At 72.6% G+C, this 113,721-nt stretch carries 99 protein-coding genes and 3 pseudogenes (2 of these 102 running past the window's edge); 51 read left to right on the plus strand and 51 right to left on the minus strand.

What is annotated here, in order from left to right; translation table 11 throughout:
- Positions 1-80 carry the final stretch of a cold-shock protein gene (locus ACWCSV_RS00715; protein WP_451137708.1) on the plus strand. Its footprint begins 304 nt before the window's first position, so only the last 80 of its 384 coding nucleotides appear in the window; the start codon falls outside the window, past its left edge; its stop codon occupies positions 78-80.
- A 167-nt stretch (positions 81-247) separates the two neighbouring features.
- On the opposite strand, the gene ACWCSV_RS00720 is transcribed toward ACWCSV_RS00715, so the two are convergent.
- Genes ACWCSV_RS00720 through ACWCSV_RS00735 form a run of 4 tightly spaced genes read right to left on the minus strand, consistent with a single transcriptional unit; the run spans position 248 to position 3,873 of the window.
- Entirely contained in the window at positions 248-1,138 is an 891-nt protein-coding gene (locus tag ACWCSV_RS00720) for a 1,4-dihydroxy-6-naphthoate synthase (RefSeq protein WP_451137709.1), read from the minus strand.
- Positions 1,122-1,817, minus strand: a complete 696-nt coding sequence (locus ACWCSV_RS00725; RefSeq protein WP_451137710.1) for a futalosine hydrolase — start codon at positions 1,815-1,817, stop codon at positions 1,122-1,124. Before ACWCSV_RS00725 ends, ACWCSV_RS00720 begins: the two co-directional genes overlap by 17 nt.
- A 40-nt stretch (positions 1,818-1,857) precedes the next feature.
- Positions 1,858-2,337, minus strand: coding sequence for a DUF2771 domain-containing protein (locus tag ACWCSV_RS00730; protein WP_450776629.1), 480 nt, complete (start codon positions 2,335-2,337; stop codon positions 1,858-1,860).
- 27 nt (positions 2,338-2,364) lie between these two features.
- Entirely contained in the window at positions 2,365-3,873 is a 1,509-nt protein-coding gene (locus ACWCSV_RS00735; protein WP_451137711.1) for an MFS transporter, read from the minus strand.
- A gap of 425 nt (positions 3,874-4,298) precedes the next feature.
- On the opposite strand from ACWCSV_RS00735, the gene ACWCSV_RS00740 reads away from it, so the two are divergent.
- The gene (locus tag ACWCSV_RS00740) at positions 4,299-5,231 is read left to right on the plus strand and encodes a DUF3027 domain-containing protein (RefSeq protein ID WP_451137712.1); all 933 of its coding nucleotides are present in this window, start codon (positions 4,299-4,301) and stop codon (positions 5,229-5,231) included.
- Positions 5,232-5,419: 188 nt separating this feature from the next.
- Positions 5,420-8,632, plus strand: coding sequence for a sacsin N-terminal ATP-binding-like domain-containing protein (locus tag ACWCSV_RS00745; protein WP_451137963.1), 3,213 nt, complete (start codon positions 5,420-5,422; stop codon positions 8,630-8,632).
- Between the two features lie 87 nt (positions 8,633-8,719).
- On the opposite strand, the gene ACWCSV_RS00750 is transcribed toward ACWCSV_RS00745, so the two are convergent.
- The 3 genes from ACWCSV_RS00750 to ACWCSV_RS00760 form a co-directional block, all read right to left on the minus strand.
- On the minus strand, positions 8,720-9,148 hold the full coding sequence (locus tag ACWCSV_RS00750) for a VOC family protein (protein ID WP_451137713.1): 429 nt from the start codon (positions 9,146-9,148) through the stop codon (positions 8,720-8,722).
- Positions 9,149-9,408: 260 nt separating this feature from the next.
- The gene (locus ACWCSV_RS00755) at positions 9,409-11,961 is read right to left on the minus strand and encodes an HAD-IC family P-type ATPase (protein ID WP_451137714.1); all 2,553 of its coding nucleotides are present in this window, start codon (positions 11,959-11,961) and stop codon (positions 9,409-9,411) included.
- 56 nt (positions 11,962-12,017) lie between these two features.
- Positions 12,018-12,332, minus strand: coding sequence for a DUF2530 domain-containing protein (locus ACWCSV_RS00760; protein WP_451137715.1), 315 nt, complete (start codon positions 12,330-12,332; stop codon positions 12,018-12,020).
- A 244-nt stretch (positions 12,333-12,576) separates the two neighbouring features.
- Here ACWCSV_RS00760 and ACWCSV_RS00765 point away from each other — a divergent pair, with 244 nt between their 5' ends.
- Positions 12,577-14,016 (plus strand): NCS2 family permease, encoded by a 1,440-nt coding sequence (locus ACWCSV_RS00765; protein ID WP_451137716.1) that lies wholly within the window; start codon positions 12,577-12,579, stop codon positions 14,014-14,016.
- A 57-nt stretch (positions 14,017-14,073) separates the two neighbouring features.
- Here the strand turns inward: ACWCSV_RS00765 and ACWCSV_RS00770 are convergent, their stop codons facing one another.
- Positions 14,074-14,286: a ribbon-helix-helix protein, CopG family gene (locus tag ACWCSV_RS00770; RefSeq protein WP_327176406.1), complete on the minus strand. Its 213-nt coding sequence runs from the start codon at positions 14,284-14,286 to the stop codon at positions 14,074-14,076.
- 132 nt (positions 14,287-14,418) lie between these two features.
- Between ACWCSV_RS00770 and ACWCSV_RS00775 the strand changes: the two genes are divergently transcribed.
- From ACWCSV_RS00775 to thpR, 4 genes are all read left to right on the plus strand, one after another.
- Positions 14,419-14,859 (plus strand): MarR family winged helix-turn-helix transcriptional regulator, encoded by a 441-nt coding sequence (locus tag ACWCSV_RS00775; RefSeq protein ID WP_266705725.1) that lies wholly within the window; start codon positions 14,419-14,421, stop codon positions 14,857-14,859.
- Positions 14,860-14,953: 94 nt separating this feature from the next.
- The gene (locus ACWCSV_RS00780; RefSeq protein ID WP_451137717.1) at positions 14,954-16,288 is read left to right on the plus strand and encodes an MFS transporter; all 1,335 of its coding nucleotides are present in this window, start codon (positions 14,954-14,956) and stop codon (positions 16,286-16,288) included.
- Between the two features lie 433 nt (positions 16,289-16,721).
- Positions 16,722-18,842 (plus strand): LamG domain-containing protein, encoded by a 2,121-nt coding sequence (locus ACWCSV_RS00785; protein WP_451137718.1) that lies wholly within the window; start codon positions 16,722-16,724, stop codon positions 18,840-18,842.
- A 122-nt stretch (positions 18,843-18,964) separates the two neighbouring features.
- Entirely contained in the window at positions 18,965-19,564 is a 600-nt protein-coding gene (gene thpR / locus ACWCSV_RS00790; RefSeq protein WP_451137719.1) for an RNA 2',3'-cyclic phosphodiesterase, read from the plus strand.
- Between the two features lie 255 nt (positions 19,565-19,819).
- On the opposite strand, the gene ACWCSV_RS00795 is transcribed toward thpR, so the two are convergent.
- Complete coding sequence (locus ACWCSV_RS00795; protein ID WP_451137720.1) at positions 19,820-20,815, minus strand: aldo/keto reductase; 996 nt, start codon at positions 20,813-20,815, stop codon at positions 19,820-19,822.
- A gap of 52 nt (positions 20,816-20,867) precedes the next feature.
- Positions 20,868-21,469: pseudogene (locus ACWCSV_RS00800) on the minus strand (hypothetical protein).
- Between the two features lie 82 nt (positions 21,470-21,551).
- Here ACWCSV_RS00800 and ACWCSV_RS00805 point away from each other — a divergent pair.
- A complete protein-coding gene (locus ACWCSV_RS00805) occupies positions 21,552-22,052 on the plus strand; it encodes a hypothetical protein (protein ID WP_451137721.1) in 501 nt (166 codons plus the stop codon).
- A gap of 29 nt (positions 22,053-22,081) precedes the next feature.
- On the opposite strand, the gene ACWCSV_RS00810 is transcribed toward ACWCSV_RS00805, so the two are convergent.
- Positions 22,082-24,010 (minus strand): protein kinase domain-containing protein, encoded by a 1,929-nt coding sequence (locus ACWCSV_RS00810; RefSeq protein ID WP_451137722.1) that lies wholly within the window; start codon positions 24,008-24,010, stop codon positions 22,082-22,084.
- Between the two features lie 122 nt (positions 24,011-24,132).
- On the minus strand, positions 24,133-25,818 hold the full coding sequence (locus ACWCSV_RS00815; protein WP_451137723.1) for an alpha/beta hydrolase: 1,686 nt from the start codon (positions 25,816-25,818) through the stop codon (positions 24,133-24,135).
- A 402-nt stretch (positions 25,819-26,220) separates the two neighbouring features.
- On the opposite strand from ACWCSV_RS00815, the gene ACWCSV_RS00820 reads away from it, so the two are divergent.
- From ACWCSV_RS00820 to ACWCSV_RS00830, 3 genes are all read left to right on the plus strand, one after another.
- Positions 26,221-26,940 (plus strand): CPBP family intramembrane glutamic endopeptidase, encoded by a 720-nt coding sequence (locus ACWCSV_RS00820; RefSeq protein ID WP_451137724.1) that lies wholly within the window; start codon positions 26,221-26,223, stop codon positions 26,938-26,940.
- A 91-nt stretch (positions 26,941-27,031) separates the two neighbouring features.
- Positions 27,032-28,054 carry an N-acetyltransferase family protein gene (locus tag ACWCSV_RS00825; RefSeq protein ID WP_451137725.1) on the plus strand — a complete coding sequence of 341 codons (1,023 nt, stop codon included), beginning with the start codon at positions 27,032-27,034 and terminating at the stop codon, positions 28,052-28,054.
- Positions 28,055-28,207: 153 nt separating this feature from the next.
- Complete coding sequence (locus ACWCSV_RS00830; protein WP_451137726.1) at positions 28,208-28,753, plus strand: O-acetyl-ADP-ribose deacetylase; 546 nt, start codon at positions 28,208-28,210, stop codon at positions 28,751-28,753.
- A gap of 123 nt (positions 28,754-28,876) precedes the next feature.
- On the opposite strand, the gene ACWCSV_RS00835 is transcribed toward ACWCSV_RS00830, so the two are convergent.
- A complete protein-coding gene (locus ACWCSV_RS00835; protein WP_451137727.1) occupies positions 28,877-30,070 on the minus strand; it encodes a low temperature requirement protein A in 1,194 nt (397 codons plus the stop codon).
- 390 nt (positions 30,071-30,460) lie between these two features.
- Between ACWCSV_RS00835 and ACWCSV_RS00840 the strand changes: the two genes are divergently transcribed.
- Positions 30,461-31,153 carry a hypothetical protein gene (locus ACWCSV_RS00840; protein ID WP_451137728.1) on the plus strand — a complete coding sequence of 231 codons (693 nt, stop codon included), beginning with the start codon at positions 30,461-30,463 and terminating at the stop codon, positions 31,151-31,153.
- Between the two features lie 226 nt (positions 31,154-31,379).
- On the opposite strand, the gene ACWCSV_RS00845 is transcribed toward ACWCSV_RS00840, so the two are convergent.
- The 6 genes from ACWCSV_RS00845 to ACWCSV_RS00870 form a co-directional block, all read right to left on the minus strand.
- Positions 31,380-31,703, minus strand: coding sequence for a DMT family transporter (locus ACWCSV_RS00845; protein ID WP_451137729.1), 324 nt, complete (start codon positions 31,701-31,703; stop codon positions 31,380-31,382).
- Positions 31,700-32,113: a DMT family transporter gene (locus ACWCSV_RS00850; protein ID WP_451137730.1), complete on the minus strand. Its 414-nt coding sequence runs from the start codon at positions 32,111-32,113 to the stop codon at positions 31,700-31,702. The genes ACWCSV_RS00845 and ACWCSV_RS00850 overlap by 4 nt, the downstream gene beginning before the upstream one ends.
- 101 nt (positions 32,114-32,214) lie before the next feature.
- Complete coding sequence (locus ACWCSV_RS00855; protein WP_451137731.1) at positions 32,215-33,516, minus strand: aminotransferase class I/II-fold pyridoxal phosphate-dependent enzyme; 1,302 nt, start codon at positions 33,514-33,516, stop codon at positions 32,215-32,217.
- A 196-nt stretch (positions 33,517-33,712) separates the two neighbouring features.
- Positions 33,713-34,582: a hypothetical protein gene (locus tag ACWCSV_RS00860; protein ID WP_451137732.1), complete on the minus strand. Its 870-nt coding sequence runs from the start codon at positions 34,580-34,582 to the stop codon at positions 33,713-33,715.
- Positions 34,583-34,659: 77 nt separating this feature from the next.
- Positions 34,660-35,349: an RNA polymerase sigma factor gene (locus tag ACWCSV_RS00865; protein ID WP_451137733.1), complete on the minus strand. Its 690-nt coding sequence runs from the start codon at positions 35,347-35,349 to the stop codon at positions 34,660-34,662.
- A 116-nt stretch (positions 35,350-35,465) separates the two neighbouring features.
- Entirely contained in the window at positions 35,466-36,254 is a 789-nt protein-coding gene (locus ACWCSV_RS00870; RefSeq protein ID WP_451137734.1) for an SDR family oxidoreductase, read from the minus strand.
- Positions 36,255-36,411: 157 nt separating this feature from the next.
- On the opposite strand from ACWCSV_RS00870, the gene ACWCSV_RS00875 reads away from it, so the two are divergent.
- Positions 36,412-37,014 carry a TetR/AcrR family transcriptional regulator C-terminal ligand-binding domain-containing protein gene (locus tag ACWCSV_RS00875; protein ID WP_451137735.1) on the plus strand — a complete coding sequence of 201 codons (603 nt, stop codon included), beginning with the start codon at positions 36,412-36,414 and terminating at the stop codon, positions 37,012-37,014.
- Between the two features lie 82 nt (positions 37,015-37,096).
- Here ACWCSV_RS00875 and ACWCSV_RS00880 read toward each other — a convergent pair whose 3' ends face one another.
- Positions 37,097-37,612 carry an N-acetyltransferase family protein gene (locus tag ACWCSV_RS00880; RefSeq protein ID WP_451137736.1) on the minus strand — a complete coding sequence of 172 codons (516 nt, stop codon included), beginning with the start codon at positions 37,610-37,612 and terminating at the stop codon, positions 37,097-37,099.
- Between the two features lie 87 nt (positions 37,613-37,699).
- A complete protein-coding gene (locus tag ACWCSV_RS00885) occupies positions 37,700-38,296 on the minus strand; it encodes a DinB family protein (RefSeq protein WP_451137737.1) in 597 nt (198 codons plus the stop codon).
- 367 nt (positions 38,297-38,663) lie between these two features.
- Here ACWCSV_RS00885 and ACWCSV_RS00890 point away from each other — a divergent pair, with 367 nt between their 5' ends.
- Both ACWCSV_RS00890 and ACWCSV_RS00895 read left to right on the plus strand, forming a co-directional pair.
- Positions 38,664-39,383 (plus strand): TetR/AcrR family transcriptional regulator, encoded by a 720-nt coding sequence (locus ACWCSV_RS00890; protein WP_451137738.1) that lies wholly within the window; start codon positions 38,664-38,666, stop codon positions 39,381-39,383.
- A gap of 71 nt (positions 39,384-39,454) precedes the next feature.
- Positions 39,455-40,663 carry an FAD-dependent oxidoreductase gene (locus ACWCSV_RS00895; RefSeq protein WP_451137739.1) on the plus strand — a complete coding sequence of 403 codons (1,209 nt, stop codon included), beginning with the start codon at positions 39,455-39,457 and terminating at the stop codon, positions 40,661-40,663.
- Positions 40,664-40,789: 126 nt separating this feature from the next.
- On the opposite strand, the gene ACWCSV_RS00900 is transcribed toward ACWCSV_RS00895, so the two are convergent.
- Positions 40,790-41,962, minus strand: coding sequence for a M20 family metallopeptidase (locus tag ACWCSV_RS00900; protein ID WP_451137740.1), 1,173 nt, complete (start codon positions 41,960-41,962; stop codon positions 40,790-40,792).
- 108 nt (positions 41,963-42,070) lie between these two features.
- Between ACWCSV_RS00900 and ACWCSV_RS00905 the strand changes: the two genes are divergently transcribed.
- Genes ACWCSV_RS00905 through ACWCSV_RS00925 form a run of 5 tightly spaced genes read left to right on the plus strand, consistent with a single transcriptional unit; the run spans position 42,071 to position 48,434 of the window.
- The gene (locus ACWCSV_RS00905) at positions 42,071-43,909 is read left to right on the plus strand and encodes a PucR family transcriptional regulator (RefSeq protein ID WP_451137741.1); all 1,839 of its coding nucleotides are present in this window, start codon (positions 42,071-42,073) and stop codon (positions 43,907-43,909) included.
- A 28-nt stretch (positions 43,910-43,937) separates the two neighbouring features.
- Positions 43,938-45,260 carry an MFS transporter gene (locus ACWCSV_RS00910; protein WP_451137742.1) on the plus strand — a complete coding sequence of 441 codons (1,323 nt, stop codon included), beginning with the start codon at positions 43,938-43,940 and terminating at the stop codon, positions 45,258-45,260.
- Positions 45,261-45,304: 44 nt separating this feature from the next.
- On the plus strand, positions 45,305-46,753 hold the full coding sequence (locus ACWCSV_RS00915) for an amidohydrolase (RefSeq protein ID WP_451137743.1): 1,449 nt from the start codon (positions 45,305-45,307) through the stop codon (positions 46,751-46,753).
- The gene (locus ACWCSV_RS00920; protein ID WP_451137744.1) at positions 46,750-47,535 is read left to right on the plus strand and encodes an SDR family NAD(P)-dependent oxidoreductase; all 786 of its coding nucleotides are present in this window, start codon (positions 46,750-46,752) and stop codon (positions 47,533-47,535) included. Before ACWCSV_RS00915 ends, ACWCSV_RS00920 begins: the two co-directional genes overlap by 4 nt.
- A 17-nt stretch (positions 47,536-47,552) precedes the next feature.
- On the plus strand, positions 47,553-48,434 hold the full coding sequence (locus tag ACWCSV_RS00925; RefSeq protein WP_451137745.1) for a polysaccharide deacetylase family protein: 882 nt from the start codon (positions 47,553-47,555) through the stop codon (positions 48,432-48,434).
- 107 nt (positions 48,435-48,541) lie between these two features.
- Here the strand turns inward: ACWCSV_RS00925 and ACWCSV_RS00930 are convergent, their stop codons facing one another.
- On the minus strand, positions 48,542-50,233 hold the full coding sequence (locus tag ACWCSV_RS00930) for a subtype B tannase (RefSeq protein ID WP_451137746.1): 1,692 nt from the start codon (positions 50,231-50,233) through the stop codon (positions 48,542-48,544).
- A gap of 480 nt (positions 50,234-50,713) precedes the next feature.
- Between ACWCSV_RS00930 and helR the strand changes: the two genes are divergently transcribed.
- A complete protein-coding gene (helR, locus tag ACWCSV_RS00935) occupies positions 50,714-52,921 on the plus strand; it encodes an RNA polymerase recycling motor ATPase HelR (RefSeq protein ID WP_451137747.1) in 2,208 nt (735 codons plus the stop codon).
- 4 nt (positions 52,922-52,925) lie between these two features.
- On the opposite strand, the gene ACWCSV_RS00940 is transcribed toward helR, so the two are convergent.
- The 8 genes from ACWCSV_RS00940 to ACWCSV_RS00975 all read right to left on the minus strand — a co-directional run bounded on the left by ACWCSV_RS00940 (position 52,926) and on the right by ACWCSV_RS00975 (position 59,234).
- Positions 52,926-53,396, minus strand: a complete 471-nt coding sequence (locus ACWCSV_RS00940) for a hypothetical protein (protein WP_451137748.1) — start codon at positions 53,394-53,396, stop codon at positions 52,926-52,928.
- Positions 53,397-53,504: 108 nt separating this feature from the next.
- Positions 53,505-53,681, minus strand: a complete 177-nt coding sequence (locus ACWCSV_RS00945) for a hypothetical protein (protein WP_451137749.1) — start codon at positions 53,679-53,681, stop codon at positions 53,505-53,507.
- Positions 53,682-53,872: 191 nt separating this feature from the next.
- Positions 53,873-55,039, minus strand: coding sequence for a GH12 family glycosyl hydrolase domain-containing protein (locus ACWCSV_RS00950; RefSeq protein WP_451137750.1), 1,167 nt, complete (start codon positions 55,037-55,039; stop codon positions 53,873-53,875).
- A 486-nt stretch (positions 55,040-55,525) separates the two neighbouring features.
- Complete coding sequence (locus ACWCSV_RS00955; RefSeq protein ID WP_451137751.1) at positions 55,526-55,894, minus strand: YbjQ family protein; 369 nt, start codon at positions 55,892-55,894, stop codon at positions 55,526-55,528.
- A gap of 146 nt (positions 55,895-56,040) precedes the next feature.
- On the minus strand, positions 56,041-56,400 hold the full coding sequence (locus ACWCSV_RS00960; RefSeq protein WP_451137752.1) for a hypothetical protein: 360 nt from the start codon (positions 56,398-56,400) through the stop codon (positions 56,041-56,043).
- 88 nt (positions 56,401-56,488) lie between these two features.
- A complete protein-coding gene (locus tag ACWCSV_RS00965) occupies positions 56,489-57,517 on the minus strand; it encodes an NlpC/P60 family protein (protein ID WP_451137753.1) in 1,029 nt (342 codons plus the stop codon).
- Between the two features lie 317 nt (positions 57,518-57,834).
- Positions 57,835-58,116, minus strand: a complete 282-nt coding sequence (locus ACWCSV_RS00970; protein WP_451137754.1) for a hypothetical protein — start codon at positions 58,114-58,116, stop codon at positions 57,835-57,837.
- Between the two features lie 194 nt (positions 58,117-58,310).
- Positions 58,311-59,234: an NmrA family NAD(P)-binding protein gene (locus tag ACWCSV_RS00975; RefSeq protein WP_451137755.1), complete on the minus strand. Its 924-nt coding sequence runs from the start codon at positions 59,232-59,234 to the stop codon at positions 58,311-58,313.
- Positions 59,235-59,338: 104 nt separating this feature from the next.
- Between ACWCSV_RS00975 and ACWCSV_RS00980 the strand changes: the two genes are divergently transcribed.
- Both ACWCSV_RS00980 and ACWCSV_RS00985 read left to right on the plus strand, forming a co-directional pair.
- Entirely contained in the window at positions 59,339-59,902 is a 564-nt protein-coding gene (locus tag ACWCSV_RS00980; protein WP_451137756.1) for a TetR/AcrR family transcriptional regulator, read from the plus strand.
- 249 nt (positions 59,903-60,151) lie between these two features.
- Positions 60,152-60,361 (plus strand): hypothetical protein, encoded by a 210-nt coding sequence (locus tag ACWCSV_RS00985; RefSeq protein ID WP_451137757.1) that lies wholly within the window; start codon positions 60,152-60,154, stop codon positions 60,359-60,361.
- Positions 60,362-60,664: 303 nt separating this feature from the next.
- Here the strand turns inward: ACWCSV_RS00985 and ACWCSV_RS00990 are convergent, their stop codons facing one another.
- Both ACWCSV_RS00990 and ACWCSV_RS00995 read right to left on the minus strand, forming a co-directional pair.
- On the minus strand, positions 60,665-61,426 hold the full coding sequence (locus ACWCSV_RS00990; protein WP_451137964.1) for an SGNH/GDSL hydrolase family protein: 762 nt from the start codon (positions 61,424-61,426) through the stop codon (positions 60,665-60,667).
- Positions 61,427-61,435: 9 nt separating this feature from the next.
- Positions 61,436-61,639: a hypothetical protein gene (locus ACWCSV_RS00995; protein ID WP_451137758.1), complete on the minus strand. Its 204-nt coding sequence runs from the start codon at positions 61,637-61,639 to the stop codon at positions 61,436-61,438.
- 408 nt (positions 61,640-62,047) lie between these two features.
- On the opposite strand from ACWCSV_RS00995, the gene ACWCSV_RS01000 reads away from it, so the two are divergent.
- From ACWCSV_RS01000 to ACWCSV_RS01020, 5 genes are all read left to right on the plus strand, one after another.
- The gene (locus ACWCSV_RS01000) at positions 62,048-62,260 is read left to right on the plus strand and encodes an EF-hand domain-containing protein (RefSeq protein WP_451137759.1); all 213 of its coding nucleotides are present in this window, start codon (positions 62,048-62,050) and stop codon (positions 62,258-62,260) included.
- 384 nt (positions 62,261-62,644) lie between these two features.
- Entirely contained in the window at positions 62,645-62,884 is a 240-nt protein-coding gene (locus ACWCSV_RS01005) for a superinfection immunity protein (RefSeq protein WP_451137760.1), read from the plus strand.
- 58 nt (positions 62,885-62,942) lie between these two features.
- On the plus strand, positions 62,943-63,188 hold the full coding sequence (locus ACWCSV_RS01010; RefSeq protein ID WP_451137761.1) for a hypothetical protein: 246 nt from the start codon (positions 62,943-62,945) through the stop codon (positions 63,186-63,188).
- A gap of 344 nt (positions 63,189-63,532) precedes the next feature.
- Positions 63,533-64,966, plus strand: a complete 1,434-nt coding sequence (locus tag ACWCSV_RS01015) for a hypothetical protein (RefSeq protein ID WP_451137762.1) — start codon at positions 63,533-63,535, stop codon at positions 64,964-64,966.
- A gap of 300 nt (positions 64,967-65,266) precedes the next feature.
- On the plus strand, positions 65,267-65,908 hold the full coding sequence (locus ACWCSV_RS01020; protein ID WP_390959721.1) for a TetR/AcrR family transcriptional regulator: 642 nt from the start codon (positions 65,267-65,269) through the stop codon (positions 65,906-65,908).
- Between the two features lie 255 nt (positions 65,909-66,163).
- On the opposite strand, the gene ACWCSV_RS01025 is transcribed toward ACWCSV_RS01020, so the two are convergent.
- Positions 66,164-66,964, minus strand: coding sequence for a GDSL-type esterase/lipase family protein (locus tag ACWCSV_RS01025; protein ID WP_451137763.1), 801 nt, complete (start codon positions 66,962-66,964; stop codon positions 66,164-66,166).
- 108 nt (positions 66,965-67,072) lie between these two features.
- On the opposite strand from ACWCSV_RS01025, the gene ACWCSV_RS01030 reads away from it, so the two are divergent.
- The 3 genes from ACWCSV_RS01030 (at position 67,073) to ACWCSV_RS01040 (ending at position 69,856) form a co-directional block, all read left to right on the plus strand.
- The gene (locus tag ACWCSV_RS01030) at positions 67,073-68,128 is read left to right on the plus strand and encodes a WD40 repeat domain-containing protein (RefSeq protein WP_451137764.1); all 1,056 of its coding nucleotides are present in this window, start codon (positions 67,073-67,075) and stop codon (positions 68,126-68,128) included.
- A gap of 195 nt (positions 68,129-68,323) precedes the next feature.
- Positions 68,324-69,211, plus strand: coding sequence for a septum formation family protein (locus tag ACWCSV_RS01035; protein ID WP_451137765.1), 888 nt, complete (start codon positions 68,324-68,326; stop codon positions 69,209-69,211).
- 282 nt (positions 69,212-69,493) lie between these two features.
- Positions 69,494-69,856: a hypothetical protein gene (locus tag ACWCSV_RS01040; protein ID WP_451137766.1), complete on the plus strand. Its 363-nt coding sequence runs from the start codon at positions 69,494-69,496 to the stop codon at positions 69,854-69,856.
- Between the two features lie 296 nt (positions 69,857-70,152).
- On the opposite strand, the gene ACWCSV_RS01045 is transcribed toward ACWCSV_RS01040, so the two are convergent.
- On the minus strand, positions 70,153-72,204 hold the full coding sequence (locus tag ACWCSV_RS01045) for a HelD family protein (protein ID WP_451137767.1): 2,052 nt from the start codon (positions 72,202-72,204) through the stop codon (positions 70,153-70,155).
- A gap of 332 nt (positions 72,205-72,536) precedes the next feature.
- Entirely contained in the window at positions 72,537-73,064 is a 528-nt protein-coding gene (locus ACWCSV_RS01050) for a DUF6584 family protein (RefSeq protein WP_451137768.1), read from the minus strand.
- A 305-nt stretch (positions 73,065-73,369) separates the two neighbouring features.
- Here ACWCSV_RS01050 and ACWCSV_RS01055 point away from each other — a divergent pair.
- From ACWCSV_RS01055 to ACWCSV_RS01065, 3 genes and pseudogenes are all read left to right on the plus strand, one after another.
- Positions 73,370-73,765, plus strand: a pseudogene (locus ACWCSV_RS01055) (cysteine hydrolase family protein); the annotation flags it as partial.
- Between the two features lie 216 nt (positions 73,766-73,981).
- Positions 73,982-74,614, plus strand: coding sequence for a class I SAM-dependent methyltransferase (locus tag ACWCSV_RS01060; RefSeq protein WP_451137965.1), 633 nt, complete (start codon positions 73,982-73,984; stop codon positions 74,612-74,614).
- A gap of 75 nt (positions 74,615-74,689) precedes the next feature.
- The gene (locus ACWCSV_RS01065; protein WP_451137769.1) at positions 74,690-75,121 is read left to right on the plus strand and encodes a DUF4259 domain-containing protein; all 432 of its coding nucleotides are present in this window, start codon (positions 74,690-74,692) and stop codon (positions 75,119-75,121) included.
- A gap of 12 nt (positions 75,122-75,133) precedes the next feature.
- Here ACWCSV_RS01065 and ACWCSV_RS01070 read toward each other — a convergent pair.
- The 8 genes and pseudogenes from ACWCSV_RS01070 to ACWCSV_RS01105 form a co-directional block, all read right to left on the minus strand.
- Positions 75,134-75,349: pseudogene (locus ACWCSV_RS01070) on the minus strand (Uma2 family endonuclease); the annotation flags it as partial.
- A gap of 174 nt (positions 75,350-75,523) precedes the next feature.
- On the minus strand, positions 75,524-76,642 hold the full coding sequence (gene serC, locus ACWCSV_RS01075; RefSeq protein WP_451137770.1) for a phosphoserine transaminase: 1,119 nt from the start codon (positions 76,640-76,642) through the stop codon (positions 75,524-75,526).
- A 110-nt stretch (positions 76,643-76,752) separates the two neighbouring features.
- Entirely contained in the window at positions 76,753-77,940 is a 1,188-nt protein-coding gene (locus ACWCSV_RS01080; protein WP_451137966.1) for a cytochrome P450 family protein, read from the minus strand.
- 56 nt (positions 77,941-77,996) lie between these two features.
- The gene (locus ACWCSV_RS01085; RefSeq protein WP_451137771.1) at positions 77,997-79,256 is read right to left on the minus strand and encodes a cytochrome P450; all 1,260 of its coding nucleotides are present in this window, start codon (positions 79,254-79,256) and stop codon (positions 77,997-77,999) included.
- Complete coding sequence (locus ACWCSV_RS01090) at positions 79,253-79,909, minus strand: GTP-binding protein (RefSeq protein WP_451137772.1); 657 nt, start codon at positions 79,907-79,909, stop codon at positions 79,253-79,255. The genes ACWCSV_RS01085 and ACWCSV_RS01090 overlap by 4 nt, the downstream gene beginning before the upstream one ends.
- Positions 79,890-80,261: a DUF742 domain-containing protein gene (locus ACWCSV_RS01095; RefSeq protein ID WP_327176349.1), complete on the minus strand. Its 372-nt coding sequence runs from the start codon at positions 80,259-80,261 to the stop codon at positions 79,890-79,892. Before ACWCSV_RS01095 ends, ACWCSV_RS01090 begins: the two co-directional genes overlap by 20 nt.
- Positions 80,261-80,704 carry a roadblock/LC7 domain-containing protein gene (locus tag ACWCSV_RS01100; RefSeq protein WP_451137773.1) on the minus strand — a complete coding sequence of 148 codons (444 nt, stop codon included), beginning with the start codon at positions 80,702-80,704 and terminating at the stop codon, positions 80,261-80,263. The genes ACWCSV_RS01095 and ACWCSV_RS01100 overlap by 1 nt, the downstream gene beginning before the upstream one ends.
- Positions 80,701-82,341: an ATP-binding protein gene (locus ACWCSV_RS01105; protein WP_451137774.1), complete on the minus strand. Its 1,641-nt coding sequence runs from the start codon at positions 82,339-82,341 to the stop codon at positions 80,701-80,703. Before ACWCSV_RS01105 ends, ACWCSV_RS01100 begins: the two co-directional genes overlap by 4 nt.
- A gap of 359 nt (positions 82,342-82,700) precedes the next feature.
- Between ACWCSV_RS01105 and ACWCSV_RS01110 the strand changes: the two genes are divergently transcribed.
- A complete protein-coding gene (locus ACWCSV_RS01110; RefSeq protein WP_451137775.1) occupies positions 82,701-85,598 on the plus strand; it encodes an FAD-binding and (Fe-S)-binding domain-containing protein in 2,898 nt (965 codons plus the stop codon).
- 22 nt (positions 85,599-85,620) lie between these two features.
- Here ACWCSV_RS01110 and ACWCSV_RS01115 read toward each other — a convergent pair whose 3' ends face one another.
- A complete protein-coding gene (locus ACWCSV_RS01115; RefSeq protein WP_451137776.1) occupies positions 85,621-86,607 on the minus strand; it encodes a LysR family transcriptional regulator in 987 nt (328 codons plus the stop codon).
- A 174-nt stretch (positions 86,608-86,781) separates the two neighbouring features.
- Here ACWCSV_RS01115 and ACWCSV_RS01120 point away from each other — a divergent pair, with 174 nt between their 5' ends.
- The gene (locus tag ACWCSV_RS01120) at positions 86,782-87,780 is read left to right on the plus strand and encodes an EamA family transporter (RefSeq protein ID WP_451137777.1); all 999 of its coding nucleotides are present in this window, start codon (positions 86,782-86,784) and stop codon (positions 87,778-87,780) included.
- Between the two features lie 107 nt (positions 87,781-87,887).
- Here ACWCSV_RS01120 and ACWCSV_RS01125 read toward each other — a convergent pair whose 3' ends face one another.
- On the minus strand, positions 87,888-88,361 hold the full coding sequence (locus ACWCSV_RS01125) for a GNAT family N-acetyltransferase (RefSeq protein WP_451137967.1): 474 nt from the start codon (positions 88,359-88,361) through the stop codon (positions 87,888-87,890).
- A gap of 140 nt (positions 88,362-88,501) precedes the next feature.
- Here ACWCSV_RS01125 and ACWCSV_RS01130 point away from each other — a divergent pair, with 140 nt between their 5' ends.
- From ACWCSV_RS01130 to ACWCSV_RS01165, 8 genes are all read left to right on the plus strand, one after another.
- Positions 88,502-89,347, plus strand: a complete 846-nt coding sequence (locus tag ACWCSV_RS01130; protein ID WP_451137778.1) for a TIGR03084 family metal-binding protein — start codon at positions 88,502-88,504, stop codon at positions 89,345-89,347.
- Between the two features lie 212 nt (positions 89,348-89,559).
- Positions 89,560-91,197 carry an acyclic terpene utilization AtuA family protein gene (locus ACWCSV_RS01135; RefSeq protein WP_451137968.1) on the plus strand — a complete coding sequence of 546 codons (1,638 nt, stop codon included), beginning with the start codon at positions 89,560-89,562 and terminating at the stop codon, positions 91,195-91,197.
- Positions 91,198-91,260: 63 nt separating this feature from the next.
- Positions 91,261-92,859: an acyl-CoA carboxylase subunit beta gene (locus ACWCSV_RS01140; RefSeq protein WP_451137779.1), complete on the plus strand. Its 1,599-nt coding sequence runs from the start codon at positions 91,261-91,263 to the stop codon at positions 92,857-92,859.
- Positions 92,860-93,003: 144 nt separating this feature from the next.
- The gene (locus ACWCSV_RS01145; RefSeq protein WP_451137780.1) at positions 93,004-95,118 is read left to right on the plus strand and encodes an ATP-binding protein; all 2,115 of its coding nucleotides are present in this window, start codon (positions 93,004-93,006) and stop codon (positions 95,116-95,118) included.
- Positions 95,115-96,275: an acyl-CoA dehydrogenase family protein gene (locus tag ACWCSV_RS01150; RefSeq protein WP_451137781.1), complete on the plus strand. Its 1,161-nt coding sequence runs from the start codon at positions 95,115-95,117 to the stop codon at positions 96,273-96,275. Before ACWCSV_RS01145 ends, ACWCSV_RS01150 begins: the two co-directional genes overlap by 4 nt.
- A gap of 81 nt (positions 96,276-96,356) precedes the next feature.
- Positions 96,357-98,036 carry a 4-coumarate--CoA ligase family protein gene (locus tag ACWCSV_RS01155; protein WP_451137782.1) on the plus strand — a complete coding sequence of 560 codons (1,680 nt, stop codon included), beginning with the start codon at positions 96,357-96,359 and terminating at the stop codon, positions 98,034-98,036.
- The gene (locus ACWCSV_RS01160; RefSeq protein WP_451137783.1) at positions 98,033-98,809 is read left to right on the plus strand and encodes an enoyl-CoA hydratase family protein; all 777 of its coding nucleotides are present in this window, start codon (positions 98,033-98,035) and stop codon (positions 98,807-98,809) included. Before ACWCSV_RS01155 ends, ACWCSV_RS01160 begins: the two co-directional genes overlap by 4 nt.
- Positions 98,810-98,844: 35 nt before the next feature.
- Positions 98,845-99,423: a TetR/AcrR family transcriptional regulator gene (locus tag ACWCSV_RS01165; protein WP_451137969.1), complete on the plus strand. Its 579-nt coding sequence runs from the start codon at positions 98,845-98,847 to the stop codon at positions 99,421-99,423.
- A 119-nt stretch (positions 99,424-99,542) separates the two neighbouring features.
- Here ACWCSV_RS01165 and ACWCSV_RS01170 read toward each other — a convergent pair whose 3' ends face one another.
- The gene (locus tag ACWCSV_RS01170) at positions 99,543-100,652 is read right to left on the minus strand and encodes a citrate synthase 2 (RefSeq protein ID WP_451137784.1); all 1,110 of its coding nucleotides are present in this window, start codon (positions 100,650-100,652) and stop codon (positions 99,543-99,545) included.
- Between the two features lie 334 nt (positions 100,653-100,986).
- On the opposite strand from ACWCSV_RS01170, the gene pdxH reads away from it, so the two are divergent.
- Together pdxH and ACWCSV_RS01180 are read left to right on the plus strand one after the other, a co-directional pair.
- Entirely contained in the window at positions 100,987-101,625 is a 639-nt protein-coding gene (gene pdxH / locus ACWCSV_RS01175) for a pyridoxamine 5'-phosphate oxidase (protein WP_451137970.1), read from the plus strand.
- Positions 101,626-102,044: 419 nt separating this feature from the next.
- Positions 102,045-103,433, plus strand: coding sequence for a PAS domain-containing protein (locus ACWCSV_RS01180; protein ID WP_451137785.1), 1,389 nt, complete (start codon positions 102,045-102,047; stop codon positions 103,431-103,433).
- A gap of 66 nt (positions 103,434-103,499) precedes the next feature.
- Here ACWCSV_RS01180 and ACWCSV_RS01185 read toward each other — a convergent pair whose 3' ends face one another.
- A complete protein-coding gene (locus ACWCSV_RS01185) occupies positions 103,500-104,255 on the minus strand; it encodes a sugar isomerase domain-containing protein (protein ID WP_451137786.1) in 756 nt (251 codons plus the stop codon).
- 233 nt (positions 104,256-104,488) lie between these two features.
- On the opposite strand from ACWCSV_RS01185, the gene ACWCSV_RS01190 reads away from it, so the two are divergent.
- Both ACWCSV_RS01190 and ACWCSV_RS01195 read left to right on the plus strand, forming a co-directional pair.
- Positions 104,489-105,181 (plus strand): metal-dependent transcriptional regulator, encoded by a 693-nt coding sequence (locus ACWCSV_RS01190; protein ID WP_451137787.1) that lies wholly within the window; start codon positions 104,489-104,491, stop codon positions 105,179-105,181.
- A gap of 867 nt (positions 105,182-106,048) precedes the next feature.
- Complete coding sequence (locus ACWCSV_RS01195) at positions 106,049-106,933, plus strand: alpha/beta fold hydrolase (protein ID WP_451137971.1); 885 nt, start codon at positions 106,049-106,051, stop codon at positions 106,931-106,933.
- 71 nt (positions 106,934-107,004) lie between these two features.
- On the opposite strand, the gene ACWCSV_RS01200 is transcribed toward ACWCSV_RS01195, so the two are convergent.
- The 3 genes from ACWCSV_RS01200 to ACWCSV_RS01210 are packed head-to-tail and all read right to left on the minus strand — an operon-like array spanning position 107,005 to position 110,192.
- The gene (locus ACWCSV_RS01200; RefSeq protein WP_451137788.1) at positions 107,005-108,657 is read right to left on the minus strand and encodes a transporter; all 1,653 of its coding nucleotides are present in this window, start codon (positions 108,655-108,657) and stop codon (positions 107,005-107,007) included.
- Positions 108,654-109,466: an ABC transporter ATP-binding protein gene (locus tag ACWCSV_RS01205; RefSeq protein WP_451137789.1), complete on the minus strand. Its 813-nt coding sequence runs from the start codon at positions 109,464-109,466 to the stop codon at positions 108,654-108,656. The genes ACWCSV_RS01200 and ACWCSV_RS01205 overlap by 4 nt, the downstream gene beginning before the upstream one ends.
- 39 nt (positions 109,467-109,505) lie before the next feature.
- Entirely contained in the window at positions 109,506-110,192 is a 687-nt protein-coding gene (locus ACWCSV_RS01210; protein WP_451137790.1) for a bifunctional DNA primase/polymerase, read from the minus strand.
- A 374-nt stretch (positions 110,193-110,566) separates the two neighbouring features.
- Between ACWCSV_RS01210 and ACWCSV_RS01215 the strand changes: the two genes are divergently transcribed.
- On the plus strand, positions 110,567-111,949 hold the full coding sequence (locus tag ACWCSV_RS01215) for a transcriptional regulator (protein ID WP_451137791.1): 1,383 nt from the start codon (positions 110,567-110,569) through the stop codon (positions 111,947-111,949).
- 411 nt (positions 111,950-112,360) lie between these two features.
- Positions 112,361-113,721 carry the 5' portion of a hypothetical protein gene (locus tag ACWCSV_RS01220; RefSeq protein ID WP_451137792.1) on the plus strand. Its footprint extends 136 nt past the window's final position, so only the first 1,361 of its 1,497 coding nucleotides appear in the window; it begins with the start codon at positions 112,361-112,363; its stop codon lies off the right edge, out of view.

Genomic DNA, 113,721 nt, shown 5'->3' on the forward strand with positions numbered 1-113,721 from the left:
GGGGCCGCTACCCCGACAAGGCGTCCGGTACGAAGATCGCCGGGCTGCTCCGCGCGGTCGCCGACCAGCTCGACGTGTAGCCGGACGGCATCCGGTACGCCACGTACCCGGTACGCCGACGACGGCGGTCCCTTCCCGGGACCGCCGTCGTCGTACGTCTGGCCGGAAACAGCCTCAGCCCCCGGGCGCCACCCCCCGGGCGACGCGCCGTCAGGTGCCCCGGTGCTCAGCCCCCGGGCTCAGCCCTTCAGGCGGTTTCGGGGAAGGCCAGCGCGTCCGGTGCGAGGGCCGGGACGAGCCCCTCCGCCGCCGCGCGGGTCAGCAGCCCGCGGATCGCCGCGTACCCGTCCTCGCCGAGGTCGGCCGTGAACTCGTTGACGTACAGCCCGATGTGCTGGTCGGCGACGGCCGGGTCCATCTCCTGGGCGTGCTCCAGGACGTAACCGCGGGAGACCTCCGGGTCGTCCCAGGCCATCCGGACCGAGGTGCGGATGGAGTCGGCCAGCGCGTGCAGCGCCTCGGCGCCCAGCGAGCGCTTGGCGATGATGGCGCCCAGCGGGATCGGCAGCCCGGTGGTGGACTCCCAGTGCTGCCCCATGTCGGCGAGGTTGTGCAGCCCGTAGTTCTGGTACGTGAAGCGGGCCTCGTGGATGACGAGTCCGCCGTCGACCTTCCCGTCGCGCACCGCGGGCATGATCTCGTCGAACGGCATGACGACGATCTCGCCGACCCCGCCCGGCACGGTCTCCGCGGCCCAGAGGCGGAAGAGGAGGTAGGCGGTCGAGCGCTCGCTCGGTACGGCGACCGTCTTGCCGGTCAGGTCGGTGCCCGGCTCGCGGGTGAGCACGAGCGGGCCGCAGCCGCGCCCCAGCGCGCCGCCGCACGGCAGCAGCGCGTACTCGTCGAGGACCCACGGCAGCACCGCGTAACTGACCTTCAGCACATCGCCCTCGCCGCGCTCGGCGAGGCCGTTGGTGATGTCGATGTCGGCGAAGGTGACGTCGAGCGGGGTGGCGCCGGGGACCCGGCCGTGCGCCAGCGCCTCGAAGACGAAGGTGTCGTTGGGGCAGGGGGAGAAGGAGATCTTCAGCGCGGCGTCCGTGCCGGTGGTGGCGGCGCCGTCAGTCGTTGCGGTCATGGTGGGTCCAACCTTCCAGTACGGGGATGAGCTTCCCGAAGGCTCCGGTGAGCGCGGCCAGGGCGTCGCCGATGCGCCAGGCGTCCCGGTCGCGGGGACCGACCGGGTTCGACACGGCCCGGATCTCCAGCACCGGCAGCCCGAGTGCGGTGGCCGCCTCGGCGACGCCGAACCCCTCCATCGCCTCGGCGAGGGCACCGGGGTGGGCGGCCGTCAGGGCGGCGGCGCGCTCGGCGCTGCCGGTCACGGTGGACACCGTCAGCACGGTGCCGGCCGCCGCGCCGGTGGCGGCGGCGACCTCCCGCACCAGCGGGGGCGGCGGCTCGTGGAGCACCCGGCCGAAGCCGAGGCCGGTGACGGGGACGAAGCCCTCGGGGGTCTCGGCGCCCAGGTCGGCGGCGGCGATGCCGCTCGCCACCACGAGGGAGCCGACGGGTGCGGCGGGCGCGAACCCGCCGCCGATCCCGGCCGACACGACGAGGCCGTACGGGCCGGAGGCCAGGGCGAACGCGGTGGCCGCGGCGGCGGCGGCCGGGCCGACCCCGCCCGCCAGCACATCCAGCGGGCCGGTGCGGTGCAGCTCGGCGCCGGGTACCCGACGCACCTCGGGAGCCTCCCCGGACGCGCGTGTGACCGCGTCCCGTTCGGCGGGAACAGCGGTCACGACGAGCACACGCACTTCGAGGACGTCCAGGGTGGGAGAGCGGAACCGACCGGGATCAGTCGGTCTTCTTCAGCTTGAAGTGCCAGATGCCGACGAGCTTCGAACCGTCGGTCTCGACGACGCTGACCTGGGTCTCGTTGCTCGTCTCGCCGGTCTGGCTGGAGAAGAACGCGCTGCCGGTGATGGACCGGTAGGTCTTCTTGTACGGCTCCTGCTCGGCCTGCTGGCCGTCGATGAAGAGCGTCCAGCCGTTGTCCGCGACCTCCGGGTCGACGCCGAAGCGGACCCGGTCGTCCATCGCGACGTCGATCGACTTGTCGGCCTTCTTGTTCAGGCAGCCCTGGATCAGCGATTCCTTGATGGGATCGCCGTCGTTGTAGCAGGCGGCCTCGGTCGACACCGAGGTCGTGCCGACCGTCACGGTGGCGAGCGGCGTCGGCTTGTCGCAGGCGGACAGGACGAGGAGTCCCGCGGACACGGCACCAAGAGCGACGCCGATTCGACGGCTCTTACCTGAGAAGAACGCAACGGTCATGGGCCGAAGGCTATCGGTCGCTCCGCTTCACGCCACGCGGGGGTGCGGTGAGCCGCGCCGCGCGGAGGTCAGGAGACCCCGTACGGACGTTGCGGCACCCAGCGCGAGGATTCCGGCGGCGACCGACATGCCCAGTACTCCATTGAGCGGCAGCGCGATCCCGATCCCGCCGCCGACCACCCACGCCATCTGAAGGATCGTCTCCGACCGTGCGAAGGCGGAGGTCCGCACCTCCTCGGGCACGTCGCGCTGGATCATCGCGTCCAGCGACAGCTTCGACAGCGCCTGGGTGAATCCGGCGACCGCACCGAGCACCGCGACGAACACCGTCGAGAAGAACAACGCGGCCAGCACCGCCGCGCCCAGCGCGATCCCCAGCACCGTCGCGACGATCACCTCCGGGCCGCGCGCCCGGAGCAGCGAGCCCACGGCCGTGCCGCAGGCGTTGCCCGCGCCCGCCGCGACGCCGACGATGCCGAGCGAGACGGCGGCGCTCTGCCCCGACAGCGGCTCGTCCCGGAGCAGGAACGCGAGGAAGAAGATGAGGAAGCCGGAGAGCGCGCGGTGCGCCGCGTTGGCCTGGAGGCCGTGCAGCACGGAACCGCCCACCGACCGCAGCCCCGGCCGTCTCTCCCGCTTCTCCCGGAGCCGCCGGGCCCCGGCCGGCGCCCGGCGTCCGGTCCATGCCCGCCCGGTACGGAGCAGCGTCGAGCCGGTCCGCGAGCCCCGGGGACGGGCGGCCCCACCGGCCCCACTGGTCCCATTGGACCCACCGGCCGCTGCGGTCGCCGTGCGGTGCTCCTCGACGAGGCGGGCCCGGCGCTCGCCCTTCGCGGAGTCCACCTTGGGTGGCAGCGTGAAGGCGAGGACGGTGCCGCCGAGGAAGATCACACAGGCGCCGACGAGCGGCCACGCCGATCCGGCCATCTGGAGCGCGGCACCGATGGGCGCCGCGATGCCGGTCGCCAGCAGCCCGGCCAGGGTGACCCGCGAGTTCGCCTTCACCAGAGAGAACCGCGGCGGCAGCAGACGCGGCACGACAGCGCTGCGCACCACTCCGTACGCCTTCGAGCAGACGAGCACCCCCAGCGCCGCCGGGTACAGCTCCAGGCCGCCGGTGGCGACCGCACCGGACATGGCGATCGCGAGCACCGCGCGGACCAGCATCGAGCCCGCCATCGCCGCCCGGCGGCCGTGCGGCAGCCGGTCGAGGAGCGGGCCGATCACCGGGGCGAGCAGGGTGAACGGCGCCATGGTGATCGCCAGGTAGAGCGCGACGCGGCCCCGGGCCTCGTCGGTCGGGACGGAGAAGAACACCGTGGAGGCCAGCGCCACGGTGATCATCACATCGCCCGCGCCGTTGACGGCGTGCAGTTCGATCAGCTTGCCGAGCCCGGACTCTCCCGCGCCGTGGGCGTGCGTCACCTTGCGGATGGACCGGCCGGTGCCGAAGAAGCCCGAGTGCAGCGCGCGCCGCATCGACCGGCCCGCCCTGCGGAGGGGGCCGGAGACGTCGTGCGACCGGACGGAAGCCACTTCGTCATCCTGCCCCAGCTTCTCTCCGGCGAACCGATGACGGCACGGGCGTCCGCCGACCGGGGCGCGGACGGCGGTACGGAACGGCTTCCCGAGCCCCCGGACGCCGGGAATTTCCCGGGCGCGGGCGGCCGGGAATCCACCGCGTCAGGCATCGGAAAGGTCGCGTTTGGGACGGGCAGGTGGGCGCGGGGCGGCGGAGAGGGTAGCGTGCGTTACGCGCCACCGGCGGTTGTTCTTGGCCGCGCGCCTCTCCGCGATCCCGCAGAATGGGTTACGAGAAGCACGCCCGAGGCAGGCAACAACGGGTGTGGACGTCGACGCGGTCCCCAGGTCCGCTCCGCCCACAGCCGTCATGGCTGAAATCGGACATCGATGGAGCCATCGGCGCGCTCGTGAGACTGCGTAGGAGAGAAGCGAGACCTGTGAGTGCTGCGACGACGCGAAGCCGTACGGCCCGTACCCCTGTTCCCGACCGGCTCTGTGCCGAAGCGGTAGATCTCGCGCGCGCCGCGGCCGAGGAGGCCGCTGCCCCCGGCGAGGTCGGCGAGCACGTGGCCGTGGTGGCCGAAGGGGACCGGGTCGTCACCCACTACTTCGAGTGCGAGATGTTCGGGTACCGGGGGTGGCGCTGGGCGGTGACCGTCGCCCGGGCCTCCCGGGCCAAGAACGTCACGCTCGACGAAACGGTGCTGCTGCCCGGCTCGGACGCCCTTCTCGCCCCGGAGTGGGTGCCGTGGAGCGAGCGGCTGCGCCCGGGCGACATGGGCCCCGGCGACCTGCTGCCCACCGAGGCCGAGGACCTCCGCCTGGAGCCCGGCTGGACCGGCGAGACCGTCGACGAGACGGAACCGCCGGTGGTCTCCGAGGAGCTGTCCGCCCTCGCCGACACCGAGGACGCCGAGCTGACGGGCCGCCGGCCCTCCGCGATCGGCCGGGGCTCCATCGCCTCGGTCGCCGAAGAGCTCGGCATGCGGCGGGCGCGCGTGCTGTCCCGGTACGGCCTGCACGCCGCGGCCGACCGCTGGGACGAGGAGTTCGGCCCCAAGACGCCGATGGCCCAGGCCGCCCCCGCGACCTGTGTGAGCTGCGCGTTCCTGGTCCCGCTGACCGGATCGCTGCGGCAGGCCTTCGGTGTCTGCGCCAACGAGTTCGGCCCCGCCGACGGCCATGTCGTCTCGCTGGCGTACGGCTGCGGCGGCCACTCCGAGGCGGCCGTGATGCCGAAGCCGCCGACGCCCGCCCCGCACGCCCTCGACACCATGCGGGTGGACACCTACCAGCTGCACCCCGAGCGGGACGGCGGGTCCGTCCCCGACGAGGCCGACGCGCACGCGGACGACCTCGGCCACTCCTGACGTACCGCACCGCACGCACGGCGGCCCCCGCCACCCCGGGGCCGCCGCGCGGTGTGCCGCACGCCCGCTGAACCCGCGTCGACCCGCTCCCGCGGACCGCGCCGTCGTCCCCGCGCGGTACGTTCGGGCGCACACTGGGCGGCAACGGCCGACGGGTCAGCGGAACAGAGCGGAGTCGAAGCGTGAGCATGAAGGCGACCGAGGGGGCCGATCCGTTCGGGACGGCACGGCTGCGGCGCGGCGTGCTCGACGCCTGGGGAGCCGGGCCGGCCCGGTTCCGCGAGGACGCCAACGCCGAGGAGGACCTCGCGCTCGGCGGGTACCGCGACCGCCTCGTGGTGGAGCTCGCGCAGAACGCCGCCGACGCAGCCGCCCGCGCCGGGGCGCCCGGCCGGCTCCGCCTCACCCTGCACCCCGGTGCGGACGGCACCCCCACCGTGCTGGCCGCCGCCAACACCGGCGCCCCGCTCGACGCCACCGGCGTCGAATCCCTCTCCACCCTGCGCGCCTCCGCCAAGCGCGAGGGCCACGAGACGTCCGTGGGCCGCTTCGGCGTCGGCTTCGCCGCCGTCCTCGCGGTGAGCGACGAGCCCGCCGTCCTCGGCCGCCACGGCGGAGTCCGCTGGTCCCTCGCCGAGGCCCGACTCCTCGCCGAGGGCGCCGCCGTCGGCAGCCCCGGCCTCGGCGACGAACTCCGCCGCCGCGACGGCCACGTACCGCTGCTGCGCCTCCCGCTGCCCGCCGAGGGTGCCGCGCCCGAGGGGTACGACACCGTCGTGGTGCTGCCGTTGCGCGACGGCACCGCCGAGGACCTGGTGGAGCGGCTCCTCGGCTCCATCGACGACGCGCTCCTCCTCACCCTGACCGGACTCGACGAGATCGTTGTCGAAACCCCGTCCGGTGTACGGACGTTGAGGCGATCCGCGCAGGGCCCGTACATCCACGTCGAGGACTCCGCGCACGGCACCAACCGCTGGCGCACCGTCTTCCACCACGGGCCCGTCGAGCCCGCGCTGCTCGCCGACCGGCCGGTCGAGGAGCGGCTGCGCCCCCACTGGTCGGTCACCTGGGCGGTCCCGGTGAACGAGGACGGCTCGCCCCGCCGCCCCGCCACCGCCCCCGTGGTGCACGCTCCGACGCCCACCGACGAACCGCTCGGCGTGCCCGCCCTGCTCATCGCCTCGCTGCCGCTGGACACCACCCGCAGGCACCCGGCGCCCGGCCCGCTCACGGACTTCCTGGTGGAGCGCGCCGCCGACGCCTACGCCGAACTCCTCGCCGACTGGCACCCCGTCTCCACCGGCACCCTCGACCTGGTGCCCGGCCCGCTCGGCCAGGGCGCGCTGGACGGGGCGCTGCGCGGGGCGATCCTCCAGCGGCTGCCCCGGGTCGCGTTCCTGGCCCCGGCCGCGCCCGCCGACCCGGCCGCCGCGGTCACCGAGCACTGGGCCGCCGAGGACTGGGCGGAGCCGGAGATCCCGGACGCCGTCCGGCACCGGGACTCCGCCGCACTGCGGCCCGTCGAGGCCGAGATCGTCGAGGGCGCGGGGGAAGGGACCGTACGGGTGCTCGCCGAGGTCCTGCCGTGCCTGCTCCCCGCCGGGCTGGAGCGCCGCACCGAACTGCGCACCCTGGGTGTCGGCCGGGTCCCGCTGACCGAGGCGATCGACCGGCTCGCCGGCCTGGAGCGCGAACCCCACTGGTGGCGGAGGTTCTACGACAGCCTCGCCGGGGTCGACCCGGACCGCCTCTCCGGGCTGCCCGTCCCGCTGGCCGGGGTGCCCGACGCCCCCGAGGGGCAGCCGCCCCGCACCACGATCGGCCCCCGCCAGGTGCTGCTCCCGCTGCCCGACGCGCTGACCGGCCCGGTGCTCGCCCGCCTCGCCCGGCTCGGCCTGAAGGTCGCCCACCCGGACGCCGCGCACCCGCTCCTGGAGAAGCTGGGCGCGCTTCCCGCCACCCCGCGCGCCGTGCTGACCACCCCCCAGGTGCGGGCGGCCGTCGCCGGATCGCTGGACGCGGGCGAGATCTGGGACGAGGACGCGCTGGACGGCGACGAACTCGTGGAGACCGTGCTCACCCTCGTACGCGAAGCCGAACTGAACCCCGGCGACGAACCCTGGCTCGGTGCACTCGCGCTGCCCGACGAGGACGGCGAGACCGCGCCCGCCGGAGAACTCGTGCTGCCCGGAAGTGAGTTCGCCGACATCATGCGCGAGGGCGAACTCGCCTTCTGCGACCAGGAACTGGCCGACCGCTGGGGCGAGCAGCCGCTCACCGCCTGCGGGGTCCTCGCCGGCTTCGCCCTCGTGCGCACCACCGACGTGGTGCTCGACCCGGACGAACTGGAGCCCCGCGACGGCGACTTCGCCGAACCCGACGACGCCGGACTGCTGGACGCCGTCGACGTCTGGTGCGAGGACCTCCTCGACCAGCTCCCCGACACCCCGGTACCGCCGGTGGCCACCGAGATCGTGGCCGTACGCGACCTCGACCTCGTCGCCGACGACGCCTGGCCGCAGGCGCTCGCCATGCTCTCCCGGCCGCCGCTCCGCGACGCCCTGACCCAGCCGGTCCGGGTGCTGCTCCCGGACGGTACGACCCGCTCGGTGCGCCCGTACACCGCCTGGTGGCTGCGCGACCACCCGGTGCTGGAGGGCCGTCGCCCGGCCGGTGTCCGGGCGGCGGGCGGCGACCCGCTGCTGGCCGGCCTCTACGACGCGGTGGACGCCACCGGCTTCGACGACGCCCAGGTGCTCCGCGCCCTCGGGGTACGCACCACGGTCGCCGCCCTCCTCGACGAGCCGGGCGGCGCCGCCGAACTGCTGGGCCGCCTCGCCGACGAGGACCGTCCGGTGACCGCCGTACAACTGCACGCCCTCTACACCGCGCTGGCCGACCTCGACCCCGAACAGGTCACCCTGCCCGACGCGTTGCGGGCCGTCGTGGACGGCGAGGTGGAGGTGGTCGACGCGGCGGACGCCGTCGTCGCCGACGCCCCCGACGTGACTCCGCTCGCCGGAGGGCTGCCGCTGCTGCCGGTCGCCCCGGCACGCGCCGCCGAACTCGCGGAGCTCTTCCAGGTCCGCCGGCTCGGCGACACGGTCGAGGCGGAGGTGGAGACCGAGGGCGAGGAGCACGAGGTGCCCGAATCCGTCCGCGTGCTGCTCGGCGACCGCACCCCCGAGACCTACGTCGAGCACGAGGAGCTCCACGCGGGCGGCGTCGAACTGGACTGGCGTCGCGCCCCCGACGGCACCGTGCACGCCTCGACCCTGGAAGGCGTGGCGGCCGGACTCGCCTGGGCGGCGGGCCAGTGGCCCCGCCGCTTCGAGGTCGCGGCCCTGCTTGAGGACCCGTCCCGCACGGAGGAGCTGGCCCGGGACCGCTGGTTCGACTGATCCCCGCGCCCGGTGGGCCGCCGCCCGTGCCCCGGAGCGGCGGCCCACCGGGCGAGAGCGCCCGGCGGACCGCCGCGTGGCGGCCCGTCAGGGGCGGACGTAGGGCCGGGTCATGATCTCCATGTTGTGGCCGTCCGGGTCCTCGAAGTACGCGCCGTGACCGCCGGACAGATGGTTGATCCGGCCGGGTTCGGTGTGGTGGGGGTCGGCCCAGTACGTGACCCCGACCGCCTCCAGCCGGGCGATCATGGCGTGGAACCGTGCCTCGGGCACGAGGAACGCGTAGTGCTGCGACTGGATCGGCTCGTCGGTCTTCGCGTAGTAGTCGAGCGTCACGCCGTTGCCGAGGTCGACGGGGAGGAACGGCCCGAACGGGGCGCCGACCTCCAGCCCGAGGATCGTGGCGATGAATTCGGCCGACAGGTGCCGGTCCGTGGCGTAGACGGCCGTGTGGTTCAGCTGGACGGCGGTCGCCGGCGGCCCGGAGGCGTGCGGGTGCTGCTGGTCGTACGGCATCAGTGGTGTGTCCCCGAATCTCTGGAGTCCGCTGGAGGGGGCGCCGCGAGGGGGCGCCAGGAGCGAAGACGCGGAGAAGGGGGGCGGGCTTCTGGCCCGCCTCGGGCTCACGCCGAGGCCGGGAACCCTGCTCGTGCGTGGCCCAAGGCCGACCCGGTAGTCACCCGAGCGACCCTAGTGGCCCGTCATGGGCCGGGCAACGCCGTTCCTCGGCCACTTTGGGGGAGGGGAGCGGGACACCCCGGATCCCGGAAGGGCGGCTACGCCCCGAAGCGGCGGCCCACCAGGCGCCAGACGTACTCCAGCAGCACCGAGGCCGCCCCCGCGATGGCCACCGCCGCCCACGGCATGGTGGTGCCCACCAGCTTCAGCGCGAAGAAGTGCTGGAGCCACGGCACCGCGAGGACGATCAGGAACGCCGCCCCCATCGAGGCCACCAGGAGGATCCGCCACCAGGTGTAGGGGCGGGCGATGATCGCCAGCACCCACATCGACACCAGGAACAGCGTCAGCGTCGCCGCGCTGGTCTCCGCGTCGAGCGCCCCGGGGCCGGAGTAGTGGCTCCCGGCCAGCATGTACGTGAGGAAGGTCGCCGCCCCCGCGATGACCCCGGACGGGATCGCGTACCGCATCACCCGGCGGACGAAGTACGGCTGGGCCCGCTCCTTGTTCGGTGCGAGCGCCAGGAAGAACGCGGGGATGCCGATCGTCAGCGTGGAGAGCAGCGTCAGGTGCCGGGGGAGGAACGGGTACTCCACCTGGAAGCAGACCACCAGGATCGCCAGCAGCACCGAATAGACCGTCTTGGTCAGGAACAGGGTGGCGACCCGGGTGATGTTGCCGATCACCCGGCGGCCCTCGGCGACCACCGACGGCAGGGTGGCGAAGCTGTTGTCCAGCAGCACGATCTGCGCCACCGCACGGGTCGCCTCCGACCCCGAACCCATCGACACCCCGATGTCGGCGTCCTTGAGCGCGAGCACGTCGTTGACACCGTCACCGGTCATCGCGACCGTGTGGCCGCGCGACTGCAGCGCGGCGACCATGTTCCGCTTCTGCTGCGGGGTGACCCGGCCGAAGACCGTGTTCTCCTCCATCGCGGTCGCCATCGCGTCCCGGTCCTCCGGCATCCGCCGGGCGTCCAGCGTGTGCTCGGCACCCGGCAGCCCGAGCTTTCCGGCCACCGCCCCCACCGAGACGGCGTTGTCCCCGGAGATCACCTTCGCCGCCACCCGCTGGTCCGCGAAGTAGCGCAGCGTGTCCCCGGCGTCCGGCCGCAGCCGCTGCTCCAGCACGACGAGCGCGGTGGGCACGGACCCGGCGGCGGCGTCCGGACCGTCCAGGCCGCCCCGCGCCCGGGAGAGCAGCAGCACCCGCAGCCCCTGCCGGTTCAGCTCCTCGATCGAGGCCAGCTCGGGATCGCCGTCGGGGAGCAGCACGTCGGGGGCGCCCAGCAGCCAGACGGAGTCGGCGGCGTCGGCGGCCCCTTCGACGGAGGCGGAGCCGTCCGCGCGGCCCGCGCCGTCCGCGCGGCCCGCGCCGTCCGCGCGGCCCGCGCCGTCGGCGCTGTCGGTGCTGTCCGCGGCGTCGGCGCTGTCGTCGGTGGAGCTGTCCTCGCGGAAGGCGGCGCCGCTGTACTTGCGGGCCGAGGAGAACGGCAGGGTGTCCGTCACCCGCCAGCCGCCCGGGTCGGGGTGGGCGTCCACGATCGCCTGGAGGCTGGCGTTCGGCCGGGGGTCGGAGCCGCCGAGGGCGCCGAGCACCCGGGAGACGTACTCCCGGTCGGCGGAGCCCAGCGGCCTGACCTCGGTCACGTCCATGCCGCCCTCGGTGAGGGTGCCGGTCTTGTCGAGGCAGACGACGTCGACCCGGGCCAGTCCCTCGATGGCGGGCAGCTCCTGGACGAGGCACTGCTTGCGGCCGAGGCGGATGACGCCGATCGCGAAGGCGACCGAGGTCAGCAGCACCAGCCCCTCGGGGATCATCGGCACGATGCCGCCGGCGCTCCGGGCGACCGACTCCTTGAAGTCGTTCTCCTTGACGACCAGCTGGCTGATGACGAGCCCGATCGCGGTCGGGATCATCATCCAGGTCACGTACTTCAGGATCGTGGAGATGCCGCTGCGCAGTTCGGACTGGACGAGGGTGAACCGGGACGCCTCCTCCGCGAGCTGGGCCGCGTACGCCTCGCGCCCGACCTTCGTCGCGGTGAAGGCCCCGCCTCCCGCGACGACGAAGCTGCCCGACATCACGGGATCGCCCGCGCGCTTGAGCACGGGGTCGGCCTCACCGGTCAGGAGGGACTCGTCGATCTCCAGGCTGTCGGCCTCGCCGACCGTGCCGTCCACCACGACCTTGTCGCCGGGACCCAGCTCGATCAGGTCGCCGAGGACGATCGCCGAGGTGGAGATCTCGGCGGCGGTCCCGTCGCGCCGCACGGTGGGTTTCGCCTCGCCGATGACGGCGAGGCCGTCCAGGGTCTTCTTGGCCCGCCACTCCTGGACGATGCCGATGCCGGTGTTGGCGATGATCACGAAACCGAAGAGGCTGTCCTGGATCGGCGCGACGGCCAGCATGATCACCCAGAGCACGCCGATGATCAGGTTGAACCGGGTGAGGACGTTGGCGCGCACGATCTCGGTGACCGAGCGCGAGGAGCGGACGGGCACGTCGTTGACCTCGCCCCGCGCGACCCGCTCCGCCACCTCGGCGGCGGTGAGCCCCCGGGGGTCGTACGGCGGGGGCGCGGCCTCCTCGGAGGGTGGGCGATCGGGGGTCTGCCCCCCGGAGGTGTCGATGGCCCGCTGCGTCATGGTTCAGACGGTACGGGCGGAACGCCGGGCCAGCCCGGCGACGTACGGGGGACGGGTCAGCCGGCCGCGCCGCCCGGCGCGTCCGGGCCGGCGTCGTGCGCCGCCGCGGCGGCCTCCGCCTCGCGGGCGGCGGCGTGGCGCTTGATGGCCGCGTCGCGGCCGCGTACGTACCAGATGCCGATCAGTCCGAGTCCGCCCCCGGCGAGGCAGGTCCACACCCACCAGAGGTGGCCGTGGTCGTCGAACCAGCCGTAGAAGGGGAGCTGCACGAGGAAGAGGACGAACCAGAGGATCGTGCCGCCGGTGATGGTGGCGACGACGGGACCCTCCAGGGGCTCGGGCGCCTCGTGCTTCGGTGTCCACTTCTCCATGGGCCCAGTCTATGGGCCGCCCGGTCGGGTATCGCGACGCAGGCCGGGCGGCTGATAAGGACCGCATACATAAGGGCCCCGAGCCCTTGCGGCACAAGGGTCTACGCGCGGAGATAGCGATCTTCGCCTTATGTATTCATACTTAATCCGTTCGGGAATGGCGTGATTTGTTCGTGTAAAAGTCCAAAGACGGCCAACCCTCCCCCACCTTGTTCATGGCTCCTACGTACGTCTGAGGTCATACATGTCCGGCACGGCCACCGCAGAGGTCGACCCCAGCCCGCCGCAGGGCGGGCTCGACCGCTTCTTCAAGATCTCCGAGCGGGGTTCCACGGTCGCCCGTGAGATCCGCGGCGGATTCGCCACGTTCTTCGCGATGGCGTACATCATCGTGCTCAACCCGATCATCCTCGGCAGCGCCAAGGACATGTACGGGCACCAGCTCGACAGCGGCCAGCTGGTCACCGCCACCGTGCTCACCGCCGCGTTCACCACGCTGCTGATGGGCGTCATCGGCAACGTGCCGATCGCGCTCGCCGCCGGTCTCGGCGTCAACACCGTCGTCGCCCTCCAGCTCGCCCCGCGGATGAGCTGGGCGGACGCGATGGGCATGGTCGTCCTCGCGGGCATCGTGGTGATGCTGCTGGTCGCCACCGGGCTCCGGGAACGCGTGATGAACGCCGTGCCCACCTCGCTCCGCAAGGGCATCTCGATGGGTATCGGACTCTTCGTCCTGCTCGTCGGCCTGGTGGACTCCGGCTTCGTCTCCCGCATCCCGGACCTCGCCCAGACGACCGTCCCGCTCCAGCTCGGCGGCAACGGTCACCTGCACGGCTGGCCGGTCCTCATCTTCGTGCTGGGCGTGCTGCTCACGCTCGGGCTCATCGTCCGCAAGGTGCCGGGCGCCATCCTGATCTCGATCGTCGCCATGACGGTCCTCGCGCTGATCATCAACGCTGCCGTGGACCTGCCGGCCGGCGCCTGGGGCCTCACCGTCCCGGAGTGGCCGGGCAACCCGGTCGCCTCGCCCGACTTCGGGCTGCTCGGCGACTTCAGCCTCTTCGGCGGTTTCTCCAAGGTCGGCGTGCTGACCGGCATCCTGTTCGTCTTCACCGTGCTGCTGTCCTGCTTCTTCGACGCGATGGGCACCATCCTCGGCGTCGGCGACGAGGCGAAGCTGACCGACAAGAACGGCAACTTCCCCGGCATCAACAAGGTGCTGTTCGTCGACGGCATCGCCGTCGCCGCGGGCGGCGCGACCTCCTCCTCGGCCTCCACCTGCTTCGTGGAGTCCACCGCGGGCGTCGGTGAGGGGGCGCGTACCGGCCTCGCGAGCGTGGTCAGCGGCCTGCTCTTCACGGTGGCGCTGTTCCTGACCCCGCTGGCGACCATGGTCCCCTCGCAGGCGGCCACCCCGGCGCTGGTCGCGGTCGGGTTCCTGATCGTCGCGAGCTCGGTCCGGGGCGTCGACTGGAGCGACTTCACCCTCGCCATCCCGGCGTTCCTCGCCATGGTGATGATGCCGTTCACCTACTCCATCACCAACGGCATCGGCATCGGCTTCATCGCCTTCAGCGCGATGCGGCTGGCGGCGGGCCGGGGCCGCGAGGTGCCGGTGGCCATGTACGTGGTGTCGGCGGTCTTCGTCTTCTACTACGCGATGCCGGCCCTCGGCCTCACCTGATCCGACCCGGCCGACCGGATCACCCGACCCGCCGCCCCCCTTCCTCCGGGCGCCCGGTCACGTGATCCGGTCCACCGGGTCCTGCCGGCCCTGGGGCCCGTAGAACTTCTCCGTCTCGTCGACCGCCGACTTGAAGCGTTCGTCGAAGTCGTCGCGAATGAGCGTCCGGACCACGTAGTCCTGGACGCTCATTCCGCGTTTTGCGGCGTGCTGCCGGAGCCGGTCGAGCAGCTCACCGTCGATCCGCAGGCTGAGTACTGTCGATCCCATGCCAAGCAGGGTCGCCGCCCCGGCGCGCTTTTGGTGTGACTTTCCGCGCCTGACTCACTCGTTCGGGTGAGGAGATTCTCGCGCGTACCACCGATTGGTCTTTAGTTAAAGTAATGAGTTACGCTAATGACCATGCCTGACCTGATCCACGACGGCGACAGTGCCGCCGCCGTGAGCTCCCTCCGCTCCGCCGTGATGCTGCTCGGCCGACGCCTCAAGCACCAGCGCGTCGACGAGTCGCTGAGTCCCACCGAGATGTCGGTGCTCGGCACCCTCGCCCGCTGCGGCTCGGCCACCCCCGGTGAGCTGGCCCGCAAGGAGCACGTCCAGCCGCCGTCGATGACTCGCATCGTCGCGCTGCTGGAAGCCAAGGGACTGGTCAGTCTCGAACCGCACCCCGATGACCGTCGCCAGAAGAGGGTCAGCCAGACCGAGCAGGCCGAGGCCATGCTCAGTGAGAGCCGCACGAAGCGGAACGCCTGGCTGGCCGGACTCGCCGAGGGTCTGGACGAGGACGAGTGGGAGAAGCTCAGGGTCGCCGCACCCGTGCTCGAGAAGCTCGCCCACCTGTGACGCCCCGGGCCGGCCGGACCACAGCCGCCGCGCTCGATGTCGCCGTTCCCTCGTCACCTGCCAGCATTCACCCACGCCGAGGAGGCGAACCCTTTTGAGTACGGGATCCGGAGCAGACTCCGCCCCCGCACCGACCGCCACCCACGACAGCTCGACCGGCGGGACCTTCTCGTCGCTGAAGATCCGCAACTACCGCCTGTTCGCCACGGGCGCCGTGATCTCCAACACCGGTACCTGGATGTCCCGCATCACGCAGGACTGGCTGGTCCTCAGCCTCACCGGGTCCGCCGCGGCCGTCGGTATCACCACGGCCCTCCAGTTCCTCCCGATGCTGCTCTTCGGCCTGTACGGCGGCGTCGTCGCCGACCGCTTCCCGAAGCGCAAGCTCCTGCTCGTCAGCCAGACCCTGCTCGGCCTCTGCGGTGTGTCCCTGGCCACCCTGACCCTCGCGGGCCTCGTACAGGTCTGGCACGTCTACCTGATCGCGTTCCTGCTCGGCATGGTCACGGTCGTGGACAACCCGGCCCGCCAGTCCTTCGTCTCCGAGATGGTCGGCCCGAAGCAGCTCCGCAACGCGGTCAGCCTGAACTCCGCGAACTTCCAGTCCGCCCGCCTCATCGGCCCCGCCATCGCGGGCGTCCTGATCACCTCGGTCGGCAGCGGCTGGGCCTTCATGTTCAACGGCCTGTCCTTCACGGCACCCCTCGTCGGCCTGCTGATGATGCGGACGAGCGAGCTCCACCAGACGGTGATCGTCCCCCGCGCCAAGGGCCAGCTCCGCGAGGGCCTGCGGTACGTGAAGGGGCGCCCGGAGCTGATCTGGCCCATCGCCCTGGTCGGTTTCGTCGGAACCTTCGGATTCAACTTCCCGATCTGGCTCACCGCCTATGCCGACGAGATCTTCCACGGCGGCGCCGGCATGTACTCCTTCTTCAACATCCTGATGGCCTGCGGCTCCCTGATAGGAGCACTGCTGGCCGCCCGGCGCCGCTCCTCGCGGCTGCGGATGGTCGTCGCGGCGGGCACCCTCTTCGGGCTCCTGGAGGTCGCGGCCTCGCTCTCGCCGGCCGTCTGGATCTTCGCGATCCTGCTGGTGCCGATCGGGATGCTCGGCATGACGACCAACATCAGCGCCAACACCAGCGTCCAGATGGCCGCCGACCCGGCCATGCGCGGCCGGGTGATGAGTCTCTACATGATGGTCTTCGCCGGTGGTACGCCCGTCGGGGCGCCGATCGTCGGCTGGATCAGCGACGCCTACGGCCCGCGCACCGGCTTCGCCTTCGGCGGCGGCATATCGCTGCTCGCGGCCCTGGTCATCGGCTTCGTCCTGGCCCGCCTCGGCGGCCTGAGGGTGAAGGTGGACCTCCGCCCGGGGCGCCCTCACGTCCGCTTCGTCCCGCGCGAACAGCTGGCGACGGCGGCGTAGATCGAGCGATCGCTGACACCGTTCCGCCCTCCTTCCCGCGCGCGGGGGAAGGAGGGCGGAACGGTTTTCTGCTGCCCGGTCCGCTCGACCGGCCTGCTCCGCTCCCCGCCCGGTCCGCTCGACCTGCCTGGTCTGCTCGACCCGCCCGGGTCGTGGTGGAAGTCGTCGGTCCGCTTTCCCCCGGGCGGCACGTTGTTGATGAACATCCGGGAAAGTTTTCTGAACACGTTCGAAAGTCGCCCTATAGTCCGTGGTGCCCGGGACGGCGGCTCTCCGACGGCTGCTGAACTCCATGGGCTCCCGCGCGGGTCGGGCAGTGCCCGGCGGATCGAGGCCGCGTTCCCGGGCCGTGATCCGCCGGACGCACCGCTCGGCAGGGAACCACGGCTTCGGCGCGCGGGACCGACAACCGAAGCAGGGGGGCACCAACCGCATGACCATGTATTCCGCCCGGCGCGCCAGAGCCACCGCGGTGGCCGCAGGACTGGCATCCGCGCTTCTCGTCAGCGCCGCGGGTGTCGCGACGGCGGCAGGAGGGAACCTCCCTCCGCTGCGGCCGGACACCGGCGATCTCACCGTCGACTGGTCCAAGCCCTGCACCGGGACGCCCGTGTACGTCCCGGGAGCGCCCGAACTCCGCGCCCTCGTCGAGGACCCGACGGAGGACGACGAGGACGGGGAGGCCAACGAGGCGGGCGCGGAGTTCGAGCTCCGGTGGACCGACACGGACGGCATCCCGCAGCGCCGTGACTACGTCTCCCCAGCCCTGCCGTCCCCGGCCACGCAGCTGTGGCGGACCCCGGCGGACCTTCCGGCCGGCACCGTCGTCTCCTGGCACGTCCGGGCCGTCGACGAGGAGGGCGCGACCTCCGCCTGGAGCGACGAGGCTCCTGAGCCCACCTGCCGTTTCGTCATCGACACGGTCGGCCCCGAACCCGCGACCATCGTCTCGGAGCAGTACCCGGACGAAGACGGCCGGTCGCACGACGGTGCCGGGGTCTACGGCAGCTTCACCTTCGACTCGCCGTCCGAGGACGTCGTCGAGTACGTCTACTCCGTGAGCGGCGCCGGGACCACCACGGTCCGGCCGGAGGAGCCGGGCGGACCCGTCACCATCCGCTGGATGCCCGAGGACGGTGGCCTCTACTCCATCGGAGTCCGGGCCGTCGACCGGGCCGGACGGTCCAGCACCACGACGACCCACATCGCGAGGGTCAGCGACGGACGCGCTCCTGTCGCCCATTGGGCGCTGTCCGACCCGGCCGGAGCCGGCCACGCGGCCGCCGGGACCGGGCCCGAGGCCCGTGCCGGGGACGGTGTCCGGTTCGGCGCGCCGCCACCCTCCCGCACCGGCCTCGTCTCCACCGTCACCCTCGACGGACGACGCGACAGCTACCTCACCCCGGACGTCCCGGTCGCGGACACGGAGAAGACCTTCTCCCTCTCGGCCTGGGCGCGCCCCGCGGCCACCGACGCCCCGATGACGGTGGCCGCACAGGACGCCGCGCACGGCCCGTCCGCTTTCGCTCTGGGCCTGCGCCCCACCGACACGGGAGAGGCCGTCTGGTCCTTCCGCTACGGCTCCACCACCCTCACCGGCGGCAGCGCTTCGGCGGGCGGCTGGGCCCATCTGCTCGGCCTGTACGACACCGAGGACAACACCCTGCGGCTCTACGTCAACGGCAAGGAGGTCGCCTCCGGAACGGGCGTCGCACCGGTGGCCGCACCGGGCGCCTTCCAGATCGGCCGGGCACGCGGCGGGTCCGGAACGCACTGGCAGGGGGAGATCGGTGACGTCGGCGTCTGGGACCGGGTCGTCACTCCCACGGAGGTCGGGAGGCTGAGCGCCCGGCCGGTGGAGCCGGTCGCCTCGTGGAACGTCGAGCGGTCGGACGACGGGGTGATCCTCGACCGGTACGCGGACGAACCACTCACCCTGCACGGAGGCGCCGGCTTCTACACCCCGGACTACGAAGCCTGCTTCGAGGACCCGGAGTGCTACGAGCTCCCGCTGGGCGCGCTCGACGGCAGCGATCACCTGGCCCTGGACGGAACTGACGGCTACGCCTCCGCCGGCGGACCCCTGATCGACACGAGCGACAGCTTCAGCATCGGCATGCGGGTCCGTTTCGCCACCACCGCTCCGGACCGGCCGATGACCCTCTTCTCCCAGGGGGGCGAGGACAGCGACGCCTTCAAGGTCCGCTTCGACCCGGCCACGTCCGAGTGGCAGCTGATCGTCACCCACGGCAGCGGCCCCGGCGCGGCGTCCACCGTGGTCGCCGGTCCCGGCACCCTGTCGCCGCGTGCCAATCAGGTGACCGTCGTGTACGACGACTCCGAGGGCCGGATCACTCTCTACGCGGATGGTGAGCCCCTCGCCGCAGCATCGTTCAACGCCGCCTGGAGCGCCCCCGGGCCGCTCCAGATCGGCCGCGGCCACACCGCCGACGGCGGATGGGGTGAGTACTACCAGGGCGGCGCGGACGACATCCAGGTCTTCGAAGGCGCCCTCACGGCGACCGAGGTCAGGTCGGTCGCCGACATCGCCTGAGCCCCATCCGGCCGTGCGGACCTCCGGGCCCGGTGGGGTGGGCTCCACCCCGCCCGGCCCGGGCGGGCCGGTTGCCGCTCGGGGCCTCGCCGGGCATGCGGGCAACTGCGAGACTCGCGCGCATGAGCAGCCAGCAAGCCGCCACCGGCAGTCAGCGCCAACGCCTCTTCGCCGCCGTCCTGCCGCCCGCTCCCGTCGTCGAGGAACTGCGGACCGCCGTCGCCCCGCTGCACGCGCTGCCGGGGGCGCGGGCCCTGCGGTGGAGCGGGACGGAGGGGTGGCACGTCACACTCGCCTTCTACGGGGAGGTGGACGAGGCGCTGCTGCCGGAGCTGTACGAGAGGCTGGAGCGCGCCGCCCACCGGAGCGAGCCGTTCCCGCTGCGGGTGCACGGCGGCGGCCGGTTCGACGGGCGGGTGCTGTGGGCCGGGGCGGCCGGCGGGCTGGACGCGCTGCGGCTGCTCGCGGAACGCGCCCACGCCGCGGCCCGCCGGGCGGGTGTCCCGATGGAGGAGCACCGCCACTACAGGCCCCACCTCACGCTCGCGCGCAGCCGTACGGACGTGGACCTGCACCCGTTCACCGGCGCGCTGGAGGGGTTCGAGGGGGTGGCCTGGGAGGCGGACACGCTGAGCCTGGTCCGCAGCGCCCTGCCGGTCTCCGGGGTGCCCGGGGAGCAGCCGCGGTACGAGGAGGTGCGGGCCTGGCCGCTGGGGCGGTGAGCGGGGCGGGTCGGCCGGCGGGTGACCCGGGGCGGGTGACGGGGGAGGCCGGTGGGGCGGTTAACCTCGTCGGGTGGATCCGAAGACCAGAAACCGCATCATGGCCACCGTTCTCGTGCTGATGTTCGTCGTCGTCGCCGTGGCGGCGGCTGTGGGCAACTGACGACACCGGGGCGCCCTTCCGCGAGCGCGCGCCGGGCTCCCGTCTCCCCGACGGCTGACCGCCCGCCGGGGAGACGTACCGGGTCTGCCGGACTACCAGGCGAAGCTCTCCGGGGACGGGCCGGGGCCGGGGAAGATCTCCTCCAGCGAGGCCAGCACCTCCTCGGACAGCTCCAGCTCCACCGCGCGCAGCGCGGAGTCGAGCTGCTCGCGGGTGCGCGGGCCCGAGATCGGGCCGGTGATGCCCGGGCGGGTGAGCAGCCAGGCCAGGCCGACCTCGCCGGGCTCGAGCCCGTGCTTGTCGAGCAGGTCCTCGTACGCCTGGATCTGGGCGCGGATCTTCGGGTCCGCGAGGCCGTCGGCGGAGCGGCCGGTGGTGGAGCGGGCGCCGCCGCCCTCGCGCTCCTTGCGGAGCGCGCCGCCGAGCAGACCGCCCTGGAGCGGCGACCAGGGGATGACGCCGAGGCCGTACTCCTGGGCGGCCGGGATGACCTCCATCTCGGCGTCGCGGGCCATCAGGTTGTACAGGCACTGCTCGCTGACCAGGCCGAACGAGCCGAGACGCCTGGCCGTCTCGTTGGCCTGGGCGATCTTGTACCCGGCGAAGTTGGACGAGCCCGCGTACAGGATCTTGCCCTGCTGGATCAGTACGTCGATGGCCTGCCAGATCTCCTCGGCCGGGGTGGACCGGTCGACGTGGTGGAACTGGTACAGGTCGATGTGGTCCGTCTGGAGCCGCTTGAGGCTGGCGTCGACGGCCCGGCGGATGTTGAGCGCGGAGAGCTTGTCGTGGTTGGGCCACGCCTCGCCGTCCGGGCCCATGTTGCCGTAGACCTTGGTGGCGAGGACGACCTTGTCGCGGCGGTCGCCGCCCTGGGCGAACCAGGTGCCGAGGATCTCCTCGGTGCGGCCCTTGTTCTCGCCCCATCCGTAGACGTTGGCGGTGTCGAAGAAGTTGACGCCCGCGTCCAGTGCGGCGTCCATGAGCGAGTGACTGTCGGATTCGTTGGTCTGCGGGCCGAAGTTCATCGTCCCGAGAACGAGGCGGCTGACCTTGAGGCCCGTGCGTCCGAGCTGCGTGTACTTCATGATTCCCCACCCAACGCCTTCGAGTGCGCTCGAAGCAAGGGCACACCGCCGATCACTCGGACTTGCCCGCGAACCGGTCCAGCGCGGCGAGTTCGGCGCGGGAGGTGGCCGGGCCGCCCAGGTGTCCGGCGTCGCCGATGACGGTCAGCTCCGCGTCCGGCCAGACGCGGGCCAGCTCCCACGCGGTCGTCAGCGGTGCGCCCAGGTCGAACCGGCCGTGGATCAGCGCCCCCGGGATGCCCGCGAGCCGTCCCGCGTCCCGGATGAGCTGCTCGTCCTCCAGCCACGCGGCGTGTGCGAAGTAGTGCGCGCAGATCCGGACGAACCCGAGCCGGTCCCGCGGGGGCCTGCTGGTGTACGCGGGCGGCTGCCCCTCCGCCGACACCACCGCGTCCTCCCAGGCGCACCAGTCGGCCGTCGCGAGCGCCCGCAGCCGCGCTGGTCGAAGAGGACCACCCGGTACAGCTCCGGATCGAAGCGCTGCCGGGCCCACGGCTTGCAGCCGGAGCCCGGGCCGCCGTGCACGACGAGTGCGGGCTTCCCCCCGGGGTTGCCGCAGATCTCCCAGTGGACGAGGTTGCCGTCGCCGACGTCGAGCAGGCCGTGGTCGTACGGCTCGACGGGCGGGTAACTCGCTCCGGGTTCGCGGTGCATGGGGCTCCCTGCCGTGACGGGGAGGGGCAGCCTACGAGTGGGGAGGGGAGGCGCGCGATGCGGGCGGCGTACGCTCAAAGGCGTGAACGCCGTGCCCCGGAACCTCGCCGTACTCGCCGACGCACTCGCCCAGGCGGGCCCGGACGGCCGGGGCGCGCTCTGGCAACTCGCCGAGCAGGGGCGGGAGCTGGACGCCAACCTGGTACGGCTGCCGCCGGACGCCGAGGTCGGTGAGCACCAGGAGGACGCCCTCGACGTGCTCCTCGTCGTCCTCACGGGCAGCGGCGCCGTCGTCACCGGGACCACCGCGCTGCCCCTCACCCCGACCACGGTCACCTGGCTGCCCCGCACCTCCCGCCGCGCCGTCCAGGCCGGACCCGAGGGCCTGGCGTACCTCACCGTCCACCGCCGCCGCCCGGGTCTCACCATCGCGTCCGCGCCGCCCGGGACCGTCGGGCGGGAGCCCGAGGGCGGCGAGGCCCCGTGCGCGCTGGACCGGGTCTGCCCCCAGTGCGGGCGACTCGCGGAAGGGCGGGCGCCGAAGTTCTGCGCCGAGTGCGGGGAGCGGCTCGGCGGGCGGTGAGCAGGGATCCGTCTGTGCCGACGGGTGGTTCAGACGTCCCCGCACTCGGTCAGCTTCGGCCGGTTCGGCGCGGACTCGTTGCCCATCAGTGACGCCAGGTGCTCGGTGTACAGGTCCTCCCACTCGGGGCTGTTCACGATCTCCCCGAGCGCCTCGCACACCTCCTTCTTCAGCTCGGGCTCGCCCGGCACCATCGCCACGCCGTACCCCTCGGCGCCGCCAGCGTTGCTGATCTGCTGGAGCTTGTCCGGGTCCTGTCCGACGTAACCGGCGAGGATGATGTCGTCGGTGGAGACGGCGGAGATCCCGCTCTTGTCGTCCAACAGGTAGTCCACGCACAGCTGGTACGAACTCTGCCGCTTGGTGAGGTTGTACCCGGCCTCCGTCAGCCACCCCTCGTACGTCGAGCCCCGCACCGTACAGACCTGGGCCTTGTCGCTGATCAGGTCGGCGGCGTCGGTGTACGCCGGCTTGACGTCCTTGCGTACGAGGAAGCTGCGGAGCGCCGTGTAGTACGGCCCCGCGAAGACGATCCCCTGTTCCTTGCGCTCCGGGGTGATGCTGTAGCTCGCTATCACCAGATCGACACGCCCCGCCGAGAGCATCGACGCCCGGTTCTCGCTGTTCACCGGCACGAAGCGGACGTCCTTCGCCGCGTAGCCCATCCGCCGCGCGATCCGGGTGGCGAGGTCTATGTCGTACCCGGCGTACGAACCGTCCGGCTGCAACTGGCTCAGCCCGGGCTGGTCGTCCTTGACGCCGATCTTCAGCTCGGCGTGCCCCTGCTTGTACGTGGGCGGGGGCGAGCCCGCCTGCTGCCAGGTCAGCCAGCCGCCACCGGCCAGCAGCACCGCGCAGCCGGCCGCCGCCGCACCGAGCACGGTGCGCCTGCGGCGTGGCTTCGACGCCTGCCCGTCGCCGTCCTCGGAGTCTCCGGCGTTGCTGCCGTCGTGCGGGGGGAGCTGGAGGGGCTGGTTCCGGCGGTGGGTCGGCGGGTCGAGCGCCGGGGGGTCGCTGGTGACGGCCAGCAGCATCGCCTCGGTCTCCCGGGCGGACGGCCGGTCCTTCGGGTCCTTCCGCAGCAGCGCCCGGATCACCGGGGCGAGCGGGCCCGCGTGCTCCATCGCGGGCAGCGGCTGCTCGTACACGGCGATGAACACCTCGTACGAGCTGAGTCCGTTGAACGGGGCGTGGCCCTCGACCATCTCGAAGAGCGTCACCCCCAGCGACCACAGGTCGGACGCCGGGGTGCCCGGCTTCGGCAGCGCCTCGCCGCCCCGGTGGACCAGCTCGGGTGCCAGGTACTTCGGCGTGCCGATGATCTCCTGCGACTTGGTCAGCTGGACGGCACCCTCGAAGGTGGCGATCCCGAAGTCCATCAGCAGAGCACGGCCGTTGGGCCGGAAGAGGATGTTGTGCGGCTTGACGTCCCGGTGCAGCACCCCCGCCTCGTGCACCGCGCGCAGTCCGCGCAGCACCTGGAGGGCGATCCGGGCCGCCTGGGCCACCGGGAGCCGGCGCTGCTCGCGCAACAGATCCGCCAGGGAACGGGCGTTGAGCAGCTCCATCACGATCCAGACCTGGTTGCCGGCCTCGATCACGTCGTGCACGGCCACCACGTTCTGGTGCCCGATCCGGGCGATGGCCTGCGCCTCGCGCCGCGCCCGCTCGACCCACTGCGCCTGCGTGTCGGGCTCCACGGCACCCCGGTAGAGCAGCCCCTTGACCGCCACCCGCCGCCCCAGACGCCGGTCGAGCGCCTCCCAGACGACACCCATCCCGCCCCGGCCCAGCTGGCGTTGGAGCTCGTAACGGTCGGCGATCACCATGTGCGGGCGGAGCTCGGGCTCCTGTTCGGTGGCGTCCCCGAGGGGCTCGGGCGCATCCGCGGGACGCCCGTCTGCGGGATCGCCGTCGAAGCCCCCTTCCGGCTCGTCGGCCGTTCCCTCGCTGTGCATGCGACCCCCTGTGCACTACATGGAAGCAACAGGGTAGACGGTCCGTCAGTGCCTGATCGTGCCCACCGACTTGCGTTTCTGTCACGCTTCGGTGGGTGGTGGGGGCATCGACTCGCCGGCCCTCACCCCGCCGCGTTCTCCGCGTTCTCGCTCTCCTCCCTCTCCCGCTCCTCCCGCTCCTCCTGTTTCCGTTCCAGCGTCTCTTCGAGGCGGGCGGTGTCCTCCCCGGTCCACCCGGGCGGCCGGGTCACGGCGGCCCAGGCCGCGACCGGGAGGGTGCCGAACCGGTGCCCGTACCCCACCGGAACGGAGTCGGCGACCGCGAGATCGCAGGTCACCTGCCAGAAGGTGACGAGCGGGTACCACCGCATCCCGGGGGAGACGTCCGGCGCCTTCGGCCCCACGAGCCACTGCGGCCGAGACGTCAGCAGATCGGGGGACCACCACGTCACCGGGTCCGAACCGTTCTGGAGGTAGACGATCCGGGGCGCGTCCCAGGCGGCGTCGGCCGGCCGGCCGAAATCGGCCTCGCGGCGGGCGTACCGCACGGTGCGCCCGTCCCGGTAGACCGGCAGCCAGAGCGGACTGCCCCGGTCGCGGGCCTTGCCGAGCGCCTCCCACATCGGGTTCCGCAGCGTCGGCCCGACCAGCAGGGCGCCGTCGGCGCGTGCGGTCATCCGCGAAAGCTCGCCGTCGAACGCGCCCTCGGTGGCGTACGAGCCGAGGGACTCGCCGGACACCAGCAGCCGGGGGCGTTCGCCCGGGGGCAGCGCCGACCAGTGGTCGTACACGGCGTCGAAGAGCGCGGAACCGGCCACGGCGGCCTCGCTCTCGGTCAGGAACGAGAGCCAGCTCGGCAGGTAGGAGTACTGGAGGGCGACCGCCGCACTGTCACCGCCGTACATGTATTCCAGCGGCTTCGCGAGGCTCTCGTTGACCCAGCCGCTCCCCGTCGTACCGAACACCACCAGCACCTTCCGGCGGAACGCGCCGGTCCGCTCCAGCTCCCGCACGGCGAGGTCCGCGCGGCCCCGCAGGGTCGCCGCGGACTCCAGCCCGACGTACACCCGGACCGGGTCCGTCGCCGGAGCGCCGGTGAAGCCGGAGATCTCCGCCCGGGTGGACGCGTGACCGACGAAGTCCCGGCCGTTCTTCCCGAGCGAGGACCAGCTCTCCAGCGAGGACGGACTGCCCGAGAGCGTCGGCAGCAGCGGCCGGACGATGCCCTCGCTGGTCGACCCGTTCGTCAGCGACGCGCTGCTCTCGACCAGATCCACCAGCCCGCGCAGCAGGAAGCCCTGGACCACCCCCACCACCACGACCACCGCCACCGAGGCCGCCACCATCAGCGCCCAGGGCCGGGGCACCAGTCGCTCCAGCGGACGCGCCAGGGTCCGCGTGCCCAGCCGTACGGACCGGGCCAGCGTGACGAGCAGCCCGCAGAGCAGCAGCGCGACGAACGGCACCAGCGCCCACTGCCACCACACCACTCCCGGCTCCATGCCGACCGCCCGCCGCGCGTCGCCCTGCCAGCGCACGCTCCGTACGGTCACCGCGACGACGGCCGCGACCCCCAGCGGCACGAGCATCAGCCACGCCCACCGGACCGTCGCCCCGCCCGGCCGTGCCCCGCAGCGCCGCGCGACCCACCCGAGGACCGCCCCCACGCCGTAACCGGCCGCCGCGGTGACCCCGGCCGCCAGCGACTGGACCAGCCACGAGCGGGGGATGAGCGAGGGCGTGAACGAGGCGACGTAGAACAGCACCGCCACCAGGACCCCCGCCCAGCCGGGCCGCCGCCGCACCACGGGACGCCGGACGAGACGCGCGGCGGGGCGGGAGCCGTCCCTGCCGGGGTGTGGTCCTGCCGATCCGGTCGGCCCGGTCGGCCCGGTCGGCCCGGTCGATCCGGTTGCTCCGGTTGCTCCGGTCGGTCCGGTCGGCCCGGTTGATCCGGTCGATCCGCCACTTTCGGTCATGGGGGCCTCCCGGGTCGCTCCGGCCGCAGTCGTCCGGCCGCTCCAGAGGCACGCTAGGCGGAACGGTACGCCGCCGGTCGGCGACACCCTGTGACGACGATGACGATCCGTGGCTGGGCAGTGGTGGGCCGCTCGTCGTGCTCCCGCCTGCTCACGCACGAGTTGCCCGGACCGGGGGCGGCGCCGAGAGTTGACTCACGTAAGGAGGCGAAGGCGGGGGACGGAGGCGGTATGGCTGAGGGGCGACGGCTCCCCCTGAACGGGGCGATCGCGCTGACCATCGCCATCCTGGTCGCCACCAACCTCGTCAACCACGTCCTCCTCCACGGCTGGGGCCTGGTCGTCTCCCTGGTCGTCACCCCGATCCTGCTCGGCGTGTGGAAGTGGTCCGGCGGCACCTGGCCCGGGGCCGGACTCGGCCGCGGCACCTGGGCGCGCGGCGCCCGCTGGGCCGCCGTACTCATCGGCCTGGTCGGACTCGTCTACCTGGTCGGCGCGCTGCTCCCCGCCACCCGCGACCTCTTCGAGGACCAGCGCAACAGCGGCCTCTCCGGAGCCGAGGTCGCCTACCGCATGCTGATCCAGGTCCCCATCGACGTCGTACTGCTGGAGGAGGTCGCGTTCCGCGGGGTGCTGTACGGGCTCCTCGTACGCGCCCGGGGCACGGTCACCGCCACCGTCGTCTCCTCCGCCCTCTTCGGGATGTGGCACATCCTCCCGTCGCTGAACCTGTCCACCGACAAACCCGCGCTCGCCGGGTTCTTCGGCACCTCCTCCGCCGGAACGGTGATCGCGGCGGTCGTCGCCGACCTCGGCGCGGTGCTGTTCACCGCGGCCTCCGGTGTCCTCTTCTGCGAGCTGCGCCGACGCAGCGGCAGCCTGCTCCCCCCGATGGGCCTGCACTGGGCGACCAACGCCCTGGGGTACCTGACGGGGTTCCTGCTGCGATAAGTCGGTAATGCCGTTGCGGGTGTTGGCGTGCCCGGGTACGTTCCTCCGGCCCGCTCGCGCCACGTGGGCGACGTACTCGACGGAGGCTCCCTTGCCACTGCGCATCACACCGCTCGCCGAGCCGGACCGCGGCCGGCCCTCGGGATCGTCCTCCGGATCGTCCCCGGGCCCGTCCTCCGGATCGTCCTCGTACCGCCTCGTCTGGCTCGCGGAGGAGGTGCCCGGCGGCGGTGGCGGCCCGGCGGCCATCGATCCCCCCGCGTATCCGGTGGGGTCGGCGTACCTGCGGTTCTCCACCGCACCCGGCCGGGACCACCTCGCCGAACTGGACCTCGCCGTGCACCCGGCCGCCCGCCGCACCGGCGTCGGAACCCGCCTCCTGGACGCGGCCCTCGCGGGCGCCCGGGCCGAGGGCCGGAGCACGGTGACGGCCCAGGTGGCGGTCGCGGGCGGGGCCGAGAAGGGGCAGGACGACCGGGAGGCGGCGGAGTTCCTGACGGCCCACGGCTTCCGGGTGGTCCTCACCCTGACCTTCGCCCGCCTGGCGACGGCCGACGCCGACCAGGTGGCCCTCGCAGCCCTGGCCGCCGCCCCGCACCCGGGCTACCGGCTGACCTCCTGGTCCGGAACCGTCCCCGACGAACTGGCCGAGACGTTCGCCGGGTCGCGGTGGGCGATGGACGACATGCCGATGGACGAGATGGACCACGGCACGGAGACCTGGGACGTGGACCGGGTACGAGCCGTCGCCCGCGCCGTCGAGCGGCGCGGCGAACTCCTGCACACGGTCGCGGTCGTCAGCGAGGCGGACGGTGCGATCGTCGGCTTCACCGAACTGGTCGTCCCCGGCGACGGTACGGGCGAAGGCCTGCACTACGGAACCGGCGTCCTGCCCGCCCACCGGGGACGCGGCCTGGCCCGCTGGATGAAGACCGAGTCGATCCGTACCGCCCTGACCACCCACCCCGCCCTCACCGGCCTGGTGACCGACACGGCCGACGCCAACGCCCCGATGCGCGCGGTGAACGACGCGCTGGGGTACGTACCGACGCACCGGTCGGTGTTCCTCCAGCGGGAGTTGGGGGACGGAGTGGGCCTCGTCAGCTCGGACTGAGGGCGCGGCGCGGGGGTGCCACCACGTCGAGGTGCGGGAGGCGCCGGCCGATCCGGCCTGGTGCTCCCCGCCCGTACGGGGACGGTCCCGCCGTCTCCGCCGACACCGCGTAACCACGTTGCCCGCCCCGTCCCGCCGCCCGAGGATGGCCCCATGACGACCACGCAGCCGATCATCGAGCTCGTACACGGCGACATCACCGAGCAGCATGCCGACGCCTTGGTGAACGCCGCCAACTCCTCGCTGCTCGGCGGTGGCGGGGTGGACGGGGCCATCCACCGCAGAGGCGGCCCCGCGATCCTGGATGCCTGCCGTGACCTGCGCGCTTCCCGGTACGGCAAGGGGCTGCCCACCGGGCAGGCGGTGGCGACGACCGCCGGGCGGTTGCACGCGGACCATGTGATCCACACCGTGGGCCCGGTCTGGTCGCGGGAGGAGGACCGCTCCGGGTTGCTGGTGTCCTGCTACCGCGAGTCCCTCCGGGTGGCCGCCGAACTGGGCGCGCGCTCGGTGGTGTTCCCGGCGATCTCGACCGGGATCTACGGCTGGCCGATGGACGACGGTGCCCGTCTCGCCCTGCGTACGGTCAGCGAGGAGGCCCGGCTCCCGGTCTCCGACGTGCGCTTCGTCCTCTTCGACGAGGACGCGTACGACTGCTTCGAGCGGGCGCTCGCGGAGCTGGGGCGCCCGTCCTCGTAGGCCCTCCCTGTGACGGGGGACGGGTCACGGGGAACGGGGTTCCCGTGTCGGGGGTGGCAGGAACCCGCGGCCCCTACGGAGGATTTCCTGACGCACGCCTTCCATGCCCCACCTGTCCGCCCGTTACGGGGTTACCGCCGCTCGTCGCCGTAGGACCTCCGCGTCTGCGGCGACGGTCGCGGCGACGGCCAGGCCCATGCCGAGTACCGCGCCGCCCAGTCCCAGTCCCAGGGCCGGGCCGGCGAATCCGAGCCCGAGGACCACGAGCGCGCCCGCCCCCACCACCACGGTGTGCTCCATGCCCCCGGTGCCGGTCATCCGGTGCAGGGCGCCGAGCAGGACGAGGACGATCGCCACCGGCACGGCGACGGCCAGCGAGGCGGTCCGCTCGGGCAGGTGCGCGTGGTGCTCGGTGGCGTCCACCGCCGCTTCCAGCCCGGCGCCGAGTGCGGCCAGTGAGGCGAAGACGCCGTAATGGGCGTACCCCCAGGTCAGGGCGGAACGCAGGGTGGGCAGGCCGATCTCGCCGCCGGTGAAGTACATCCACCACAGGCCGAAGACCAGCAGCAGCCCGCCGATCGCGATCAGCAGGACGGCTGCGGACAGACCGTGGTCCGAGACGGTGGACTGGACCGCCGCGAGCGAGGCGAGAATGACCTCGCCGAGCACGATGATCGTGAAGAGTCCGTACCGCTCGGCAATGTGCTCCGGGTGCCAACTGGTGTTGTTCCCACGGGACTCGGCCCACGCGGGCACGGCCAGTTCGACCAGTACGAGCGCCACGAAGGTGGCCGCCTGCCACGCGTCCGGCACCCAGAGCCGGGCCACCCAGCCGAGCTGTGCCACGGCGATGCCCGTCGCGTACCGCAGGGCGCAGCGACGCCCCTCCGGATGCTGCGAGGCGGCCCGCAGCCACTGCGCGATCATCGCGACGCGCATGATGACGTACCCGATGACGACGACCGTGAAGTCCCCGTCCTGGAACGCGGCGGGCACCCCGGCGGCGAGCACCAGAACACCCGCCATCTGCAACAGCGTCACCAGCCGGTACGGCACGTCGTCGGTGTCGTACGCGGAGGCGAACCAGGTGAAGTTCATCCAGGCCCACCAGATGGCGAAGAAGACCGCCGCGTACCCGGTCAGCCCCGAGCCCACGTGATCCTCGGCCAGCGCGTGATGCAGCTGCGCGGCGGCCTGCGAGACCGCGACCACGAACGTCAGGTCGAAGAGCAGCTCCAGGGGAGTCGACGCCCGGTGCTCCTCATCGGGGTCCCGGGCCCGCATCGTCCGCAGCAGGGGGACTGTGCGCTCCACCATTGCCGTTGCTCCTGTCGTCGGTCGTGCATGTGGCGTGGCTGGGCCTGTGGCCGTGGCCGCAGTGCCGCGCGATGCCGTGCTTTGCCGTGGTTCATCCTCGCTCGGAGGGCTCGGGATGCGTCGCGCGGACGCGGCCTCTGCCGGGACTGTGCGCGGGGAGGACGGAACTGGGCGCCGAGGAGCAAGCGGGCGGTGGTGGGTGCGGTGTAGGCGGCTGGGTGGGGCGCGTTCTCCGCGTGTGCGGGGATGCCCCCTGAAGGGGGCTGTGGCGTAGCTGCTTGTGGTGACCGGATGGTGCCCCGGTGACCAACAGGTCTGTTCGGATGGGCAATCTGCCAAGAAATTGTTCGTACGCATGCGCGTCGAACGTTGACACGAAACACTGGCCGGGTGATCTCTTCCGATGCCCTCGTGCCCTCCCCGGACATCCGCGCCCACTTCGTCGACCGGCTCAACTCGGTTCTGCGACGACCGGGGATGTGGGGGGACGAGATGATCCTTCGGGTGATGTGCCAGGACCTCCTCTACGTGGAGGGCCGACCCGGGCTGTGGCATCAGCAGCAGACGGCCTGGGAGGTGTCCGGGGCCTGGTCGGTGAACGGGGCGAAGGGGGCCTTCGCGCGCCACCTGCACGGTGACGGGCCGGCCGACGCGGTGGTCTCGCTCTACGGGGAGTTCGCGCACCGGGCCGGCTGGCTCCGGGCGGTACGGGTGCTGGATGAGGGGGAGTACGCCCGGCTGCGGGCGACGGCGCCGGAGTGGGTGGGGCGGGAGGACCGGGGCTGGTCGGACGTGGCGGCGGAGTTCGGGCCGCCGTCGGTGCGGTTCGGCGGGTCGAACCCCCGGTTCGGGAAGACCCTCGGTTACGTCGGCGCGGACCCGGCCGACCCGATGATCTGCTTCCACCTCTGGAACGGCAGCCGTCCCGACTCGCTGTGCGGCTGGACCGCCGAGCACGCGGAGCCTGTGGTGCTCGCCCTGCGCGTCGGTGGTGCCGGCGCCTTCCGGGACTCGTTCACGTACACCCCGGAGGGCGAGCGCCGGCGTTCGTACGGCCGCGAGCTCTCGCATCAACTGGACTGACAGAAAACAGGGTTGCTTCAGGCGGCGGGAGGCCCGGCCACCGTGGCGCCGGCCGGCAGGGGCTCGGCGCGGTCACCACACGTGCCGTCGCGGACCGGCTCGGCGTACGGACGAACACCGTGCTCCGGCACATCCGGACGAAGGACCGGCTGCTGGAGCCGCTGGCGGGCACCTACGCGGCCGAACCGCAGGGCGGAGTAGGCGGAGCGGTCGGCAGGCCCGGCGGCTACGGGTGGGCGCCCGCTTCGATCAGCAGGACGCCGCCGGCGATCAGGACGATGCCCAGGCCCATCAGCCGGGTGAGCGGTTCGCCGAAGAGGCGGCGGGCGAGTACGGCGGTCAGCGCGACCCCGCACGCGGACCAGATGCCGTACGCGACGCCGATCGCCATGCCGTGGGAGAGCGCCAGCGCGAGGCAGCCGAAGGAGACGACGTACGCGAACAGGACCGGCGCCAGCCATACCTTCTTGCGGAAGCCCTCGGAGGCGCGCAGGGCCAGGGTGCCGCTGACCTCGAAGAGGATCGCGCCCATCAGGAAGAGCCAGCTCACGGGGTGGTCTCCTCGGGGGAGGCGGGGCGGGAGGCGTCGGCGGCCTGCTCCCGGGCGGCCGTGGCGCGTTGCGCGCCGATCTCCACGGTCAGGACCCCGCCGGCGACCGCCACGACTCCGAGGCCCATCAGCCAGGTCAGCGGGTCCCCGAAGAGGAGCGCGGCCAGCACCGCGGTGACGGCGACACCGCTCGCCCCCCAGATCCCGTACGCGACGCCGATCGGCATGCCCTCGCGCAGTACCAGCGCCAGCATCGTGAAGGCGGCGACGTAACCGGCGACCACCAGCGCGAACCACGGCCGGGCGTCGAGTGCGGCCCGCAGGGCGAGCGTCGCCGCGACCTCGGAGGCGATCGCGCCCACGAGGAACAGCCACTTCCTGGAGCCGTTGACGTTCATGCCGCTGGTCATGGGCGGGTCCTTCCCTCTGGGCCTGTTCGGGTGGGCGCCCGCCGGGGGCACGCCGGGGGCCGTACGCCCCGGAGGACGTACGGCCGGCTTGCGGTACCGCGTTACTTCGCGGCGAGCCGCTTCTCGTACCCGACGACCCGCACGCACGCGGTCAGGCCGAGGATGGCCTCCTCGAGCTCCTCCTGCGTCGGGTAGCTGGGCGCGACGCGGATGACGGAGTCGGTCGGGTCGTCGCCGTACGGGTGGGTGGCACCGGCCGGGGTCAGGACGATTCCGGCCGCACCGGCGCGCCGTACGACCTCCTTCGCGCAGCCCTCCTCGACCACCAGGTTCACGAAGTAGCCGCCCTTGGGCTTGGTCCAGGAGGCGAGGCCCGTACCGCCCAGCTCCGCTTCGAGGATGCGCTGCACCGCCTCGAACTTCGGCTGCAGCACGTGACGCTGACGGTCCATCAGTTCGCGTACGCCGTCCGCGTCGCGCAGGTACATCGCGTGCCGCAGCTGGTTGACCTTGTCCGGGCCGATGGAGCGCTTGGAGTTGTTGGCGAGCAGCCACTTCACGTTGGCCGGGGACGAGCCGAAGAACGCGACGCCCGCGCCCGCCAGGGTGATCTTGGAGGTGGAGCCGAACACGAACACCCGGTCCGCGTTCCCGGCCGCGTCGCACGCGGCGAGCAGGTCGGCGATCTCCACCTGCTCCTCGGTGAGGTGGTGCACCGCGTAGGCGTTGTCCCAGAAGATACGGAAGTCGGGCGCGGCGGTCTCCATCGCGGCCAGCCGGGCCACCGTCTCGTCGCTGTAGACCGTGCCGTCCGGGTTGCTGTACTTCGGGACGCACCAGATGCCCTTGACGGCCGGGTTCTCCGCGACCAGGCGCTCGACCGCGTCCATGTCCGGGCCCGCCCCGGTCATCGGCACGGGGATCATGTCGATGCCGAACCGCTCGCACAGCGCGAAGTGCCGGTCGTAGCCGGGGACGGGGCAGAGGAACGCGATCCGGCCCTGGTCCACCCAGCGCGACTCGGCGCCCGGCAGCACGCTGAGCATCGCGTGCACCAGGGAGTCGTGCATCAGCTCCAGGCTGGAGTTGCCGGCCGCGAGCAGCTGCGCCACCGGCACCTGGAGCTGCTCGGCGAAGATCTCCCGGAGCTCGGTCAGCCCCTGGAGGCCGCCGTAGTTGCGCACGTCGGTGCCGTCGGCGGCGGTGTACCGGCCGCCCGGCAGGCTCAGCAGGTCCTCGGAGAGATCGAGCTGCGTCGGTGCCGGCTTCCCCCGGGTCAGGTCGAGGGAGAGGCCGCGGCCGGCCAGCTCCTCGTAGTCCTGCCTGGCGCGGTCGGCAAGGGCGCTCAGGTCGCTCGGGGCGCCGGGGGCGCTCAGGGCATCGGAGCTCAGCTCGGTGGTCACGGTGTGTCCTCTCGCGGGTCCCGCTCGGTGCCGGACGGCACCCTGCCGAGGATACAAACCGGTCAGTGGCTCGCTTCTTTCGGTACGGGGCCGCGCACACCGCTGCCCCGGCGGGTGGCCGGGGCAGCGGGGAGGGGCGACGAGGCCGCGGTGAGGGGGGTCGGGAACGCCGCCCCAGTGCTGGTCCGGGAGCCGTCTACCCCTGGTCGGAGAACTGCGGGTCCTTCGCCTGGTCGTAGATCTCCTTGCCGGACGCGTCGTACGCGTGGACGGTGGCGTCCGGGCCCGCGAAGTGCCGGTCGGGCTTGGACGTACCGGTGGAGAACGCCGCCGCGTAGGCGAACGCGCCGCCCGCCATGGCCGCCGGGTACTCCTTCGGGTCGTCGCCGTAGCTGATGGTGACCTTGGCGACGTTCGAGGCGTAGTGCCCGGCACCGAGCACGGTGTACCGGTACTCGCCCGACTGCTTGCCGGCGCTCTGGCCGAACGAGTCGAAGTACTCGATCAGACGGCCGGTGCCCCACAGGCGGTTGTTGATGAACGTGGGCGGGGAGTCCGCGCTGACGCCCTTGTCGCCGTCCGACTGGCACTGCACGTACTGGTCGGCGGAGTTGACCGCGACGACCACGCCGTCCGTGTCCTCGGTGGCGAGGGGGGTGCGGACCGCGAGCACCGCGTCGTACTGCGATGCGTCCGATCCCAGGCAGGAGGCCAGAATCCTGGCCGCGGTCCCGGCGTCGATCGGGGTCGTGGTGGCGCTGGTGACGGTGGCTTTCGCCGGAGTGGCCGGCGATGCGGCCGAGGCGGATACGCCCGAGGCGGTCCCGCCCGACGTGGCGCCGCCCGACGAGGTACCGGGCGTCGTGCTCGTACGCGGTGACGAGACCGCGCCCGTCGGGTTTCCGGCGCTCGACCCGGGGGACGCGAGCGTAGGCCTGGCTTCCCCCGTACCGCCGAAGACGACCACGGCCGTGACGCTCATCGTCGCGACGCCCGCGGCGACGGCCAGCGGCACCCCCCACCTGCGTCGCAGCGAAACACGGTTGTCCTCAGGATCGATCTTCATCAGGAGCTCCTCTCGGGTCCGCCAGTGGTTCGGCAGATCACGTTCGGAAGGAGCCGCAGGAATGCCTGGCATGTCGCTCACCGCGCGAACTCCTTCGCGTTGACGGGAATCTTGGAACCGGACGACGCCGGGGCCGCGGCTCCGTCGAGGAGGGCGACCCCCAGTCTGCGCCGGGCGCGGTGCAGCCGGGACTTCACGGTCCCGACAGCCACCCCCAGCGCCGTCGCGGCGGCCTGCTGATCCAGACCCGACCACACGCAGAGCTCGACGACCTCGCGTTCGTGGCGGGGCAGCCGGGCCAGCGCCCGGTGGATCTCAGACATGCGACGCTCGTCGTCGACCAGGACGGCGATACGTTCCGCGTGGTCGCCCACCGGCTCGTCGTGCGAGACGAGCCGGTGCAGCAACGCTTCGGCCCGCCTCAGCCGCCGCCTGGTGTTCGACAGCAGACGGTCGGCGATGCCCAGCAGCCAGGGCAGGGCCGAGTCGCGGTCGAGCACCGTCTCCGTACGCCGGCGCCAGGCGTGCAGGAACACGGTCGAGGTGAGGTCCTCGGCCTCGGACCAGTCGGCCGTACGCCGGAACAGGTAGTTGTAGACGGTCTTCGCGTGCCGGTCGAAGATCCGGCCGAAGGCCTCCCGGTCGCCGCCGACGGCCCTCTCCCAGAGCTCCCGGTCGGACGGGCCTCCGAGCGGTAGGGCCGCGCCACCGGCCGGCGGGGAAGCCCCTCCGGCCGGTATGACGGGACCGGCGTCGTTCAGTTCCATGCTCTGTACGTGTCCGGCACCCGGCCGAAGGTTCCCGATCGGTTGATGTCGCTCCATTGAGTTGATTGCGCGTCAACGAGTGGGACCGACCCTGGTGGTGGGGGCCGTGGTGGGCGTCAGGCGACGCCGCCGTTGGCGTACAGCACCTGGCCGTTGATCCAGCGGCCCGGACCGGCCAGGAACGCGACGGCCTCGGCGATGTCCTCGGGGGTGCCGAGGCGCTCCATCGGCGAGAGGCCCGCGATGGTGTCCACCACCTGTTGCGGCTTGCCGTCCAGGAAGAGCGGGGTGGCGGTCGGGCCGGGTGCGACCGCGTTCACCGTCACGTCACGGCCGCGCAGCTCGCGGGCGAGGACCAGCGTCATCGCCTCGACGGCACCCTTGGTGGCCGCGTAGGCGGCGTAGGTGGGCTGCTGGAGCCGGGTCACGGACGTGGAGAAGTTGATCAGCGCGCCGCCGGACCGGAGCGTACGGGCGGCCAGTTGGGACACCACGAACGTGCCGCGCACATTGGTGCGGTGCATACGGTCGAAGGCGTCGAGGTCGAACTCGGCGACCGGCGCGAGAAGCATGATCCCGGCCGTGTTCACCACCACGTCCACACCCCCGTACGCCTGCTCGGCCGCCGCGAAGAGCGCCGCCATCGCGTGCTCGTCCGCCACGTCCCCGCTGATCGCGGTGGCCTGCCCGCCCAGCTTCTCCACGGCCGCCACGACCTCCTGGGCCCGCGCCTCGTCCCGCCCGTAGTGCACGATCACGGCCATGCCGTCGGCGGCCAGCCGCTCCGCGACGGCCCGGCCGATGCCGCCGGAAGCGCCGGTGACGACGGCGACGCGGGTGGGGGCGCCGGGGGTGCCGCTGCTGTCGCTGCTGCTGTCGGTCCGGGGCTGGGTGGTGTCGGTCATGGGGATCAGCCTCCCGCTCGCCTGCTCATTTATGGACTGTCTGTCCATTAAAAAATGTAGACTGATCGTCCATATACTGCAAGCAGGGTCAGGTGGACCGCCGACGCGGCGCGCCGGGCCTCCTGGTGCACGACGGTGAGTGGGAAGGGGTGTGGAGATGGCTGAGGGGCCGAAGGATTCCGCCAGGCGTGGCCGAGGCCGCCGCCCCGCGTCGGAGGTGCGCGAAGCGGTACTGGACGCGGCCGGTGCGATGCTCTTCGAGGCGGGGCTGCCCGGGATCACCTTCGAGAAGGTGGCGGCTCGCGCGGGCGCCAGCAAGATGACCCTCTACAAGTGGTGGCCCTCGCCCGGAGCCCTGGCCTTCGAGGCGTACTTCAGCGCGGTCGAGGGCACCCTCGCGTTCGCGGACACCGGGGACATCGAGCGCGATCTCACCGCCCAGCTCCACGCCTTCGTCGGCCTGCTCACCGACCCGCGTACGGGGCACGTGATCGCCCAACTCGTAGGCGCCGCGCAGTCCGACCCCGCCCTGGCCGCCGCCCTCGCGGAGCACTACACCCACCCGCGCCGACTCCTCGCGGTCGAACGGCTCACCCACGCGCAGACCCTCGGCCAGATCCACGCCGACGTCGACCCGCAGGTTGTCGTGGACCAGCTGTGGGGCGCCTGCTACCACCGGCTGCTGCTGCCCGACGAACCGCTCGACGTGAAGTTCGCGGATGCCTTGGTGCGCAACCTCCTGCGTGGCATCCGGAGTTGAGGCGGAACGCTGATCCTGTCGCCGTGGACCGGCTGGACCGGCTGGACCGGCTGGACCGGCTGGACCGATGGAGTGCGTCCTGTCAGGAGATGGCCACCGGCTCGGCGGAGAGCTCGATGGTGAACGTCACCCGATCGAGTCCGGGGCCGTCGTAGTCCGGCTGGACGGCTGAGGCCGCAAAACCGAGCCGCGTGTGAAAGGCCCGGGACGCGATGTTCTCCGGGCTGGTGACGCAGTGCACGTGGTCGCGCCCATGGGACCGGGCGAGCGCGAAGAAGGCCCGGTAGAGGGTGCTCCCGATGCCTTGGCCGTGCAGTGCCGGGTCGACGCCGGCGAAGTGCACATAGGCGGTACCGGGCACTGTCGGCGACATGAAGCCGACCAGGAAGGCCGCGATCTCTCCGCTGTCGTGTTCGACCAGGAGACTGGTGGTGGCGAAATGCTGGAAGTACAGCCGGGGAAGAAGCAGCGCCCGCTCCGTCGACCCCGCCTCCCCCTTGAGGCCGCCCCACCACGTGTCCAGTACGGCGAGCACGGGGAGATGGTCTTCCTCGGCGAGGCGCCGGGCCGTCAGGCCGGCGGGAAGATCGGCGATCATCCGCTCGGTGTGGCATTCCGTCCGGCGCGGGGAAGGGGCTTGCCGGAAGTGGACGGCAACGGGCCCGGTCAGGGGTGACGCGCCCGGTCAGGTGAGGGTCAACCACCGCCTCCCGTCGATGAGTTCACGGGCTGCGTCGAGATGGCCGGCGTGACAGGCGGTCTCGGTGATGACGTGCAGCAGGAGATCCCGCAGGGTGTGGAGATGCGGCTCTCCGAAGAGGTGACGCGGCCACCACGCGAGGGGCGCGTCCGCGGAAGGGGCGGCGGCGACGACGGAGTCCGCGCGCCCGGTCTCGTAGAGATACGTGCCGAGGACGTCGGAAGGCGAGGCGTCGGCCGGAACCTGCCAGGCGTCCTCGATGCCGTCCAGTGACCGGATGACCTCCGCATCGCCGAGGAACACGGCCCGGAACCAGAACCGTTCGACATCGAGAGTCAGATGCCGCACCAGCCCCAGGCAACTCCACCCCGAGGGAAGCACGGGCCTGCGCAGGGCGTCGGCGTCGAGCCCGTCGAGTATCCCGAGAACGTGCCGACGCTGGGCGCGCAGAGAGGAGAGGAGGGCGGCGACTTCGGAGCCGGGGGGAGGCGTTGGTGTGCCCTGGCGAGGGTGTGCGGTGGGGCTGGGGATGTGCGGTTCGCTGTGTCGGGGCTGGGCGTCCGTGCTGGGGGCGTCTTCCATGGGGAGAGCCAAGCATGGGGGACTGACAGCAGGGAGGGGAGCGGGTGAAGTTGGTCGAATCCGACCCTTCGGCGAGATGAACCCGCAGGTCAGGAGTGCTCCCCGCGTGAGCGGGGCTGCCCCCGGGTCCTTCCGTCATCGCCGACCGGGGCTCATCGGTAGACGGTAGGACGACATTACTTCTGGTCCTTGAATGGCCTCTCCGGCTGAGTACTCGTGGTGCTCCGTTTCACGGCAGGCGTTTCCGGATGTCGTGGCGTGACACGTCGCGTCGCGTCGGAGTGGTCGAGCGGGCAGCGGCAGGACAGTCGACGAACATGTTCGTGCGGTACTTGTTCGCTACGAACATGTTCGTTACGCTCGTCGTATGACACCATCCACCCCGCCCTCCGCCCCCCGCAGCCGCCGTGAGCGGCCCGCCAAGCCCGCGCTCAGTCATGCGGGGATCGTCGAGGCCGCCGTGCGGATCATGCGGGCCGAGGGGCTTCAGCGGGTGACCATGCGGCGCCTGGCGACGGAGCTGGACACCGGGCCTGCCTCGCTCTACGTCTACTTCGGGAACACGGCCGAGCTGCACGCCGCGATCCTGGAGGAGTACCTCGGCGCGGTCGACCTGAGCCCCGCGAAGGCCCCGAAGGTCCCGGCCGAGGCCCAGGAGGACTGGCGGGAGCGGCTCGTCCAGGTGCTCGGGTCGTACACGGGGGTGCTCTTCGAGCACCCGAGCCTCGCGCGTTCCGCGCTCGTGGCGCGGCCCACCGGGGCGAACTACCTGGCGCTGGTGGAGGCGGTCCTCGCCCTGCTGGACGAGGGCGGGGTGCCTCCGGGGCAGGCCGCCTGGGGCGTGGACGTACTGCTTCAGCTGGCTACCGCCGCCGCTGCCGAGCAGGGCACCCGCTCGGAGACCGACCCCGCCGAGGAAGAGCACGACGCGCTGGTGGGCGCGCTGCGCGCCGCGTCCGCCGACACGTTTCCGCGTATCGCCGCGCTCGGCGACGACCTGTTCTCCGGGAGCCCGCAGCAGCGCCTCGGGTGGATGTTCCGGGTGGTCGTCAACGGCGCGCTGGCCACCCCGCGCGACCTGATCTGATCCCGGCGCCACCGCCGGTACGAATCCCGGCGCCACCGCCGGTACCAAGTACGTCGAGAAGGAGCCACACCATGACGACCAGCACCAGCACCAGCACCAGCACCCCCACCCCCCACCACCCCGTAGCCGTCGTCGGCGGCGGGCTCGGCGGGCTCACGCTCGCCCGGGTCCTGCACGTGCACGGCATCGATGTCCCGGTCTTCGACCTGGACGCCTCGCCGGACGCCCGTAAGCAGGGCGGGATGCTCGACATCCACGAGGAGACCGGGCAGGCGGCGCTGCGCGAGGCGCGGTTGCACGAGGCGTTCCTGGCGAAGGTGCACCCGGGCGGTCAGGCGATGCGGCTGCTCGACAAGAACGGCGTCGTCCACCGGGAGGAGGGGGACGACGGCTCCGGCGAGCGCCCCGAGATCGACCGGGGCGATCTGCGTGATCTGCTGCTCACCTCTCTCCCGGAGGGCACCATCCGCTGGAATTCCAAAGTGGTGTCGTGCCGGGCGGTGGACGGTGACGGGAGCCGGGGCGGCCGGTACGAGGTGACGCTCGCCGACGGGGCGGTGTTCACCACCGATCTGCTCGTCGGGGCCGACGGCGCCTGGTCGCGGGTGCGGCCGCTGGTGTCCGACGCGGTGCCCGCGTACACCGGGATCTCCTTCGTGGAGGTCGACCTGTTCGACGCGGACACCCGTCACCCCGAGGCCGCGGCGCTGCTCGGCGGCGGGATGTTCTTCGGGCTCGGCGACGGTAAGGCGCTGCTCGGCCACCGCGAGACGGATGGCAGCCTGCACGTCTACGTGGCGCTGCGCACCGACGAAAGCTGGCTGGGCACGGTCGACTTCACCGACACCGCGGCGGCGAAGGAGGCCGTGCTGGAGCACTTCGCCGACTGGGCGCCCGGCCTGCGCGGGCTCATCGCCGAGGCGGACGGGCCGCTGGTGCCCCGGCACATCCACGCCCTGCCCGCCGGCCACCGCTGGGCCCGGGTTCCGGGCGTCACGCTGCTCGGGGACGCGGCGCACCTGATGTCTCCGTTCGCCGGGGAGGGCGCGAACCTCGCGCTGATCGACGGTGCGGACCTCGGCCGGTGCCTGGCCGCGCACCCGGGGGACACGGAGGCGGCGCTCTCCGCGTACGAGGAGCTCCTCTTCCCGCGCGCCGAGCGCACGGCGGCGGAGTCCGCCGAGGGGCTGGAGGCCATCTTCGCGCCGGACGCCCCGCAGCCGCTGCTGGACATGTTCGCCGGGATCGGCGGCCCGGACGCGGACCAAGGCCGAAGCTGAGAGAACCCGCGAGCCCGGCTCCGAAGGCCCCGGCCCCGGTCCCGGCCCCGTACGGAAGGACCCCTGTACCTCCCGTACGGAACCCGAACCGGCCCCGCCCCCGAACCGGCCGGCTCGCCCCCGGTCTCACCCCTCCTGCAGCAGCGCCACCATCCGCGCCAGCAGCGCCGCGCGTTCCGGCATGCGGGTCACGTCGGTCCACTCGTGGTCGGCGTGCGGGCCTCCGCCCACCGCGCCGAGGCCGTCCAGGGTGGGGGTGCCGGCCGCGGCGCAGAGGTTGCCGTCGGAGATGCCGCCCACCGCGGCCGAGCCGGGCCATTCCAGGCCGAGGCCGGCCAGCGCGGTTCGGGCCGTCTCCAGCAGCTCCGTCGCGGCGGACTCTTCGAGGGGCGGGCGGTTGGGGCCGCCGGTGATCTCGTACGGGAGCCGTGCCACGTCGGCGACGATGCGGTGGAGTTCGGCGTCGATGTCCTTCTGCGCCTGGACGTCGGGGACGCGGACGTCGACCGTGACGTGGGCGCGGTCGGGGACGGTGTTCTGAGTGGTGCCCGCGCTCGCCACCGTCGGGGTGACGGTGACCCGCTCGTCGTACGCGGCGAGGGATTCCAGCGCGACGATGATCCTGGCCAGGTCGGTCAGGGCGTTGGAGCCCTTGCCGGGCTCCAGGCCGGCGTGGGCGGCGACGCCCTTGACGCGGATGTCGTAGAACGACCAGCCCTTGCGGGCGTGCTTCAGGCCGCCGCCGTCCGCCGCGCCCTCCAGGACCAGCGCCGCGCGGGACTTCCGCGCCCACTCGGTGACGACCCGGCCGCCCGCCGGGGAGCCGATCTCCTCGTCGGCGGTGATCAGGAACGCGACGGCGGGGTCCTCGCCGGTCAGCTCGCGCAGCCGGGCCAGCCCGTACAGGCCCTGGATCAGGCCGCCCTTCATGTCGAAGACGCCGGGGCCGGTCGCCCGGGTGCCGTCGACGAGGAACGGCCGCTGCTTCAGCGTGCCCTTGGGGAAGACGGTGTCGAAGTGGCCGACCAGCAGGACGGGACGTACGCCGGCCGGGCCGAGGCGCCAGAGGAGCCCGCCGGGGCGGCCGTTGCCGGGGTCGTGCGGCAGCACCGTGGGGGCGGTGCCGAGGAGGCGGGTGCCGATGTCGGCCAGTACGTCCCGGCACGCGCCGAGGGCGTCGCCGTCGGAGGAGGGGGACTCGGCCCGTACGAGCCGTTCCAGATCCGTGACCATCGCGTCGGTGTCTTCGGTGAGGCGGCGCAACAGGTCACGCGGGTCGAGGACTTGGGATGCGGGCACGGCGGGACTCCTTTGGCGCGGCTTCCGTGGGGATACGCCTCTGCATGATTGCTCTGCCCCGACATGCGAAAGTTTGTGTGACCCGCCAAGTTTTGGAGCTGATCCACGGTGCCCGACCACAACCCGGAGCACGTGGGCGACCCCGGGCCGGCCGGTGCACCGGGGCGGGCCGACGCCACCCCGCAGCCCGCCGCCGACACCCCGGTGACCCTGGCCACCGTCGTGGACTGCCTGGGGCCCGGCACCGTCGCCGTCTGGGCCGCCCCGCACGGCCTGGGCGTGCCCGTCCGTACGCTCGCCGTCCACGAGGGCGCGCCGGGCCCGGACCCCGCCCGAGCCGCGCCGGAACCGGCCGACGCGGAACGGTCCGCCCCGACACCGCCCAGCACGCTCCTGCTCGGCATCGGGGCCGGGGGCGAGCCCGGTGGGCTGATCCGGGCGGCGGCCGGGGCCGGGGCGGGGGCCGTGATCGTCAAGGACGGCGGGGACCGCGCGCTGCGCGAGGCGAGCGCGCTCGGTACGGAGCACGGGGTGGCGGTCCTGGCGCTCGCGCCCGACCAGGACTGGACCGACCTGATCGGGCGGCTGCGTGCCCTGCTGGCCGTACGGGTGGGGCCCGGGACGCGGCGCGCGGCGATGTTCGGGCGCCGGCACGACCTGGTGAGCCTTGCCAACTCCCTCGCCCGCCTGGTCAACGGCTCGGTGATGATCTTCACCCCCGGCCAGGAACTGCTCGCCGCCTCCCGCCTCGGCCCCGGCGACGACGAGATGCGCCGGGCCGCCGTGCTCGACCAGCACGGGCCGGTCGGGTACCGGGCGCGCCTCGTCGAACTCGGCGTCTACCGGCGGCTGTGGTCCGGCCCCGAGGTGGTCGACGTGGCGGCGGTCCCCGAGTTCGGCGCGGGGCGCCGGCTCGCGGCGGCGGTGCGCGCCGGTACGGAGAACCTCGGCTCGATCTGGGTGGCCGAGGGCGGCGAACCGCTCGCCGCGAACGCCGCCGTGCTGCTCGCGGACGCCGCGACGGTCGCGGTGAGCGTACTGCTCGGCCTCGACCAGGAGGAGGTCGCCCGGCGGCGGCTGGACGAGGAGCTCCTCGGCCGGGCCCTGCTCGGCGACGTCGATCCGCGCCTCGCCGCCTCCCACCTGGCCGTCGACCCGGGGACGCCGGTCACCGTGCTGATCGCGGACCTGTCGGCGCACGGCCCCGGGCTCGGCGCCGCCGACCTGTACCGGGCCAAGGAGGAGGTGCTGCGCCGCCTCGCCGGCTACCGGTGGCGCGCGCTGGCCACCACCGGCCCCTCCCGGGTCGTCGTCGCCCTGGTGGGCCCGGTCGACCCGGACGGGACACGGCGGGCCGCGGACGCGATCGGCGCCGCGGTGGCCGACGCGGTCGGCGCCCGGCCGCGTACCGGCATCGGCCTCCGCGCACCGCACCTGGGGGAGCTGCCCGCCAGCCGGACGGAGGCGGAGCTGGTGGTACGCGCCCTGGCCCGGCGCGGTGAGGTCCGCAGCGCCTGCCTGGAGGACGTGCGCGGCACCGCCAACCTGCTGGTGCTGGGCGAGGCCGTCACCGCGGACCGGCGGCTCCAGGACGGGCCGGTGCACCGGCTGCGCGCGCACGATCTGCGGCGCGGCACCGCGTACACGGAGACCCTGGCGGCCTATCTGGACGCCTTCGGGGACACCGCCGCGGCCTCCCGGGAGCTGAACGTCCACGCGAACACCCTGCGTTACCGGATGGGGCGGATACGTGAGCTGACCGGGCTCGACCTGGGCGATCCCTACGAGCGGCTGAACGCGGCCGTACAGCTCTTCGCCCTCGGTCCGAACGCGTTTGTCGCGGAGCACGAGAAAACGCCGAAAACCTCTTCGCCGTCCACAAACCGTGGGAGTACGTCCAGTTTGCACACTGCTGACCACGATCCGACGACAGGTTCCGGGTCGTGACCGACCGGTATCTGCGTGGAGGTGGAAGATGACAGAGGGCAAGAGCTCCCGGGTACGCTCAGCCAAGCGAGTGGCCACGGCCGCCGTCGCCGTGCTTTTCATGACCTGGCTGATCGATTACATCGACCGGCTTGTGATCACCCTTGCCCTGCCCGACATCGGCGACGAGTTCGGCCTCGGCACCACGATGCAGGGCCTGATCCTCACCGCCTTCTTCATCACCTACGCGGCGATGCAGATCCCCGGCGGCATCCTCGCCGACACCAAGGGTGCCCGCCGCGCGATGCTGATCGCGGCCGGCGGCTGGACGGTCTTCACCGCCGCGAGCGGGATCGCCATCGGCCTGACGACCATGATCGTGATCCGCGCGGTCTTCGGCATCTTCCAGGGCATGTACCCGGCCGCCTCCATGAAGGCGCTGAGCGAGCGCACCACCCCCGCGCAGCGGCTGACCGCGAACGGCATCATGTCCGCGTCCAACCCGCTGGGTTCCGCGATCGCCCCGATCGTCGCCGCGCCGCTCATCGTGGCCTTCGGCTGGCGCGGGGCGTTCTGGTCGGTGTCCGTGCTCGGCCTGCTCATCGTCCTCGCGCTGTGGAAGGGCATGCCGAAGCCGCTGACCACCGAGGAGCTCGCCGCCGCGACCGGGCGCGAGACGGCCCCCGAGCCGGTCGCCCAGGTGTCGCTGCGCCAGGCGATGGGCCTGCTGAAGTCCTCGATGATGTGGCGCTTCGCCCTGATGATGTGCGGGTTCAACATCATCGGCTGGGGCCTGGTGTCCTGGGTGCCGTCCTACCTCCGCGAGAACAAGAACGTCTCGCTCACCGGCGTGGGCCTGCTCTCCGGCGTCCCGTGGGTCGCCGCGGCGGTCAGCATGATGATCGGCGGCTATCTCTTCGACCGCTTCCTCAAGGGCAACCACCGGCGCGTGGTCGTCCCCGTCATGGTGGTCCTCGGCGGCCTGCTGGTGATGATGGTGCGCGCCGGGTCGGCGGGCGAGTTCATCGCCTGGGAGACCTGCGCGACCCTCGTGATGTACCTGGCGTACATGCAGATCTTCGGCCTGCCGCTGCGCATGCTGCCCCCGGAGTACGCGGGTGTCGGCGGCGGCATGGTGAACTTCGGCGGCCAGCTCGCCGGTGCGATCTCGCCGTTCGTGATGGGCTTCCTCGCGGAGCACTTCTCGTACGGTGTGGCCTTCTCCTTCCTCGGTACGGGCTGTGTCCTGGCGATCGTCGGCGCACTGGTCACCCCGCAGACCCCGGAGGCGTTCCGGGCCGGCCTCGGCCGCCACCTGGACCTGTCGGAGTCCGAGTCCGCCCCGGAGCCCGTCGCGGTGAGCGCCGCGTGACGGCCCCCGTACCCGGAAGCGGCACAGGTTCCGGCCCCGGTCCCGTGCCCATCGCGCGGCTCAAGGAGCGGGCGCGGGCGGCGATCGAGGGGTACCGGGAGCGCCTCCTGGACCTCAGCGAGGACCTCCAGCGCCACCCGGAGACCGGGTTCCGCGAGCACCGGGCCGCCGCGACGGTGGCCGGGTGGTTCATGGAGCTGGGGCTCCCCTTCGAGAGCGGCCTCTCCCTCACCGGGGTGAAGGCGCGGATGTCCGGGCGCGCGCAGGGCCCCACGGTCGCCGTGCTCGGCGAGCTGGACGCCCTGGTGCTGCCCCGGCACCCGCTGGCCGACCCGGAGACCGGGGCGGCGCACGCCTGCGGCCACCACGCCCAGGTGGCGTCGATGATCGGCGCCGCGGTCGGCCTGGCCGCCGTACGGCAGCACCTCGACGGGGACGTGGCGTTCCTCGCCGTACCGGCCGAGGAGAGCGTCGAACTGGAGTGGCGGCGAGAACGGGTACGGGCCGGTGAACTGACCCACCTGGTCGGCAAGGCCGACCTGCTGGCGCGGGGTGCCTTCGACGATGTGGACATGGCGATGCTCGTCCACACGTCGGGGCAGCCCGCCCGGCTCAGCGTCGGGGACAGCCACAACGGGTCGGTGGTGAAGCGGATCGTCTTCACCGGCCGGTCCAGCCACGCCGGTTCGTCCCCGTGGCACGGGGTGAACGCGCTGAAGGCGGCGATGCTGGCGATCGGCGCGATCGACGCCCAGCGGGACACCTTCCGCGATGAGGACGCGGTACGCGTCAACGCCGTGATGCCGCACGGGGGCGACGCGCCCACCGCCGTACCGGACCGCGCCGAACTCGAAGTGGTGATCCGGGCCCGCACCCCGGACGCCCTGCGCGGCGCCTGCGCCGTCGTCGACCGGGCCGCCCGGGCGGGCGCGGTGGCGCTGGGCGCCCGAGCGAGCGTGGAGACCACCCTCAACTACCTTCCGCACCAACAGGATCCGGTCCTCGTCGAGCTGGCCAGGGCCAACGGCACCGCACTCTTCGGCCCGGACGCGGTGCTCCCCGGCCGGCACCTCGGCGCCTCCACCGACATGGGGGACCTCGGCGCGGTCATGCCGGTGCTGCACCCCTTCACCGGGGGAGCCACCGGTGACGCGCACAGCGTCGACTACCTGGTCACCGACCACGTACTCGCCGCCCTGGAACCGGCCGTGCTGATGGCCTGGTGCGTCATCGACCTGCTGGCCGACGGCGCCGCCGGGGCGCACGACACCCTCGCCCGGCGCGCGCGGCGCACGGCGGCGGCCGACCCCGCCGCAGAGCCGGACGAGCGGTCCGCCGCCGACCGGTACGGCGACCTGCGGGCCGGATTCGACGGCCTGACCCACTACGACGGCACCCACGACGACACGGCCCACTACGACGGCACCCACGACGACACGGCCCACGACGACACGACCCACGACACGGTGCGTGGGACAGAAGGAGAACTGTGAGCACCCCCGAGAGCACCCCCGCGCGGAACGAGCCCAGGATCGCGCTGGTCACCGGAGCGGCCGGAGGCATCGGGGCGGCCGTCGCGCGGCGGCTGAGCGAGGACGGCGTCAAGGTGATCCTCGCGGATCTCCGTGCCGACCGCCTCGCCCCGCTCGTCGCCGAGAGCGCCGGCCACTTCGCCGCGATGGAGGTCGACCTCACCGACCGCGCCTCGCTGCCTGACTTCGTGGACCGCGCCCGGCAGGTGTTCGGCGGCCTGGACATCCTGGTCAACGCGGCCGGCCTCTATCCGAGCGCACCGCTCCTGGAGATGCGCGACGACCAGTGGGACACGGTCATGGACGTCAACCTGTCCGCGGTCTTCTCCCTCTCGCGGGCCTTCGCCCGGCGCCTGGTGGACGCCGGCCACGGCGGCCACATCGTCAACATCAGCTCCGGCGCCTCCGCCCGCGCCCGCCGCGGTGCCGCGCACTACTGCACCTCCAAGGCCGGCCTGGACATGCTCACCAAGGCGTTCGCCCTGGAGCTCGCCGAGCACAGCATCCACGTCAACGCCGTCTCTCCGGGCTTCATCGAGGTCGACAGCGAGGTGAACCCGCTCGGCGAGGAGTACGTCCGCAAGATCCGCGGCGGACAGCCCTGGCCCCGCGCGGGTGTCCCCGAGGACATCGCCGGAGCGGTCGCCTTCCTCTGCGGACCCGACGCCTCGTGGATGACCGGCGCCTCGCTCTCCGTGGACGGCGGTGCGGGCACCGGCAACGCCGCACTGCCGCTGAGCTGAACGGACGAAAGACACCCATGACTTCGCACACCTCGCCGGTCTCCCGGTCCCCGCGGCGCGGATACGTCTGCGTCACCTTCGACTTCGACGCGATCTCCTCGTGGATGGCGCGGGGCATGCTGACCGCGACCCCGCTCTCCCGGGGCGAGTTCGCCGCCGTCGCCGTACCCCGGCTGCTGCACATCCTGGAGTCCCGGAACATCCGCGCGACCTGGTTCGTGCCCGGGCACACCGCCCTCACGTACCCCGAGCTGACCCGTGAGCTCATCGGCCGGGGCCACGAGGTGGCGGTGCACGGGCACGCCCACGAGAACGTCGCCGCACTGGACCCCGACGCCGAACGCGCCGTGCTCAAGCGGTCGTTGGACGCCCTGCAGGAGGTCACCGGCATCCTGCCGCGCGGCTTCCGGGCACCCGCCTGGGACCTGTCCGACGCCTCCGTCGAGCTCCTCGTGGAACACGGGCTGCGCTACGACAGCAGTCTGATGGGCCACGACTACGCCCCGTACCCCTGTCGCACCCCGGACGTCCCGCACGACTCCGGCGTCCGCCGGGGCGAGCCCACCGGACTGCTGGAGATCCCGGTCGCCTGGTCCCTGGACGACTTCCCGTACCTGGAGTTCCTGCGGACCCCGTCCGGCCTGATGCCCGGACTCCGCGACCCGCGCGAGATGTTCGCGAGCTGGACCGCCGATCTCGACTACATGGTGCGGGACTTCAAGGACGGCGTCCTCACGGTGACCATGCACCCCGAGGTCATCGGCCGCGGCCACCGCCTCCTCGCCCTGGAACACTGGCTCGACGAAGTCGCCTCGCGCGGCGTCGAGTTCGTCACCTGCGAGCAGGTCGCCGACCTGGTCGCGGCAGGTGCCGATCCGGGGCAGTACCGGCCGGTCTGACCGGCCCGCCGTACCGGACCGCCCGACCGGTCAGGGGGAGGGCGGGGCGGTACGCGCCCACACGACGGTCCCCCGGGCAGCCCGCCCGGGGGACCGTCGTGCCGTGGTTACTTCCGGTGGCCGGTCACCCGGGCGACCCAGGTGATGAAGTCGGCGGCATCGGTGTTGGAGCCGTGCCCCTGGTCCCAGTACATCAGCGAGTTCACGTCGTCGCCGAGGCCGTGCAGGGTCGCGGCGAGGTTGCCGACGACGGTCAGCGCGGTGTCGGTGTCCTTGGTGCCCACGCGTATCCACCAGTGCTTGGAACGGCCGGGGTTGTGGCGCGCCAGGTGGTACATCGGGTTCATCAGGTCCAGCAGGGCCGGGATGTCGCTGTCCACCCGGCCGGCGGTGAGCCCGGTGGTGTCGTGGCGCTGCCCGTACGCGGTGAAGTGGCGGGCCCCGGTCGTACCGGTGCCGAACTCGTTGTTCTCGCCGCCGGACAGGTCGAACGTGTCGAAGGCCGGGGCTGTCTTCTTCCGCGCTCCCACGTGGGTGAGGTAGTCCGCCCAGGTGAAGGCCGCCCGGCCGTTCTTCCACGTGATGAAGGGGTTGGCCGACAGGTACGCCGAACGGTCCGCCTCGGCAAGGCCCTTGAGGTAGGTGGTCGCGGCGGGCCGGACGTAGGTCTCCAGCAGGTACGCGTCGTAGTTGCGCGCGGTGAGCGGGCCGAACCCGTGCAGGCCCTTCAGACGCAAGGAGGCCTGGTATTCGGCGAACTGGGCCCGCAGCTCCTTGGACACGGGCTGGTCGAGCGTGCCGCTCTGCGGGGTGTTGGTGCCCCAGTTCCACTCGTACGCGCCGTCGGCGTGCTCCAGGTCGGTGATCGGGCACCAGTCGCCGCTGGCGAAGACCGCGTCGCTCGCCTCGGCCGCGCCCAACTCCGTGAGGTACGGGGTGTAGAGCGAGCTGTCCCCGGAAGCGCCGAGGAGCGCCGAGAGCGCGCCGCCCGCACTGGTGCCGGTGGAAACGATGCGGCGGGTGTCGCCGGGGATGCGGCCCTGGTTGGAACGGACGTACCGGACGGCCGCCTTGAGGTCCACGATCGCGGCGGGGGCGGTGCCGTAGTACGTACCGTTCGCGTCGGTGAGGGTACGGCCCCGGCAGCCCGGCTCCACGACGACGTACCCGGCCGCCAGGCCCAGCTTGGGCAGGCTGACCATCTGGCCCATGCCGTTCGGCATGTCGTTCGAGCCGGAGGGCGCTTCGGCGGTGCCGGTGCCGGTGCCGGTGCCGGTGCCGGTGCCGGTTGCCGGGGTGCCGGTGCCCGCTCCCGTGCCCGTCCCGGCCGGGGGAGCGCCCGTCCCGCCGCCCATTCCGCCGAGGTCGCCCATCTCCATCGCGGCCTCGCCGACGCCGGCGGCGGTGGCCACGCTCGCGGGGAAATAGCCGCCCACGGAATTGGAGAAGAGAATCGGCGCGTTCGTCGCATCGACGGCCCTGCCGTCGATCCTGACGGGAACGCTGACCACCAGGCTCTGGTGCTCGGCGTCGACCGGCGCGGAGACGTAGGTGATCGCCTTCCAGAAGTGGTAGGTCACCTCCCTGTCGCCGGCGTCGGTCGTGATGGTCGTCGTCAGTTCGGTGTACGCGCTCGGGTCGAAGATCAGGGCCCCCGAATTTCCCGGATTCCCCGTATTCCGCGAGGAGCTGCGGCTTTCCGCCTGGGCGTTCGCGGCGAATCCCCCGACGGCTGCCGCTCCTGCGACCGACCCGAGGCCCACGACGACGGTCCTGCGTTTCACTGCCCTGTGCTTCACGGATTTCTCCTTTTACGGCAGCCGGAACTGCCGCGCGTGCAACGATCGCTTGCAACTGCCGCGTGTGCCGGACGACTACGCGGGTGCATTGCTTCTGCGTTTTCGAACCTATGTCATCGTCCAGCAAATCTTCAACAATCCTGTTGACTCCGCCCGGAGATGCACAGGTAAAGGAAGGGGAATGCACAGAAATGAATATGAGAATTCCCTGAGTGAATATCCGGGTTTCCTGAGAATTTCTCAGAATTTCCGCGGGAAGGTGTTCCGGCAGGCATCCCTGCGGTGGGCGCGGCATTGCGCCGGCGAGGCCCGAGGCGACCGCTGGAGGGGGAGGAGGGGAGGGAAGAGGGTGTACCCACCTCTTTCCACTTTCAACATATAGCGCAAGGGGGGCCTTGCGGCAAGGCCCCCTCGTTGGCGCACAATCGGCGGCCGACCTCGGAATTCCGTGTGTCGTGCCCCCACCCCGGAGCCGCCCGCATGCCCTCCCAGCCCTCACCGGCCCCTCCCGCCACCGCCTTCGCTCTCCCCGGCCGCCTCGCCGCCAAGGCCGATCCCCGGCTGATCGCCCGCGACGAGGAGCACTTCGCCGCCGTCGCGCGGGCCCTGGAGGAGTCGATCGCCGAGCTGACCGCACAGCTCGACGCCGCCCGCAGGGCACCCGGTGGTGCGGGCCGGCAGGCGATGGACCGGGACACCGAGATCCGCCGCCTCACCGCCCGCCTGCGCACCCTGCGCCGCTTCGGCCTCGACCTCTGCCTCGGGCGGATGGTCGGCGAGGCAGGGACGGAGGCGGAGGCAGGGACGGAGGCGGAGGCAGGGACGGAGGCGGTGTACGTCGGACGGCTCGGCCTCACCGACGGCGCGGGCCGGCGGCTGCTGCTCGACTGGCGCTCCCCGGCCGCCGAGCCGTTCTTCGGGGCCACCCACGCCAACCCGATGGGTCTGGCGAGCCGCCGCAGATACCGCTGGACCGACGGCCGGGTCAGCGACTACTGGGACGAGGTCTTCACCGCCGACGGGATCGACGGGCATGCCGCACTCGACGACCAGTCCGCCTTCATCGCGAGCCTCGGCTCCCACCGCTCGCCCCGGATGCGGGACGTGCTCTCCACCATCCAGGCCGACCAGGACGCCATCATCCGCGCCGGTTCGCGCGGTGCCCTCGTGGTGGACGGCGGTCCGGGTACGGGGAAGACCGTCGTGGCGCTGCACCGTTCCGCGTACCTCCTCCACTCCGACCCCCGTCTCGGCCACCGCCGGGGCGGGGTGCTCTTCGTCGGCCCGCACCGCCCGTACCTGGACTACGTCGCCGACGTCCTGCCCAGCCTCGGGGAGGAGGGCGTCCGGACCTGCGTGCTCCGTGACCTCGTCGCCGAGGGCGCCCGGGCGTCCGTGGAGCGGGACCCGCAGGTGGCGCGGCTGAAGGCGTCCCGGGAGCTCGTGGTGGACGCGGTGGGGGCGGCCGTCCGGTTCTACGAGGAGCCGCCCGCACGGGCCATGACCGTCACCACCCACTGGGCCGACGTACGGCTGAGCGCCCAGGAGTGGGCGGCGGCCTTCGCGGCGGCGGAGCCCGGGACCCCGCACAACGAGGCCCGCGAACAGGTCTGGGAGGAGCTCGTCACCCTCCTCGTCGACAAGCACGACGAGGACACCCCGACCGACCGGCTCACCGCGTCCCTGGCGAAGAACCACGAGCTGCTCGCGGCCTTCGACCGCGCCTGGCCGCTGCTGGACGCCGCCGACCTGGTCGGCGACCTCTGGTCCGTACCCGCCTACCTGCGCAAGTGCGCCCCCTGGCTGGACGCCGACGAACGGCGCCTGCTGCGGCGCGACGAGGCGAGCGCCCAGGAGTGGACCGTCTCCGACCTGCCGTTCCTGGACGCCGCCCGGCAGCGGCTCGGCGACCCGGAGGCCGCGCGCCGCAAGCGCCGGGGCGAGGTGCTGATCGCGGCCGAGAACGCGCGGATGGCCCAGACCGTCGACGCCCTGCTGGAGGCCGACGACGACGGCGAGGGCGTCATCACGATGCTGCGCGTCGGGGACATGCGCGAGGCCCTGACCGACGCATCCGCGCTCCCCGGCGGCGACCCGGACCTGCTCGCGGGCCCGTTCGCCCACATCGTCGTCGACGAGGCACAGGAACTCACCGACGCGGAATGGCAGATGCTGCTGCTCCGCTGCCCGTCCCGCAGCTTCACCGTCGTCGGCGACCGCGCCCAGGCCCGCCACGGTTTCACCGAGTCCTGGCGCGAACGCCTCGAACGCGTCGGGCTCGACCGGATCGGACTGGCCTCGCTGAGCGTCAACTACCGCACCCCGGCGGAGATCATGACCGAAGCCGAACCGGTCGTCCGGGCCGCGCTGCCGGATGCCAACGTGCCGACCTCCATCCGCAGCAGCGGTATCCCCGTCACGTACGGGGCCGTCGCCGACCTCCGTACGGTCCTCGGCGAGTGGCTCGACGCCCATCCGGACGGGACCGCCTGCGTCATCGGGGACCCGGCGTTCCGTCCGACCTCCCGGGTGCGGTCCCTGACTCCGCAGCTGGCCAAGGGACTTGAGTTCGACCTCGTCGTGCTGGTCGAGCCGGAGTCCTTCGGTACGGGCGTCGAGGGCGCCGTGGACCGCTACGTCGCGATGACCCGGGCGACGCAGCGGCTGGTCGTCCTGACGAGCGCCTGAGGACCTACCGGCGCCCGGCCCCGCTCCCGGTCAGCAGCTCGGCGAGACCGGCGGCGGCCTTCTCGGCGGACCGCTGGTTGATCAGCCCCTCCACCGCCACGGCCCGGAGCCCGACCTGCGTACGGTGCCCCGTGCCCCGGGTCAGCAGCGCGGTGACCACGACCGGATTCAGCCCGCCGGAACCGCCGGGCGCGACCACGCGAATCGCCCGCCGGCCATCGGGGGTGGGGGGCTCGGACGGCGTCCCCGCCTCTTCGAGCACTCCGGTGACGTGCCGCACCGCGTCGTCGAAGGGCAGCTCGACGACGAGGTCGAGCTCCTGCACGGTCTTCTTCATCAGCTTGGCCCTGAGCCCGGTCAAGGTGCCGTCGGGCTTGGAACGGATGCCCATCCACTTCAGCGCCGTCGCGAGTACCTGGTCCTCGCTCAGGCCGTCCGCGTAAGCGTCCCCGCCGCCGTCTTCGCTCCGGTCCATGAGTCCTGCCCCTCCGTCGCCGACCTGCCGATTCCGTTGCCACGGCCATTGTGCGACAGCGCGTTCGACCGGGCGGTTCCGGGTCTCGGCAGGCCCGAGGGACATGGCTCAGGCAGCGCGGGCGAGGACCAGGTCGTTGATGCGGAGCATGTCGATGGCGCCACCGCGCGAGTCCAGCAAGCGGCCCGTGTCGGCGAGTAGTCGGGCGAGGCTGCGCTCGGGGAGGACGCGGTAGGCGGAGACGGAGGTGAGGAAGGCGAGGTAGCGGGCGGTGTCGTACCGCATGGTCTGCCGGAAGCGCACCGTACGCAGGTCGGTGAAGCGCCCGTCGCACTGAGCCGAGCGAGCGGGAGCACGGAGAACCCGAGGGTTCGGCGACCGGTCCCCCGTAGGAACCCTGCCGGATGCGGGCGTTCCCGGCAGGGTCACCACGGGTGCTTCACCACGGGCGTGTTGTCGCGGAACGGCGGCCCCGGTCAGACGACCGTGCAGGCGGCTCCGCCCAGGGTGAAGGCCGAAGGCTCCGCGTAGGTCCCGGTGTAGGTGCCCTGGAAGCCGAAGTTCTGGGTGCCTCCGGGGCTGATGACGGCGTTGGACGTGGTGTTGTGCGCGGTTACCGCGCCGCTGCTGGGGCTGACCGTGGCGTTCCAGGCCTGGGACACCTGCTGGCCGGAGGGCAGGGTGAAGGCGAGGTTCCAGCCGTTGACGGCCGTGGTGCCGGTGTTCTTGACGGTGACATTGGTGGTGAACCCGCCCGGCCACACGTTGGGCGTGTACTCGACCTGGCAGGCGGCCTGTCCGGCCGGCGGAGTCGTCGTGCCGCCTCCGGGCTCGGTCGTGCCACCGGTCCCGTTGCCGTTGGTGTCCTGGCCGTCGGTGACGGAGGACGAGAAGGCGGAGAGCGAGAGGCCCGCCCCGCCGATCCACGGCTCGAAGCCGGCCTGGACGCTGGTCAGGTACCAGCTGTTGGCGGCCATGCCCTGGCTGACCGTGCGGTCGATGAAGTCCTTGACGTCGAACGACCAGCTGGTGATCGCGGACGGGGCGACGAAGGAGATGACGTCGTTCCCGCCGTTGTTCCCGGTCCAGATCTCCCAGGTCTTGCCGCCGATGGTGGCGGTGCTGGTGGGCGACCCGATGGGCTGGATGGAGCCGACCCGGTTGAACCAGATCATGATCTCCGTCTTGTTGACCCCGTCGGTCTTCGGCTGCGGGTCCAGCCAGATGTCGAACGCCGCGTCGTAGGTGGCGTTGCCGACGTATCCGTACGTGAGCGAGGTCGGCACGGCCGCGATGGTGTCGATCCGCTTCGGCAGGTTCGTCCCCGGCGAGCAGGCGGTGTAGTGGCAGCCGAGGAAGATCGACGGGTACGACTTCGGGGCGCCGTTGGTGGCGGCGGTGCCGTCCGCCTGGGTGACGGTGAACCCGCTGTCGCCCACGTTGATGCACTGGGTGGCGCTGGTGCCCCAGCGGTTGTTCTGGACGATGTAGCGGCCCTGGACGGTGGTGGTGCCGTACTGCTCGCAGATCTGACCGGTGGCCTGTGTGGCCGCCTGGGTGGCGGGGGTGGCGGTGAGCAGCGCGGTGGTCGTACCCAGCATCAGCGTCAGAGCTGTCAGGAAGGTGCGTGCACGATGTCGCATCATGTCCCTTCGGGCAGTGGGGGAAGGTGGCGGGGCGGGCGTGGGAGCGCTCCCATCCGGGGGGACTGTAGGGGTGCCCGGGAGAGGGTGACAAGACGGCGGACAGGGTTTGTTTCGTTCGGCGGCACGTTCGACGGGGCCTTCGACAATCTGCTGCGGGAACGCGCGTCGAGGTGAAGCGCTTCCGCTGAACGCGGGCTGCGAGAAGGCCTGTTGGCGGTACGCGGGGGCGGCCGACGGCCCGTGCGGGGGCTGCGCGGCGGCCGGCGCCGGCCGTACCCGGATCTGCGCGGCGGCCCGGCCGTGGAACGCGCCCTCGTTCCGGGTCCTCGACCGGCTCGGCTTCGTCCGCGACCGCACCACGACGGACGGCCGGGGCGAACTGGTCCGGCTCGTGCGGCGGATGCGGCCCGAGGATCGCGGAGAGTGAACCGCGAACGGCGGGACGCGGCTACCGCGTCCCGCCGTTCGCGCTCCCGGAGGGTGTCAGGCCTTCGGGGCGATGACCGCGGCCGTCCCGTAGGCGCAGACCTCGGTGCCGATGTCCGCGGCCGACGTGACGTCGAAGCGCATCGCGAGCACGGCGTTGGCGCCCCTCGCCCGGGTTGCCTCGATGAGGCGCTCCATGGCCTCGTTGCGGGTCTGCGACAGGGTCTTGGTCAGGCCCTTCAGCTCACCGCCGATCACGGACTTCAGGCCGGCGCCCAGCTGGGAGCCGATGTTGCGGGAGCGCACGGTGAGGCCGAACACCTCGCCGATCACCTGCTTCACCTCGTAGCCGGGGACGTCGTTGGTGGTCACGACCAGGACGTCCGAGCCCTCGGCCTGGCCGCCGGTGTAGTCATCCATGGGCATGCGATTCGCCTCACGTCGAAGTGCGATGGGGTTGCGTTGAAGCACTCACGCATCAACTCGGCGACTCGCACGTCCAGTTGGCTGCGACGGGCCACCGTTGGTCTCGTGGTCCGTGTACCCGGCGCGCACGGCCTGACGCACCGCGCTCAGGCGGGTATCCAGGCCGGCCACCAGCCCGGCACGTCGTCCGCGCAGTACGGCGCCGGGTAGTCGTCCGGCATCCCCAGCCAGGTGACCGCGAACCAGACCAGGAAGAGGGTGGCGGCCGCGCCCGCCGCTACCGCCCACCCGCCGTGGAAGCTCCGTCCCAGCAACCCGTACGGCAGCACCCAGCACAGGGCGCCGAGTATCCAGAGCGGGACGAAGAGGGCGACCAGCGTGAGGGAGTTCGCGTTCGAGCCCACGCCGACGTCGCAGGTGGTCCAGGCCCTGCCGATCAGGACGCAGGCGAGGGCGGCGGAGAGGAGGCCGCACACCGCGCCTACGCCGCAGCCTCTGCCCCACATGTCCGCCCCCGGCGTGTGCGTTCCGTGTGCGCGGGCGTACGCGAGGACCCGCGTCCCTGGCGCGAGGGAGGGAGATCCTGCGGAGTGATCAGATGCGCACCGCGCCGTAGAAGCTGCCGATGGTGCTCATCGACTCGTAACGGACGTAGGCGCCCGGGTAGGGGGCGTGCAGCACCTGGCCGCCACCGGCGTACAGGCCGACGTGCGAGTTGCCGTTGAAGAAGACCAGGTCGCCGGGCTTCAGCGCGCTCTGCGAGACGTGGGTGCCCTGGTTGAACTGGGTGTACGTGGTGCGGGTGATCTCGACACCGGCCTGGTGGTACGCCCACTGGGTCAGGCCCGAGCAGTCGAACGAGTTGGGGCCCGTGGTGACGGAGTGCGAGTACGGCATCCCGATCCGGGTGGCGGCGGCCGACAGAGCGGCGGATCCGACAGCGGACCCGGGCAGCTCGTTGCCGAGGTCGACCCGGGCGCCGGCGCCGCGGCTGGCGCGCTGCTCCTGCTGGGCGAGCTGGGCGCGTTCGGCCGCGGTGAGGGTGTTCAGCAGGTGCTGGGCGGCGGCGAGTTTGGCCTGCGACGCCTTCTTGCTCTTGCCGAGCGCCTCGCGGACCTCGGCGAGTTCACCGAGCTTGTCCTGGGCCTCCTTGCGCTCCTGCGCGAGGGTGCGCTGCTTGGCCTGGATCTTCTCCAGCGATTCGGCCTGCTTCGCGGTGAGGCTGTCCAGCGCCGAGGCCTGGTCGAGGAAGCTGTCGGGGTCCGAGGAGAAGAAGAGCTGTACGGAGGGGTCGATGCCGCCGGAGCGGTACTGCGCGGTGGCGAGCGAACCCAGATCGCTGCGCAGGGCGTTCAGCTCGTCCTGCTCGCGCGCGACCTTGTCCTGGATCGCGTCGACTTCCTTCTTGAGCTTGTCCTGCTGCTCCTTGGCCCCGTTGTACTTCTCGCTGGCCTTCTCGGCCTCCGAGTAGAGCTTGTCGACCTTCGCCTTGACCTCGCTCTTGGTCGGCTTCGGGTCGGCGTGGGCCGCCTGGGAGGTCAGGGCGACAGCGGCGGCCGCGGTGGCGGTGAGCACGGTCACGCGGGCACGGCTCGGCGGTTTGGGACGGCGGTGGGACGCCACGGAGCGCGCTCCTTCTCATCGAGCCGCCCGCCGGGGTGCTGGGAGCTGAATCCCTGGCTCCCGGCACGTCACGGAGACGACGGCGTCTTCGCTTTCACCCGGATGGGTAGTTGATCGCGCGAAGGTTCGAGCCCTGACTTTAGTGACCATCCTGTGATCGGAGCAATCTCCACCGGGGGAATAGCGGCGCTCGGCGGGTTTCTTTACTCACAACACACGGCGTGTAACGGCAACTTGACGTTCAGCGTCCGCCGGGACGAGGTTTTCACGCCATGCGCACACCCAGGCGCCCCCGCGCATTTCCCCGCCCCCACGCGTCAGGACTCGTGCCGGGTGAACTCCGGTACGCCGTCGAGCGATCCCGGATCATCGAGGGGCCACGCCGGGAAGCCCTCCGGCGCGCGGACTCTGGAGACCGAGATCCCGTGGAGGCAGGCGTCGCACCAGAAGAGCACGTAGCCGATGCGAGTGCCGGGTTCGACGAGGTACCTGGCGACGAGGCGCATCCGGCCGCAGTCCGGACACCCGCCGGGACCGGCGCCGTCCGGCCGGTCGGCCGCTTTCCCCAGGGCTCGTAGCCATGCCGCGCGTCCGGCCATGATCCGTCCACCTCTCGCCGCGTCGCCGGCCACCCTCGGCCGGGCAGGGCGGCAGGGGTGTCCCCGTGCCCGGCCGTGCGACGGACCGAGACCGTCCGGTGCCCGATGGGCCGGCCCTGGCTCGCTCGCACCAGCCTGGTCCTCGTAGTAAAGCCGGTGGCCGAACCGTTTTGGTTCGGATCACACCTCCCCGCTCAGGCGGAGGCCCGCAGGTGTTCGTGCGCCCACTCCTCGAAGCTGGTCACGTCGATGCCCAGCGCACGAGCGAACCGTGGGCGGGCGGGCTGGCCGACGACATCCACGAACTCGTGCGTGGCGCCCATGTCTCCCATTCCGGCAGCGCGGGCCTGCTCCTCGGTCATGTCCGGGGCTGTCAGCGGGACGCCCAGGGCGTGGGAGAGGGTTGCGGCGATTTCGGTCATGGTCAGGTAGTCGCCGGCGAGCTCCAGTTCCACCCGGTGGAACTCGGCGGGGGCGGACATGGCCGCCGCCGCGGCTCGGCCTACGTCCTTGGCCGCCACGAGCGCCAGGTGTGTGCTCGGCCTGACGACGGTGACCAGACCCCCTTCGATGCCGCGGGGGAAGTAGAACCGCATGGACGGCTCGAAGTTCTCCATGAAGAACGACGGCTTGAGCAACGTCCAGTAGGGGAAGTCGAGTTCGCGCAGCCGGTGCTGGATCGCAGCCTTCGTGCCGAGCGGCGCCTCCATCACCGCCCACCGTCCTTCGGCCCAGCCCGGGGCGTCGACGTGCTGCCCCACGCCGCTGGTGGAGGACTGGACGAACTGCTCCACGCCGGCGGCCCGCGCCGTCGTCATGAGGTTGTCCGCCTGTCTGACCTCGCCCGCGAAGTCGAAGCCCCGCTCGGTGTACGCGGGCATCTGCACGGAGAAGACGGCGCGCACGCCGTCCACGGCCGCCTCCAGGGTCGCGGGTTCGGTGAGATCGCCTACGAACAGGTCGGCGCCGAGTTCTTCGACGGCCCGTGCGCGCGCCGTGTCCGGGTCGCGCACCAGGGCGCGCACCGGTGTTCCTTGCGCGAGCAGGGCGCGGGCGGTGGCGCCGCCTTGGCGGCCGGTGGCACCCGCGACGAGAACCGGCTTTGCGGCAGTGGTCATGTGTACATCTCCTCGGAGCTCACGCACACCAAAACGGCGGGGCCCGCCGTTTCGTGTCCGCTACGATACGGCGGGGCCCGCCGCTTATCAATGTTGGGGAGACCATGACCGGCCAGCGTTCGGACGCCCGCCGTAACTACACGCACATCCTCGCCGTGGCCGAGGCCGAGGTGGCGGCCCGGGGGGCCCAGGCATCCCTGGAGCAGATCGCCCGCACGGCAGGCGTCGGATCGGCCACCGTGCGGCGCCACTTCCCCACCCGCAAAGCCCTCCTCGAAGCGGTCTTCAAGCAGCGTGTCCACGACCTCTGCGACCGTGCGCACGCGCTCTGCGGCGAGGACGACAGCCGCTCCGCACTGGTGGAGTGGCTGCGCGAGCTGCTCGCCTACTCACTCGCCGCACGCGGACTGGCTGACGTCCTCTCCTACGAGCCCCTCCAGGACGAGGCCGGCCAGGACTCCTGTGCCCTGACCATCGGCGCGGCCGGTGCCCTGCTGCTGCGCAGGGCCGTGGACGACCAGGTCGTCCGGGCGGACGTCACCATCGACGATCTGCTCGTACTGATCGTCGGGATCGCCCTGGCCACCGAGAACTACACCGACCCGGCGGAGCAGGCGGACCGCGCCTTCCGGCTCGCCGTCGCGGGCTTCGGCGTCGACGGCACCTGAGCGCGCACTCCGGTACGACCGCCACGCCCTGGGCCCCACGCGTCGGCCGGCCCGTGCCGGCGTTCCCGTGCCGGCGCCCCGTGCCGACGCTCCCCGTCCCGGACGGCGCGGGTCTTGTTGAGGGCAACCGGATCGGCCTGAGGCGTCGGTACGTCCGCGCGGCCGGATCGGTCTGAGGCGCCGGTACGTCCGCGCAACCGATCCGTTCCCTCCTGCGTGGTGTCGTTCATGGCATCGAGTGGAAGCACGATGGGCGAGGAACCGAGCTGGGCGGAGCTCTTGTTCACGTTCGCGCTGACGGCTGTCGTCCCCGTCGTCGTCGGCCTGGCGGTGATCTGCTCCCTCGTGGGACTGACGCTGTGGGTGAAAGCGCGGCTGGTGTTTCGCGGGGCCCCGGGACGGACGGGACAGGGCCAGGATTCGCCTTCCACGCGTGAAGAGCGGGAAGAGGTGCGGTGATCGGGCGGCCGGTTCCCCTCGTGCGTGTTCGCCGCACGAGGGCGGCGATCGGTATGCGCGTGCTGGCGAAGACAGCTGAGGGCGACGTGCTGTCGAGGCGCGTCGTGCGGTCGAGTCGCGTCGTGGATGCGGCGGTGGGGGCCGCTGTGGCCGGTGCCGGTGGTCGTACCGGGTGTCGGCCGGGGGCGCCCGTTTTCTGGGTCCGTTCTCACCCGTACGGTGTGAGCGGGGCGGCACATCGTCCTCGTACGGCGCGTGTGGGGACGATGTGCCGCAGGGCCTGACGCGGGCGTGGAGTGCGGGTCAGTCCGTCGGGGCGACGGCGTTCAGGATCGCCGAGGTGACATGGTCTGCGGCGTTCTCGTGACCCTTGGCGTTGGGGTGCACGAGAGCAGGGCGGTCCTGCTCGTCGAAGACGCCCTCGACCCACTTTCCGGCATCACAGGCGCTGTGCTTCTCGGAGGAGTCGTAGAGGTTGACGAAGGAGGCCGAGTCGTGTGAGTCGGCAGACTTCTCGATCGTCCTGTTGAGGGGTTCCAGGACGTCCTGGCGCAGCCAGTCCAGGTCACCGGCGGTGATCGAGACGAACTGGTGCAGGTTGTTGTACAGGCACTTGGACGTGTCCTTGGGGATGATCGTGGGGTAGCCGACGGCCAGGATCTTGGCGTGCGGGCCCTTCTCGTGGAGCTCGGCGAGCATCTCGCCGTACTCCTTGCCCACCTTGGTCAGCCTGGCGGGGATCGAGGCGGCCAGTTCGTCCTTGCACGGGGTGCCCACGCCGCCGGTTCCGTGGCCCAGTTCAAGGCACTTGAAGAGGATGTCGCCGAACCCGAGGGTATTGCCGCCCACGCCGACGGTGATCACGTCGGTGCCGGACTTGACCGCCTCGGACTGGGGAGGCACCGGATCAAAGGGGGCCTCCGGGTCGGGGGAGCCCGGAATGCCATGACCGATCGGCACCTGTGCCCTGAAGGTGACGTCCTCGATCGTGGCGGCGCCGCAGCTGACATTGGTCAGTTCGAAGAGTGCGCCGAGGTCCCGCTCGATGCGCTGGGGGTAGGACAGGTCGGTGCGCTAGCAGCCGTCGCGGGGGAATTCGAATACGTCGCCCGAGGCCTTGATGACACCGGCGGTGTAGGAGTCGCCGAGAGCCACCCAGTCGTAGTCCGCCGCGGCGGTGGCGGACTGCGCGCCGACGAGCTGGGTGGGGACAAGAGCGCTCGCGGCGAGGGCCGCGGCCGAGGCGAGCAGCGCCGGACGGGTACGGAAGCGTGCCATGAATTCTCCAGTGAGGGGGTGCTGGTAGCGCGCCGACCGTATGCGAGAGGTCACGCTCCGCACCAGATTGATCACGCGGGGTTCACTCGGGAGTAGGTCATCCGCACACCGCCTTGCCGTTCCGTCATCGTCGGGTGGTCCTACGAACGGACCCGAGTCGGACCGGAAGGGGCCCGGGGGCTCCCGGCTGGACGGGTGTTGCCCGGGAAGCTCCGGGGCGGGCGCACCGCTTCGGCGCCGAACCGCTGGACCGTGCGGGCGCATCCCCAGCGGTCGGATGTCGTTGGGCCGGGTGCGCGCACAGCGCGTGACTCGCCAGACCTTCCCCACGAGGCTGTGCGTCGGCCCCGCTGGACGTCGCAGGCGTTACGGGCCCGGCCCCCTCATTCACGAATTCAGGAGAGAACCATGACCAAGCTGACCGAGGCCCAGGCCGAGGCCACATTCGCGAAGATCGACGCGGACGGGAGCGGAGAGATCCGCCTGAAGGAGCTGCGGGACTACGACAACGCCGATGGTGTCCTTGACGACGTGAAGCTCGCCGACTTCGTGCGCGGGGCCGACACCGACGGCAACAGGCGCATCACCCTTGCCGAGTTCAAGACGTACTTCGTCGCCTGACCCGACACTGTCGCACCGGGGGGCCGGTGGGGGCTGGGGGGCGGGGCCGGCCGGTCGACACCGGGCCCGGCTCATGTCCCTCTCCGGCCTCGACCGGGAACGGCCCGCAGCCAGGAAGCGTGCTCCCCGCGCCAACGGGACCGGGCCCGGCGGGGACGCGCCCCTGCGCCCGCCGGGCCGGGTCCGCCCGGAAGGAGTCGCCACCGAGCCTGGCCGCCGACGTTTCGGGCCCCCTCGACCGGCACGGCCGGAGCACCGTCCGGCCGGCCGTACCGATCACCGGCCGGCCAATCCTGCGCGGCACGGGAACTGCCCGTCGGGGAAGGTCGGTAGGGCTCCCTGCCGCCGGGTGGGGCGGCCCCACGGCGGCTATAGGGTCATCCGATGCTTTCAGACATGGGCTTCTACGAGCTGCTCGTCATGGTGGCGTTCTCGCTGCTCTTCCTGGCCGTGCCGTCATTCGTCGCCTACAACCGGCGGGTTCAACGCCTGCGGCTGGTCATCCTGGTCAATCTGCTGGGCGCCTGCACCGGTGTCTTCTGGTTCGTGGCCCTGTACATGGCGTTGAGGATGCGCCCCGTATCCACCCCTGAGCCGCTCTCGCGCGGTCGGGTTGCCGACTGAATCCACGCCACCGGTCGACCGGGTTGCCGTGCCGCGAGCGCTCGGCGATGCTGGGCCGATGCCGGGACAGGCGAAGAGGAAGCGGCGGCTGGAGGCCGAGAGGCGGCGTACGGCTGCCCGTACCGCGCCCGAGGCGGGGCGGTGGGACCTCGTGCTGGAGACCTCGGACCGGGCGGAGTTGAGGTCCCACCTGTGCCGCCTCCGGGAGGCGGGGGTGGACGAGGCGTTGATCCGGATCGACCATCTGTGCGGGCGCCTGGAGCAGGAGAGCTTCTACCGGTTGAGCCGGTTCGTGGACCGCTGATTCCGGTCGCGGAGAGGCGTGACCGGGTCGGGATGTGCGCGGCATGGCCCGTTCGGCGGGTGGCGTGCCGTCTTGCGCGGGGGGTGGCGCGAAGTCCGTGATCACGCGCAGGGGTTGTTCTTGCCGAAACCTGGACAAGCATGCCCACGGCGTGATGTACGGTGATCGCGTCATCACGCTCCGTGCGCCAGTGTGCGCGTGGAGCGGCCCCCGGAGGTGCTGTCACACCGCACCGAGGGCCTTCACCACGAGTGGATGAGGAGTCCACAGGGATGCTTTGGCATGCTATCTCGCCGGTGTCGGCCACCGGGCGGCGTTCGGGCGGGCTGGTCGGCTCGCGTCGGATGAACAGTGACGCGAAGATCATCATCTTGTACATGGAGAGCCTCTCGGGCGTGCAACGGCCGCGGGCGTCGGGTCCGTTGTGGGACTTCGCGCGGGATGCGGGCATCGAGCCCGGGCCGTACCAGAGGGCCAGGAAGTTCCTGAAGCGTGAGGGCTATCTCCACGAGTGGCGGTACCGGCGCACGGGCGGCCGGTGGGCCACGGCGCAGATCCTGTCGAACGCGCCGAGTACGCGGCAGCGGGCGGAGGAGTACTGGGAGCGCCGCGGGGAGTATGCGGACCTGGACGGCGGGGAGTTGGCCGAGAGCTCCGGCCACTATGTGGACGTCGCATCGCCGCAGGTCGCGCCGGATGACCACTTTCCGGCGACCGGAGTTCCGGGTTCCCCGTCGGTCGGTGATTCCCTACCTCACGTAAAAACTCTGGGGAACTCATACCCCCTCCCTACCAGGCCTGTTCGCGAATCGAAAACTGAACGAAAGTCGTTCGGGCGGAAGTTCGGGAAAGTCTCGCAATTCGCCGAGGAGGAAGGCGAAGGCTTCTGGGCGGAGCCGCCGGAGTGGCTGAACGACCTGGAGTCGGAGATGCCGGAGAGGGAAGGGAAACAGGGCGAGCCGGCGGGAAGGGGCGAGCGGGGGTTGGGGGCCGCCTCGGTGCCGGTCCCTGTACGGCCTGCGTCCGAACCGGTGGCGCCCGTGCCCGTGCCTGTACGCGTACCGGTGGCGTCCGCACCCGTACACGAGCCCGCGCAGGCGGCGGAACCGGAGCCGGAGCGGAAGCCACAGCCGAAACCGGTGGAGGAGTGGGGCGCCGAGGAGGTCGCGGCGGAACGGGTGCTGTTGTCGTTGGGGCGGGTGTCGGGTCAGTTGCGTCTGGGGGTGCAGGAGGCGCGGCAGATGGTCGATCTCGCGGCGGAGTGGATGCGGCGGGGTGTGTCGGCGGCCGAGCTGAAGCGGGCGCTGGTGACGTTGCTGCCGGAGGCCGGAGTGCACTCGCCGCCGGGGTTCGTACGGAAGCGGCTGGTGATCAAGATGCCCGCTCCGCTTGAGTACTTCGCTGCCGGGACGGGTGCGGTGGCCGTGGACGCGTCGCGTCCCCAGGGGGTGCGTCCCCAGGATGTGCGTCCCCAGGGTGTGGATGAGGAACCGCCGTACGTGCCTCCGTTGCCCCTCGTGACCTGTGAGGGGCCGGGTGACGAGCATGTGTTCCGGGCGGGGTCCGGAGAGGTGTTGTGCGGCCAGTGCCGGTCGGCGGAGGCGTGGGCGGCGTGGGCGGCCCACCGGGAGGCGGCCGCTCGGGCCCGGGGTGAGGACGGCTTGGCAGGGGACGGCAAGGGCGGTTGGCGTGATGTCCTCGCCGGTGCCGTAGCCCCGCCCGGTACGGAACACGATCCGGCCGAGGAGGCCGGGGACTGCGCCGCACATGAGTGGTGAGACCGCGCGCGACGACTCGCCCGGCCGCGCCGTGGGCGACGTTTGGAGCGTGTCACTCGTCCGAGTGGGTTGGCTGCAATTTCCGTGCAGGCCTTCGAATTCGCCCGCGATACAAGGCGGGTTGGGCGGGTTCTTTCGCACGGCGTTTCGTACGTCAACGCTTCCGCGTTCGAAAGCTGCATGGGTGGCAGAGTGTGGCGTTTCGCCCATCGGGCGTGTTGTGCGAGGACAATGACTCGGGCGGTTCGATAGCAGAGGCGACGACCTGACCTCTCCCGCGTTTCTGCCTAAGGAGGACCGGTGACGGACAGCTGGGGGACTCTGGGAACCGAGTCCGTGGACAGGATTCGTACACGGGAGCGCGCTCAACTGCTGGACGCGGCACGCGCGATGTTCGGCACGTACGGCTATGCGCAGACCACCGATGAGGAAGTCTGTGACAAAGCCGGAGTTCCGGTGTCGATGCTCTACGAGGAATACGGCTCGCTGGAAGGCCTGTTGATCGCCCTGCACGACTGGGTGACGACCAAGGGGCTGCGCGCCGCCGAGAACGCCATGATGGCCGAAGGCATGGACGAGTGCTCGATGGCCGAGCGCACGAGGGTCCTGTTCGACGCCTATGTGAAGGCGGTGACCGAGGACCCCCGCGAGGCCCGGGTGACCTTCGTCGAGGTGCTGGGAGTGAGCCGGGCCGTGGACGCGCACTGCAAGCGGTGGCGCGACGTGTGGGCGCACTGGCTGACCGGCGAGACCCAGCGCGCGGTGGCGCGGGGCGAGGCGGAGGAGGGCGATCACAAGGCGGACGTGCTCGTCATGGTCGGTACGGTCCACGAGCTCATGGCCCACCACACCCGGCGGTCCCGGCGGGCCCGTCCCGAAGAGGTCTCGCGCGAGCTGTGGGAGCTGGCGCTGTCCATGCTGGGCACGCAGCGCGCGGGCTGAACGGCCCTTACGGTGAGGCCCGTTGACGGACGGCCGGCACGAGGGAGACGCCTCGCGTACCGGCCGTCCGCGGTGTCCGGGCCTGCCGCGCTCCGGCCGGCGGGTACGGCTCGGCGCGCGTCGGCACAGTCGCCGGAATACAGGCCCCGCCTGCCAGGGCATGTCACCGGCAGGCGGGGGGCCGCAGATTATCAGTGGCATGCCCATGTTCCGTGGGCGGGGTGAAGGAACTGTGTGCGGGTCCGTCGGCAGGCCTCAGAGCGCGGGTTCGGGTACGAGCGTCCGTCCGGGTTCGGGTACGGCTGCCTCTCCGGGTCCGGGTACGCCTGCCTGCTCCGGCTCGGGCGTGTACCGGCCGCCGATCGACCACGCGCCGTGCAGCGCGTCCGCGAAGGCCGCGGCCAGTTTGTGCTCGCCGCTCGGTCCCGGGTGCGTGCCGTCGTACGTATCGGTGTGGATGTCGTAGCCGGACGGGTGCGCGGTCAGCAGCACCGGGGAACCGGACGTGGAGAGGTCCGCGACGGCCTCGGCGAGCAGGGCGTTGAAGCGTGCGCAGGCGTCGGCGAAAGGGGCGTCGGACTCGGCCCGGATGTTCGGGATGACCGGCAGCAGCACCAGCCTGACGTGCGGGTTCGCGGCGCGGGCGGCGGCGATGAAGGCGCGTGCGTTCGCTGCCGTCTGCTCGCTGTCGGTGTAGAACCCCAGGTCGATCAGACCGAGCGAGACGAGCAGCACGTCCGCGCGGGAGGTGCGTACCGCCTCCTCGATCACCGGCGCCATGTGCAGCCAGCCCTCGCCCCACCCGGACAGATGACGGCGGGCCGGGGCGGGGAAGGACGGGTCGGCGTACGCGGTGGAGACGGCGGCGTCCGCCTCCGCGTCGTAGAGCCCGGTGCGCGGGCCGACGATCGCGTATCCGCCCTCGCCGAGGGTCGCTTCGAGGTGCTGCCACATCCGGTGGCGCCAGGTGAAGTCGCCCGCCCGCCCGACGGTCATCGAGTCGCCGACGAAGAGGAAGCGCAGGGCGTCCGGCCGATCGGTTCCGTGACGGGTCATGCCCCACCGTCGCAGGGCGTGGAGTCGGCGGCGGCAGGCAGGGAACGCATGGCGTCATCATCCCCGATCCCGCATTCGGGCCGCACCGTGATGATGGACACTTGCGCCATGCGTGCCACTCTCACCGCCCTCGGTACCGCCGCCCTGCTGCTCCTCGCGGGGACCGTCCCGGCCCGGGCGGACGGCGGCGCCGACCAGACCTTCACCATCGAGGACCCGCGGATCACCGAGTCCAGCGGCCTCGCGGCGAGCCACATCCACCCCGGCGTCTACTGGACCCACAACGACAGCGACGACGGCCCCTACCTCTACGCCGTCGACTCCCGCACCGGCGAGACCGTCGCCACCGTCACCATGACCGGCGTGGGGCAGCCGCGCGACGTCGAGGCGATCTCCCTCGGCCCCGACGGGAACCTCTACGTCGGCGACATCGGCGACAACCTCAACGGCACCTGGGACCACGTCTGGATCTACCGCCTCCCCGAACCGAAGGTCCTGAAGGACGTCACGGTGCGCGCGACCCAGTTCGACGTGGTGTACGCGGACGGGGCCCGGGACGCCGAGGCGCTGATGGTCCACCCGAAGACCGGCCGGGTCTGGATCGCCTCCAAGAACCAGGCCGGCGGCGGCCTCTACGAGGGCCCGGAACACCTCTCCACCAGTGGGAACAACGTCTTCCGCCGGGTCGCCGAGGTGCCGTGGGTGACCGACGGCGCGTTCTCCCCGGACGGTACGCGGCTGGTGCTGCGCGGCTACCTCGGCGCCGACGCGTACACCTTCGACAACGGGAGGCTCGGCGACGAACGCGGTGTGGGCGCCGGGTTCCAGGGGCAGGCCGAGTCGGTCACGTACACGGCGGACGGTACGGCCCTGATGCTCGGCTCCGAGGGGGAACGCAGCGAGGTCCGGCGCCTGGAGGTCAAGGGCACCAACGCGGCCCAGGCCACGCCCGAACCGAGCGCGTCGGGCGGGGGCGCGGCCTCCTCCGGTGCGGCCTCCTCCGCGTCGGCCGGGGGGAAGGGCTCCGGAAGGGACGGCGGCGGCAGTGACGCTGGCGGCGGTGGGGGAGCCTTCGGGAAGGGAAGGGCACTGCTCGGGGGGCTCGTCGTGATCGGCGTGGTGTGGTTCGCGTTCGGGACGAATCGGCGGCGCACGGGCGGTTGACGGGCGGCTGACGGGGCGGAAGCCGGGGCGGAAGCCGGGGCGGGGCTCGGGCGTCGCTCGGGTGGGGTGAGCGAAAGGCGCCGTGTACCCGGGGCTGACGGATTGAAACCTTATTCCCACAGCGTTGTCACAGCCATGCCATACGATGCGCACATCAGTTCGCTTCTTTTACTCCCGCTTGAGGATTCACACGCCATGTCTCTCGGTGCCAAGTCCCGTCATGTCCGCGGTATAGCCGCCGTCGTCGCCCTTCTCGCCATCGGCGCGTCCGGATGCTCGGTCGCCGAGAGCGCCAAGGAGGGCATCAAGAAGGCCGCCCGGCAGAAGTCGGTCTTCGACCTCAAGGTCGGCGACTGCTACAACCCGAACACCGCACCCGCCGCCGACGGCGAGATGGCCGAGGAGTTCGCGATCGAGGTCGTGCCCTGCGCCGAGCCGCACGACGGCCAGGTCTACGGGGAGTTCAAGGTCGAGGACGGCGCCTACCCCGGTGACGACGCGATTGTCGAGGCCGCCGACACACGCTGCCCGGTCGAGGAGCAGAAGTTCGCCCCGGACACCTGGGCGATACCGGCCGGCGTCGCGGGCTCGTACTACCAGCCCACCAAGGAGTCGTGGAAGACCGGCGACCGCCTGGTGACCTGCACGTACACCAAGGACTCGGGCAAGATCACCACCGGCTCGCTGAAGAGCAAGCCGATGAACGCCGACCAGCTCGCCTACCTCAAGGGCTCCAGCGGCGTCTACACGGCATTCTGGGCCAACCAGCCCGAGTCGGACGAGGTCGCGGACGACCTCGCCGGTTACCAGGCACAGGCCGCCGCCGTCACCGCAGCGCTCGACACCCACCTCGCGTCGCTCAAGGGCCTCATGCAGCCGGAGACGGTCAAGCTGCGCGCGGAGCTCGAGAAGGCGAACGAGGCGTGGAAGCAGGCCGCGAAGGCCGCCGACGCCGACAGCTACTACGTCGCCCTCGACACCGCCTTCAAGGGCATCGACCCGAACAAGTCGGTCGCCGCCCGCAAGGAACTCGGCCTCTCCACCACCGTCCCGGCCGACGACGCGGACGTCTGGTCGAGCTGACGCCTGGCGGCCTGACGCAAGCCGCCTGACGCCTGGCGGCGCGGGCGTTCGGGTGGGCCGACGGCCGACGCTTGACGTCCGACTGCCCGGACGCAGCGCTGCGGGAGGGCCGGTGCCGGGGGTGCCGGCCCTCCCGCACATGCGGGGGAGGATGCGGGTGGACCGGTTGGCGGAGCGCAGGTTCGTTTCGCCGCCACCCGTACGAGTGAGGCGTGGATGCGGGGCTCTGCCCGCTGGGCAGAGAACGGCCGCGACAACCTCCCCCAGCAGAGAGACCCATCGATGCGTCTTCGCTCCGCCTTCCCCGCCGTTCTCGGCGCCGCCCTCCTCTTCGCGGCCGTCCCCACATCGGCCTCGGCCGCCGAGGGGCAGTTCCGGTACGACTACGTGACCGAAGAGGGATACGACGTCACCGGCTTCCTCAACAAGCCGCCCAACGGGGTGTGCATCAACCTCCCGGGCCTCGAGTCGGAGGACTCCGAGCCCGCCCACTCACCGAAGAACCGCACGGACACCGTGGCAACGGTCTACGCGGACGCCGACTGCGAGGGCGCCTCCTTCAGCCTCCGCCCGCACACCGGCGGGGGCACGGAGCGACTGAAGGTCCGGTCGGTCTCCTTCGGGCCGATTCCCGGCGAGGACTGACAGTGAGGATGTGTGGTGGCTTCTCCGCGGGGTCTGACTCACGGACCGACCGACATCAACTGGCGGTCCTTTAGCGGATATGTCGGCCCATGCGGGGAGCCACCGCACGCGACCGGACGGGCGCTCGTGACCTCATAGGAGCTTGGTCAAGAAGCCCCGCCACTGTCTTGTCCGCCCGCCCGGCCGGCGCGTGCCGCCGAGCCGCTGCCGCCCGGACCGGTACATGCCGCTCCGGGCAGCGCGGATCGTGGGCCGGCCACCGCCCGGTGCGCCCGGTGCGCTGGTGGGCCGAACCGTCAGCCGGGCTGGACGGTGATGGTGCAGAGCCGCTTGGTGGCCCGGGTCAGGGCCACGTACAAGTCCCGCTCCCCACCGGGGCGGGCCGTGATGATCTCCTCGGGGTTCACGACGACGACCCCGTCGAACTCCAGGCCGCGCGCCTCGGACGCCGGCACGACGCGTGCGTGGTGAGCGATGCCCCCGGCCGTCAGCTCGGCCACCCCGGTGTCCGCGCAGACCACTCCCAGCAGCTCGCCCGGGTGCGCGGCGCTCTGGGCGCGGAGTTCCCGGACGACGGCGGCGGCCAACCCGTCCGGAGACGTGGTCACGGTGCGCGGGCTCTCGCCGCTCCGCAGGGACCGGGTGGGCTTCTGGCCCGGAGCGATCCGCGTCAGCAGGTCCCGGACGCTCTCCAGGATCTCCTGCGTGGTGCGGTAACTGACGGTCAGGCTGTGCAGTTTGAACCGCGGTCCGACGTGCGGGCTCAACGCCTCCTTCCAGTCGCGTGCCGTGGCGACCGGGCCCGCCTGGGCGAAGTCGCCCACCAGCGTCATCGCCCGCGCCGGGCAGCGGCGGACGATCATCCGCCACTGCATGGCGGTCAGTTCCTGTGCCTCGTCGACGACGACATGCCCGTACGTCCGCTCCGGCGGGCCGTCCACCAGGCTCGCCGCCTCGTCCAGCAACGGCCCATCGGCCTCCGTCCACGGGGCGTCCGGACCGCGCAGCAGCAGGGAACGCTCCCGCGCGGTCAGCCGGGGCAGGTGCTCGGCGAGCGCGTCGGCGTCCGTCAGGAGCGCCTTCACGAGGTCACCCGGTACCAGCCGCGGCCACAACGCATCGAGGGCCCGGTCGAATCCGGCGTCGTCGAGGAGATCGGCCCGGAGGGCATCCAGGTCCAGCTCGTGCACCGGACCCGAGTCCGCCGCACCCTCGACGCGGTGCTGGGCGGCTCCCGTGAACCGGTCGAGGTCCAGGCCCGTCATCGCGACGGCATCCGCGTCGATCTGCTCCAGAAGGTCGCCCATGTCCCGCCGCATCGCGTCCGTGACGGCGTCGGCCAGGAGCTCCTTGAACACCTGGCGCGCGGGGTTGTGCCCGGGGACGGCCGCCCTGGCGGCGTCGCGGGCCGCGGCGACCTCCCCGCCGGAGAGGCGGACGAGTTCCTGCCCGACCCGCACGGTGAAGTCGCCGGCGGGGGCCTGGCGTACGAGCAGCAGACCGGCCAGGGCGTCGGCGAGGTCCGAACTGCCCTTGAGGCGAGCCGTGTCGAACAGGTCGGCCACGTCCGCGTCCGGGGTGCCCACCGCGTCCGTCGGCACCCCCGCCAGCTCCCGGCAGGTCGCCAGCACGACGTCGTTCTCCCCGAGCGACGGAAGAACCTGGGAGATGTAGTCGAGGAACCGGGCGTTCGGTCCCACCACCAGGACACCCTCCTCCGTGGCACGCGGGAACGCGTACAGGACGTAGGCCGCCCGGTGCAGGGCGACCACCGTCTTGCCGGTACCGGGCCCGCCCTGCACCACGGTCACCCCGCGGTGTGCGGAGCGGACGATCTCGTCCTGCTCGGACTGGAGCGTCGCGACGGCCGCGTGCATCCTGCCCGTACGCCGTGCCGACAGCGCCTCGGTCAACGGGCCGTCCCCCACCACGTCCTCGTCGGTCGGGTCGGTCCCGTCCAGCAGCTCGTCGCTCACCGAGACGACCGTGCGGTCCTCGACGCGCAGGTGCCGACGCCGCCGCAGGTCCATCGGGTGGACCGGAGTCGCCTCGTAGAAGGGCCGGGCCGCGTTCGCGCGCCAGTCCACGAGCAGCGGCAGGTCGTCCTCCTCCGTGTGCAGTCCGATCCGCCCGATGCGCAGGACCGTGCCGTCCGTCCAGTCGATGCGCCCGAAGACCAGCCCCTGTTCGGCGCTCTCCAGCCGGCCGATTTCCTTGGTCAGGCGTTCGGCGGCCATTTCCCTCTCGTACGCCTCACCGGCGCTTTCCGCCGGGGACTTCAGCACATTCGCCCGGTGTGCTCGTGCTTCGGAAATCCGTTCATTGAGCAACTCGTAGAGGGAGGACACATAATCCCGCTCCGAGTCAATGGCGCGCGCAGCGGAATCATTCATCTTCGACAACGGCAGGCTCCTTCGATTCGAGCCACACCATAGGGTCATCGCCCCCGGGAAGATAAGTCTTGACTTGCCTGGTGAAATGCGGCCTCACGCCGAGTGCGAACGGGGGCGGCGCGGGGCAGCGGGCGATGAACCGGGCCGATGGAGGTCCGCCACGGGAAGGCCGCACAGGTGTCCTGACGGTGCGCCCGAATCCGTGGCGGCCGACCGTGCGGAAATTCCCGCGTATTCCGCAGTCCAGTCCATCGCTCTTTGTGCTTCTCGGGCCTCGGTGACCCGAATCAGTCGAAGAGCGCGACGATTCCGTTCACCCAGATCGCGAGGAACGCGAGGGCAGCCACCAGGCAGCCGGCGCCCGCCAGCACACCACCGGCCGTCCACGGCTCGAAGGGTGCCTCGTGGTCCCCTCCCAGGTCCTCGCGGTAGGAGGTGGGGTCGTCCCAGTCGACGGGGTGTCCCAGCTTCTCGGCGCAGGCAGTCCGTACCCCGGTCAGCTGTCCCTCCGCGAAGGCGGTGGCGGCCTCGGCCTCCGGGCCGTGCCAGCCGAGGGCCTTCATCCGCCGCCCGGGAGAGCCGTAGCGCGCCTCGAACGCGGTGGTCTCGTCGGCGTTCCGGTCCTCTTCGAGGTACATCCAGCGGCCGGCCTCGGCGGAGTCGCCGTAGAGCCGGTACACCTCGGCCAGGCGGCGGCGGAGTGCCAGGTCGTGCGGGAAGGACGAGACGAGACCGCGCAGGCGCTGGCGCGCGACGGGAACCCGGCCGGCGGCCAGGTCCGCATCGACTCGGGCAAGTGTCTCTCTCAGGGGCATGAACGCATGTTCGTATACCGCGCCTGTCTACGTCGAACCGGTTTTGTCGCCCACCACTCGCCCACCACTCGCTCGTCGTCGGCCGCACCGCCGGCCGCCGTCCCGCCCGTCTCCGTACGGGTACTGCCACGCCAGGAGTCCAGGGCGCGGCGTGGGCCGCGCGGGCACTCCGCACCCGGCCGCTGACATCCCGAACCGGCAGCGGCCGAGGACCCGCCCCGCGTGGCTCTCCCGCCCGGCCGCCCCCGGTGGTCCGGCCGCCCCGCCGGTGTTCCGGCCGGCCCTCACCCCTACGCTCTCCTCCCATGCCGAACACCACCGCGCTCCTCGTCATCGACATGCAGAACGACACGGTGGCCATCGCCCACCGGGCCGCCGAGACCGTCGCCGTCATCGCGGAGCTGCGCCAACGCGCGCACGGAGCAGGCGCGTTGGTCGTCACGGTGCAGGACGTCGGTGAGGGGACGGAAGCCGGCTCGGAGGGCCGGCAGGTCGTGCCCGAACTCGCGCCCGGCGCGGCGGAGCCGGTCGTCCGCAAGACCGCACCGGACAGCTTCCTCCGCACCGGCCTCGACGGCCTGCTGCGGGCGCACGGTGTCACCGAGGTGCTCGTCACCGGGTTCGCCACCGAGATCTGCGTGGACACCACGGCACGCTCCGCGCTGAGCCACGGGTACGACCTGGTCGTGGTGGCGGACGGCCACACCACCTCCGTACGGGGGCCCGGCGACGGGGCGTACGCGACCCCGGGCCGGTCGGTCGCGCACCACAACGAGATCTTCCGGAACCTCGGCTACCCCGGACGCCGCATCCGGGTGCTGAACGCGTCGGAGGTGGACTTCGCCCCTGGCGAGAGCGCCCCGGCCACGGAGGCCGAGCCCGAGTTCGTACGCGCCACCCGGGCCTCGTACGACGTCATGGCCACCGAGTACTCCGCCCGGTTCGGCGCCGAACTGGACGCCAAGCCGCTGGAGAAGGCGCTGCTCGCCGGGTTCGTGGATCTCGTACGGGAGACCGGCGGCGGCAGGCCGCTCGCCGACGTGGGGTGCGGTACGGGGCGGATCACCGGCCACCTGCGCGGGCTCGGCGCGGACGTGTTCGGGATCGACCTGTCGCCTGGGATGCTCGCGGTGGCGCGGGCCGAACACCCGGACCTCCGGTTCGAGGAGGGCTCGATGCTCGCGCTCGACCTGCCCGACGACTCCCTGGGCGGCCTGCTCGCCTGGTACTCGGTCATCCACATCACCGACGCGCTCCTCCCGGCCGTCTTCGCCGAGTTCCACCGGGTGCTGGCCCCGGGAGCGCATCTGCAACTCGGCTTCCAGGCCGGCGACGAGACCCGCCACCGGACCGACGCGTGGGGGCGCCCGATCGTCCTCGACTTCCACCGCCGCCGCCCGGAGGCGGTCGCGTCCCTGCTCGCTGCGGCGGGCTTCGAGCCCCGCGTGCGTACCGTGCGCGAAGCCGACACCGACGGGGAGTTCCCGGAGCCGACCCCGCAGGGGTTCGTACTGGCGCGGAAGCCGGTGGCCGGAAGCCCGGATGCCTGAAGCTCCGGCGCCGGAAGTCCGTTGTCAGTGGGGGGTGACACGCTGTAGTCACCATCAGGGAACGGGGAGAGTCACATGGGTACGTGGGGCATCGGGCACTTCGACAACGACACGGCCGCCGACTTCGGCGGGAAACTGGACGACAGCGATCCCGAGAAGCGCGCGGCGCTGATCCAGCAGGCGCTGGAAGCGGCGGTCCACGCGGGCGCCGAGGGCTTCCTCGACAGCGACGAGGCGATGGAGGCGGTGGCCGCCGCCGCGCTGCTCGCGGCCCGGTGCCCGGGCGGCGAACCGGTGGACACCCCGTACGGCCCCGAAGAACCGGTCCCGCTGCCCGGCGGTGCCCCGTCGCCGACGCTGCTCGGGCTCGCGGTGCGGGCCCTCGACCAGGTCACCGCGGAGACGTCCGAGCTGCGCGAGCTGTGGGCGGAGAGCGCCGAGCCGGCGGAGTGGCCGGCGGCGATCGGACGCCTCAGAGCCGTGCTGGCGGCGGGGGTGCCCGTGTAGAAGGAGATGGGGTCAGCCGGTCGGCGGGGCGGCCTCCGCCGTACGGCTGCCCGCCGCGACGAGCTCCGCCACGTCGAGCGTCACCTCGGCCCCGATGGATGCGGGCAGCGTGACCTTCTGGCCGGGGGCGTACACCTCGTGCCGGTCGTAGGACGAGCCACCCGGCTCGGTGAGGACGTGGACCCGGCCGTGACGGCGGTCCAGGACCACGTACACCGGGACCTTGGCAGACATGGCGTCTCTCCTGGGTCCAAAGGTGTCGAGAACATCATGTAGGTCGGGCCGCCCCCTCCGTCGCGGAGCCGCAGGATCACCCGCGAGGGTGAGGCGGTACGGCGACGGCCCCGCACACCGAGGTGTGCGGGGCCGTCGTCCAGGCGGTGAGCCGGGGTGCCGTGGTGGTTACAGCTTCTCGATCACGTAGTCGATGCAGGCGGTGAGGGCCTGGACGTCCGCCGGGTCGATCGCCGGGAACATCGCCACGCGCAGCTGGTTGCGGCCCAGCTTGCGGTACGGCTCGGTGTCCACGATGCCGTTGGCGCGGAGCACCTTGGCGATCGCGGCGGCGTCGATGTCGTCCGAGAAGTCGATCGTGCCGATGACCTGCGAGCGCTTCGCCGGGTCGGTGACGAACGGGGTCGCGTGCTTCGAGTCCTCGGCCCAGCCGTAGAGGTTCTGGGAGGAGGCGAGGGTGCGGCCGGTCGCGAAGTCCAGGCCGCCCTGGCCGTTCAGCCACTTCAGCTGCTCGTTGAGCAGGAAGAGGGTGGAGAGGGCCGGGGTGTTGTACGTCTGGTTCTTGGTCGAGTTGTCGATCGCCGTGGGCAGCGAGAAGAACTCGGGGACGTGGCGGCCGGAGGCGTGGATGCGCGCCGCGCGCTCCAGGGCCGCCGGGGAGAAGGCCGCGATCCAGAGGCCGCCGTCGGAGGCGAAGGACTTCTGCGGGGCGAAGTAGTAGACGTCCGTCTCGGTGATGTCGACCGGCAGACCGCCGGCGCCCGAGGTGGCGTCGACCACGACGAGTGCGCCCTCGTCGGCACCGGCGACGCGCTTGATCGGCGCCGCGACACCCGTGGAGGTCTCGTTGTGGGTGAAGGCGTAGACGTCGACGCCCTCCTCGGCCCTGGGCTCCGGGTGGGTGCCGGGCTCGGAGGAGATCACGCTCGGGTCGGCCAGCCAGGGCGCGAGCTTCGCGGCCTTGGCGAACTTCGAGGAGAACTCACCGAAGTTCAGGTGCTGGGACTTCGTCTCGATGAGACCGTGCGTCGCGACGTCCCAGAACGCGGTGGACCCGCCGTTGCCGAGGACGACCTCGTACCCCTCGGGGAGGGAGAAGAGGCTGCGTACACCGTCACGCACCTCGCCGACCAGGTTCTTGACCGGGGCCTGGCGATGGGACGTACCGAGGAGAGAGGTTCCGGTGGCGGCCAGCGCGTCGAGCGCCTCCGTCCGCACCTTGGAGGGCCCGGCGCCGAAGCGTCCGTCGGCGGGCTTGATGTCAGCGGGAATCTGGATATCGGCCACGAGTCGGAGCGTAGTCCCTCGGGGACGGGGCGAAAGCCCTTGTCCGGCCGGTGAGACGGACGCTCCGACCTGTGGACAACACGGCGGCCGGTGCGGTAGGCGGAGCCGGCTCAGCCCAGGGTGACCGGGAGTTCGAAGAGGTCGTTCTGGGTCACGATCGGCTTGTTCCTCAGCTCGGCCGCGGGGACCGCCAGCTCCAGCTCCGGGAAGCGGGCGTACAGCGCGGGGAGCGCGACGGCCGCCTCCAGGCGGGAGAGCGCCGCACCCGGGCAGATGTGCGGGCCGTGGCCGAAGGAGAGGTGGCGGTTGGGGGAGCGGGTGAGGTCGAACTCGGCCGCGTCCGGCCCCCATTGCTTCTCGTCCAGGCTGAGCGCGGCGAACGAGACCATCAGGCCCTCGCCCTTCGGCAGCACCCGGTCGCCGATGGTGATGTCCTCGGTGGCGAAGCGGATGAGCACGTGCGAGGTCGGCGACGACCAGCGCAGCGTCTCCTCGATCGCGCCCTCCCAGGTCGCCCCGCCCGAGAGGACCAGCGCGCGCTGCTCGGGGTGGGTCTGCAGGGCGACGACGGTGTTCACGATGAGGCTGATGGTGGTCTCGTGACCGGCGGCGATGATCAGCTTGAGGGTGTTGAGGATCTCGTCGTCGGTGAGGCGGTCGCCGTCCTCGGAGGCGTTCAGCAGCGCACCGGTCAGGTCGTCGGCCGGGGACTCCTTCTTCTCCTCCAGGATGCGGGTGAACAGGGTGTGGATGTTCCCCATCACCTGCGGGACCTCGGCGGGCGGGGTCAGGTTGGAGAAGAACTTGTCGAACAGTTCCTTCATCCGGGGCAGGTCCTCGGTGCCGATGCCCATCAGCTCGCTGATGACGTTCATCGGCAACGGGTAGGCGAACTCGGCCTTCAGGTCGACCGGCTCGCCCGCCGGGCGCGCGGCCAGCCGGTCCAGCAGCTCGTCGGTACGGGCCTGGATGCCCTCGCGGAGCCGCTCCACCCGGCGCACGGTCAGCGCCTGGGCGACCAGGCCGCGCAGCCGGCGGTGCTCGGCGCCGTCCGAGGTGAGCATGGTCTTCCCGGGGTTGACCAGGCCGATCAGCGGCCAGTCGGGGGCGATCTCACCGCGCTGCCAGGCGTTCCAGAGGTCGATGTCCTTCACCAGGCGGGGGTCCGTGAGGGCCGCCTTCGCCTCGGCGTGGTGGGTGACGGCGTAGATGTGGACCCCACCGGGCAGCTCCACCGGGACGAGCGGGCCCGCCGCGTGCAGCCTGGCGCTCTCGTCCCTGAGGTCGCCGACGAACATGTCGAGGACGATGCGCTCGTCGTCCTGCGCGCCGGTCGGTTCGGTGGTCGTCGCGGTCACCGCGTGCCTCCAAGGGCGGGAGTGGGTGTGAAGCGGACGGGCAGCTCCGTCAGGCCGCGCAGCCACGGCGACGGGCGCCGGGTGAGGTCCTCGGCCGGGACGGCGAGATCGACGTCGGGGAGCCGGTCGAGGATCGCTTCGATCCCCGTACGGGCGATGACCTCGGCGGTCTCCTGGGCCGGGAACGGGCAGCGGTGGTCGCCGTGGCCGAAGGAGAGGAAGGCGTTGTTGCCGCCGGTGAGGGCGGAGCCGTCGGTACGCACCTGGGGGTCGGCGTTGGCGGCGGCGACGCCGAGGATCAGCAGGTCACCGGCTTGGATGTGCTTCCCGCCGAGGTGGGTGTCGCGGCTCGCCCAGCGGCCGGCCACGTTCTGGGTGGGGGTGTCCTCCCACAGCACCTCGTTCATCGCCTCGGCGACGCTGTGCCGTCCGCCGGAGAGCGAGGCGGCGAACCGGTCGTCGGTGAGCATCAGCCGCAGCGAGTTGCCGATCCAGTCGGCGGTCGGCTGGTGCCCGGCGGCCATCATCACCATGAGGTCGCGGGCGACCTCGTCGGCGGTGAACTCCCCGTTGTCGGCGAGCATCCGGGACGGTACGTCGTCCTCCGGCTCGGCCGACCGCTCGGTCACCAGCTGGATGACGGAACCGGCGATGTGACGCTGGCCGGCGAGCGCGTCCGGGCCGCCGTTGATCATGTCGTTCATCGCCTTGACGAGCGCGGGGCCCTTCTCGTCCGCGAAGCCGTACAGCTTGGCCAGGACCCGGACGGGCAGCAGCATCGCGTAGTCCGCGATCAGGTCGCAGCTGCCGGCCGAGCAGAAGGCGTCGATCAGCTCGTCCGCGAACTCCTCGGTGTACTTGCGGAGTTCGAAGGGATCAGCGCCCTCCAGGGCCGTGCTGATCACCTGGGAGCGGCGGCTGTGGCGCTCGCCGACGGTGTAGAGGATCGACGGCTGGTCCTTGCTGATCATCGGGTGCAGCGGCCAGTCGTCGGGGATGTCCGGCCACTGGTTCCAGATCTGCGAGTCCCGGGTGAACAGGGCCGGATCGGTGGTGACCTGGTGCAGTTCGCGGTAGCCGAGCACGAGCCACGCGGGCACGTCGCCGGGCAGCACGATCGGGGCCACCGGACCGTGGTCCCGGCGCACCTCCCGGTACAGCTGGTGCGGTTCGGTGGCGAACCGGGGCCCGGACAGCGGTACGGGACCGAGGTCCTTGGCCGCACCCTGACCGTGGTCGACGGGGCACGCGTTCACGAGGTGGTCTCCGAGGTTCTGCCGGCCGCCTCGGGAGCGCCCGCGAGCGCCCCCTCCGGAGTCCGGGCGCGGGCGGCGGACATCGCGTGGAGGTGCTCGACCAGCGTGATCAGGACGTATTTGCTGGACGACCGGTCGCGTGCGTCGCACTCCACCAGCGGCACGTCCGCCGAGAGGTCGAGGGCCTCCCGGATCTGCTGCTCGGTGTGGAGCGGGCCGCCGAAGTCGTTGCACGCCACGATGAACGGCGTGCCGTGGTGTTCCAGGCGGTCGATCGCGTACCAGGAGTCGGCGAGCCGGCGGGTGTCGACCAGCACGACGGCTCCCAGCGTGCCGGAGAAGAGGCGGTCCCACAGGAACCAGAAACGCTCCTGGCCGGGTGCCCCGAAGAGGTACAGCACCGAGCGCTCGTCCAGCGTGATGCGGCCGAAGTCGAAGGCGACCGTGGTGGACGCCTTCGACTGCACACCGTCGAGGTGGTCGACGGCCTCGCCCGCGCGCGTCATCGTCTCCTCCGTGTTGAGCGGACGGATCTCGCTCACGGAACGGACCATGGTCGTCTTGCCCACGCCGAATCCGCCGACGACGACTATCTTCAGTCCGTTGTCGGCCGTCGCCCGAAGGGCGGCGCGGTCAGAGGTTGCGGAGTCCAACGAGCACCTGTTCCAGGATGTCGGGGTCGGGGAGCCGGTCCGCGACACGGGCGGTACGGGGGTGGCGTGCGCTGATGCGGCCGGTGTCGAGCATGTCGCCGAGCATGATGCGGACGATGCCGACCGGCAGTTTCAGGGTCGCGGCGATTTCGACCACCGCGGTGGGGCGCTCGCACATCCGCAGGATCGCGACGTGCTCCGACTGCATGCCGGGGGCCGGCTCGCACTCGGAGACCACGAGCGTCACCAGGTCGAAGGCGTCGGAGTCCGTCCGGCTGCGGCCACCGGTGAGGGTGTAGAGCCGGTCGGGGGAGTCGTCACGACCGGGGCGGGGGCGCGGCACCGGGGGCATCAGGCGGGGGTTCCCGCGTCGGCGCCCGGCCCGTCGGACGGGTCGGTCTCGCGGGGCGGGGCGACCAGGTGCTCGCCGAGCTGCTCGACCAGCTCGCTCATGTTGTGCCCGACGAGGCCCACGTCGGAGTCCTCGGCGGCGACGACCGCCAGATGGGCGCCCGTACCGGCCTCCACGATGAACAGCACCCCACCGTAGAACTCGGCCATCGCGGACCGTACGCCGCCGCTGCCGTCACCGAACTCGACGGACGCGCCGTGCGAGAGGCTCTGGATTCCGGCGGAGATCGCGGCGAGCTGGTCGGCCTGGTCGACGGAGAGCTCGGGGGTACGGCACAGCTTCAGGCCGTCCCGGGAGAGCACGAGGGCGTGCCGGGCGCCGGGGGTGCGTTCGAGCAGGCCCTCCAGCAGCCAGTTCAGCTTCTCGTCGGTGGTCGCGGTCATCGGGTGTTGCCTTCCGGGAGCGGTGAGTTGGCCCGTACTGCCTGGCTGAAGGTACTGAAGCGCTCGGCCTGCCTCTTCGCGTCGTTCGCCCGGTCCCGGGGGGTCGCCGGGTCGACGGGGGCGGTGGCCGCCGCACGCGCCTCGGCGGCGGCGAAGGTACGGCCGCGCCGTCGGCGGGGCAGCCCGCTCTCGCCGAACTTCGGGAAGGAGCCGGTCGATTCGGCCTCGGACTCGGGGGCCGGATCGGCCTTGGCACCGGATGCGGGGGTGGGCGCGGGCCCGGCGTCCTCGGCCGGGCGGGCCGTGTCCTCGGGGGTCCCCGCTGCCGCGTCGGTGTCCGCGGCGGAGTGGGTGGGCTCCGGCTCGGGGGTCCGGGGTTTCGGCCCGGGGCCTCGTGTCTCCGGCTCGGGGGTCCGGGGCTTCGGTACGACGGCCGGGAGCGTGGGGGACGCGGTGCCCGCGGGCGTACGGGCGATGAGCTCCTGCGGCAGCATCAGCAGGGCACCGGTGCCCCCGCGCGCGGACGGCCGGAAGGAGACCCGCAGCCCGTGCTTGCGGGCCAGGCGGCCCACGACGGCGAGGCCGAGGCGGGTACCGGACGGCGCTGCGTTCTGGTCCCCGGGGGAGACGGCCGCTTCGGCGCGGCGCAGCTGCACGTCGCTCATGACGAGCCCGCTGTCCTCCACGGTGATCACCACACCGGCCGGTACCTCTTCCACGTACACGTGAACTTCGGCGGTGGGCGGCGAGAAGTTGGCGGCGTTGTCGAGGAGTTCGGCGAGTGCGTGCATGACGCCCTCGGCCGCGTGACCGGCGATGGCCACGTCACTGGTCGAGTGGAGCCGGATGCGCCGGTAGCCGCTGATCCGGCCCATCGCGCCGCGCAGGATGGACTCCATCACGATCGGCCTGGCCCACCGGCGCCCCGAGCGCGCACCGGTCAGCACGGCGACGGAGTCGGCGAGCCGGCCGGCCTGGGCGGTGCGGTGGTCGAGGTGCAGGAGGTCGCCGAGGACGATCTCGTCGGAGTGCCGGTTCTCCATCTCCCGGAGGTCGGCCAGCATGCTGGTGGCCAGCGCCTGCATCCGGCTCGCCGCGTTGGCGCCCGTCGACAGGGCGGCGGACCGTTCCCGCTCGGCCTGGGCGAGGCGGGCGGAGAGCGCGGCCTTCTCGGCGGCGAAGCGCTCCCGGTCGGCCTCGTTCTCGGCGGAGCGCCGCTCGGTCTCGGCCGCCAGCCGCTCCTTGGCCGTGGCCGCCTCGGTCGTGGCCCGGGCGAGCGCGGTGGCCGACTCGGACGCGGCGCGGGTGGCCTCGGCGCGGGCGGTGGCCTTGATCCGGGCGGCCTCGGCCGTGAAGCGCTGCGCGTCGGCGGAGGCGGACGACACCAGGCGGGTGGTCTCGTCGGTGAACCTCCGGCTGTCCGCGGCCCGGGCCTCGCGCATCGCCCGCGCGGTGCCCAGCGCATGGGCGGCGACGGCTGCGGCCACGGTCAGTGCGACGGCCGCCGCACCCGCCCCCCAGGCCAGGGGGGTCCGCACCGAAGCGGGGGCCACGGCGGTGGCCCACGCGCACAGCGAGCCTGAGACGACTGCCGACACCAGCGCGGTGAGCGCGGTCGACCGGGTTGAGGGGCGCAATCGGAGTCCTCGGGGCGGACGGCACGGACGGCGCCGACCGGTCGGGCGGCGCGGCGGTCGCGGCGGCAGGCGGGGCGTCGGGCTGGGACGTCAGGTGGGGGCGGCGGTTGAGGCGTCAGGTGGTTGAGGCGTCAGGTGGGGGCGGTCGGAGAACGGCTTCCGGCTCCTCCGTCGCGGAGGGTGAGAGAGCCGTGACAACTGGAGCTGATTCTTCCAGCGCAAGTCATGCTCACTATAGGAGAATTGAGGGTCCTTTTGGGAAGTGATGGTGTCGTTCTCTGTTCGTTCTGTGTTGCGTATGTGGCTGTGCGGGCGGTGTTGTCCGAAGAGTGCAGGTTCCCGCCCGGCATGCTGGTGCCATGGCCGACACGCACGCCCTCAGCGACGCCCTGGCCCGGGACCTCCGCTCCGAGGTCCGGGGGGAGACCTCCTTCGACGCGACCTCCCGGGCACTCACCACGATGGACGCCTCCAACTACCGGCGCGTCCCCCTCGGGGTCGTCGCCCCGCGCGACGCCGACGACGTCGCCACCGCCCTCGCCGTCTGCCGCGCCCACGGGGTACCCGTCGTACCGCGCGGCGGCGGCACCTCCATCGCGGGCCAGGCCACCGGCACCGGCATCGTCCTGGACCTCACCCGGCACCTGGACGCCGTCGTGGAGCTCGACCCCGCGTCCCGTACGGCCGTCGTCCAGCCCGGCGTCGTCCTCGACGACCTGCGGGCCGCCGCCGCCCCGCACGGACTGACCTTCGGCCCCGACCCCTCCACCCACAGCCGCTGCACCCTCGGCGGCATGATCGGCAACAACTCCTGCGGCGCCCACTCCGTCGCCTGGGGCACCACCGCCGACAACGTCCACGCCCTCACCGTCGCCCGCTACGGCGGAGACGTCCTGCGCCTCGGCCGGGGCTGGGGGACGGAGAGCGCCGACCCCGGCCCGGGCCGGCCGGCGGACGGCGCCCCCGCCGGGCTGCGGGAGTTCGTCGGCCGCCACCTCGCCCCGCTCCGCACGGGCTTCCCCGACCTCCCGCGCCGCATCTCCGGCTACGCCCTCGACGCCCTGCTCCCCGAACACCCCGGCGGACCCGACCTCGCCCGCGCCTTCTGCGGCAGCGAGGGCACCCTCGCCGTCGTCACCGAGGCCACCGTCCGGCTGGTCGAGTCCCCGCCCGCCCGCGCCCTCGCCGTCCTCGGCTATCCGGACGAAGCGGCCGCCGCCGAGGCCGCCGCCGGACTCCTCGCCCACGGCCCGCTCACCGTCGAGGGCATGGCCGCCGACCTGGTGCGGGAAACGGTCGGGCTGCCCCGGGGCGGCGCCTGGCTCTTCGTGGAGACCGGGGGCGCCACCCCCGCAGAAGCCCGCGACCGGGCCACCCGCATCCCGCGCGCCGCCGACGCCCTCGACGCCGCCGTCGTCACCGACCCCGCCGGACAACGCGCCCTGTGGCGCATCCGCGAGGACGCCGCCGGAACCGCCACCCGGATGCCCGACGGCACCGAAGCCTGGCCCGGCTGGGAGGACTGCGCGGTGCCGCCCGCCCGACTCGGCCCGTATCTGCGCGAGTTCCGCGCCCTGCTCACCGAACACGGGCTGCGCGGGACCCCGTACGGCCACTTCGGCGACGGCTGCATCCACGTCCGCATCGACTTCGACCTCCTCACCCCCGACGGCACCGCCCGCTTCCGCCGCTTCTCCGAGGACCAGGCCCGGCTCGTCGCCGCCCACGGCGGCTCGCTCAGCGGCGAACACGGCGACGGACAGGCCCGCGCCGAACTCCTCCCCCTGATGTACGGCACCGAACTCGTCGGCCTATTCGGCGAGTTCAAAGACCTGTGGGACCCGTACGGCGGGATGAACCCCGGGATGCTGGTCCGCCCGGACCCGCTCGACACCAACCTCCGCTTCGACGTCCTGCCCCGCCGCCCGGTCGACGTCGCCTTCGGATACCCGCAGGACGGCGGCGACTTCACCGCTGCCGTGCGCCGGTGCGTGGGCGTCGCCAAGTGCCGTACGACGACGGCGCCGGGCGCGGGCGTCATGTGCCCCTCCTTCCGCGCCACCGGCGAGGAGCAGCACTCGACGCGCGGCCGGGCCCGGCTGCTCCACGAGATGCTGGCGGGCGAGATCGTCACCGACGGATGGCGCTCGACGGAGGTGCGCGACGCGCTCGACCTCTGCCTCTCCTGCAAGGGCTGCCGCAGCGACTGCCCGGTGGGCGTCGACATGGCCACGTACAAAGCGGAGTTCCTCCACCACCACTACCGGGGCCGACTCCGCCCCGCCGCCCACTACGCCCTGGGCTCGCTGCCCCGCTGGCTCCGCCTCGCCGCCCCCGCCGCCCCGCTGCTGAACGCCCTCGCCCGGGTACGCCCGCTCGCCGCACTCGCCAAGCGCCTGGCGGGCATCGCGCCCGAGCGTCCGATCCCGGCGCTGGCGCGGGAGCCGTTCACAGGGCGGGCGGGGTCCTCTGCGGAGGGGGCCGGACCGGGCGGGGCCGTTGCGGACCGGGGTGAGGAGGCCGGTGCGGACCGGGGTGAGGAGGCCGGTGCGGATTCCGGCCGGGAGGTCCTGCTGTGGCCGGACACCTTCACCACGTACCTCTCCCCGCAGGTCGGGCACGCCGCCGTCCGCGTCCTGGAATCCGCCGGCCGGACCGTGCGCCACCCGGGCCCGGGGCTCTGCTGCGGGCTGACCTACGTCTCCACCGGGCGCCTGGACCGCGCCCGTACCGTCATGCGGCGCACCCTGGACCGGCTCGGCGCCTCCCTCGGCCGGCCCCTCGTCGTCCTCGAACCGAGCTGCGCCGCCGCCCTCCGCACCGACCTCCCCGAACTCCTCCCCGGTGACCCGCGCGCCGCCGAACTCGCCGCCTCCGTCAAGACCTTGGCCGAGTACCTGGAGGAGTACGCCCCTGACTGGGACCCGCCCCGGCTGGACCGCGCGGTGACCGGCCAGACCCACTGCCACCAGCACGCCGTCCTCGGCGAGGCCGCCGACCGGCGCCTGCGCCAACGGGCCGGACTCGACGGAGAGCTGTCCGGCGGCTGCTGCGGCCTGGCGGGCAACTTCGGCTTCGAGAAGGGCCACTGGGACGTCTCGGTGGCCTGTGCGGAGGAGCAGCTGCTGCCCGCCGTACGGTCGGCGGCCCCGGGTACGGAGATCCTGGCCGACGGCTACTCCTGCCGAACCCAGCTGGAGCAGCTGGCGGGGGTGCGGGCCAAACACCTCGCGGAGCTGCTCGCGGAGGGGCTCTGAAGTTGTGCTGGGAGGCGGGCCCTCAGCAGTCGGATTCCTCGTGACCGGCTGCGGCCCCCTTGCCCGCGATGATCTCCCGCGCCAGCGCCACGAGCCGGGGGAGCGCCGGGTGCCCCGGACCGTCGCGGCGGGCGAGCAGTACGGGCAGCGGCGGGGCGTCGGTCAGCGGGACGAAGACGACTCCCGAGTGCGGGTGTATGCCGGCCGTGGACGCGGCCGAGACGCCCGAACCGCGCCCGGCGGCGATGGCGGTGAGCCAGTCGTCGGTATTGGCGACGGTCAGGGTGGCGGCGGGGCGCGCGTCCGCGGGCCAGAGGCCGAGCGTGGTGCTGCCGGACACCGGATTCAGGACCACCGGCCCCGCCGCCAGGTCGGCGAGGGAGAGTGCGCCGCGACCGGCGTGCGGGCCGTCCGCCGTGACCGCCGCGACCCGGCCCTCGGTGAACAGCGTCTCGGTGACCAGCCCCGGCACCTCCACCGGCCCGCGCAGCACCGCCGCGTCCACCTCGCCCCGGGCGAGCCCGGCCGTGCGGTCGTCGATGCGCAGCAGCTCCAGCGGGGTCTGCGGGTACCGCGCCTGCCAGGTCCGCAGCAGCGGTGTGGTGTACGGGCCGAACGCCGACCAGGCGTGCCCGAGCCGCAGCGGCCGACGCTGCGGGCGCCCGGTGCCCGCAGCGTCGTCGAAGGCGCTGACCGCGAGGGCCGCCTTGTCCCGGAAGGCGACGCCCTCCGGGGTGAGGTCCAGGTGGTGGGTGGACCGGTCGACGAGCCGGGTGCCGAGGTAGGCCTCCAGTGAGGCGAGGGTCCGGGAGACCGCGGGCTGGGTGAGGCCCAGGCGCTCGGCCGCCCGGGTGACGTTGCGCTCGTCGGCGACGGCCAGGAAGGCCCGCAGATGGCGCAGCTCGATGGGGCGGCGCCCGGTGCCGGTGCGGCCGTCGCCGCCCCGGTGCTCCGTACGGTCGTCGCCCCGTTCGTCGTCCCGGGCGCCGTCCCGCTGTTCCCTGCTCATGCGTGCGGAGCATAACCGGAGCGCAGAAGGCATTTCACGCGCGGCGCGCGGCTGCCTACGGTGGAGGGGTGGGCTGCACGCACATAGTTCAGTGCTATGCACTTCAGGGTGCATTACATTGTACTGATGGGGTGTGTTCCGCCGCCCCGCCCGCCCCATCCGGAAGGCCACCCAGTGAACGACCCGCGCAGCGCCGTAGAGCCGGCCGCAGCCGTCACCGTCCCCGAGGCGGTGACCGTCCTGGACGGAGCCCCCGACGCTCCCTCCGGCGGTCCGCACGGCTCCGGGCAGCCGGCGGGGCGCGGCGGCACGCTCGTATCGGTCGCCCTCGTCGTCGGCGGTGTGGTCTCGGTCCAGTTCGGCGCGGCGGTCGCCGCCCTGCTGATGCCCCGGGCCGGCGCGTTCGGTGTGGTCACGCTCCGCCTGCTGGTCGCCGCCGTGGTGCTGCTGGTCGTCTGCCGCCCCAAGCTGCGCGGCCACTCCCGCGCCGACTGGGGGACGGTCGTGGCCTTCGGCGTCACGATGGGGGCGATGAACAACCTCTTCTACCAGGCACTCGACCGCATCCCCCTCGGCATCGCGGTCACCCTGGAGGTGCTCGGCCCGCTCGCCCTCTCCGTCATCGCCTCCCGCCGCCTGATCAACCTCCTCTGGGCGGGGCTCGCGCTCGTCGGAGTGGGTCTGCTCGGCGGCGCCGGCGGCTTCGGCCGACTGGATCTGCTCGGCGCCGGACTGGCGGTCGCGGCCGGTGCGATGTGGGCCCTGTACATCGTCTTCAGCGCCCGCACCGGCCGCCGTTTCCCGAAGGCGGACGGCCTGGCCCTCGCCATGGCCGTCGCCGCCCTCCTCTCGCTGCCCCTCGGCATCGCGGAGTCCGGTACGAAGCTCACCGTCCCGACCACCGTCCTGCTCGGCGCCGCGGTGGCCCTGCTCAGCTCCGTACTCCCGTACACCCTGGAACTGATCGCGCTCCGCCGCCTGCCCGCCTCCACCTTCGCCGTGATGATGAGTCTCGAACCGGCCATCGCCGCGCTCGCCGGGTTCCTCATCCTGGACCAGGCACTCTCCACCACGGACGCCCTCGCCATCGCCCTCGTCATCGGCGCGAGCGTGGGGGCGGTACGGGGACAGGTCGGCGGGGCGCGGAAGAGGGGGCGGCGGCAGAAGGCGTAGGCCGCCCACGGGGGATGTAGTTCTCTCGCGGTGGTTGCGCGGTGCCGCCGCTGACCGCTCCCTCGCGCGGATCCCCGCGCCGGCAGGTCGGCGTGGGGCCGGCGACGTCATCCGGCCAGCCGCAGTACCAGCTCGTCGATCTCCTCTCCCCGCGCGTTCGCGAAGCCCCGTTCCCCGCGGATGACCTCGAAGCCGCACTTCTCCAGGACCCGCACCGATCCGGTGTTGTCCGCCGCGGCCCTGGCGAACAGCGGGCGCTCGGCGACCTCTTCGAGCAGGATCCGCAACGCGGCGGTCGCGATGCCCCGTCCCCAGTAGAAGCGATCGATGACGTAGGTGACCTCACGCCCGTCCGGCGCGCCGTACACGGCGACGTGCCCGACCACGTCGCCGTCCGCGAGCACGGTGCGGGCGACGACGTCGGGGGCGGCGGAGACGCGCTTCCAGTGGGCGTCGAAGTGAACCCGGTCCGTCGGGTCCTCGGCGGTGAAGGCGGCCATCCGATTTGATTCGGGGTCGCTCATGTGCCGGAAGAACACAGGCAGATCACTGGGGTGCACGGGCCGCAGGGAGACATCCATGGAGGTCATGGGCTCGACCCTAACCACCCTGCGGAAGGAGCCGGAGCGGGCGGATCAGAAAATCATGCAAGCATGCTTGCTTGTTTCCGCGGGCGCTGGAATGCTCCGGGGCACCACGCCATGCCCCGAGGGGAGCGCACGTGTCCGATGCCATCGCCGTGATCGACGACCTGCGGGACGAGAGCGAAGAACTCGACTCGCTCGTAGCCGGGTTGAGTGACGAGGAGTGGGCGACGGCGACCCCCGCGCCCGGCTGGACGATCGCCCACCAGATCGCGCACCTGACCTGGACCGACCGGGTCGCGGTGACCGCCGCGACGGATCCCGGGGCGTTCAAGGCGGAGGTGGAGGCCGCGCTCACCGCGCCGGAGACCTTCGTGGACGAGGCCGCCGGGGCGGCCGTCGCCGCCGCCCCGCCGCCGGAGTTGCTGCGGCGGTGGCGGGCCGGGCGGGAGCGGCTCCAGGAGGTGTTGCGGGAGGCCGTACCCGGCACCCGCGTCCCCTGGTACGGGCCGCCGATGAGCCTCGCCTCGATGGCGACCGCCCGGCTCATGGAGACCTGGGCGCACGGGCAGGACGTGGCCGACGCGCTCGGGGTCGTACGGGCGCCGACCGGGCGGCTGCGGCATGTCGCCCGGATCGGCGTACGGGCCCGGGACTACGCCTGGTTCGTCCGGGGCGTCACACCGCCGGCTGAGGAGTTCCGGGTCGAACTCGAATCGCCGGAAGGCGGGTTGATCGCGTTCGGGCCGGAGGGAGCGGCGCAGCGGGTGACCGGGCCGCTGCTCGACTTCTGCCTGCTGGTCACCCAGCGCGCCCACCGGGACGACCTCGCGCTGCGGGCGGTCGGCGCAGAGGCCGATGCCTGGCTGGACATCGCGCAGGCGTTCGCCGGGCTGCCGGGTGCGGGGCGCACGCCGCGCGGGGGCAGGAGAGAGGGCGAGACCGGAGAAGCCGCCAACGCCCCGCGAAGTGAGGGAACATGACCATCATCCCGCCCACGGAGAACCCCACCGCGTCACCCGGCCCTCTCGGGCTGGGGACGCGACTCCCCGCCCCCGTCCCGATTCCCTTCTCCGTCGCCGAGCCGACCGAGCCCGCCGTGGACCCCGCCCCCACGCACCCGCTCGACCCGCCCGCACCCACCCCCCTGCGCATCGGCAACGCCTCCGGGTTCTACGGCGACCGGTTCGACGCGATGCGCGAGATGCTGACCGGCGGCCCGCTCGACGTCCTCACCGGCGACTACCTCGCCGAGCTCACCATGCTCATCCTCGGCCGCAGCCGCCTGAAGGACCCCTCGCGCGGGTACGCGACCACCTTCCTGCGGCAGCTCGAAGAGGGACTCGGGCTGGCCGCCGAGCGCGGGGTGAAGATCGTCGCCAACGCGGGCGGCCTCAACCCGGCCGGACTGGCCGGCGCGGTACGGGAGTTGGCCGACAAGCTCGGTATCCCGGTGCGGGTCGCCCATGTGGAGGGCGACAGCCGGCCGGTGCCCGAGGGATTCCTCACCGCCAACGCGTACCTCGGCGGCGCCGGGATCGCCGCCTGCCTGCGGGCGGGCGCGGACATCGTCGTCACCGGCCGGGTCACCGACGCCGCTCTGGTCACCGGGCCCGCCGCCGCCCACTTCGGCTGGGGCCCCGACGACCTGGACGCCCTCGCCGGGGCCGTGGTCGCCGGGCACGTCCTGGAGTGCGGTACGCAGGCCACCGGCGGGAACTACGCCTTCTTCGGCGACCACGACGTGCGCCGCCCCGGCTTCCCGCTCGCCGAGATCCACGCGGACGGCTCCTCCGTCGTCACCAAGCACCCGGGCACCGGCGGGGTCGTCGATCTCTCCACCGTCACCGCCCAGTTGCTGTACGAGACCGGCGGCGCCCGGTACGCGGGACCCGACGTCACCGCCCGTCTCGACACCGTCCGGCTCGTGCAGGAGGGGCAGGACCGGGTCGGGATCAGCGGGGTACGGGGCGAGGCGCCGCCGCCCACGCTGAAGGTCGGGCTCAACCGGCTCGGCGGCTGGCGCAACGAGGTCGTCTTCGTCCTCACCGGACTCGACATCGAGGCCAAGTCCCTCTTGGTGCAGGAGCAGTTCGCCGACGCACTCGACCGGTCCGGGAAGGCGCCCGCCGAGGTCCGCTGGGAGCTGGCCCGCACCGATCACCCCGACGCGCCCACCGAGGAGACCGCGAGCGCGCTGCTCCGGCTCGTCGTGCGCGACCAGGACGCGGAGGCGGTGGGCAGGGCGGTCTCCGGGGCCGCGGTGGAACTGGCCCTCGGCAGCTACCCGGGGTTCCACGTCACCGCCCCGCCCGGGAAGGGCGCCCCGTACGGGGTTTTCGAGGCGGCCTACGTACCGGCCTCCGAGGTCGCGCACACCGCCGTGCTGCCGGACGGAACGCGGCAGGACGTGCCCGCGCCGGCGGTGACCCGGGTGCTCGACCTCGCGGAGCCCGAGGCCCCGCTGCCGCCCGCGCCGGCGCCGGAGGTGACCCGGAGCGTGCCGCTCGGGCTGCTCGCCGGGGCGCGCAGCGGCGACAAGGGCGGCGACGCGAACGTCGGGGTGTGGGTGCGCGACGACCGCGCCTGGCAGTGGCTCGCGCACGAGCTGACCGTCGAGCGGTTCCGTGAACTCCTGCCGGAGACAGGCGGGTTGGAGGTGGAGCGACATGTGCTCCCGCAGCTGCGGGCGGTGAACTTCGTCGTCCGAGGACTGCTGGGCGAGGGGGTCGCCGCGCAGGCACGGTTCGACCCGCAGGCCAAGGCACTGGGGGAGTGGCTCCGCTCGCGCCACGTCGCCGTACCCGTCTCCCTGCTCGACCCGGCGACCTGAGCCGCAGGCCCGGGGCGCCGCGCCCGTAACCCCGTACCGATCCATCGCACCGGAGGTCACCGCATGACCGTCCTGCCCACCGGGCTCGACACCGCCGGACCCGAGTACGCCGCCAACCGGGCCGCCCTGCTCGCCAAGCTCGACGACCTCGCGGCCGAACACGCGAAGGCGCTGGCCGGGGGCGGTGAGAAGTACGTGGCCCGGCACCGTTCGCGCGGGAAACTGCCCGCCCGCGAGCGGATCGAGCTCCTGATCGACCCCGACACCCCGTTCCTGGAGCTGTCGCCGCTGGCCGGCTGGGGCAGCGACTACACGGTGGGCGCCTCGCTCGTCACCGGGATCGGGGTGGTGGAGGGCGTCGAGTGCCTGATCACCGCCAACGACCCGACCGTACGCGGCGGCGCCTCCAACCCGTGGACGCTGAGGAAGGCGCTGCGGGCCAACGAGATCGCCTTCGCCAACCGGCTGCCCTGCATCAGCCTGGTGGAGTCCGGAGGGGCCGACCTGCCCTCGCAGAAGGAGATCTTCATCCCCGGCGGGGCGCTCTTCCGCGACCTCACCCGGCTCTCCGCCGCCGGTATCCCCACCGTGGCCGTGGTGTTCGGCAACTCCACCGCCGGAGGCGCGTACGTCCCCGGCATGTCCGACCACACCGTCATGATCAAGGACCGGTCCAAGGTCTTCCTCGGCGGTCCGCCGCTGGTGAAGATGGCGACCGGCGAGGAGAGCGACGACGAGTCGCTCGGCGGCGCCGGGATGCACGCCCGCACCTCCGGGCTGGCCGACCACTTCGCGGTGGACGAGCACGACGCGCTGCGACAGGCCCGCAGGATCGTCGCCCGCCTCAACTGGCGGAAGGCGCACGCCGATCCGGGCCCCGCCGAACCGCCGAAGTACGACGAGGAGGAGCTGCTCGGCATCGTGCCGGGCGACCTCAAGGTGCCGTTCGACCCGCGCGAGGTCATCGCCCGGCTCGTCGACGGCTCCGACTTCGACGCCTTCAAGCCGCTCTACGGCACCAGCCTGGTCACCGGCTGGGCGCGGCTGCACGGCTACCCGGTCGGCATCCTCGCCAACGCGCAGGGGGTGCTGTTCAGCGAGGAGTCGCAGAAGGCCGCCCAGTTCATCCAGCTCGCCAACCAGCGCGACATCCCGCTGGTCTTCCTGCACAACACCACCGGCTACATGGTCGGCAAGGAGTACGAGCAGGGCGGCATCATCAAACACGGCGCGATGATGATCAACGCGGTCTCCAACTCCAAGGTCCCGCACCTCTCCGTGCTGATGGGCGCCTCCTACGGGGCCGGTCACTACGGCATGTGCGGGCGCGCCTACGACCCGCGCTTCCTCTTCGCCTGGCCCAGCAGCAAGTCCGCCGTGATGGGCCCGCAGCAGCTCGCCGGGGTGCTCTCCATCGTGGCCCGCGCCTCCGCCGCCGCCAAGGGCCGCCCGTACGACGACGAGGCCGACGCCGGACTGCGCGCCCTGGTGGAACAGCAGATCGAGGCCGAGTCGCTGCCCGCCTTCCTCTCAGGGCGGCTCTACGACGACGGGGTCATCGACCCCCGCGACACCAGGACCGTCCTCGGCATGTGCCTGTCCGCGATCCACACGGCCCCCGTCGAAGGCGCCCGCGGCGGCTTCGGCGTCTTCCGGATGTGAGGCCCGTGACGACCGTGAGGCTCGTGAGGCCCATCAGGCCTGTGACGCCCGTGAGGCCCATGAGCCCCGTGAGCCCTGTGACACCCGTGAGGCCCGTGACGCCCGTGAGGCCCGTGACGACCGTGAAACACCGTGAGGACTGACGTGATCACTTCCCTGCTCGTCGCCAACCGCGGCGAGATCGCCTGCCGGATCTTCCGCACCTGCCGGGCGCTCGGCATCACCACCGTCGCCGTGTACTCCGACGCGGACGCCGGCGCCCTGCACGTCCGCGAGGCCGACCTCGCCGTACGGCTGCCGGGCGCGGCGCCCGCCGACACCTACCTCCGCGGTGACCTGATCGTCGCCGCCGCACTCGCGGCGGGTGCCGACGCGGTGCACCCCGGGTACGGCTTCCTCTCCGAGAACGCCCCCTTCGCCGCCGCCGTGCAGGACGCCGGGCTCCTCTGGGTCGGCCCACCGGTCAAGGCGATCGAGCAGATGGCGTCGAAGACCCGCGCCAAGGAGCTGATGGCCGCCGCCGAGGTCCCGCTGCTCGCGCCCGTCGACCCCGCCACCGCGACCGGGGCCGACCTGCCGCTGCTGCTCAAGGCGGCGGCGGGCGGCGGCGGGCGCGGGATGCGGATCGTGAGGGAACTCAAAGCGCTGCCTGCCGAGTTGACGGCCGCCAAGGCGGAGGCCGAGTCCGCGTTCGGGGACGGCGAGGTGTTCGCCGAGCCGTACGTGGAGCGCGGCCGGCACGTCGAGGTGCAGGTGATGGCCGACGGCCACGGCACCGTCTGGGCGCTCGGCACCCGCGACTGCTCCCTCCAGCGCCGCCACCAGAAGGTCGTCGAGGAGGCCCCCGCACCCGGTCTCGGCGAGGAACTGCGGACCCGGCTGCACGATGCGGCGGTGGCCGCCGCCCGGGCCGTCGGCTACCGGGGCGCGGGGACCGTGGAGTTCCTGGTCTCCGCCGAGGGGCAGCCGTACTTCCTGGAGATGAACACCCGCCTCCAGGTCGAACACCCCGTCACCGAGGCCGTGTTCGGGCTCGACCTGGTCGCCCTCCAGCTGCGGACCGCCGAGGGTGAGCCGCTGCCCGCCGCCGGACCGCCCGCCCCCGGGGGGCACGCCGTGGAAGCCCGGCTCTACGCCGAGGACCCCGCCCGCGACTGGCGCCCGCAGACCGGACTCCTGCACGCGTTCGAGCTGCCCGAGGAGCCGGGGGTCCGCCTGGACACCGGCTACACCGGCGGCGACACCATCGGGGTGCACTACGACCCGATGCTCGCCAAGGTCGTCGCCCACGCCGCCACCCGCACCGAGGCCGTACGGCTCCTCGCCCGCACCCTGGAACGCGCCCGGATCCACGGCCCGGTCACCAACCGCGATCTGCTCATCCGCTCCCTGCGCCACCCCGACTTCCTCGCCGCCCGCCTCGACACAGGGTTCTACGACCGCCACCTCGCCGCCCTCACCCCCGCCCCCGACGAGCCGGCCGTCCGCCACGCCGCCTTGGCCGCCGCCCTCGCCGACGCGGCGGCCCGTACGAGCGGGGGAGCGGCCGGTGCGGCAGGGGGAGCGGCCCGTACGAGCGGGGGAGCGGCCGGTGCGGCAGGGGAAGCGGCCCGGGCCCCGGGGCGCGCCGCCGTACCCGCCCGCTTCGGGGCCTGGCGCAACCTCCCCTCCCAGCCGCAGACCAAGCGCTACCGCGCCGAGCCCGACGCCGGAGAGTACGAGATCGCCTACCGGGCCACCCGCACCGGCCCCGTCCCGCACGAGGCGGAGGGAATCCGCGTGACGGAGGTCCGACCCGACCGGGTCACTCTCGAACTCGACGGCGTCACCCGCCGGTTCACCGTCACCGTGCACGGCGACCAGGTGTACGTGGACACGGCGGACGGCTCCCACGCCTTCACCGCCCTGCCCCGCTTCACCGACCCCGCCACCCGCAGCGAACCCGGCTCCCTGCTCGCCCCCATGCCCGGCACCGTCGTCCGCCTCGCGGAGGGGCTGGCGCCCGGGGCCGCCGTCGAGGGCGGGCAGCCGCTGATCTGGCTGGAGGCGATGAAGATGGAGCACCGCATCCTCGCCCCCGCCACCGGCACCCTCACCGCACTCCACGCCGGGCCGGGCCTCCAGGTGGAGGTCGGCGCGCTGCTCGCCGTCGTACAGGAGACACCGCAGGAGACGGCGCAGGAGACACCGCAGGAACCGTCCCTCGCGGGGGAAGCACCTCATGCCCAGGACACGCCACAGGAGGAGCCACAGCCATGAGCACCGTCCTCGAATCCGCCGAACACCAGGCGCTCCGCGCCGCCGTCGCCGCCCTCGGCAAGCGCTACGGGCGCGCCTACATGGCCTCCGTCATCGCGGAGGGCCGGCACACCGACGAACTCTGGTCCGAGGCGGCCAAGTTCGGCTATCTGGGCGTGAACCTCCCCGAGGAGTACGGCGGGGGTGGCGCCGGCATGGCGGAACTCTCGATCGTGCTGGAGGAGTTGGGGGCCGCCGGCGCCCCGCTGCTGATGATGGTGGTCTCCCCCGCGATCTGCGGAACGGTGATATCCCGCTTCGGCACCGAGGCGCAGAAGCGTCAGTGGCTCCCCGGGCTCGCCGACGGCAGCCTGACCATGGCCTTCGGGATCACCGAGCCGGACGCAGGGTCCAACTCGCACCGGATCACCACCACCGCCCGCCGCGACGGCGACGACTGGCTGCTCACCGGCCGCAAGGTCTTCGTCTCGGGCGTCGACATCGCGGATGCCACGCTCATCGTGGGACGCACCGAGGACGCCCGCACCGGCAAGCTCAAGCCCTGCCTCTTCATCGTCCCGCGCGACGCCCCCGGCTTCGGGCGCTCGCAGATCGACATGGAACTCCACGCCCCGGAGAAGCAGTTCGAGCTTGTCCTCGACGACGTACGGCTGCCCGCCGAGGCGCTCGTCGGCGACGAGGACGCCGGGCTGCTCCAGCTCTTCGCCGGGCTCAACCCCGAACGCATCATGACCGCCGCCTTCGGTATCGGCATGGGCCGGTACGCGCTCGCCCAGGCCGTCGAGTACGCCCGGACCCGCCAGGTGTGGAAGACCCCGATCGGCGCACACCAGGCCATCGCCCACCCGCTCGCCGTCGCCCACGTCGAACTCGAACTGGCCCGGCTGATGATGCAGAAGGCCGCCGCCCTCTACGACGCGGGCGACGACATCGGCGCGGGCGAGGCCGCCAACATGGCCAAGTACGCGGCCGGGGAAGCCTGCGTGAAGGCCGTCGACCAGGCGGTGCACACCCTCGGCGGCAACGGCCTCACCCGCGAGTACGGACTCGCCTCCCTCATCACCGCCGCCCGCGTCGCCCGGATCGCCCCGGTCAGCCGCGAGATGATCCTCAACTACGTCTCCCACCAGTCGCTGGGCCTGCCGAAGTCGTACTGACCCCGTCCGGGCACCCCCTCCAGGGCGCCCGCGCCCAGAAGTACCGCTTCCAGCCGCCCACCGCGCCGACAGGGGACCGCCATGGTGTTCCGCAGCGAGTACGCAGACGTCGCCATCCTCAGCACACCCATCCACGACGCCGTCCTCGGCCGGGCCGCCGAGTTCGGGGAGACCGTCGCCCTGGTCGACGGGACCAACGGGATGTCCCTCACCTACGCCCAACTCGACCACTTCCACCGGCGGATCGCCGCAGCGCTCGCCGAGGCCGGGCTCCGCAAGGGCGACGTCCTCGCCCTGCACAGCCCCAACACCATTGCCTACCCGCCCGTGTTCTACGGCGCGACGCGCGCGGGCGCCTCCGTCACCACGGTCCACCCGCTGGCCACCGCCGAGGAGTTCGCCAAACAGCTCACCGACGCCTCCGCGCGCTGGATCGTCACGGTCTCCCCGCTCCTGGACACCGCCCGCCGGGCGGCCGGACTCGCGGGCGGGATACGGCAGATCTTCGTCTGCGACGCCGCCGAGGGGTACACCTCGGTGCTCGACATGCTCGGCTCCACCGCCCCCGAACCGCAGGTGGAGACCGACCCGGACGAGGACGTCGCCGTGCTGCCCTACTCCTCCGGCACCACCGGCGCACCCAAGGGGGTGATGCTCACCCACACCTCCATCGCCACCAACCTGGAGCAGCTCCAGCCGTTCGTCCCCCTGGTCCAGGACGAGCCCATCCTGGCCGTCCTTCCCTTCTTCCACATCTACGGGCTCACCGCGCTGATGAACGGCCCGCTCCGGCACGGGGCCACCGTGGTGGTGCTGCCCCGCTTCGACCTGGACCAGTTCCTGGCCGCCATCGAGAAGCACCGGATCGCCGGGCTGTACGTGGCCCCGCCCATCGTGCTGGCCCTCGCCAAGCACCCGGCCGTCGCCCGCTACGACCTCTCCTCGCTCCGCTACATCGTCTCCGCCGCCGCCCCGCTCGACGCCGAGCTGGCCCGCGCCTGCTCGGAGCGGCTGGGGCTGCCTCCCGTACGGCAGGCGTACGGCATGACCGAGCTCTCCCCGGGCACCCACGTCGTGCCGCTCTCCGAGGAGAACCCGCCGGACGGCACGGTCGGCAAGCTGATCCCCGGCACCGAGATGCGGATCGTCCGGCTCACCGACCCCGGGCAGGACGCGGAGCCCGGCGCCGAGGGCGAGATCCTCATCCGGGGACCCCAGGTGATGAAGGGCTATCTCGGCCGGCCCGACGCCACCGCCGCCATGATCGACGAGGACGGCTGGGTGCACACCGGCGACGTCGGCCGGGTCGACGCGGACGGCTGGCTGTACGTCGTCGACCGGGTCAAGGAGCTGATCAAGTACAAGGGCTACCAGGTCGCCCCCGCCGAACTGGAGGCCCTGCTGCTCGGCCACGAGCACCTCGCCGACGCCGCCGTCATCGGCGTCTACGACGACGCGGGCAACGAGGTCCCCAAGGCGTTCCTGGTCCGCTCACCGGCCCCGGAAGCGCGGAAACTCACCCCTGAGGACGTGCTCGCCTACGTCGCCGAGCGCGTCGCCCCGTACAAGAAGGTCCGGCGGGCCGAGTTCATCGACGCGGTGCCCCGGGCCACCTCGGGCAAGATCCTCCGCCGCGAACTCCGCGACCGCGAACTCCGCGACCGCGAACTCCGCGACCGCGAACTCCGCGACCGCGAACTCCGCGACACGAAAGCCGAGCCGGGGCAGCAGGCCGCCGGCACCGAAGGGAGCCCCGCATGAGCAGCCTCGCCGCACCCGTCCACGACCGGGGCGTCACCACCCTCACCCTGGACGCCCCCGCCCGCCGCAACGCCCTCTCCGCCGAGCTGGTCGGCGAGCTGGCCCAGGCGCTCGACGCCTGCGCGGCTGACGCCGCCGTACGCGCCGTCGTACTGACCCACACCGGCACCACCTTCTGCGCCGGAGCCGACCTGAAGTCGCCTGCCGATCCGCGGGAGTTCGTGGCCCTGCTGCGGAAGATCGTCGCCCTGCCCAAGCCGGTGGTGGGCCGGATCACCGGCCATGTCCGGGCCGGCGGACTCGGGTTGCTCGGAGCGTGCGACATCGCGGTGGCCGGACCCGGGGCGAGCTTCGCGCTCACCGAATCGCGGCTCGGGCTCGCCCCCGCGGTGATCTCGCTGACCCTGCTGCCCCGCCTCGAACGCTCCGCCGCCGCCCGCTACTTCCTCACCGGGGAGCGGTTCGACGCGGTCGAGGCCGCCCGCATCTCGCTGGTCACCCTCGCGGCGGGCGATCCGGCGGGGGCCGTTGCCCCGGGCGAGGGCGCGGACGAGGTCGACAAGGCGCTCGAACCCGTACTGGACGGACTGCGCAAGGCGTCCCCGCAGGGGCTGATGGCGTCGAAGCAGCTGGTCACGGCTACCGTGCTGGAAAGCTTCGACCAACACGCCGAAGACCTCATCGCCCTCTCCACCGCGCTCTTCGCCTCCGACGACGCACGGGAGGGGATGACGGCCTTCCTCGAACGACGGGACCCCGCATGGGTGTGGTGACGCCCCCGAACGACCCGCCCCACGCCAGGACGGCCATGGGCAACGCCAAGTCGCCCAAGCAGGACCGCAGTCGGGCGACCCGGCAGCGGCTCCTGGAGGCCGCCGTGGCCTGCCTCGCCGCCCACGGCTGGGCGGGCTCCACGGTCTCCGTCGTCGCCGAACGGGCCGGGGTCTCCCGGGGCGCGGCCCAGCACCACTTCCCCACCCGCGAGGACCTGTTCACCGGCGCCGTCGAATACGTGGCGGAGGAGCGCTCCGCCGCACTGCGGGCGCTCCCGGTCCAGGGCCGTGCCGAGGTCGTCGCCGCACTGGTGGACCTCTACACCGGACCCCTCTTCCGCGCCGCGCTCCAGCTCTGGGTGGCCGCCTCCAACGAACCCCAACTGCGCCCCCGGGTCACCGAACTCGAAGCCCGCGTCGGCCGGGAGACCCACCGCATCGCCGTCGCCCTGCTCAGGGCGGACGAGACCCGCCCAGGGGTACGCGAGACGGTCCAGGGCCTCCTGGACATGGCCCGGGGCCTCGGCCTCGCCAACCTCCTCACCGACGACACCGCCCGCCGCCGGAGGGTCGTGGCCCAGTGGGCGGCGCTGGTGGAGGGCGCGCTCGACTGACGGCGCACCCGCCCCACGACGCGGCCCCCGCACGGGAGCGGCGGTTTCCGGACGATCCGGGGGCACGGGCGCCCCCCGGTGCGCACGGTGTTCGCCGTGCGCACCCGGGTCCGCCGCCGTCAGCCCGTGATCGGCGTGATCGAGTCGTACCCGTCGATCTCGCGCGGGTCCCGCGCCGCCGGCCCCACGTACTCCGCCGAAGGCCGCACCAGCCGGCCCGTGCGCTTCTGCTCCAGGATGTGCGCCGACCAGCCGGCCGTGCGGGCGCAGGTGAACATCGAGGTGAACATGTGCGCCGGGACCTCCGCGAAGTCCAGCACGATCGCCGCCCAGAACTCCACGTTCGTCGCCAGCACCCGGTCCGGGCGCCGGGCGTGCAACTCCTCCAGCGCCGCCTTCTCCAGCGCCTCCGCCACCTCGAAGCGCGGCGCGGCCAGTTCGCGCGCGGTGCGCCGCAGCACCCGGGCGCGCGGGTCCTCGGCGCGGTAGACGCGGTGGCCGAAGCCCATCAGCCGCTCGCCCTTGTCCAGCGCCTGCTTCACGTACGCGGTGGCGTCCCCGGTCCGCTCGATCTCCTCGATCATGCCGAGGACCCGGGACGGCGCGCCGCCGTGCAGCGGTCCCGACATCGCGCCGACCGCGCCGGACAGCGCCGCCGCCACGTCCGCACCGGTCGAGGCGATGACCCGGGCGGTGAACGTGGAGGCGTTCATGCCGTGTTCGGCGGCCGACGTCCAGTACGCGTCGACGGCCTTCACGTGCTTGGGGTCCGGCTCGCCGCGCCAGCGGATCATGAACCGCTCCACGACGGACTCCGCCTTGTCGATCTCGCGCTGCGGCACCATCGCCAGCCCCTGCCCGCGCGCCGACTGCGCCACGTACGACAGGGCCATCACGGCCGCCCGTGCGAGGTTGTCCCGGGCCGTCGCCGCGTCGATGTCGAGCAGCGGCTTCAGTCCCCACACCGGGGCGAGCATCGCCAGCGCCGACTGCACGTCGACCCGGATGTCACCGGAGTGGACCGGGATGGGGAACGGCTCGGCGGCCGGCAGACCGGGGTTGAACGCCCCGTCCACCAGCAGCCCCCAGACATTGCCGAAGGACACCTGGCCGACGAGGTTCTCGATGTCGATCCCGCGATAACGGAGCGCCCCGCCTTCCCGGTCCGGTTCGGCGATCTCCGTCTCGAACGCGACGACTCCCTCAAGTCCGGGTACGAATGCGGACATCAGGCGGCTCCCTCTGTGCGGCTGCGAGCTGTGGCGGTGAAGGCCCCGGGTGCGGAGGCATCCCACGGCCCCGATGGACCTGACCCCCGATAGTGGCGGCTCCCTCCTGGGCACGGAAGGGTGATGTCCCGCACAGCACCCCCGCGTGTCGCGAGGGACCGCTCCTTGGCACACGACCGTGTCGTCCCCGGCTCGTCCGGCCCCCGGCCCGCCTCGGCGGGCGGCCGACCCGCTGCGGCAGGATGGGCCCGTGCCCACAGCTGACCCGACACCTCCGTCCGCTTCCCGTCCGGCCGTGTCCCCGTCCTCCGATTGCACCATCGATCCGGCGGCGATGCGCGAGCAGTACCGTTCCGAGGCGTTCGACGAGCAGGATCTCGCCCCCGATCCCATGGACCAGTTCGCCCGCTGGTTCCGGCAGGTCGCCGCCGGAGGCATCCTGCACGAGCCGAACGCCATGGTGGTCTCCACCGCGTCACCGGACGGCCGCCCGTCCTCCCGCACGGTGCTGCTCAAGGGCTTCGACGCGAGCGGCTTCGTCTTCTACACCAACTACGAGTCCCGCAAGGGCCGGGAGCTGGCCGCGAACCGCCACGTCTCGTTGCTCTTCCCCTGGCACCCGCTCGCCCGCCAGGTCGTCGTCACCGGCGTCGCGGGGCGCGTGAGCCGGGAGGAGACCGTGGCGTACTTCCGTACCCGCCCGCACGGCTCCCAGCTCGGCGCCTGGGCGAGCGCCCAGTCCACGGTCATCGGCTCCCGCCGCGAGCTCACCGAGCGGTACGAGGAGTTGGCGGCCCGCTACCCGGAGGGCGAGAAGGTGCCCGTACCGCCGCACTGGGGCGGTTTCCGGGTCGTGCCGGAGACGGTGGAGTTCTGGCAGGGCCACGAGAACCGGCTGCACGACCGGCTGCGGTACGTACGCCCCCCGGCGCCCGGGACCACCGGCTGGCGCGTGGAGCGCCTCTGCCCCTGAAGTCCGTCCCGCTCGCTGTCCCGCACAGGGAGAAAAAGCAGAACCCGCAGGCTCGGGTCCCTCCGTGAGGAGGAGCCGGCCGGATCTACCGGCGAGCCTGCGGGTCGGTGACTGCTTGGGTTTCGGCAGACAGCCTGCCGGGGTGCACGATGTGCGACGACGGGCTGTCAGCCCGCAGCCACCTCACGAATCCGATAAGACTGCACTTTTCGGATCACCTCCTTTCAGCGTGTGCGGCAAGCCTAGAAACCTCGTCCGGGCCGCACAACCTATTTATCGGAAGCGGGTGTGCGCCGTGTCACGGTCGAGTTCAATGGGTATCTGACGTGCGGAAACGCGCGCCGGTACGCGTACTGCCGGAGCAGCGGTACGGACAGCGGGGACGGCACGTTCTGCGGGGGTACGGAATGAGTCCTTCCATGGGCAGCGGTACGGCCGGCCAGTCCGCGTCGGACGCCTCGGGCGCCGCGGAGACCACCGGCGCCCCGGAAACCACGGGTGCGGCCGGGCCCGTCCCCGGCGCCGAACTCCTCGCCGCGCTCCTCGACGGCATGGACACCGCGCTCTTCGCCCTCGACGCCACCGGCGCCGTCACCCACTGGAACCGCCAGGCCGAACGCGTCCTCGGCTGGTCCGCAGCCGAGGTGGTCGGCCGGGACGGCTTCGCGGGCTGGGCGGTGCGCGGGCCCGATGCCGACGAGGTGCGGCGGCGGCTGATGGCGATCCAGGACTCCGCGGGGCGCCAGGTCCACGAGTTCGCCCTGGTCCGCAAGGACGGCGGCCGGGTCCTCGTCCGGATGCAGGCCGCCGGGATGCGTGGCGAGGACGGCGGACCTGCCGGGGTCTACTGCGCGTTCAGCGAGGCGCACGCCCAGATCGACCTGGAACGCTCCATCGCGATGAGCGAGGCGCTGTTCCAGGACGGGCCCTGGGGCGTCGTCCTGGTCGACGCCGACCTGCGGCCCACCGTCGTCAACGCGCACGCGGCGCGGGCGCTCGGCGGCGGCCGGACCTCCCTGCTCGGCCGCCCCCTCGGGGAGGTCGTGCTGCAAGGGGTGGAGGACCTCGAAGGCGCCTTCCACCACGTGCTCGCCGCCGGGGCGCCGCCCGCCCCCGCCGAACTCTGGCTGACCCTGCGCGGGCGCGAGGGCGAGCGACGGCGCTGCTGGCGCAGCGGTTTCCTGCGGCTCTGCTCGCCCCTCACCGAGGAGGCGGTGCCACTGGGCGTCGCCTGGCTGTTCCAGGACGTGACCGAGGCGCGTACCGCCGAGCAGGCCTCGGCCCGGCTGCGGTTCCGCTCCGCCCAGCTGCACCGGGCGGCCAGGGCCGCCGCCGAGTGCGAGGACCCGTGGGAGGCGGCGACGACCACCCTCGACTTCTCGCTGGCGGGCTTCGCCGACCACGCGCTGCTCGACCTGGTGGCGGGGGAGCGCCTGGTCCGTACGGCGGCCACCCCCACCGACGCCCCGGGCCCCTGCCTGCTGGTGGCCGGCGGCTCGCTCCCCGCGCGTTACGACGCCGGTCACCCGGCCCTCCAGTCGCTGGACCGGATCGCCCCGGTCCGGGTGAGCGCGGGCCCCGCCGGTGAGTCCTGGGCGGCCGAACGCCAGTGGCCCCGGCACGCGGCGCACGCCCTGTGCGCGGCCCTCCGCAGCCGGGGCCGCACCCTCGGGGTCGTGACGTTCCTGCGTACGGCCGACCGCCCGGCCTTCGAACGGGAGGACGCCGCCCACGCGGAGAGCGCGGCGGTCCGGGTGGCCGGCGCGGTGGACCTGGCACTGCTGCTCGACGGCCGCGCGGGCGGCTGACGCGGGCGGACGCACCCGGGGGCCGGGTGTGCCCGGGTGCCGGGCGCGTCGGTGCTGCCGGGCGTCTCAGTGCTGGTAGAAGATCCGGTCCCGGTTCTCGTCGAACACGCGCCGGTTCCACTCGTGGCCGCCGTCCACGTTGCCCGAGCGCAGCAGCGGCGGCTCGATGCCGCGTGCGGCCAGCTCCTCGGCGGCGGCGGCCATCGTCGCCTGCATCAGCGCGCTGGTCACCACGGTGGAGGCGGGGGCGAACGGGGCGCCGACCCCGTCGGTGGTCAGCTCCGCGTCGCCCACCGCGATCTTGCTGTCCAGCACGATGTCGCAGTGGTCGAGCAGGAAGCCTCCCGTGGCGGCCCGGGACGAGGTGGCGGCCGCGTACGCCACCGAGGTCACCCCGATCACGGTGAGGCCGCGCGCCCGCGCCTCCCGGGCCATCTCGACGGGCAGGGTGTTGCGGCCGGAGAGCGAGATGATCACCAGCAGGTCGCCCGCCCTGGCCGGGCTGGCCGCGAGCACGGTGGTGGCGAGCCCCTCCACCCGCTCCAGCGCCGAGCCGAGGGTCGCGGGCATCACGTCGACCCCGACCGTGCCGGGCACCGCGAGAAGGTTCATCAGGGCGGGGCCGCCCGCCCGGTACACCACGTCCTGGGCGGCGAGCGAGGAGTGCCCGGCGCCGAAGGCGAAGAGCCGGCCGCCTGCGGCGATGGTGTCGGCGACCGCCGCCCCGGCCGCCGAGACGGAGGCGGACTCCTCGTTGCGGACCCGGGCCAGCAGCCCGATGGCCGCGTCGAAGAACTGGCCGGCCAGCTTGCTCTCGCTCATCGGGGAGCCCTTTCGGCGTGGGGTGATCACCAGGCGGTCTCCGACCACCTGGGTGCCGATCACGTTGCGGTCCGGACCACCGCACTGTCAAGAGCCTCACCGGCGGTGTGCCGCCCGCCCTGCCGACGGCCACGGCACGGTTGACAGCGCGATGCGTCAGAATTGGACGAGGGCCACACGACTCAGCAACACGGCAGTATGACGTTTCACCGTCACAGTTATGAGGGGCACGAATGTCCGGACTGATCGACACCACGGAGATGTATCTCCGCACCATCCTCGAACTGGAAGAGGAAGGCGTGGTCCCGATGCGCGCCCGTATCGCTGAGCGGCTGGACCAGTCCGGTCCGACGGTCAGCCAGACGGTGGCCCGGATGGAGCGCGACGGACTGGTCCAGGTCGCCGGGGACCGCCACCTGGAGCTGACCGGGGAGGGCCGGCGCCTCGCCACCCGCGTCATGCGCAAGCACCGCCTCGCCGAGTGTCTGCTCGTCGATGTGATCGGCCTGGAGTGGGAGCAGGTGCACGCCGAGGCCTGCCGCTGGGAGCACGTGATGAGCGAGGCCGTGGAGCGGCGCGTGCTGGAGCTGCTGCGCCACCCCACGGAGTCCCCGTACGGCAACCCGATTCCGGGCCTGGAGGAGCTGGGCGAGCACGCCGAGGCCGATCCGTTCCTGGAGCAGGGCATGGTCAGCCTGGCCGAGCTGGACCCGGGCAGCGACGGCAAGACCGTCGTGGTGCGCCGGATCGGCGAGCCCATCCAGACCGACGCCCAGCTGATGTACACGCTCCGGCGCGCCGGGGTCCAGCCGGGCGCCGTCGTCAGCGTGACGGCGGCGGCGGGCGGCGTGCTGGTCGGCTCGGGCGGTGAGGCGGCGGAGCTGGACAGCGAGGTCGCCTCGCACGTCTTCGTCGCCAAGCGCTGAGCGACCCCTCCAGCGAGCGCGCGGGAGCATCCGCCGGAGCAGGGGTGCGCACGGCCCGGAGCGCGGGGGAGCTCGGGCGGGGATCGCGCGCCCCGGGTGCCGGTAAGGCGCCGGCGGGACGCCGATCGGCGCCGAGGGGCGTCGTACGGCCGCCGCGCCTGCTCTGAGCAGGGAAGAAATACCCACTACGCCCCGCGTCCCACCGCACGGGACCGGAGAAGCGGGCGTCACGGCCATCGAACCGAGACGTCCGCTTTCTCTTTTCCGTACGGAATTGCAGCGGCCGGGCGCCTCGCGTGCCAGGCTGAAGCCAGGCATATGACCTGAGGTCGCCGGCCGGGTGGGCCGTGCGGCAGGGGAGGAGCAGGGAATGCGCCCGTCGTACCAGCATGTGCAGCGGTACGCGCCCCCCGTGCGCCCACGTACGCCTCCACCGGGCACCGCTCTGGGCGGCCCGGTCCGCACGGCGGACTCCGCCGTCCGGTCCTCCGGCGGTCGGCCTCGGGTCGTGGAGCGCGTCGGCGCCGCCCCGGGGGCGTGCAACGGCGCACGCGCCCCCGCCGCGGTCGCGAGCACGGCGGAGGCGGTGGCCGGGAGGCCGAGACCCCGGCGCCCGGAGGCGCCAGGACCCGTCCTCCCCGGTGTCGACCCGGAGCCCCGAGCTCCCAGGGTCGTTCCCACGGACCGTCATCCCCGAGCGGCCCGCTCCCCGCTGAACATCTCCCCAGGTCGGCGGCGGCCAATCATGGAACGTAGTCACCCGAACGAGCGGTGTTGACCGCCGGACGCGCCGTTTTCGAATAAAGGTTCGATAGTGTGACGGTGAGGCCACCCGTGATCGAGAACCAGAAGGGGATGCCAGGACATATGGTGCGGCGCATCGATGTGACGGGCTCGGACGGCGTCCGGCTCGCGGCCTGGGAGTTCACCGATCCGCCCAAGGGGCGCGCGGAAGAGACGAGTGCGCCGGGGGTCTTACTGCTGCACGGACTGATGGGCCGGGCCACCCACTGGGCCGCCCAGGCCGAGTGGCTCTCGGAGCGGTACCGCGTGGTCGGGCTCGACCAGCGCGGCCACGGCCGCAGCGAGAAGCCCGCGGACGGCCCGTACACCCGGGACGCGTACGTGGACGACGTCGAGAGCGCGGTCGAACAGCTCGGCCTCGGCCCGGTGACCCTCGTCGGGCACGCCATGGGCGCCCTCTCCGCCTGGCAGTTCGCCGCCAAGCGCCCCGACCTCGTCCGGGCCCTGGTCGTCTGCGACATGCGGGCCTCCGCACCGGGCGCCGCCACCCAGCGCGAGTGGAGCGACTGGTTCGACTCCTGGCCGCTCCCCTTCGCGACCCTCGCCGCCGTCCGCAAGTGGTTCGGCGAGGACGATCCGTGGGTGGAGCGCCCCAACCCCGCACGCGGCGAGTTCTTCGCCGAGGTGATGGCCGAGGGCGACGACGGCTGGCGGCCCGTCTTCTCCCGCCGCCAGATGCTGCTGTCCCGGGCGACCTGGGTCCTGGACGCGCACTGGGAGGAGCTGGCGCAGGTCCGCTGCCCGACCCTGGTGCTGCGCGGGATAGACGGCCAACTGGGCCGCGCCGAAGCCCAGGAGATGGTCCGGGTGCTGCCGCTCGGGCAGTACGCCGAGATGCCCGACGCCGGCCACCTCGCCCACTACGACCGGCCGGAGGCCTGGCGCGCCGCGGTCGAACCCTTCCTGGCGGCACAGGCCGGCGCGTCCCCGGAGCCGGCGGTGTCCTGACGGGTGCGTGCGGGGCCCCGCGGCCCCGCACGCGGCTCGCCCCGTGCTGACCGCCGTGCCCCGCACGCGGCTCACCCCTTGCTGACCGCCGCGAGGATCTCCGGCAGCCGGGCCGCCGTGCGCGTCGCCGCGAGCCGCAGCCCCGCCCAGGCGGCGAGCAGGCCGTACGCCGCGCCCACCGGGACCACGACCCAGAGCGAGCCGCGGTCCGTCACGGTCAGCGCGATCGTCAGGGCGACCACCGGCGCGGCCACCACCACCGAGCCCACCATGCCGCCGGTGACCGAGATCCAGGCCAGTCCGCCCTGGCCCGGCGCCACGTTCTTGAACCCGCCGTCCTGCGGGACCGAGTACGGGAAGAGCGCCGACCCCAGCGCGCCCAGCCCGAGCATCCCGCCGAGCAGCGCGAACGACACCCCTACCACCCCGGTCAGCGACCCCCAGGAGCCGAGCAGCCCGGCGGTCACCGCGCCCACGGCCACGGTGTACGGCACGGTGACGACGGCCAGCGCCAGGGCGCGCGCCCGCAGCTCCTGGTACGCGTCCCGGGGCGAGGCGATGGTCTGCGCCACCATCCAGAAGGCGGAGGTGTCCTGGCCGAACTGGTTGTACATCTGCATTCCGAGCAGCCCCGGCGCGAAGCAGGCGAAGTAGACCGAGCCGGTGCCCTGGAGGGCGTTGAAGACGGGCACGATCAGCCCGACCGCCAGCGAGGTGATCCAGGCGCCCTTCGTCTTCGGGTCCCGCAGCACGTAGCGCAGGCTCCGGCCCATCACCGTCCGGGTCCGGCCCTCGGGCAGCAGCCGGCCGAGCCTTCCGCCCCCGCCGCCCCGGGCCTTCTCGCGCGACGGCCCGGCGGCGGCGATCGTCGAGCCGTCCGGGGCCGTCATCAGCGTCACCAGACCGCGCTGCCACCACCACAGGAGCCCCGCCAACGCCACGACCGAGACGAGGAGTTGCGCCACCGCCTCGCCGTAGGACCCGCCCGAGGCCGAGTCCACCGCGCCGACCGCCGAGGCGGCGGGCAGCCACCGCACGACGTCGGCCACCGGCTCCAGGGAGGAGAGCCCGCCCGCCCGTCCGATGCGCTGGGCGCCGAAGTTGACGAACTGGATGCCCACCGCGATCACCAGCCCGCTCAGCACCGCGAGATCACGGCCCTTGCGCGAGGTCAGCAGCCGGATGTTGGCCGTGGCGACGGACCGCGCCAGCGCCACGCAGATCAGCAGCGCCAGCGGTACGGCGACCACTCCGACGACCACCGCACCCGCCCCGTGCGCCACCGCGAGCACCGAACCCACCAGCAGGCAGAGGGCGAACAGCGGCCCGGCCCCGACGAGCGAGGCCGCCAGCAGGGCCCGTACCAGCGGACGCGGCCGGAGGGGCAGCATCACCAGCCGGCTCGGGTCCAGCGTCTCGTCCCCGCTCGGGAAGAACAGCGGCAGCACCGCCCACCCCAGCGCCAGCACCCCCGTGGCCGGCACCACCACGGTCGCCGCGTCCCGCCCCTCACCGCGCAGCAGCACCAGCCCCAGCAACTGCCCCGCCGCGATCAGCACCACCACGACCAGGGTCACCACGAACGCCGCCCGCCGCCCGGCCGACTGCCGCAGCCCGTTCCGGAGCAGCGCCAGCTTGAGCCGTACGAAGAGCGGGACGAGCCCCTCGGCCCCGGCCTCCGGAGCCGGGGCGACCGGGCCCGGCCGGCCGTCGAGGACGCTCATCGCCCGCCGCCCAGCCAGTCGAGGCCGTCCGCACCGTCCACCGCACGCGCACCCACCAGGTCCAGGAACGCCTGCTGCAGCGAGGGCGCCGTACCGCGCACCTCGGCGAGCGGGCCCTGCGCCTTGATCCGGCCCGCCGCCATCACCGCCACCCAGTCGCAGAGCGACTCGACCAGCTCCATCACATGGCTGGAGAAGACGACGGTGGCCCCGGAACGGGTGTACCGCTCCAGCACGCCCCGGATGGCCTGCGCGGAGACCGGGTCGACACCCTCGAACGGCTCGTCCAGGAAGAGCACTTCGGGATTGTGCAGCAGCGCCGCCGCCAGCCCGATCTTCTTCCGCATCCCGGTCGAGTAGTCGACGACCAGCTTGTGCTGCGCCCCGGTCAGATCGAGCACGTCCAGCAGTTGCGCGGCCCGCTTGTCGGTCTCGGCGCCGGTGATGCCACGCAAGCGGCCGTTGTAGGCGAGGAGTTCACGTCCGGAAAGCCGCTCGAAGAGCCGCAGCCCCTCGGGCAGCACCCCGATCTTCGCCTTCACCGCGACCGGGTCGGTCCACACGTCGTGACCGCCGATCTCGGCCTGCCCCATGTCGGGCCGGAGCAGCCCCGTCACCATGGAGAGCGTGGTCGTCTTGCCCGCGCCGTTCGGCCCGACCAGACCGATGAACCGGCCCGCCGGCAGGTCCAGATCGATCCCGGAGACGGCCACCTGCTCCCCGAACCGCTTCCACAGCCCCCGCACCCGCACGGCGGGAGGCGCCTGCGCGGCTTCCCCGGTGCTGTCCGTCTCTGTCCGGTCAGGCATGGCACGACCTCTCGCTGTCCCCGCTCTCGGGGGGCCAGCCTACGAAAGGCGTGTCCGCGCGTCCGCCGCTTCACGGGCACAGGCGTACGACAACGGGCTGACCAGCTCCTCCGCTTCGGGCAGCCAGCGGTTGGCGGCGGTGGGGCGGCGGGCCCACTGGACCGCGCCCCGGCCGCCGACACGGGTCGGCGGGGCGGCGACGTAGTGGCCCTCGCCCCGGGCGACGAGGTCGATCGACGCGGCGTTCCAGCCGAGGTGCATGACGAGGTCGGGGACCTTGGCGGCGGCGCCGGGGGAGACGAAGAAGAGCATGCGGCGGTCGGGGGTGCAGGTGGCCGGGCCGAGGGTCAGCTCCATCCGCTCCATCCGCGCGAGCGCCAGGAAGCCCGCCGACTCCGGCACGTCGATCACGTCGAAGCTCCGGCCGGTCGGCAGCAGGATGGAGGAGCCCGGGTGCTTGGACCACATCCGGCGGGCCGCCGCCCCGCTGCCGGTCGCCTGCCCCGCCCAGTCGGGGCGCAGGGCGTGCGCGCCGGGGAGGGCGCAGCCGGGGTCGCCGCAGCAGCACCGCTCGTGTCCGTCCACCGCCTCCAGCCAGCTGCCCGGGAACACGTCCCAGTGGCGTTCCTCCGTGTACCGGACGGCGGCGTCGAGCAGTTGCTCGCGGCGCTGCGGGGGGAGCGGGGCGTTCCCCGTGACTGTGATCGGCTTTTCCACGTCCAGCACAACTCCCCGCGCCACCGGGGGTTACGGTGCACCGGACCGCGGTGCCGGTGCATCGGCACCGCATACGGGGCGCACGGATGCACGGGCGGGGGCGCGTGCGGGACCGGGCGCCGACGGGTGGGTAGGGAAGGCCAGGGTCGTACCTGACACGGCCCGGGGCCGTGCGTCGGCCCGGTTCCCGGGCTGTTCCGGGGGCCGCGGGACGGGACGCACGGGTCTTTTGCGTGAAGTGGCCGAAAACAGCAGCTCTCGTGCCGGTCGTGCCGAATACAGAGGAATGAGCGCATTGCTTGAGTCGGCGACGGGCAGTGATGCCACCACCTGTCCGATGCCACCACCTGTTCACCTGTCACCGCGTTCTCCAGGGGGAGTCCATGGCAGCCAGACCACTCGTAGCCCGACAGCCGAACGAACGGCTCCAGACCCTCATCCAGGAGGCCGCGTGTTCCAACGCCGGCCTGGCCCGCCGGGTCAACATGGTCGGCGCGGAACGGGGACTCGATCTCCGGTACGACAAGACCTCCGTGGCCCGTTGGCTGCGCGGGCAGCAGCCCCGGGGCCGGGCGCCCGGGATCATCGCCGAGGCGATCGGCCGCAAACTCGGCCGCACGGTCACCATCGACGAGATCGGCATGGCCAACGGCAAGAACCTCGCCTCCGGCGTCGGCCTCCAGTTCGCCCCGACCGTGCTCGGCGCCATCGAGCAGGTCTGCGAGCTGTGGCGCAGTGACGTGGGCCGCCGGGACCTGCTCTCCGGCTCCACCGTCGCCTCCTCCGCCCTGGTCGAGCCCAGCCGCGACTGGCTGATCACCGGGACGGACTCCCAGGTCGCACGCAACGCCGGTGCCCGGGTGGGGCGTTCGGACGTGGAAGCGGTCCGTGCGATGACCGCCGCACTGGTCGACCTCGATCACCGGTTCGGCAGCGGGCACGTCCGCCCGGTACTGGTGCACTACCTCAACAGCGTGGTCTCCGGGCTGCTCTCGGGGGCTTACCGGGAGTCGGTGGGAAGGGAGTTGTTCGGCGCGGTCGCCCGGCTCACCGAACTCGGCGGCTACATGGCGATCGACACCGGTCAGCCCGGGCTGGCCCAGCGCTACTACATCCAGGCGCTCCGTCTCGCCCAGGCGGCGGGCGACCGGGCCTACGGCGGCTATGTGCTGGCCGCGTCGATGAGCCACCTCGCCGCCCAGCTCGGCAACCCCCGGGAGATCGCGCAGCTGGCCCGCGCGGCGCAGGAGGGCGCGCGCGGCCAGGTGACGCCGCGCGCCGAGGCGATGTTCCTCGCCGCCGAGGCGCGCGGGCACGCGGCCTTGGGCGACGCGGGCACCTGCGAGGAGGTGGCCGGCCGGGCGGTGGAGGCGCTGGAGCGGGCCGACGCGTCCTCCGGCGACGACCCGTCCTGGATCGCGCACTTCGATGAGGGGTACCTCGCCGACGAACTCGCCCACTGCCACCGTGATCTGGGCCAGGGCACCGCCGCCGCCCGCCGGGCGAAGGAGGCGCTCGCCGCGCTCCCCGAGACCAGGGCCCGCCGGCGCGGCATCGCCCTGGTGCTGCTCGCCTCCGCCCAGGTCCAGCAGCGCGAGGTCGAACAGGCCTGCTACACCGGCCTGCGGGCGGTGGAGCTGCTGGAGACGGTGCGTTCCAGCCGGGGCGCGGAGTACCTCGACGACCTCCAGCAGCGGCTGCTGCCGTACGGGGAGGAGTCGGCGGTCCGCGAGTTCAGCGCACGCCTGGACCTTCAGGCCGCCTGACGGGTGACGGGCCGGACGCGCGGGCGTGCGCGGGCGTCCGGCGGCTCGGACCTGGTGTCACCGCACGCGCCGTACGGGAAGGTGTGCGCCGACCGCACTCCGGTACGTGCGCGTGCGCCGGTGCCCGGACGACGTGGCGGATGTCTCGGTGCGGGCCCCGGCAGGGTGCGCGGGGTGCCGTCCCGCGCGAGCCGGGCGGGCGCGGGCCCGGCTGCCGCCACGCTCCTGAGCTGCGGGTTCCTCCGGTGCGCGGAGGCCCGTTCGCCGCTCGCCGCCCCGCGCCCCCGGGGGCGTCGCGCAGCCGTACGGGGCGTGAAGGGACGGTGCGGGCCGCGGACGCGCTTGGCGAAGCCGGGCAACCACCCGATAGCGTGAGCCGACGATTCCGTAGGTTGACACGTAGGAGTCCCGGTGACGCAGAGCGGACAGGGTGACGATCAGCAGCTTCCTGCTGTACGGCCCGCCCACGAAGGTGTCGTGCTGCCCGCGGACGGTGGTGCCCCCTGGAACCCCGCGGCGGCGAACGACCGCCCGCAGGAGTCCGCCCCGGCGGGCGGCTCCCCGTGGGACGGCCAGGCGTGGGGGTCCCAGGCGCCACAGCAGCAGCACCCGGGCACCCCGGCGCAGGGGCAGCACCAGCCGTCCCCCTATCCGCAGCAGGGCGGTTACCCGCAGCAGGGCGGGTACGGCGCCCCCGACCCGTACCAGCAGGCCCAGCAGACGCAGTACCTCCCGGCGTCCGGCGGTTACCAGGGCGGGCAGCCGAACCCGTATCAGCCGCCGCAGCAGGGCGGGCCGATGCACCCGGCGCAGCCGCAGCCGTTCGCGCAGCCGCTGCCGCCGGAGGCCGTACCGGGTGGTGCGCCGGGCGGGGACTCCGACGCCACGCAGTTCATCGCACCGGTCCCGGCCGGGCAGGACAGCGACGCGACCCAGTACATCCCGCCGACCCCGGGCGCCCCGTACGACATACGCCCGGGGGCACCGGAGGACCGGCGGCCCCCCGCGGAGTTCGACAACCTCTTCCGCAACGACGAACCGGCCGGCGCCACCACGCAGATGCCCCGGGTCGACCCCGCGCACCACCAGCAGCCCGCCCACCAGCAGTACGGCGGCCACCCCCAGGGGCAGCCCGCCGGACCGCCCCAGGGCTACCCCGGCGGCCAACTCCCGCCCCAGGCCCAGCAGCAGGGGTACACGCCCGGCTACCAGGGCCCTCAGGGGCCCCACGGGTACGAGAGCCCGCAGATGGCGTACGAGCCCGAGCCCGCGCCGCGCCGCAGGTCCGCGCACATCCCGCTCATCGCGGCCGTGGTGATCGGCTGCGCGGTCGTCGGCCTCGGCGCCGGCGCGCTGCTGAGCGGCGGCGGCGATTCGAAGGACGACAAGCAGCCGGTGGCCTCGGCGAGTTCACCGGGCGCCGACTCCTCCTCGGCGCCTGCCGCCGAAGACCCGGCGAAGCCGCAGGCGGTGGAGCTGGACAAGCTGCTCGCCGACAGCAACAACAGCCGGGAGACGGTGATCGGGGCCGTCGAGAAGATCAAGAGCTGCAAGGACCTGGACCAGGCGGCCTCCGACCTCAAGGACGCCGCCCAGCAGCGCCGTGATCTGGTGACCCGGCTGAAGAGCGTGGCGATCGACCAGCTGCCGGACCACGCCGCGCTCGCCTCCTCCCTGACCCGTGCCTGGGAGGCCTCGGCCTCGGCCGACGAGCACTACGCGAACTGGGCGCACCAGGCGAAGGGCAAGAAGGCGTGCAAGGGCGGCAAGGC

This window comes from Streptomyces sp. NPDC001770, from assembly GCF_053596135.1.

Bases quoted from the DNA above. Each gene is read 5' to 3' on its own strand.
- ACWCSV_RS00945 (WP_451137749.1), bottom strand. From the start codon at position 53,681: ATGCGGTACGACACCGCCCGCTACCTCGCCTTCCTCACCTCCGTCTCC.
- ACWCSV_RS01115 (WP_451137776.1), bottom strand. From the start codon at position 86,607: ATGAGCAGGGAACAGCGGGACGGCGCCCGGGACGACGAACGGGGCGAC.
- ACWCSV_RS00745 (WP_451137963.1), top strand. From the start codon at position 5,420: ATGAAGGCGACCGAGGGGGCCGATCCGTTCGGGACGGCACGGCTGCGG.
- ACWCSV_RS00865 (WP_451137733.1), bottom strand. From the start codon at position 35,349: ATGGAACTGAACGACGCCGGTCCCGTCATACCGGCCGGAGGGGCTTCC.
- ACWCSV_RS01030 (WP_451137764.1), top strand. From the start codon at position 67,073: ATGCGTGCCACTCTCACCGCCCTCGGTACCGCCGCCCTGCTGCTCCTC.
- ACWCSV_RS00785 (WP_451137718.1), top strand. From the start codon at position 16,722: ATGACCATGTATTCCGCCCGGCGCGCCAGAGCCACCGCGGTGGCCGCA.
- thpR (WP_451137719.1), top strand. From the start codon at position 18,965: ATGAGCAGCCAGCAAGCCGCCACCGGCAGTCAGCGCCAACGCCTCTTC.
- ACWCSV_RS01155 (WP_451137782.1), top strand. From the start codon at position 96,357: ATGGTGTTCCGCAGCGAGTACGCAGACGTCGCCATCCTCAGCACACCC.
- ACWCSV_RS00925 (WP_451137745.1), top strand. From the start codon at position 47,553: ATGACTTCGCACACCTCGCCGGTCTCCCGGTCCCCGCGGCGCGGATAC.
- ACWCSV_RS01040 (WP_451137766.1), top strand. From the start codon at position 69,494: ATGCGTCTTCGCTCCGCCTTCCCCGCCGTTCTCGGCGCCGCCCTCCTC.
- helR (WP_451137747.1), top strand. From the start codon at position 50,714: ATGCCCTCCCAGCCCTCACCGGCCCCTCCCGCCACCGCCTTCGCTCTC.
- ACWCSV_RS00875 (WP_451137735.1), top strand. From the start codon at position 36,412: ATGGCTGAGGGGCCGAAGGATTCCGCCAGGCGTGGCCGAGGCCGCCGC.
- ACWCSV_RS01205 (WP_451137789.1), bottom strand. From the start codon at position 109,466: ATGCCTGACCGGACAGAGACGGACAGCACCGGGGAAGCCGCGCAGGCG.
- ACWCSV_RS00775 (WP_266705725.1), top strand. From the start codon at position 14,419: ATGCCTGACCTGATCCACGACGGCGACAGTGCCGCCGCCGTGAGCTCC.
- ACWCSV_RS01095 (WP_327176349.1), bottom strand. From the start codon at position 80,261: ATGCCCCCGGTGCCGCGCCCCCGCCCCGGTCGTGACGACTCCCCCGAC.
- ACWCSV_RS01025 (WP_451137763.1), bottom strand. From the start codon at position 66,964: ATGACCCGTCACGGAACCGATCGGCCGGACGCCCTGCGCTTCCTCTTC.
- ACWCSV_RS01195 (WP_451137971.1), top strand. From the start codon at position 106,049: ATGGTGCGGCGCATCGATGTGACGGGCTCGGACGGCGTCCGGCTCGCG.
- ACWCSV_RS00985 (WP_451137757.1), top strand. From the start codon at position 60,152: ATGGGCGAGGAACCGAGCTGGGCGGAGCTCTTGTTCACGTTCGCGCTG.
- ACWCSV_RS00810 (WP_451137722.1), bottom strand. From the start codon at position 24,010: ATGCACAGCGAGGGAACGGCCGACGAGCCGGAAGGGGGCTTCGACGGC.
- ACWCSV_RS00955 (WP_451137751.1), bottom strand. From the start codon at position 55,894: ATGCCCATGGATGACTACACCGGCGGCCAGGCCGAGGGCTCGGACGTC.
- ACWCSV_RS00850 (WP_451137730.1), bottom strand. From the start codon at position 32,113: ATGACCAGCGGCATGAACGTCAACGGCTCCAGGAAGTGGCTGTTCCTC.
- ACWCSV_RS01165 (WP_451137969.1), top strand. From the start codon at position 98,845: ATGGGCAACGCCAAGTCGCCCAAGCAGGACCGCAGTCGGGCGACCCGG.
- ACWCSV_RS01185 (WP_451137786.1), bottom strand. From the start codon at position 104,255: ATGAGCGAGAGCAAGCTGGCCGGCCAGTTCTTCGACGCGGCCATCGGG.
- ACWCSV_RS00895 (WP_451137739.1), top strand. From the start codon at position 39,455: ATGACGACCAGCACCAGCACCAGCACCAGCACCCCCACCCCCCACCAC.
- ACWCSV_RS00890 (WP_451137738.1), top strand. From the start codon at position 38,664: ATGACACCATCCACCCCGCCCTCCGCCCCCCGCAGCCGCCGTGAGCGG.
- ACWCSV_RS01215 (WP_451137791.1), top strand. From the start codon at position 110,567: ATGGCAGCCAGACCACTCGTAGCCCGACAGCCGAACGAACGGCTCCAG.
- ACWCSV_RS00835 (WP_451137727.1), bottom strand. From the start codon at position 30,070: ATGGTGGAGCGCACAGTCCCCCTGCTGCGGACGATGCGGGCCCGGGAC.
- ACWCSV_RS00910 (WP_451137742.1), top strand. From the start codon at position 43,938: ATGACAGAGGGCAAGAGCTCCCGGGTACGCTCAGCCAAGCGAGTGGCC.
- ACWCSV_RS01060 (WP_451137965.1), top strand. From the start codon at position 73,982: ATGGCCACCGAGTACTCCGCCCGGTTCGGCGCCGAACTGGACGCCAAG.
- ACWCSV_RS01010 (WP_451137761.1), top strand. From the start codon at position 62,943: ATGCCGGGACAGGCGAAGAGGAAGCGGCGGCTGGAGGCCGAGAGGCGG.
- ACWCSV_RS00860 (WP_451137732.1), bottom strand. From the start codon at position 34,582: ATGAAGATCGATCCTGAGGACAACCGTGTTTCGCTGCGACGCAGGTGG.
- ACWCSV_RS01170 (WP_451137784.1), bottom strand. From the start codon at position 100,652: ATGTCCGCATTCGTACCCGGACTTGAGGGAGTCGTCGCGTTCGAGACG.
- ACWCSV_RS01000 (WP_451137759.1), top strand. From the start codon at position 62,048: ATGACCAAGCTGACCGAGGCCCAGGCCGAGGCCACATTCGCGAAGATC.
- ACWCSV_RS01180 (WP_451137785.1), top strand. From the start codon at position 102,045: ATGGGCAGCGGTACGGCCGGCCAGTCCGCGTCGGACGCCTCGGGCGCC.
- ACWCSV_RS01050 (WP_451137768.1), bottom strand. From the start codon at position 73,064: ATGCCCCTGAGAGAGACACTTGCCCGAGTCGATGCGGACCTGGCCGCC.
- ACWCSV_RS00755 (WP_451137714.1), bottom strand. From the start codon at position 11,961: ATGACGCAGCGGGCCATCGACACCTCCGGGGGGCAGACCCCCGATCGC.
- ACWCSV_RS00870 (WP_451137734.1), bottom strand. From the start codon at position 36,254: ATGACCGACACCACCCAGCCCCGGACCGACAGCAGCAGCGACAGCAGC.
- ACWCSV_RS01160 (WP_451137783.1), top strand. From the start codon at position 98,033: ATGAGCAGCCTCGCCGCACCCGTCCACGACCGGGGCGTCACCACCCTC.
- ACWCSV_RS01065 (WP_451137769.1), top strand. From the start codon at position 74,690: ATGGGTACGTGGGGCATCGGGCACTTCGACAACGACACGGCCGCCGAC.
- ACWCSV_RS01080 (WP_451137966.1), bottom strand. From the start codon at position 77,940: ATGTTCGTCGGCGACCTCAGGGACGAGAGCGCCAGGCTGCACGCGGCG.
- ACWCSV_RS00730 (WP_450776629.1), bottom strand. From the start codon at position 2,337: ATGACCGTTGCGTTCTTCTCAGGTAAGAGCCGTCGAATCGGCGTCGCT.
- ACWCSV_RS00830 (WP_451137726.1), top strand. From the start codon at position 28,208: ATGACGACCACGCAGCCGATCATCGAGCTCGTACACGGCGACATCACC.
- ACWCSV_RS00820 (WP_451137724.1), top strand. From the start codon at position 26,221: ATGGCTGAGGGGCGACGGCTCCCCCTGAACGGGGCGATCGCGCTGACC.
- ACWCSV_RS01110 (WP_451137775.1), top strand. From the start codon at position 82,701: ATGGCCGACACGCACGCCCTCAGCGACGCCCTGGCCCGGGACCTCCGC.
- ACWCSV_RS01200 (WP_451137788.1), bottom strand. From the start codon at position 108,657: ATGAGCGTCCTCGACGGCCGGCCGGGCCCGGTCGCCCCGGCTCCGGAG.
- ACWCSV_RS00760 (WP_451137715.1), bottom strand. From the start codon at position 12,332: ATGGAGAAGTGGACACCGAAGCACGAGGCGCCCGAGCCCCTGGAGGGT.
- ACWCSV_RS00995 (WP_451137758.1), bottom strand. From the start codon at position 61,639: ATGGCACGCTTCCGTACCCGTCCGGCGCTGCTCGCCTCGGCCGCGGCC.
- ACWCSV_RS01135 (WP_451137968.1), top strand. From the start codon at position 89,560: ATGCGCGAGATGCTGACCGGCGGCCCGCTCGACGTCCTCACCGGCGAC.
- ACWCSV_RS01100 (WP_451137773.1), bottom strand. From the start codon at position 80,704: ATGACCGCGACCACCGACGAGAAGCTGAACTGGCTGCTGGAGGGCCTG.
- ACWCSV_RS01140 (WP_451137779.1), top strand. From the start codon at position 91,261: ATGACCGTCCTGCCCACCGGGCTCGACACCGCCGGACCCGAGTACGCC.
- ACWCSV_RS00950 (WP_451137750.1), bottom strand. From the start codon at position 55,039: ATGCGACATCGTGCACGCACCTTCCTGACAGCTCTGACGCTGATGCTG.
- ACWCSV_RS01015 (WP_451137762.1), top strand. From the start codon at position 63,533: ATGAACAGTGACGCGAAGATCATCATCTTGTACATGGAGAGCCTCTCG.
- ACWCSV_RS00885 (WP_451137737.1), bottom strand. From the start codon at position 38,296: ATGGAAGACGCCCCCAGCACGGACGCCCAGCCCCGACACAGCGAACCG.
- ACWCSV_RS00880 (WP_451137736.1), bottom strand. From the start codon at position 37,612: ATGATCGCCGATCTTCCCGCCGGCCTGACGGCCCGGCGCCTCGCCGAG.
- ACWCSV_RS00960 (WP_451137752.1), bottom strand. From the start codon at position 56,400: ATGTGGGGCAGAGGCTGCGGCGTAGGCGCGGTGTGCGGCCTCCTCTCC.
- ACWCSV_RS01125 (WP_451137967.1), bottom strand. From the start codon at position 88,361: ATGGATGTCTCCCTGCGGCCCGTGCACCCCAGTGATCTGCCTGTGTTC.
- ACWCSV_RS00770 (WP_327176406.1), bottom strand. From the start codon at position 14,286: ATGGGATCGACAGTACTCAGCCTGCGGATCGACGGTGAGCTGCTCGAC.
- ACWCSV_RS00720 (WP_451137709.1), bottom strand. From the start codon at position 1,138: ATGACCGCAACGACTGACGGCGCCGCCACCACCGGCACGGACGCCGCG.
- ACWCSV_RS00765 (WP_451137716.1), top strand. From the start codon at position 12,577: ATGTCCGGCACGGCCACCGCAGAGGTCGACCCCAGCCCGCCGCAGGGC.
- ACWCSV_RS00750 (WP_451137713.1), bottom strand. From the start codon at position 9,148: ATGCCGTACGACCAGCAGCACCCGCACGCCTCCGGGCCGCCGGCGACC.
- ACWCSV_RS00940 (WP_451137748.1), bottom strand. From the start codon at position 53,396: ATGGACCGGAGCGAAGACGGCGGCGGGGACGCTTACGCGGACGGCCTG.
- ACWCSV_RS00795 (WP_451137720.1), bottom strand. From the start codon at position 20,815: ATGAAGTACACGCAGCTCGGACGCACGGGCCTCAAGGTCAGCCGCCTC.
- ACWCSV_RS01035 (WP_451137765.1), top strand. From the start codon at position 68,324: ATGTCTCTCGGTGCCAAGTCCCGTCATGTCCGCGGTATAGCCGCCGTC.
- ACWCSV_RS01005 (WP_451137760.1), top strand. From the start codon at position 62,645: ATGCTTTCAGACATGGGCTTCTACGAGCTGCTCGTCATGGTGGCGTTC.
- ACWCSV_RS01150 (WP_451137781.1), top strand. From the start codon at position 95,115: ATGAGCACCGTCCTCGAATCCGCCGAACACCAGGCGCTCCGCGCCGCC.
- ACWCSV_RS00980 (WP_451137756.1), top strand. From the start codon at position 59,339: ATGACCGGCCAGCGTTCGGACGCCCGCCGTAACTACACGCACATCCTC.
- ACWCSV_RS00975 (WP_451137755.1), bottom strand. From the start codon at position 59,234: ATGACCACTGCCGCAAAGCCGGTTCTCGTCGCGGGTGCCACCGGCCGC.
- ACWCSV_RS01190 (WP_451137787.1), top strand. From the start codon at position 104,489: ATGTCCGGACTGATCGACACCACGGAGATGTATCTCCGCACCATCCTC.
- ACWCSV_RS00970 (WP_451137754.1), bottom strand. From the start codon at position 58,116: ATGGCCGGACGCGCGGCATGGCTACGAGCCCTGGGGAAAGCGGCCGAC.
- pdxH (WP_451137970.1), top strand. From the start codon at position 100,987: ATGCGCGAGCAGTACCGTTCCGAGGCGTTCGACGAGCAGGATCTCGCC.